The sequence below is a fragment of the Citrobacter sp. RHBSTW-00887 genome (genome assembly GCF_013728095.1).
In the GTDB taxonomy this organism is placed as follows: Bacteria; Pseudomonadota; Gammaproteobacteria; order Enterobacterales; family Enterobacteriaceae; genus Citrobacter; species Citrobacter braakii.
Map to the genome: position 1 here is coordinate 4312601 of NZ_CP056267.1, position 115343 is coordinate 4427943.

Sequence of the window (115343 nt, forward strand, 5' to 3'; positions counted from 1 at the left end):
CCTGGTTGACTACGATCTGCTGCACGGTTTCAAACGGGTTAAAGTTAAACTCCTGCGGTACCAGACCAAGCTGGCGTTTCGCATTAACGGTATCTTTTTCAAGATCGTATCCGAAGACGCTCACCCGCCCAGAGGTTTTATTCACCAGCGAGCTGATTATCCCGATGGTGGTGGACTTGCCTGCGCCATTCGGTCCCAAAAGCGCATAAAAATCCCCCGCTTCGACTTGCAAATCTATTCCGCGTAACGCCTGAACGCCACCGGGATAGGTTTTTTTAAGTTGTTGAAGTTCCAGAGCAATGGTCATGGTTTTTTACTTACCTTACATTCTAATGCTTGATATTTGGTTTTAATAAATCAGGAGTTACCCTATATTAGCGCAACGCAATTCAATTGGTTACAGCCTCCATGAAAGACATAGATACACTCATCAGCAACAACGCGCTATGGTCAAAGATGCTGGTAGAAGAGGATCCCGGATTTTTTGAAACGCTGACTCACGCACAAAATCCGCGCTTTTTATGGATTGGATGTTCCGACAGTCGCGTTCCCGCAGAACGTTTAACCGGTCTTGAGCCGGGTGAATTATTTGTTCACCGTAATGTTGCCAATCTGGTTATTCACACCGACCTGAACTGTCTCTCAGTGGTTCAGTATGCGGTGGATGTGCTGGAAGTGGAACATATTATTATTTGCGGCCACTATGGATGTGGTGGCGTACAGGCAGCTATTGAAAATAAAGAACAGGGGCTGATTGATAACTGGTTACTGCATATTCGCGATATCTGGTTTAAACACAGTTCACTGCTGGGCGAAATGCCGCAGGAACGTCGCATTGACACCCTGTGCGAACTGAATGTAATGGAGCAGGTCTACAACTTGGGCCACTCAACCATCATGCGTTCAGCCTGGAAGCGCGGTCAAAAAGTTACCATTCACGGCTGGGCTTACGGTATTCATGATGGCCTGCTGCGCGATCTGGACGTCACCGCCACCAGTCGCGAGACGCTGGAGCAGCGCTATCGCCAGGGGCTGTCTAACCTCAGCCAGAAACATACCAATCACAAGCAGATACCAACAAGCGGCAGCGACGCTTAAGTCGCTTTTCGGCCTGCGGGGAAGTATCGTGCAGGCCGAATAAGCAAAGCGCCATCAGGCGCTCCCGACATTACTCGTCCAGCAGTACCACTTTACCAACATACGGCAGATGGCGATAACGCTGGGCATAGTCAATGCCATAGCCGACAACAAACTCATCTGGGATAGAGAATCCGATAAACTCAACCGGAACATCCACTTCGCGACGGGTAGGTTTGTCCAGCAGCGTACAAATAGCCAGGGATTTCGGCTCGCGCAGGCTCAGAATCTCACGCACTTTGGACAACGTGTTACCGGAGTCGATGATGTCTTCGACAATCAGCACGTCCTTGCCACGAATGTCTTCATCCAGGTCTTTCAGGATTTTAACATCGCGCGTGGTGGACATTCCGCTGCCATAGCTGGAAGCAGTCATGAAATCGACTTCGTGGGAGACATGCACTTCACGGCACAGGTCGGCCATAAACATAAATGAGCCGCGTAACAGACCAACCAGCACCATATCGCTGCCGCTGTCCTTGTAACGTTCGTTAATCTGACGTCCCAGTTCAGCAATACGCGCTTTGATCTCCGCTTCCGGGATCATGACTTCAACAGTATGTTTCATATCTCTAACCATATGATTTAAAAACAAATCACTCAATGCTGACTTTTAATAAGCCAGCATCTAAGCGCAAGGCACGCAGTATACCAGCAAAAGCATTCATACGCGGCATCTGTTGATAAAGTTCATAATGTGACGTTTATCACGCGTTTTAGCTCCTATAATTAACTGCTATTAAAGAAATAACACCTGTGATGGTATTTTTTATGGCAAATAACAACGTACGTTCTCAACGGCTTATCGTGACCCTGAGCGCCCTGTTTGCGGCACTTTGTGGACTATATCTCCTGATTGGTGGAGGCTGGCTGGTCGCCATCGGTGGCTCCTGGTATTACCCGATCGCGGGCCTTGCCATGCTCGGTGTGGCTCTCCTGCTGTGGCGCAGTAACCGATCCGCCCTTTGGCTGTATGCCGCCCTGCTTCTCGCCACCATGATTTGGGGCGTCTGGGAAGTCGGCTTTGATTTCTGGGCGCTGACGCCGCGTAGCGACATCCTGGTCTTCTTTGGTATCTGGCTTATCCTGCCTTTCGTCTGGCATCGCCTGATTATCCCTTCCAGTGGCGCAGTAGCGGCGCTGGTGGTGGCCCTGCTGATTAGCGGCGGTATCCTGACCTGGGCTGGCTTCAACGACCCACAAGAGGTTCACGGCACGCTGAGTGCAGATACCTCTCAGGCCGATGCAATCTCAGCGGTTGCCGACGAGGATTGGCCGGCTTACGGTCGCAATCAGGAAGGTCAGCGCTACTCACCGTTAAAACAAATTAACGCTGACAACGTTCATCAGTTGAAAGAAGCCTGGGTATTTCGTACCGGGGATTTAAAACAACCCAACGATCCCGGTGAAATCACCAATGAAGTCACGCCAATAAAAGTAGGGGATACTCTTTATCTGTGTACCGCCCACCAGCGGCTGTTCGCCCTGGATGCGGCCAGCGGGAAAGAGAAGTGGCATTTCGATCCCCAACTCAATACCAATACCAGCTTCCAGCACGTAACCTGTCGCGGCGTTTCTTATCATGAAGCCAGACCGGATACAGCTTCTGCAGAGGTGATGGCCGACTGTCCGCGCCGCATCCTTTTGCCGGTCAATGATGGTCGACTGTTTGCCTTGAATGCCGAGACCGGCAAGCTGTGCGAAACCTTCGCCAATAAAGGTATTTTGAATCTGCAGACCAATATGCCGGATACCTCACCGGGCCTGTACGAACCGACGTCTCCCCCGATAATCACCGATAAAACTATCGTTATTGCCGGGTCGGTAACCGATAACTACTCAACCCGCGAAACATCCGGGGTGATACGTGGTTTTGACGTCAATAACGGCAAGCTTCTGTGGGCGTTTGATCCCGGTGCCAAGGATCCTAATTTCATCCCGTCAGATGAACATACCTTCACCTTTAACTCACCCAACTCTTGGGCGCCTGCGGCCTACGACGCTAAGCTGGATCTGGTGTATCTGCCCATGGGCGTTACCACGCCGGATATCTGGGGCGGTAACCGCACACCGGAACAGGAACGTTACGCCAGCGCCATTCTGGCGTTAAATGCCACGACCGGGAAATTGGCCTGGAGCTATCAGACCGTTCACCACGATCTGTGGGATATGGACTTACCGGCACAGCCAACCCTGGCGGATATCAACGTCAATGGAGAGAAAATCCCGGTCATTTATGCCCCGGCAAAAACCGGTAATATCTTTGTGCTCGATCGCCGTAATGGTGAACTGGTGGTGCCTGCCCCGGAAAAACCGGTGCCGCAAGGTGCAGCCAAAGGTGATTATGTCAGCAAAATCCAGCCGTTCTCCGATCTCAGTTTCCGTCCGCAAAAAGATCTCAGTGGTGCGGATATGTGGGGCGCAACCATGTTTGACCAGTTGGTGTGCCGCGTAATGTTCCACCAGCTGCGCTATGAAGGCATTTTTACCCCGCCTTCAGAGCAAGGCACTCTGGTGTTCCCGGGTAACCTCGGCATGTTCGAATGGGGCGGCATTTCCGTTGATCCCAACCGTCAGGTAGCCATTGCCAACCCGATGGCGCTGCCGTTCGTTTCTAAGCTGATCCCACGCGGTCCCGGCAATCCGATGGAGCCGCCGAAAGATGCCAAAGGTACTGGCACAGAGTCCGGTATTCAGCCGCAGTACGGCGTACCATTCGGCGTAACGCTTAATCCATTCCTTTCACCATTTGGCCTGCCGTGTAAACAGCCAGCATGGGGCTACATTTCCGCCGTAGATCTGAAAACCAATCAAGTGGTATGGAAAAAACGCATTGGCACGCCACAGGACAGCATGCCATTCCCAATGCCGGTTCCGGTGCCGTTCAATATGGGGATGCCGATGCTGGGTGGACCTATCTCCACCGCGGGTAACGTGCTGTTTATAGCCGCGACTGCCGATAACTATCTGCGCGCATACAACATGAGCAACGGTGAAAAACTGTGGCAGGGTCGGCTTCCGGCAGGCGGCCAGGCAACGCCGATGACGTATGAAGTTAACGGTAAGCAGTATGTGGTGATATCAGCCGGGGGCCACGGCTCATTTGGCACCAAGATGGGCGATTATATCGTGGCATACGCGTTGCCGGACGACGCGAAGTAAAATGGAAAACGCCCGCTAATCAGCGGGCGTTTTTTTATTCAAACTTCAGTGACAGTAACGACGCTTTTGCGGCTTCCTGATACTGAGCCACAAGATCTTTGGTCATATTGAAGGAGACCTGCACCGCTTTCTCGTTTTGCGAGGTAATCAGCAGCATATTGAGAATTTCAGTATCCGGCGCTTGAGAACGGAAAGTAATCAGCCACGCTTTATGTCCATCAACCGTGACAGGTTCCGCCTGCGGCTTGAAGTTGGTCAGCATCTTCAGCGTCGCATCCTTTGCCATATCCAACTGAGCGGCAGGCAACGCGTTGCGCCCGGCGGTAATACCTAGAGACGCTTTACCGCGTTCGTCACCGTAAATCACCTGTGGACGGTTTTCAGAAGGGTATTTGATTTTTGCCATTTCGTCCGGCATCGGCGTGAGCGTCTGCGGAATTTCGAGACTTAAATTCAGTTTTGAAATCTGTTGGCGTTCCATCTTCATCGCAGCCTGTGCCGAAACCGCCAGAAGCATAATAAAAGATGCCGTCAGTACTTTACGCAAAAGGGTCATGAATACCTCGTGATGAGTGATTAACCTCATCAGTATATGAATGCCTTTACTCGACGATAGAGTAATAATCCGTTTTTGGAATAAACATTTAGCGGATAGCGCCACCGCTATCCGCCGCTGTTTATACGGTAAACCCGAGCATCATCCCGGTATCCTCATGCTCTAACAAATGGCAGTGCGCCATATAGGCATGTTCCTTTGGCGCGTCGTGGTCAAATTTCACCAGCACCTCGCTCACGCCGCCCTCTACCCGCACCGTATCTTTCCATCCCGCGCGGTGCGCAGCAGGCGCTTTGCCATTTTCAGACAGAATACGGAACTGCGTGCCGTGAATGTGGAACGGATGCAGCATCATGTCGCCCTGCCCGGAAATCACCCAGCGTTCGTGTTGACCTTTCGCCGCGGCAAACATCGGTTTATTCATATCAAACGCCTGACCATTAATCCGGTTGGCATTATGGAAATCGAATGTTCCATGCTTCATGTTGCCCATGTCGCCATGCTGCATATTCCCCATCTCACCGTGGTTCATATTGCCATGCTTCATGTTCCCGTGGCCCATATTGTCATTATTCATATGGCCCATCATCTTGCCATGATCCATACCCGCCATAGCCTGAGCGCCGTACTTCTTCATCAACATTTGCATGCCCATCATGTCGAGCATTGGGTCCATCGATAATTGCAGTTTGCGCACCGTCAGCCCCTCAAGAGATGGCAGCGCCGGCATGGATGTCAGCGTATCCGGCAACGTGCCGGAAGCGGTAATCAGCAGCGGCTGAACGCGCATCACCGGATGCAGCTTATCAAATGGCGCAATCGCCATGCCCATCTGACCCACAGGCAGAGTGACCAGATCAAACGCTTTACCGTCGCTCACATCCACCAGCACTTCAAAGCGTTCGCCCATCAGCATAGGAAGTTCGGTTACTTTTACTGGCTCCGCCAACAGTCCGCCGTCGCTGGCAATAACGTACAAAGGACGATTGTCGCTGGCCGCGATATTCAGTGAGCGTGCGTTACAACCATTTAGCAGACGCAGGCGCAACCAACCGCGCGGTGCAGCATGCTGAGGATAAATCGCCCCATTGGTCAGCAGCGTATCGCCAAACCAACCGACGGCAGCGGTCATGATGTCCAGTTGATAGTTAACCTGACCATCAGCAGAGAACTGTTTATCCTGAATAATCACCGGCACATCATCAATGCCCCACTGCTTAGGCAGCAGCAGCTTGCGAATCTCTTCATCTTCAATCAGCACCAGTCCGGCTAGGCCCATCGCCACCTGATGACCAGTCTTCCCATGCTGATGCGGGTGGAACCAGCAGGTTGCCGCGCGCTGATCCGGTGTGAAGGTCACAGAACGTTTCCCACCCGCCGGAATAATACCTTGCGGGCCACCGTCGACTTCACCGGGGATTTCCAGCCCGTGCCAGTGCAACGTCGTCTCTTCGGCAAGCTGGTTATGGATATCCACCGTCACCGATTGCCCTTTACTCAGCTTGACCGCCGGCCCGAGCAAACTACCGTTATATCCCCAGGTCGTGGCTGTTTTACCGGCAAAACTCGACTGTCCGGCTTGCACGATCAGCTGCATACGGTTAGAGGCATCTGCGGTTAACAGGTCTGGAATGGGTAATGCGGGACGGTCTGCAGCAAATACGCTCCGGCTCCACAGAGGTAACGCTGACGCGACGCCCAGCGCCACGGAGTACTTTAAAAAGTCACGACGTTGCATAATCACTTCCTTATATTCAGCAGCTTAAGCAGGCTATCTTTTAAGCATAAGCCTTCCCCTTACGGGAAGGTCAAGTAAACGGCTAATAATAAAGGTCGTCGCTTCGCTCGCAGTGTGCTAACGTTTAAATTCCGTGATGCAGTGGTAGAAGCAATGAAGACGTTTTTCAGAACCGTTTTGTTCGGCAGCCTGATGGCCGTATGCGCAAACAGCTACGCGCTTAGTGAGTCCGAAGCCGAAGATATGGCCGATTTAACGGCAGTTTTTGTTTTTCTGAAAAATGACTGTGGATACCAGAATTTGCCAAATGGGCAGATTCGTCGCGCACTGGTCTTTTTTGCCCAGCAAAACCAGTGGGACCTGAGTAATTACGACACCTTCAATATGAAAGCGTTGGGTGAAGACAGCTACCGCGACCTCAGCGGTATAGGCATCCCAACGGCCAAGAAATGCAAAGCGCTGGCACGTGACTCCCTGAGCCTGTTGGCTTACGTTAAATAGCCGCGCTGCGGAACCAGCAAGCTTCGCTTACTCTTTTACCGGCAACGTCAGCAACACTGATTTTGCCTGGTTTTCCCCTTTAGTGACTCTCAATATCGCCAGCCCCAGTTGCCGCCCAACCTCTTCGTGATCGACGGTAAAGAGACAACTCGACGACACCACTCGCACAGAAAAATCGCTGCTTGCCGTGGCGCACAGCATGTTTTTTTCATTGAGTCCGCACTCGGGTAACGAGGCCAGATAGTGACTCGCCCCCATCAGTAAAAAGTCGTTGATGAAAATAATGAAATCAGGCCGCTCTGGCTGCTGTAGAAATTGCCGCGCGGCCTCTTCACCGGAAGATTCAGCTACGCTGCCAAAGAAAACCAACCCGTCATGGTAATGAATCCCTTGCACCGCCAACGCCTGCAAACAGCCGGTCAAGAACTGACGGCCATGCATACTGTCCGGGCCAAGCGTCGCAATGGCAATACGTTGCGCTCCGCGACGCAGTGCCGCACGTACGCATTGTTTCCCCATCTCCTCATGATGAAAATCGACCCAATTGAAGTTCCCGCCCAGCGAGCGGCTTTGCCCCATCGTCACAAAGGGAAACTTTAGTTCATCAAGCAGAAGGATCCGTTCATCATCAATACGAGTGTCTGTCAGGATAATCGCGTCAGCACGATTCTGCTCAACAATTTTATGCAGCAGTTGTAGCTCACTTTCGCGATCGGTAGAAATATGGATGACCGGATCGATGGCACTCTCTTTTAAACTAGCCTGTAGCCCCCTGGCGATAGCCATAAAGAACGAGGCGGTATGGATATTGCCATCATCCGCTGCAGGCAGCAGCAGAGCCACGACCCCTGTTTTACCACTACGCAAATAGCGGGCTGATGCATTTGGCCGGTAACCCAGTTTATCCGCCGCTTCCAGTACCTTTTTACGGGTGTGGTTACTGATATCGCTTTTATTATTTAGCGCTTTCGAAACCGTCGCTGTCGAAAGATTAAGATACGCCGCCAGCTCTTTTATATTCATATTTATTATGGACTAAATAGCTCTGAACAAGGATATTCCTGCCAATTTAACTGATTAGTTTTTACGTGACAATAAAAAACATTTCGACACGACTTTATTGTGTAGCAACGATCACAATTATGCAGTTAAAACCATTGAAATCATTATTTTTCAGATCTAGCATAAAACAATACGAAATCGATTAAGTATTAAAACAAAAAGCCCTAAAAATAATCATACAAACAAAGGTACTTATATCATGACATTAGATAGTACGCTTCCAGCTGCGGCCAAAAAACATAAAACGCGCCCCCAAGTCATCTGGATTTGCCTGTTGGCTGCGCTCGCAGGGCTGTTATTTGGCCTGGATATCGGCGTCATTTCCGGCGCACTACCGCTGATCGCTAAAGAGTATCAACTGCTGGATAGCCAGCAGGAGTGGGTGGTCAGTTCAATGATGGTCGGCGCCGCCGTCGCAACTCTGTGTAGCGGTTTTCTGGCCTATCGCCTGGGCCGTAAATACGCTTTATTAATCGCCGCGGCCTCCTTTTGCTTAGGAGCGATTATTTGTACCTGCGCAGTTGGCCCAGGGATGCTCATCGTCGGACGGCTGATCCTCGGCGTCGGTCTGGGTGTCGCATCTTATGCGACACCACTCTATCTTTCTGAAATAACGCCAAAAAACATTCGCGGTGCAATGATATCAGCCTATCAATTGATGATTGCGCTAGGCATCTTGCTGGTTTTTCTGACCAATACCGCCTTTAGCTACAGCGGCAACTGGCGCGGTATGCTGCTGGTTGTCGCCATCCCTTCACTGGTCTTTCTGTTCGGGGCGCTATTCCTGCCGCGCAGCCCGCGCTGGCTCATGATGCATGGCCGTGAAGAGGAGGCTCGGATAGTGTTAATCCGCCTGCGTAATAGCCGTGAAGAGGTGGAGAATGAGCTTAGCGAAATTAAAGAACAGCTCAACGTTAAGCAACAAGGTTGGAATTTATTCAAAGAAAACAGGAATTTTCGTCGCAGTGTTAGCCTGGGAATTATTTTGCAAATCATGCAGCAGTTCTCTGGCGTAAATGTGATGATGTATTACGCGCCGCGTATATTCCATGAAATTGGCTTCACTTCAACAGCCGAGCAGATGTGGGGCACGGTTATTGTGGGCTTCGTGATGACGCTCGCCACCTTTATTGCCGTCGGCTTCGTCGATCGCTGGGGACGAAAACCAATGCTGTACGCTGGTTTTATCACGATGGGTTTCGCTATGAGCATCGTAGGGACGTTGCTGGGCGGTGATGCGTTATCAGCGCTGGAGAAAGGTATCACGGTTACCATGCTGTTGCTGTTTATCGTCGGCTTCTCCATGTCTGCCGGGCCGCTTATCTGGTTATTGTGCTCTGAGATTCAACCGCTGAAAGGCCGAGAATTTGGTATCACCTGCTCTACTTTTACCTGTCACATCGCCGGGATGATTGTCAGTGCAACCTTCCTGTCATTGCTAAATAGTTTAGGTAGCGCCCATACATTTTATTTATATGCGCTACTGAATATTGTCGCCCTCGTGATCATCTATCTTTTTGTGCCTGAAACAAAAAATATTTCACTGGAGCGCATTGAGCAAAACCTGATGGCAGGAAAAAAACTGCGAAATATCGGACAATAATACAAGGGTGCGACAAGATGAGCTTTATAGACTTTAAAGAAGATAACTTTCATATTTCCTTCGAGTTAAATGAAGAACAACAAATTTATATCAGCCAGTTTTTACTTGTCGGAAAGAGTGATGTACAGGGTGCATTCCCTCTTATTCAGGTGCATGTCAGTGGCCATAATCAAAACGATCACCACGCCCGTAAGCATACCGGTAGCGAACCAGGCTCCTCTCTGCGCTATCACGCCCATCGGGAAAGCGAAAATGCGCAGGGGAAAAAACTGGAGATAGATCTACATAGCCCAGCGGTTCACGCCCGCTGGCATCTACAGCATTTTCGTGGGCTACAGGCGGGCCGCGTCTGGTGTGATATCCGTAACGCCAGCGCCGATACTATCGGCCTGGAGTATGTCAGTTCGCTGACGTTGTTCGCCATCGACAGCCTGCCCTGGCAAAAAAATAGCGTCCTGCATCTACCGCATAATAACTGGTACGGCGAAGCACAGTGGAAAAGCGCCACACCACCTGAGCTTGGGCTGGATAAGGTGAATGTCTTCTCCCTTAATCGTATCGCTATCGAAAACACAGGAACCTGGTCCAGTATTGGCTATCTTCCTATGGCGGCATTTGAAGACACGGCGGCAGGCACAACACTGCTCTGGCAAATTGAGCATAACGGTTCGTGGCAATGGGAGATCGGTGATTTCCGTAATCGTCTCTATTTGCAGGCTAGCGGGCCAACGGAAAACGAAAATCACTGGTGGAAACAACTACTACCCGGTGAAACCTTTACCTCCGTGCCTGTTGCCGTAAGCCAGGTACACGGCGGGCTGCAAGAGGCGCTACAAGAGATAACGCGCTATCGTCGACGAATAATGCGCCCTTCACAGGATAATGTGCAGCTACCAGTGATCTTCAATGATTATATGAACTGCCTCTCAGGTGACCCTACAACTGAAAAGTTGCTGCCGTTGATTGATGCAGCCGCAAAGGCTGGCTGCGAATATTTCTGCATTGATTGCGGTTGGTATTCGGACGGTGAATGGTGGGATGGCGTTGGTGAATGGCTGCCTTCATCCGCGCGTTTCCCTGGCGGGATCCACGAACCGCTTGAGTATATTGCCGCCAAAGGGATGAAATCAGGTCTGTGGTTAGAGCTTGAGGTCATGGGCATAGCTTGTCCGCTGGCGCAAAAGCTGCCCGATGAGTGTTTTTTCCAGCGACATGGCAAACGGGTTATCGACCATCAGCGCTATCAGCTCGATTTCCGCCACCCATTGGTACAAGAACATGCCGAACGGATCATCACGCGCCTGGTCGAGGATTACGGTGTTAGCTATATCAAAATGGATTACAACATCAATGCAGGCAGCGGTACTGACTACCAGGCCGACAGCAGCGGCGATGGCCTGTTGCAGCATAACCGTGCCTATCTAGCCTGGCTGCAGAAAACAATGCAACGCTACCCACAACTGGTGATCGAGAACTGCGGCAGCGGTGGTTTACGGATGGATTACGCGATGCTGCAACAGCACAGTATTCAATCCGTTACCGATCAAACCGACTATCGGCTCATGGCGGCTATCGCTGCCGCCGCAGCGTCAGCGGTCACTCCTGAGCAAGCTGCTATCTGGTCTTATCCACTGCGCGAGGGGGATCGGGAAGAAGTGGTGATGAATATGGTTAACAGCATGCTGCTGCGGGTGCATCAGAGTGGTCATCTGGCGGAGTTGAGTGAAGAACGTTTTGCGCTGGTTCAGGAAGGGATTGCGCTGTATAAAACGTTTCGCGAGAAAATTCCGCATCTACAGCCTTTCTGGCCGTTGGGTATGCCCACATTATCCTCACCGTGGTTGGCCTTTGGCCTGCGTAACGAGCATGAGGCGTGGCTCGCGGTATGGCGTATGGACAGCGAACAAGGAGCGATGACCGTCCCTCTCGCGCAACTCGCCACTATCACCTGCGTGTATCCCCAGGCCGAACAGTCGCGCTGCCAGCCTATACTCCAGTCGTCAGGTGCCTGCGTTTTTCTGAACCAAAAGATGACCGCAAGGTTATTTCACCTTACTTTTACCAGTGAATACACCCGATAACGGGCCTGCGAAAAAGTGCTCGGCTATCGGGTGCGCACAGCGCTCACCCGATAGTAATGCGGAGCCGAGTGGCTCCGCGTTGATTAGCGTTGTTGTACAAACTCGCGGTACGCCGCCACGACCTGAAGAAAGTCCTCTACGCCGCAAAGTGAAAAGCTCTCTTCGTCGTAGTAGCTCATCCCCTCTTCCATTTCATCTCCGGAGAATTCCAGCTGATTGGCGCGCACCATCACCTCTTCACCATCCAGCCAGAGCGTGTATTCATGCCCTGCTCGCTGCCAGGAGCGCTCACTGCCCTTCACCGCATGCGCCGCCTGTTCCACTTCATCAAGTAAGGCCAGGTTCTCTTTCACTTCTTCGTTAAACCAGTGCCCCACCACCTCGTGGCCCATGGACATACGCACTTTTACCACTCCGGTAATATCGCGCAGAAATTCGTAATCCATAATGTCTTCCTCTGCTCCCGGCAATGCGCCAATACCGCATTGCGCCTTGCTGTAATTATCGCAGCAGCGCGGCAGAAAAAAAGCGTAGCGGGTATAAGGAATAGAAATAAAAATGCCCGGAGAAGCAGACTTCTCCGGGCATTGATGCGTTTTTACACAAATCGCGTTAGCGTATTACACCGCGGTCTGGAAAATCACACCATCGGCTTTCTCAGTATACTGAGACAGCTGGTCGAAGTTCAGATAACGGTAAGTATCCACCGCCGTCTTATCAACCTGCGCCACATAGGTCTGATATTCTTCCGCCGTCGGCAGTTTGCCAATCAGCGCCGCAACCGCCGCCAGCTCCGCAGAAGCCAGGTAGACGTTCGCCCCGGTACCTAAACGGTTCGGGAAGTTACGGGTAGAGGTCGAAACCACCGTTGCGCCGTCAGCCACACGCGCCTGGTTACCCATGCACAGCGAACAGCCTGGGATCTCAATACGCGCACCGCTCTTACCAAACACGCTGTAGTAGCCTTCTTCGGTCAGCTGCGCCGCATCCATACGGGTTGGCGGAGCCACCCACAGACGCGTCGGCAACTGGCCTTTGTGTGCATCCAGCAGTTTACCCGCCGCACGGAAGTGGCCGATGTTAGTCATGCAGGAGCCGATGAAGACTTCATCGATCTTCTCGCCCTGCACGTCAGACAGTAGACGCGCGTCGTCCGGATCGTTCGGTGCACAAAGGATTGGCTCTTTGATATCCGCCAGATCGATGTCGATCACCGCCGCGTATTCTGCGTCAGCGTCGGCTTCCAGCAATTGCGGATCCGCCAGCCATTTTTCCATCCCCTGCACACGACGCTCCAGCGTACGGCGATCGCCGTAACCTTCAGCGATCATCCACTTCAGCAGAACGATGTTAGAGTTCAGATACTCAACGATCGGCTCTTTGTTCAGTTTGATGGTACAACCGGCAGCGGAACGTTCAGCGGAGGCATCGGTCAGTTCGAACGCCTGCTCCACTTTCAGATCCGGCAGACCTTCGATTTCGAGGATGCGGCCAGAGAAGATGTTTTTCTTACCTTTCTTCTCAACGGTCAGCAGACCCTGTTTGATCGCGTACAGCGGAATGGCGTGTACCAGATCGCGCAGGGTAATCCCCGGCTGCATTTTGCCTTTGAAACGCACCAGAACGGATTCCGGCATATCCAGCGGCATCACGCCGGTCGCAGCAGCAAACGCCACCAGGCCAGAACCCGCCGGGAAGGAGATGCCAATCGGGAAACGAGTATGGGAGTCACCGCCGGTGCCGACGGTATCCGGCAACAGCATGCGGTTCAGCCAGGAGTGGATTACGCCATCGCCCGGACGCAGCGACACGCCGCCACGGTTCATGATGAAGTCCGGCAGAGTGTGGTGCGTGGTCACGTCAACCGGCTTTGGATACGCCGCTGTGTGACAGAAGGACTGCATCACCAGGTCAGCAGAGAAGCCCAGGCACGCCAGGTCTTTCAGTTCATCACGGGTCATCGGGCCGGTGGTATCCTGAGAACCCACAGAGGTCATCTTCGGTTCGCAGTACGCGCCCGGACGGATACCTTTCACGCCGCAGGCGCGGCCCACCATTTTCTGAGCCAGAGAGAAGCCGCGGCTGCTTTCCGCCACGTCTTTCGCCTGACGGAATACGTCGCTGTGCGGCAGTCCCAGCGCTTCGCGCGCTTTGGTGGTCAGGCCACGACCGATGATCAGCGGAATACGGCCACCAGCGCGCACTTCGTCGATCAGCACATCAGTTTTCAGCTCAAAGCTTGCCAGCAATTCGCCGGTTTCATGGTTACGCACTTCTCCTTTGAACGGGTAAACGTCAATCACGTCGCCCATGTTCATGTTCGAGACGTCCACTTCGATTGGCAGTGCGCCCGCATCTTCCATGGTATTGAAGAAGATCGGTGCAATTTTGCCGCCGAGACACAGACCGCCGCCGCGCTTGTTCGGTACATGAGGGATATCATCGCCCATGAACCACAGTACGGAGTTGGTTGCAGATTTACGCGAAGAGCCGGTACCAACAACGTCACCCACATACGCCAGCGGGTAGCCTTTTTTCTGCAGTTCTTCAATCTGTTTGATCGGGCCTACCGCGCCCGGCTGGTCCGGTTCGATACCTTCACGGGCGTTTTTCAGCATCGCCAGCGCGTGCAGAGGGATATCCGGGCGAGACCATGCGTCCGGTGCCGGAGAGAGGTCATCGGTGTTAGTTTCACCCGTCACTTTAAACACGGTAACGGTGATTTTTTCAGCCAGAGCTGGACGGTTCAGGAACCATTCGGCATCGGCCCAGGACTGCATTACCTGCTTCGCGTATTCGTTGCCCGCTTTGGCTTTTTCTTCTACATCGTAGAAGTTATCGAACATCAGCAGCGTTGAGGAGAGCGCTTTGGCGGCAATCGGCGCCAGTTTTGCTTCGTCAAGCGCGTCGATCAGCGGATGAATGTTGTAACCACCCTGCATGGTGCCCAGCAGTTCAATGGCTTTTTCTGGAGTCACCAGCGGGGAGGTGGTGTCGCCTTTCGCGACGGCAGCGAGAAAACCCGCTTTAACATAAGCGGCTTCATCTACGCCAGGAGGAACGCGGTTGATCAACAGGTCTAACAGGAATTCTTCTTCGCCCACAGGCGGGGTCTTCAGCAGCTCGACAAGTGCGGCCATTTGGGTTGCGTCTAACGGTTTTGGCACAATCCCCTGGGCAGCACGCTCAGCTACGTGCTTACGGTATTCTTCTAGCACGACGATATCTCCTCGCTCTCATTGTCATAATGCGGCGCTTTTGTAGATGGGCGATTCTCTTCACGCTCCTGTGAGACAGTAGTTAGTAGGGTAAATGCCCGGTACCGCGTAAGGCACAATAACAGGATTTTCATTAAGTGTTAATCCGTTTACAAAAAAGCAACATAAAAAATTGGCTGAATCGTTAAGAATGGTGTAGCGACAAGGCGGGGCGTAATTTAGGCTCCCTAAAAACGATGTAAAACGGTTAATTTTCAAGCGTGACATGCTGAATATTCCAGCGATTTTTCAGCCATCAGATATAATTGTGTAATAAATCTTCACACTCTTTTTCCGGACCTGCCGGGTGAATCCCCAATAAAAGTCAAAACTATCTAACACGGGTGAATAATACTCGCGGCAACAGAACGCCTCACGGCACAGCGCTCGTCTCGTTGGAGTCATTTTATGAAGTTGCCCTTTAAGCCACATCTGCTTGTCCTTCTGTGCAGTGCCGGGCTGTTTGCCGCCTCTGGCGTGATGTTCGTTAAAAGTCGCGCAACGGAGCCAGCAGCTCCAGCCCCCGTCGCACAGCAACCGTCCGCCCCGGCTCCCGTAGCGGCCCCTGCCCCGGCTCCCATAGCGGCCCCTGCCCCGGCGGACCAACCAGCGCCCACCGCAGCCCCTACGTACACATCGGCACAAATCGATCAGTGGGTTGCGCCTATCGCGCTCTATCCGGATTCACTGCTGTCGCAAATTTTGATGGCCTCAACCTACCCGGCCAACGTCATCCAGGCCGCGCAGTGGTCAAAAGACAATCCCAAAATGCAGGGTGATGCCGCCATTCAGGCCGTTGCCAGCCAACCCTGGGATCCCAGCGTGAAATCGCTGGTGGCGTTTCCACAGCTGATGTCGCTGATGGGTGAAAATCCGCCGTGGGTACAGAGCCTGGGCGATGCATTCCTTGCGCAGCCGAAAGAGGTTATGGATTCCGTTCAACGCCTGCGTGCGCTGGCGCAACAGACCGGAGCATTGCAATCAACACCGCAGCAGACCGTTACCACCGTGACCAAAGCAGCACCGGCTAAAACCGTCACCAGCGAGTCAACAACCACAACAGCCACGACCGCTGCTTCAGCAAGCCCAACGGTAATCAAAATTGAATCCGCCGACCCGCAGGTAGTTTACGTTCCCACCTATAACCCAAATACGGTTTACGGTACCTGGCCGAACACCGCCTATCCGCCAACCTATCTACCGCCAACGCCCGGCGAGCAGTTTGGCAACAGCTTCGTTAACGGTTTAGGCTTCAGCCTCGGCGTCGCCACAACTTATGCCATTTTCAGCAATATTGACTGGGATGACGACGATGACTGGGATCACCATCATAACGATGACTGGGATAACCATGGCGGCTATAACCGCAACGGTGATAACAACATCAATATCAACGTTGATAACTTCAATAAAATCAGTGGACAGCGTCTGACGGATGCCAACCGTACCTGGCAGCACAACCCGGCCTATCGCGAAGGGGTGCCGTACCCTAATAGCCAGCTCAATAACCGCTTCCACTCCACTAACACGGCTACGGGCCTAAGCTCAACCCAGCAAAGACCGGTCAACCGTGATAGCCAGCGTCAGGCCGCGTTGAGCCAGATGGAAAAATCAACGGGGAAAACCTTCCCCCAGACGGCGCGTACGGGAACGAAAGACGCCCAGCGTCAGGCATCCAGCCAACAACTAAAGCAAATTTCCCAGCGTAATAACTACCGTGGTTACGATAGCAAACCGCAAACGGCAAAACGGGCAAACGCTCAGCAACATGAACATCGCCAGGCCGCCACTCAGCGACAAGAGAAACGGGTCACGCAACCAGCGCAGCAACGCAACGTGCAGCAGCGCAATCTTCAACAACGGACCAGCCAACCGCGGGCCAATGCGCTGAGCGGCAACGACAGTCGCTCCGCCAGTTGGCAGGCGCAGCAGCAGCGAGGGGCTCAAAGCAGGCAGGTCGCCCGCAACCAGCCATCTCGCCAGCTATCCGGCGACCGTGCTGAACACCGTGAATTCCGTCATCGTTAAGGGAAGCGACATGAAAAATAAACTACTCAGTGGAATGGTGTTATTCATGGTTTCGACCACCGCGATGGCACAGCAATCCTTCAGCACACCAGACCAGGCGACCGATGCCCTTGCAACCGCGATAAGCGAGCAGAATGAAAGCGCGATGAACAACCTGCTCGGGGAAAACTGGCGCGAGTTTCTGCCACCGGAAGGCGTCGATCCTGATGCGGTTGATCGCTTCCTGCGCGACTGGAAGGTCCGCCATAATACCGTCATCGACGGCAATACCGCGCACCTGGTGGTCGGGGACAGCGACTGGCAACTGCCGATCCCGGTTGTTAAAAGTGCTTCCGGCTGGCAATTTGATATCAAGGAAGCGGCTGAAGAGATCCTGACCCGTGAGATTGGGCGCAACGAACTTGCGGCTATTGAAGCATTACACGCCTATGTAGATGCTCAGCAAAGCTACTTTGCGATGAACCAAAAATACGCGCAAAAGATTGTCAGTTCTGAAGGGAAAAAAGATGGTCTGTACTGGCCTGTTTCGCCCGGCGAAGCGCCAAGCCCGCTTGGCCCGGCCTTTAGTCCGCAGGAGCCTGGAACGGGCTATCACGGCTATCGTTTCCGTATCCTTCCCGATAAAACCAGCGGCTTTGCGATGGTTGCCTGGCCCGTCAGCTACGATCACACTGGTGTTATGAGTTTTATGATTAACGGTGATGATAAAGTCTATCAGGCCGATCTCGGCGCTGATGCACAGCAGAAAGCCCAGGCGTTAACCGTATATCATCTGGATAAAAACTGGCAGCCCGTAGCGCCCTGAATGCCAGTCAAATAGTGATTTGGCCGGGGAAGCGCCCCCCCTCCGGCCAACTCACGAGAGATTACAGGATGTTAGCGACGGATTTCGCCAGCTGCGCTTCCAGAACCGGTTTCGCTTCTTCGAACTTCAGGTTCACTTTGTTGGCATTAGACACGACGCGGGTCTGGTATTTTGCGCGATCGCCCTGCGCGCTGCTGGTTTGCAGCTTGATACCGGACGTGCCCTGGCGCAGTGCGGCAACGTTATCCGTTGTCACTTTCGCTTTGCTGCGCTCAGAGATTTGCAGGTCAGTGACCATGGTGTAGTTCACGTCTTCTACCATGGCATCCGCGGCCATACCGATCAGCCCCGCCGCCAGGCCAACGCCCAGCGCCGCGCCGGAGGAGTTGCTGTTATAGGCAGTGATCCCCGCTCCCAACGCAGCACCCACCGCTGCCCCTTCATAGCCGGTCTTCAGGAAGCCCTGAGCTTCACGCAGATCCATTTTGTCCGCTTTCAGTACGTTCGCCTGCACCCAGTAGTAAGCGCTGTCTGGTGAACTGGTCACTTTATAGCCCTTCGCAGACAGGTCGTTTGCCAGCAGGGTTTGCAGGTTGCTCATGTCTTTATCAGAAGTGTTTTTTACTTGAATGTAGACGGTCTTCTCGCTGGAAGGCTCCAGCCAGATGGTTTCACTCATCTGCGTTTTCACTTCGAGATTACGTTTTTTAACGGCGGTGGTCATCGCGCCACAACCAGTCAGCGTCATTGTCGCGACAACCATGCCAACAACCGCGATTTTTTTTAAAGACATGTTATTTCCTTTTTTCGTGTAATAGAGAATCCAGAGCCTCTTAACCGCGCGGCCAGTAGCCACACAATGGCGAAAAAAGTATCGGCAGTTGCGCAATTTTTTTTAGTGGAAATATCAATAAGATGACTACCAGAACTGGTAGCTTTCAGGCAAAAAAAACGCCTCCGAAGAGGCGTTTTCACAAAAGCGGGAAGATTACTTTTTCTTCGCTTTCGGGTTTGGCAGGTCGGTGATGCTACCTTCGAACACTTCTGCCGCCAGGCCCACAGACTCATGCAGAGTCGGGTGCGCGTGGATGGTCAGCGCGATGTCTTCAGCATCACAACCCATTTCGATCGCCAGACCGATTTCACCCAGCAGCTCGCCGCCGTTGGTACCGACAATCGCACCACCGATAACACGGTGAGATTCTTTGTCGAAAATCAGTTTAGTCATACCGTCTGCGCAGTCGGAAGCGATAGCACGACCAGAAGCAGCCCACGGGAAGGTGGCGGTTTCGTAGCTGATGCCTTTCTCTTTCGCTTCTTTCTCAGTCAGGCCAACCCATGCAACTTCTGGTTCAGTGTATGCGATGGATGGGATAACTTTCGGATCGAAGTAGTGTTTCTTACCGGCGATAACTTCAGCGGCAACGTGACCTTCGTGAACACCTTTGTGCGCCAGCATCGGCTGACCGACGATATCGCCGATAGCAAAGATGTGCGGCACGTTGGTACGCAGCTGTTTGTCAACGCGGATGAAGCCACGGTCATCAACTTCCACGCCAGCTTTGCCCGCGTCGAGGTTTTTGCCGTTCGGTACACGACCGATAGCCACCAGCACTGCATCGTAACGCTGAGCTTCAGCAGGCGCTTTTTTGCCTTCCATGGAAACGTAGATACCGTCTTCTTTCGCTTCAACGGCAGTTACTTTGGTTTCCAGCATCAGGTTGAATTTCTTGCTGATGCGTTTGGTAAAGACTTTAACCACGTCTTTATCGGCAGCCGGGATAACCTGGTCGAACATTTCAACCACGTCGATCTCTGAACCCAGCGCATGGTACACGGTACCCATTTCCAGACCGATGATACCGCCGCCCATTACCAGCAGGCGCTTAGGAACAGTTTTCAGTTCCAGTGCATCGGTGGAATCCCACACGCGCGGATCTTCATGCGGAATGAATGGCAGTTCGATCGGACGGGAACCCGCCGCGATGATCGCGTTGTCAAAGTTGATCACGGTTTTGCCGTTTTCACCTTCAACTTCCAGGGTGTTCGCCCCGGTAAATTTACCCAGACCGTTAACCACTTTCACTTTACGGCCTTTGGCCATACCCGCCAGACCGCCGGTCAGTTGAGTGATAACTTTTTCTTTCCAGGTACGAATCTTGTCGATATCGGTTTTCGGCTCGCCAAAAACGATACCGTGTTCAGCCAGCGCTTTGGCTTCTTCGATAACTTTTGCTACGTGCAGCAGCGCTTTAGAAGGGATACAGCCGACGTTCAGACAAACACCACCGAGGGTGCTGTAACGTTCTACGATGACGGTCTCCAGACCTAAATCTGCGCAACGGAAGGCAGCAGAGTAACCTGCAGGGCCTGCCCCAAGTACCACGACCTGAGTTTTGATTTCAGTGCTCATCATGACCTCTTAATTTATACCCGTCGTCCACCGGGTCGTTCTATCCGCCCGTATTTTACAAAATTGTTAACAATTTTGAAACAACAAACGGCAACCGATTTGTCTTTCGCACAATAACCTCACTGACTTCATGAGATTACCAGAAAAAAGCCGGCCGTCGGGCCGGCTTTTTCGCTTACATCACCAGGCGGCGAATGTCAGACAGCATGTTGTTGATGATGGTGATAAAGCGCGCACCATCAGCACCGTCGATTACGCGGTGGTCGAAGGAGAGCGAAATCGGCATCATCAGACGCGGCATAAACTCTTTACCGTTCCACACTGGCTCCATAGAGGACTTGGAGACACCGAGGATAGCCACTTCCGGCGCGTTCACAATCGGCGCGAAGTGGGTCGTACCCAGGCCACCGATGCTGGAGATGGTGAAGCAACCGCCCTGCATTTCGCCAGCGGTCAGCTTGCCATCACGCGCTTTCTTGGAGATGGTGGTCAGTTCACGAGACAGCTCGGTAATGCTCTTCTTGTTCACGTCTTTGAAGACCGGAACAACCAGACCATTCGGCGTATCCACCGCGACACCGATGTTGATGTATTTTTTCAGGGTCAGACGCTGACCGTCTTCAGACAGAGAGCTGTTGAAGCGCGGCATCTGTTCCAGAGCGGCGGCAACGGCTTTCATGATGAAGACCACTGGCGTGAATTTCACATCCAGTTTACGTTTTTCAGCTTCGGCGTTCTGCTGTTTACGGAACGCTTCCAGATCGGTGATATCGGTCTTGTCGAAGTGAGTAACGTGCGGGATCATCACCCAGTTACGGCTCAGGTTAGCACCAGAGATTTTCTGGATACGACCCAGTTCCACTTCTTCGATTTCACCAAACTTGCTGAAGTCCACTTTCGGCCAAGGCAGCATGCCCGGAATACCGCCGCCTGCTGCTGCCGGAGCAGCTTCAGCACGCTTGATAGCGTCTTTCACGTAAGCCTGAACGTCTTCACGCAGGATACGACCTTTACGGCCAGAACCTTTCACTTTCGCCAGGTTTACACCGAACTCGCGCGCCAGGCGACGAATCAGCGGTGTTGCATGAACGTAAGCGTCGTTCTCAGCGAACTCAGATTTACCTTCCGCTTTCGCGGCCGGAGCTGCGGCTGGTTTAGCAGCCTGAGCCGGTGCAGCTGCAGAGGCTGGAGCAGCCGCGGCAGCTGGAGCGGCAGCAGATGCTGCGCCTTCAACTTCGAAGATCATAATCAGAGAACCGGTTTTGACTTTGTCGCCGGTGCTGATTTTGATTTCTTTCACGGTGCCCGCGAACGGTGCCGGAACTTCCATCGACGCTTTATCGCCTTCAACGGTAATCAGTGACTGCTCAGCGGCAATTTTATCGCCCACTTTAACCATCACTTCAGTGACTTCAACTTCGTCACCGCCGATATCCGGAACGTTAACCTCTTTCGAGCCAGAAGCTGCCGGAGCCGCCGCTGCTGCTGGAGCTGCCGCCTGAGCCGGTGCTGCAGCAGGCGCTGCGCCTGCAACTTCGAAGACCATAATCAGAGAACCGGTAGACACTTTGTCGCCCGTGTTGATTTTGATCTCTTTAACGGTGCCCGCGAACGGCGCCGGAACTTCCATCGACGCTTTATCGCCTTCAACGGTGATCAGAGACTGTTCAGCCGCAACGGTGTCGCCCACTTTAACCATAACCTCGGTAACTTCGACTTCGTCACCGCCGATGTCCGGTACGTGTACTTCTTTCGCCGCTGCCGCAGCAGGTGCTGCTGCCGGAGCTGCTTCTTTCTTCTCTTCTGCCGGAGCAGGTGCAGCGGCTGCTGCACCATCGGCGGAATCGAAAATCATGATCAGTTTGCCGGTCTCAGTTTTGTCGCCAACAGAGACTTTGATCTCTTTAACGATACCTGCCTGAGGAGACGGAACTTCCATAGAGGCTTTGTCGCCTTCTACGGTGATCAGCGACTGTTCAGCTTCAACTTTGTCGCCTACTTTGACCAGGATCTCGGTGATTTCAACTTCATCAGCCCCGATGTCCGGTACATTGATTTCGATAGCCATTATTCTTTTACCTCTTACGCCAGACGCGGGTTAACTTTATCTGCATCGATGTTGAATTTGATGATTGCGTCAGCAACCACTTTCTTATCGATTTCGCCACGTTTAGCCAGTTCGCCCAGGGCCGCTACAACCACATAAGAAGCATCAACTTCGAAGTGGTGACGCAGGTTTTCACGGCTGTCAGAGCGACCGAAGCCGTCAGTACCCAGTACGCGATAATCATCAGCCGGTACATAAGTACGAACCTGTTCGGCAAACAGTTTCATATAGTCAGTAGATGCCACTGCCGGAGCGTCGTTCATCACCTGAGCGATGTACGGAACGCGCGGAGTTTCCATCGGGTGCAGCATGTTCCAGCGTTCACAATCCTGGCCATCACGCGCCAGTTCAGTGAAGGAGGTTACGCTGTAAACGTCAGAACCTACACCGTAGTCGTTCGCCAGGATCTGTGCTGCTTCACGCACGTGACGCAGGATAGAACCGGAGCCCAGCAGCTGAACTTTACCTTTCTTACCTTCGAGGGTTTCGAGTTTGTAGATACCTTTACGGATACCTTCCTCGGCACCTGCTGGCATTGCCGGCATGTGGTAGTTTTCGTTCAGCGTGGTGATGTAGTAGTAAACGTTCTCTTGTTTCTCACCGTACATACGCTCCAGACCATCGTGCATGATGACCGCAACTTCGTACGCGTAAGACGGATCGTAAGAGATACAGTTCGGGATAGTCAGAGACTGAATATGGCTGTGACCATCTTCGTGCTGCAGACCTTCGCCGTTCAGCGTCGTACGACCAGAAGTTCCCCCTACCAGGAAGCCGCGAGCCTGTTGGTCGCCTGCCTGCCAGCACAGGTCACCGATACGCTGGAACCCGAACATGGAGTAGTAGATGTAGAACGGAATCATCGGCAGATCGTTGGTGCTGTAGGAGGTCGCAGCAGCCAGCCAGGATGCGCCAGCACCCAGTTCGTTGATGCCTTCCTGCAGGATCTGACCTTTCTCGTCTTCTTTATAGTAAGCAACCTGCTCACGGTCCTGCGGGGTGTACTGCTGACCGTTCGGGCTGTAGATACCGATCTGACGGAACAGACCTTCCATACCGAAAGTACGCGCTTCGTCAGCGATGATCGGAACCAGACGATCTTTAATCGACTTGTTCTTCAGCATTACGTTCAGGGCACGAACGAAAGCGATAGTGGTGGAGATTTCTTTGTTCTGCTCTTCCAGCAGCGCACCGAAGTCTTCCAGAGCAGGCAGTTCCAGCTTCTCGGTGAAGTTCGGCTGACGAGCAGGCAGATAGCCGTGCAGTTTCTGACGCTGAGCGTGCAGATAAGTGTGCTCTTCAGAACCTTCCGGGAAGGTGATGTAAGACAGGTTTTCAACCTGCTCATCGGTCACAGGAACGTTGAAACGGTCGCGGATATAACGCACGCCGTCCATGTTCATTTTCTTAACCTGGTGAGCGATGTTTTTACCTTCGGCGGTGTCACCCATGCCGTAACCTTTGATGGTATGGGCCAGGATTACAGTGGCTTTGCCTTTGGTTTCCTGCGCTTTCTTCAGTGCAGCGTAGACTTTCTTCGGATCGTGACCACCACGGTTCAGAGCCCAAATCTGCTCGTCAGTCCAGTCAGCAACCAGAGCTGCGGTTTCCGGGTATTTACCGAAGAAGTGCTCACGTACGTATGCGCCATCTTTGGATTTAAAGGTCTGGTAGTCGCCGTCAACGGTTTCGTTCATCAGTTGGATCAGTTTACCGCTGGTATCTTTACGCAGCAGTTCATCCCAACGACCGCCCCACATGACTTTGATAACGTTCCAGCCAGCGCCCGCGAAGATGCCTTCCAGTTCGTTAACAATCTTGCCGTTACCGGTGACCGGACCGTCAAGACGCTGCAGGTTACAGTTGATAACAAAGACCAGGTTGTCCAGTTTCTCACGGGTCGCGATGGTGATAGCACCCTTAGATTCTGGCTCATCCATTTCGCCGTCGCCCAGGAAGGCGTAAACGGTTTGTTTAGAGGTATCTTTCAGTCCACGGTGTTCCAGATATTTCAGGAACTTAGCCTGGTAGATTGCACCGATTGGGCCCAGACCCATAGATACGGTCGGGAACTGCCAGAATTCCGGCATCAGTTTCGGGTGCGGGTAGGAAGACAGGCCTTTGCCATGTACTTCCTGACGGAAGTTGTTCATCTGCTCTTCAGTCAGACGACCTTCCAGGAATGCGCGAGCGTAGATGCCCGGAGAGATGTGGCCCTGGAAGTAAACCAGATCGCCGCCATCCTGCTCGTTGCGTGCACGGAAGAAGTGGTTGAAGCAAACATCATACACCGTTGCGGAGGACTGGAAGGATGCCATGTGGCCACCCAGCTCGAGGTCCTTTTTAGACGCGCGCAGTACGGTCATGATGGCGTTCCAGCGGATAGCAGAACGAATACGACGCTCCAGCTCCAGATTGCCCGGGTATTCCGGTTCATCTTCAACGGCAATAGTGTTTACATAATTGCTGGCCCCAGCACCTGCCGCTACTTTCACGCCGCCTTTGCGAGCTTCTGAAAGCAGTTGGTCGATCAGATACTGAGCACGCTCAACACCTTCTTCACGGATGACCGATTCGATCGCCTGTAGCCAGTCGCGAGTTTCGATCGGATCCACGTCATTTGGGAAACGTTCTGACATGGGGGTATTCCTTATCTATCTAATACGTTGAGTTATCTGGAACCTGTCCCATTACGTTCTCACCAGAGAGCGTAATAAGACAGGTTCTGCGTTTAGTTGCCGCGCCTTTCGATAGCGCTTGATTTACAACATCTTCTGGTTAACGTTCTGCCAGAAAAATCACTAATTCTTTCGTTGCTCCAGACGGCGTAAGGCGCGTTCACGACGGCTTTCCTCACGGCTTCTGTCCAGCAGAATCTCTTCGATAAACGCCAGGTGACGGTGAGACGCTTCACGCGCTTCTTCAGGCTTCCCGGCGATAATTGCTTCAAAGATGCGGGTACGGTGACTGCTCACCAGCGGCAGCATCTCGCGACGCGCATACAGCAATTCGAAGTTTTGCCGAACGTTCTGGGCCAGCATCGGCTCCATACACCTTAGCAAATGGAGCAGCACCACATTATGTGCCGCTTCGGTGACAGCAATTTGATACTGGAGTACCGCGTCAGATTCGCCGTCAAGATCGCCGGACTGTTGAGCAAGCTCGATCGCATGGTGGAGTTCACGGATACGCGTTTTGTCTTCATCCGTGCTGCGCAGTGCAGCGTAATAGGCTGCAATACCTTCCAGCGCATGGCGCGTCTCAAGCAGGTCAAACTGGGATTCAGGATGGTCGGAGAGCAGCTCTACCAGTGGGTCGCTAAAGCTCTGCCACAGGCTGCTCTGAACAAAAGTGCCACCGCCCTGACGACGAAGCAGTAACCCCTTCGCTTCAAGGCGTTGGATCGCCTCGCGTAAGGAGGGGCGGGAGACGTCGAACTGTTTTGCCAGCTCGCGTTCCGGTGGGAGTTTTTCTCCGGGGCGAAGTGTCCCCTCAAGAATTAAAAACTCCAGCTGCTGCTCAATCACATCGGAGAGTTTTGGTTGGCGGATTTTGCTGTAGGCCATGATTTCCTGTCTTAAGCCATTTGCCCGGAGTCAATTGGTCTTACCAATTTCATGTTCTTGACGCTAAAGTAACAAAGTATTCACCTTCTGTCCATACAGGTTTTGATTGAAATCAGTAAAGGGGGCATATTTTAACAACATTACAGAAATAACGTTTCAAACATGTAACTATGCACAAATGTTAAATTTACCCACCACGGGGTAGTTTTAACGGAATTGAAACGAAAAAATATCTCATCTGAACCGATTCACCTGATTATTTATCGACACATTAGCCACAATTAGTGAATAAAAATTCAAAATGGAAATTTTGTGGTAGATAAACTCGCATTTACAAATGGTTTCTTTTTATTCAACTCGTCATCTTGCCCGCATAAAGCAGGTGCATTCGCGCTCGCATATCATTATTCTGATCAAGACAAAAGCATTGAGGCAACATTTTATATAAAGCATCTGTAAACAAATAAATACAACAAACGGAATTGCAAACTTACACACGCATTGCTGCGTAGTTCAAAAAATAAGTACTCGAAATATGAAGAGTAAAACCACACACGAGGTTTAATGATGGAAAGTCAACAGCATGGCGATCAGCTCAAGCGCGGTCTTAAGAACCGCCATATACAGCTAATCGCGCTGGGTGGCGCGATTGGTACCGGGTTATTCCTCGGTAGCGCATCCGTTATCCAGTCTGCAGGACCGGGTATTATTCTGGGTTACGCAATTGCCGGCTTTATCGCCTTTTTGATTATGCGTCAGTTAGGTGAAATGGTGGTTGAAGAGCCGGTTGCAGGCTCCTTTAGCCACTTTGCTTATAAATACTGGGGCGGTTTTGCGGGCTTCTCTTCTGGCTGGAACTATTGGGTACTGTACGTCCTGGTTGCCATGGCTGAACTGACTGCCGTAGGTAAATACATCCAGTTCTGGTATCCGGAGATCCCCACCTGGGTTTCTGCTGCAGCCTTCTTCGTGCTGATCAACGCCATCAACCTGACCAACGTGAAAGTGTTTGGGGAAATGGAGTTCTGGTTCGCCATTATCAAAGTCATTGCCGTGGTTGCGATGATTCTGTTCGGCGGCTGGTTGCTGTTTAGCGGCAACGGCGGCCCGCAGGCCAGCGTCAGTAACCTGTGGAGTCAGGGTGGCTTCCTGCCGCACGGCTTCACCGGTCTGGTGATGATGATGGCTATTATTATGTTCTCTTTCGGTGGGCTGGAGCTGGTCGGGATCACCGCAGCAGAAGCCGATAACCCGGAGCAAAGCATTCCCAAAGCAACCAACCAGGTTATCTACCGTATCCTCATTTTCTATGTAGGTTCGCTGGCTGTTCTGCTTTCCCTGATGCCGTGGACGCGTGTCACGGCTGATACCAGCCCGTTTGTCCTTATTTTCCACGAGCTGGGCGACACCTTTGTTGCCAATGCACTGAACATCGTAGTGCTGACCGCTGCCCTTTCTGTCTATAACAGCTGCGTATACTGCAACAGCCGTATGCTGTTCGGTCTGGCACAGCAGGGTAACGCGCCAAAAGCGCTAATGAACGTCGACAAACGCGGCGTACCGGTGAACACCATTCTGGTCTCCGCGCTGGTTACGGCTCTGTGTGTACTGATCAACTATCTGGCACCGGAATCCGCCTTTGGCCTGCTGATGGCGCTGGTGGTTTCCGCACTGGTGATCAACTGGGCAATGATTAGCCTGGCGCACATGAAGTTCCGCAAAGCCAAACAGCAGCAAGGCGTTACCACCCGTTTCCCGGCGCTGCTCTATCCGCTTGGTAACTGGGTATGTCTGATTTTCATGGCTGCAGTGCTGGTGATTATGCTGATGACGCCGGGCATGGCGATTTCGGTGTACTTAATCCCGGTATGGATTGCCATTCTTGGCATCGGCTATTTGTGCAAACAGAAAACCGCCAAAGTAGCTAAAGCGCATTAATTCTCCCTCCCCCACCTGCATCAGGTGGGGGTTGTTACCTGCCTCACACTTTCCCACTCACGACTGTTTCGTCCATATCACTGGCGTTATCCTGCAACGCAAAAACACCTCTGCCAGACAATAATTATCTCCATATCTTATTAATGGAGTGCAGTTGATGGAAACCAGTAAGCTCACGGTGAAAGAAAAGATCGGCTATGGAATGGGCGACGCCGGATGCAACATCATCTTTGGCGCCATCATGTTGTTTGTTAACTATTTTTACACAGATATTTTTGGTCTGGCACCGGCCCTGGTCGGCGTGTTACTGCTCTCAGTACGCGTTATAGATGCCGTTACCGACCCTATTATGGGCGCGATGGCCGACCGCACCCGCAGCAAATATGGTCGATTTCGTCCATGGCTTTTGTGGATGGCTTTCCCATACGCATTATTTAGCGTACTCATGTTTACCACCCCTGAGTGGACGTATAACAGCAAAGTAATCTATGCGTTCGTCACCTACTTCCTGCTCTCTATCACCTATACGGCGATCAACATCCCTTACTGCTCGCTCGGCAGCGTCATCACTAACGATCCAAAGGAACGTGTCGCCTGCCAGTCATATCGCTTTGTGTTGGTAGGAATTGCAACCCTGCTGCTCTCCCTCACCTTGCTGCCAATGGCGGACTGGTTTGGCGGGGAAGATAAAGCTAAAGGCTATCAGATGGCGATGGCAGTGCTGGCCTTCATCGGCATGTGTATGTTCCTGTTTTGCTTTGCAACCGTCCGTGAGCGCGTACGTCCTGCCGTCCCGACTAACGACGATTTAAAAGCCGACCTGAAAGACGTATGGAAGAACGATCAGTGGGTAAAAATCCTGCTGTTAACCCTGTGCAACGTCTGTCCGGGCTTTATTCGCATGGCTGCCACCATGTACTACGTAACCTGGGTTATGCAGCAAAGCACGCAGTTCGCAACGTTGTTTATCAGCCTTGGCGTTGTGGGCATGATGATCGGCAGCATGCTGGCGAAGGTGTTGACCGATCGCTGGTGCAAACTGAAAGTCTTCTTCTGGACCAATATCATCCTGGCGATTTTCTCCGGCGCGTTTTACTTCTTCGATCCTAAAGCCACCATGATGATTATGGTGCTTTACTTCCTGCTCAACATTCTGCATCAGATCCCATCCCCACTGCACTGGTCGCTGATGGCAGATGTCGATGACTACGGCGAGTGGAAAACCGGTAAACGTATCACCGGAATCAGCTTCTCCGGCAACCTGTTCTTCCTGAAACTGGGCCTGGCGATTGCCGGAGCGATGGTTGGTTTCCTGCTCTCCTGGTACGGCTACGACGCAGGGGCGAAAGCGCAAAGCGACTCCGCCATTAACGGTATTATGCTGCTGTTTACCATCATACCGGGTGTAGGCTACCTGATTACCGCAGGCGTAGTTCGTCTGCTGAAAGTTGACCGCGAGTTTATGCAACAAATCCAGACAGATTTAGAAAAGCGCCGCGCCAACTACCGTGAACTGAATGAGTACCACGATATAAAAACGACTGAAAACGTAAGGAAAGCCTAATGAATCAGTGGCCAAATCCCTTTATTGAACAGCGTGCCGACCCGTTTATTTTACGTGACGGTAGCCACTACTATTTCATTGCTTCAGTGCCCGAATACGATCGTCTGGAGATCCGCCGGGCGGACTCGCTGGAAGGGTTACGCACCGCCGTCCCGGTTGTCGTCTGGCGCAAACCAGAAAACGGCCCCATGAGCCAGCTGATCTGGGCACCTGAGATCCATCGTCTGGCAGGCAAGTGGTACATCTATTTTGCCGCCGCCCACACACAGGCGCTCGACAAGCTGGGGATGTTCCAGCACCGTATGTTTGCGCTCGAATGTGCAGACGCCGATCCGCTGACCGGCCAATGGACAGAGAAAGGGCAGATTAAAACGCAGTTTGATACCTTCGCGCTCGATGCCACCACCTTTAACCATCAGGGAAAACAGTGGTATCTGTGGGCGCAGAAATCCCCCGATATCGCCGGAAACTCCAATATCTATCTCGCCGAACTGGAAAATCCATGGACGATTAAAGGCGAGCCGGTAATGCTCAGTCATCCAGAGTATGACTGGGAATGCCGGGGTTTTTGGGTCAACGAAGGCCCGGCCGTCATGGTTCACGGCGATAAGCTGTTTATCAGCTATTCCGCCAGCGCCACCGATGAGAACTACTGTATGGGATTATTGTGGATTGATCTCAATGCCGATCCGCTCAACCCGCAGAACTGGCACAAATCGCCGCACCCGGTCTTTACCACCAGCTACGAAAACCGCCAATACGGGCCGGGGCACAACAGCTTTACGCAAACGCCGGAAGGTGAAGATGTGCTGGTGTACCACGCGAGAAATTACACTGAAATCGAGGGCGATCCGCTGTACGACCCAAACCGCCACACTCGTCTGAAGCTGGTGCGCTGGAACGAAAACGGGATGCCAGATTTTGGCATCCCACCTGCTGATACGCTTTGAAAGATTGGCCCGCAAGCACAAAGCGACCGGGCCAATTTTTTTCCTCGACGGATAAGCGCAGCGCCATCCACCAATAATAATGGCTTAAATTAATGTTCCATAAATGGTCAACACGGCAATGACCACCACCACCACAAACGAGGTCTTCTTCGCCATCGAAACCGCGGCTTTTGGCGTTGCGACTTTATCGGTATGTGGTTCACGCGCTAAAGAAAACTGCGCAAGGCGAGTAAGCACCTGATATTGCGAAGTATGCAGATCCGCCAGCGACGCAAACCAGGCAGGCAACGCCTTCTCGCCGTGCCCCAGCAGCGCATAGACGACACCCGCCAGGCGCACCGGGATCCAATCCAGCACATGCAGGATCGCATCGATACCTGATTGCAAACGCTGGTGTGGCGTCTGATAGCGCGCCAGCCAGGACTGCCAGGCACGTAGAAAGGCATAACCCACCAGCGTCACCGGTCCCCACGGGCCACCGACAATCAGCCAGAATAACGGCGCAAGATAAAAGCGAAAGTTGTTCCATAACAGCGCGTTCTGCAGTTCGCGCAAGAACTCACGCTCATCGCACTCAGGCGGAATCCCATGAATCAGGGTCAGCTCGCTGGCCATCGCTTCACGGGCGTGAGCGTCATCGCGAGCAGCCGCGTTCAGATAGGCATGATAATGAAGACGCGTCTTGCCAGCGCCGATGCACAGCAAACCAATTAAGATCCACGCCACCAGCAAAGGCACGTTAAACAACAGGCCTTGAAGTGCGCGCAGCAGCAGGAACGTCACCCCCATCGCAATAAGGGCCATGCCTACCGTACGCATCATCGAAAAATGCTTCACCCGGCGGAAAAAAGCTTCAACCCGGTGATCAAGCTGCCAGTGCTCACCCAGCTTAAACAGGCGTTCAACAATCAACACCAGTAATGTTGTAAACAGCGTCATGTCATCTCCTTGTGCGACGAGGGGGTGACCAGGGCGCGAAACCTTGCCCAGTCAAAAGAGGGCCCGGGATCGGTCTTACGCTCGGGCGCAATATTGCAATGTCCTGTCATGTTGTTGGCAATGGCCGGATAACGCGTAATCAGGGCATTCGTCACGGCTGCCAGTTGCTGATACTGCGCATCGGTATAAGCCAGCGTATCCGTCCCTTCCAGCTCAATACCAATTGAGAAATCATTACAGCGTTCGCGGCCTTGATAGTTCGACACGCCAGCATGCCAGGCGCGTTTATCAAAGGGGACATACTGCACGATTTCACCGTCACGGCGAATTAAACAATGTGCCGAAACGCGCAAATGGGCGATCCCGGCAAAATAAGGATGGGCATTGGGATCAATCGTGCCCGTAAACAGCGCATCGACCCACGGGCCGCCAAACTCGCCAGGCGGCAGGCTGATATTATGCACCACCAGCAGAGAAGGGTTTTCGTCATCCGGGCGGCAATCGTAATGAGGAGAGGGAACGCGTCGCGCCTCTGCCAGCCAGCCCTCGTCTAACAACATGCAGAATCTCCTTATTGGTGGTGCTCATATCAGGTTCAGGGTAGCATGTTTCCACCTTATGATTCGTTAGCAATTTGGAGTTTTATCATGCCGCCTCGCCGCTATAACCCTGACTACCGACGTGACGCGCTGTTGGAACGCATAAATCTGGATATCCCTGCCGCTGTAGCTCAGGCGCTGCGTGAAGATTTAGGCGGAGAAGTTGATGCCAATAACGATATCACCGCACAACTTTTACCCGCGGAGATGCGCTCCCACGCCACCGTGATCACCCGCGAAGATGGCATTTTTTGTGGAAAACGTTGGGTGGAAGAGGTCTTTATTCAACTGGCTGGCGATGATGTCAACATCACCTGGCATGTCGAAGATGGCGACAGCATTAAGGCCAATCAGCCGCTATTTGAACTGGACGGCCCTTCCCGCGTGCTGCTAACCGGCGAACGTACCGCGCTTAATTTTGTACAGACGCTTTCGGGTGTGGCGAGCGAGGTGCGTAAATATGTCGACCTGCTGGCGGGAACAAAAACCCAACTGCTGGATACACGTAAAACTCTGCCGGGGCTGCGTACCGCGCTGAAATACGCCGTATTATGCGGCGGCGGCGCGAATCATCGTCTGGGCCTTTCTGACGCTTTCCTGATTAAAGAAAACCACATTATTGCTTCAGGTTCGGTACGTCAGGCCGTTGAAAAAGCCTTCTGGCTGCACCCGGATGTGCCGGTTGAAGTCGAAGTAGAAAGCCTGGATGAACTGGACGACGCGCTGAAAGCAGGGGCCGACATCATCATGCTCGATAACTTCGAAACTGACCAAATGCGGGAAGCGGTAAAACGCACCAACGGCCAGGCGCGTCTGGAAGTGTCGGGTAACGTCACTCATGAAACTCTGCGCGAATTTGCCGAAACCGGCGTGGATTTCATCTCTGTTGGCGCGCTGACCAAGCATGTTCGCGCGCTCGATCTCTCTATGCGTTTTCGCTAATTACTGATGGTGTAGCCCGATAGTACTTTCACTTATCGGGCCCATCACGTCGGTTTTTCTATCGGCCGGATAAAGCGTTTCCGCCGCCATACGGCTGTTTCTTGGAGCCTCTTCGCAAATACGGTGTCTGACTCTGTAATTTCATAAAAATCCTCGGAACCTGCCTTCCCGTTCTGTTTTTTGCCTCTCGCCGTGACCCTGAGCGTTTGCCAAAGTAGCGCCAGCTAACTCAAGGAGCGAACGATGGACAAGCAACGAGGCTTCACACTTATCGAACTCATGGTGGTCATTGGCATTATTGCCATCCTTAGCGCCATCGGTATTCCGGCTTATCAAAACTATCTACGCAAAGCCGCGTTAACAGACATGCTGCAAACCTTTGTTCCCTATCGCACGGCGGTTGAGCTCTGTGCGCTGGAGCATGGCGGAACAACAACCTGTGATGCCGGAACGAATGGCATCCCTTCTCCAGCCACCACCCGTTATGTCTCCGCCATGAGCGTTGAAAAAGGAGTGGTCAGCCTCAGCGGACAAGAAAGCCTGAACGGGTTAAGCATCACCATGACGCCGGGTTGGGACAATGCCAACGGTATTACCGGCTGGAGTCGTAACTGCGTTATCCAGAATGACAGCGCATTGCAACATGCCTGTGAAGACGTTTTCCGTTTCGATATCAATTAAGGAAAAGAGATGAATACCACCCAACTTACGGCGCTGTGCCAACGTCATCAGGGAATATTACTGGATGCAGACAATGAAGTGGTGCACATCGCCGTCGTGGACGCTCCGTCCCACGAATTGCTGGACGCACTGCATTTTGCCACCACCCGACGTATCGACATCGTCTGCTGGACGCGTCAACAAATGGAAGGCCACACGCATACGCCACAGAAAATGCTCCCGGCAGTGGTCACGAAAAGCAGCGCCAGCGCAGCAGATTTGCTGAATCAGACGTTTCAATCCGCTCTGGTGCAACGGGCTTCTGATATTCATTTTGAGCCAGCGGAAAATCACTATCGAATCAGATTACGTGTGGATGGCGTACTGCATGCTTTACCGGACGTCACGACCGAGATGGGTATCGCCATCACTGCCAGACTAAAAGTTTTAGGCAGTCTGGATATTGCCGAGCACCGACTTGCGCAAGACGGCCAATTTACCGTTGATATTTCAGGAGAGCCGGTCTCGTTTCGCATCGCCACCTTGCCCTGTCGCTTTGGCGAAAAAGTGGTGCTACGGCTACTGCATCAGGTCGATCAAGCGCTGGAAATCACCGCGCTGGGAATGCAGGACGCGCAGCTGGCAGCATTTTCACAAGCGTTGCAGCAGCCTCAGGGGCTGATTCTGGTCACCGGACCGACCGGAAGCGGTAAAACGGTCACGCTGTACAGTGCGCTGCAGACCCGAAACACCCCGGACGTTAACCTCTGTAGCGTGGAAGATCCAGTCGAGATCCCGATCGCAGGTCTTAACCAGACACAAATTCATCCACGTGCCGGTCTCACTTTTCAGGGAGTATTGCGCGCGCTGCTGCGTCAGGATCCCGACATTATCATGGTGGGTGAAATCCGTGATGGCGAAACGGCTGAAATAGCCCTTAAAGCCGCACAAACCGGTCATCTGGTTCTATCAACACTACATACCAATTCCACCACAGAAACACTAATACGCTTGCAGCAAATGGGGGTTGCACGCTGGATGATCGCCTCCGCGCTGACGCTCGTCATTGCGCAGCGGTTGGTGAGAAAATTGTGTCCCCATTGCCGACAACGTCTGGAAACGCCGATCATGCTCCCGGAAGCGATCTGGCCTACGCCACTGCCTCGTTGGCAGGCTCCGGGCTGCCAACATTGCTATCACGGATTTTATGGCCGTACGGCATTGTTTGAAGTTCTCCCCGTTACACCTGCATTGCGCCAGAGCATCGCCAACGGTACGTCCGTAGACGGAGTGGAATCGAATGCTCAGCAACTGGGGATGAGCACGCTTTTCGAAAATGGTTGCAAGGCCGTCGAACAAGGGTTAACAACATTTGAAGAGTTGGTACGCGTACTGGGCATACCCCATGTCAGCTAAACTGCTTTGGCGCTGGCAAGGTATTAGCAACGAAGGTAATCCACTGGAAGGCGTACTTTGGGCCGATACCCGCCCCTCATTGATGCTTGCTCTCGAGCAACGGCATATCACGCCGCTGCGCATTAATCGTATGCGTGTCAAAGCCTCACACTGGAGCCGTGAAAAAAGCGCTGAAACCATACATCAACTGGCGACGTTGCTGAAAGCAGGGCTAACACTCTCGGCAAGTTTAGCTTTGCTGGCTGAACAGCATCCCAGCAGCCAATGGCAAGCGCTACTGCGCACGCTGGCTCACGATATGGAACAGGGTATTTCTCTCTCCACCTCGCTATCTCAGTGGCAACACGTTTTTCCGCCTCTTTATCAGGCAATGATCCGTACCGGAGAGCTTACGGGTAAGCTGGACGACTGCTGCTTTGAACTCGCTCGCCAGCAGAAGAATCAACAGCAACTGGCGGATAAAGTTAAAAAATCCCTACGCTATCCGATATTCATCATCACGATGGCAGTGATGGTGGTATTCGCGATGCTGCAGTTTGTACTCCCTGAGTTTGCCGCCATTTACCAGACGTTTAACACCCCGCTACCAGTACTCACTCAGTGGATTATTGCCATCGCGCATTTTAGCAGCCAATGGGGATGGCTGGCGGGAGCATTCAGCCTGATAGCGGTTGCAGCATATCACCTGATGAAGCAGCAGCCATACTGGCTCACTCTGCGCCAGAAATTGCTGCTCGGCTTCCCGGTCATAGGGCCGATGGTGAGAGGGCAAAAACTCACGCAGATCTTCACTGTTCTGGCGTTAACGCAAAATGCAGGTATTCCTTTTCTGCAAGGTCTTGAGAGCGTCACTGAAACGCTGGCCAACCCTTTCTGGTCACAACGCTTAGCGCAGGTACATCAAGATATCAGCGCCGGAAAACCGGTCTGGTTAGCGCTAAAAAATTGCGGTGAATTCAGCCCATTGTGCATACAGTTGGTCAGAACAGGTGAGGCTTCCGGCTCGCTGGATACAATGCTGCGTAATCTCGCCCATCACCACGGCGAGAAAACATTGTCTCAGGCAGAGAATCTGGCTGCGCTACTCGAGCCTGCGTTACTGGTCATTACGGGGCTGATAATCGGTACGCTGGTCGTTGCGATGTATTTGCCGATTTTTCATTTAGGAGATGCGATGAGCGGGGTGGGATAAATTCAAATGCCGGATGGCGCACAGCTTATCCGGCATGTCATAGTACTACCTGTTCTTACAGGCTATTGAAAACGCGGTTTTCTTGTTCCTGTACACGAATAAACGTTGTACGTTTGGTCAGTTCTTTCAGGCGAGATGCACCGACATAGGTACAGGCAGAACGCAGGCCGCCAAGGATATCGCGTGCAGTATTATCAACCGGGCCACGCAGAGGCAACTTAACTGTTTTACCTTCCGCAGCGCGGTATTGTGCAACACCACCGACGTGACGCGTCATGGCTGATTCAGAGCTCATGCCGTAGAACAGCATGAATTTCTCACCGTTTTCTTCAACAATTTTGCCGCCGCTTTCTTCATGACCGGCCAACATACCGCCGAGCATAACGAAGTCCGCGCCACCGCCGAACGCTTTTGCCACGTCACCCGGCATTGTGCAGCCGCCGTCACTGACAATCATGCCGCCCAGACCGTGAGCTGCATCGGCACATTCAATAACCGCAGAAAGCTGTGGGTAGCCAACGCCGGTTTTTACACGTGTGGTACATACAGAACCCGGGCCAATGCCGACTTTAACAATGTCCGCGCCGGAAAGTACCAGCTCTTCACACATTTCTCCAGTAACCACATTGCCCGCACAAATTGTTTTTGTCGGCCATGCTTCACGCGCTTTCGACACAAACTGAACAAAATGCTCTGAGTAGCCATTTGCCACATCAATGCAGATAAAGTTCAGCGCCGGGTTGAGCGCCAGAATCTGTTTGGTTTTTTCGAAATCTGCGTCAGAGGTGCCGGTTGAAACCATTACGTGTTTGAGCACATCAGCAGAGCTCTCTGCGATGAAAGCAGCCCAGTCTTCAACAGAATAGTGTTTGTGTACCGCAGTCAGGATGTCGAAGGATGCCAGCGCCGTTGCCATGGCAAACGTCCCGACAGTGTCCATGTTCGCGGCAATAATGGGTACGCCGGACCAGGTCTGACCTGAGTGCTTAAAGGTAAATTGACGTTCCAGCTCAACATCGGAACGGCTTTTGAGAGTAGAACGCTTAGGGCGGATAAGAACGTCTTTGAAACCTAACTTCAGATCTTCTTCGATACGCATGTGCGGATTCCTGGGGTTAATGGCGAAAAATCGAAACTCACAACTCCAGTGACGCTATCATACGCACTAATCAATGCCGCGCAAGACTGCGAAATTCTCTTTTTTTACGCTACAATCCCATAAATTTACCTGGCGAATAGTAGGTTAATCCTGCAGCAACCTCGCCGTCGCACGCTTAACTTTTAACTGTTTGATAATCAAACTTAAACTCCAGGATCTGCATCTATGAGGTATACGGTAGCCTTAACCGGTGGCATTGGCAGTGGTAAAAGTACCGTTGCAAATGCGTTCGCAGACCTCGGAATAAACGTCATTGATGCAGATATTATTGCGCGCCAGGTGGTTGAACCCGGTACCCCAGCCCTTAAGGCGATCGAAGAACATTTTGGTACCGAAGTTATAGCTACCGACGGATCGTTGCAGCGACGCATTTTACGCGAACGCATTTTTTCCAGTCCTGAGGAGAAAAGCTGGCTGAATGCCCTGCTCCATCCGCTTATTCAGCAGGAAACGCAGCGCCAGTTTCAGCAAGCAACCTCCCCTTATCTGTTGTGGGTTGTACCTTTGCTGGTGGAAAATTCGCTGTATAAAAAAGCCAACCGCGTACTCGTGGTGGATGTTACTCCCGAGACACAGCTCAGACGCACTATGCAGCGCGATGACGTCACGCGTGAGCATGTTGAACAAATTCTTGCTGCCCAGGCAACGCGCGAAGCGCGTCTGGCCGTGGCAGACGATGTTATTGATAATAATGGCGCACCGGAGGCCATCGCCTCGGATGTCGCCCGCCTGCACGCGCTCTATCTGCAATGCGCGTTGCAGTTTGTCTCACAGGAAAAACCGTAATGCACACCCAGGTCCTTTTTGAACACCCTCTCAATGAGAAGATGCGTACATGGCTGCGCATAGAGTTTTTAATCCAACAGCTCTCCGTTAATGTACCCATAGCGGACCATGCAGGCGCACTGCATTTTTTCCGCAACATCGGGGACTTACTGGATGTATTTGAACGCGGCGAAGTCCGTACCGAACTCCTCAAAGAGCTGGAAAGACAACAGCGTAAACTCCAGGCCTGGGTTGAAGTTCCCGGCGTCGATCAAAACAGGATCGACGCATTGCGCCAGCAGTTAAAAAGCGCGGGCAGCATTCTGATTTCGGCTCCGCGTATTGGACAGACGCTGCGCGAAGATCGTCTGATTGGCCTTGTACGTCAGCGTTTAAGCATTCCTGGCGGATGCTGCAGCTTCGATCTGCCGACCCTGCATATTTGGTTACATCTACCGCAGTCGCATCGCGACGCGCAGGTTGAAACATGGCTTGCAAGTCTGAATCCGCTCAATCAGGCACTGTCGCTGGTGCTGGATTTAATTCGCAACTCTGCGCCATTCCGTAAGCAAACCAGCTTGAATGGTTTTTATCAGGACAACGGCGAAGATGCCGATCTGCTTCGCTTGCAGCTGCCGCTTGATTCGCAGCTTTATCCGCAAATTTCTGGTCATAAGAGCCGCTTTGCTATTCGCTTTATGCCGCTGGATAGCGAGAATGGCCAGGTGCCTGAGCGTCTCGATTTTGATCTGGCGTGCTGTTAAGGAGTCAACATGTCTGAACAAACCATCGTCAACTGCCCAACCTGCGGCAAACCCGTAGTGTGGGGTGAAATCAGCCCGTTTCGCCCATTCTGCAGCAAGCGCTGCCAGTTAATCGATCTGGGTGAGTGGGCCGCAGAAGAGAAACGTATCCCAAGCTCTGGTGATCTGTCGGAAAACGACGACTGGAGTGAAGAGCAGAAGTAATTCAGCTAAAACGTAGGGCGGGCAAGCGTAGCGACCCCGCCCTAATTTGCCGGATGGTGGGTTGCCTAATCCGGCCTACGAACACCTTTATCCAGCAATCAGCTTTTCAATTACCGGCGCATTCGCAGGCGGAAAATCTTCTGTATTCAGAGCATCTTGCGCAATCCACTGCGCCGGTTGCCCCTCTTTCCCCCACGGTTCGCCTTCCCAGCTTTCAACCAGCCAGAACCACAGAGTGATATGCCGGTCCGGAAACTGGTACTCCAGCTTTTCGAACAGTGAGCTTTGAGTCGGCGTAATGCCTACTTCTTCCTGTAACTCGCGAATCAGCGCCTGCTCCGGCATTTCGCCCGCTTCAATTTTCCCGCCGGGGAACTCCAGCTTATTTGCCATGTGGGCATCAGCCGCACGCTGGGTAATAAAAATTTCATGGTGCTGGTTGCGAATAATCCCGACGGCGATCTGCAGTATTTTCATCTTTATCGTCCATAAAAAAGGCGCAGAATTCTGCGCCTTTTCAGTAAGTTATTTTCTTAACTCAGGCGGCCATGGCACTGTTTGTACTTTTTGCCGGAACCGCAAGGACACGGATCGTTACGACCCACTTTACGATCGCCAGTTTGTGCTGCCAGCTCTTCTGCCGCGGCAGAATCGTCACCTTTATGGCTCAACTGCTGCATCTGCGCTAAACGTTCAGCGTCTTCACGACGTTGCTGCTCCATCGCTTCTACTTCTTCAGGCATACGTACCTGAACTTTGCTCAGGGTGCTGATCACTTCGTACTTCAGTGATTCCAGCATTGATGCAAACATAGAGAAGGATTCACGCTTGTATTCCTGCTTCGGATCTTTTTGCGCATAACCACGCAGGTGGATACCCTGACGCAGGTAGTCCATCGCCGCAAGGTGCTCTTTCCACAGAGAATCGAGAGTTTGCAGCATCACGCCTTTTTCGAAGTGACGCATCATCTCCGCGCCCACAACTTCTTCTTTACGCTGATAAACTTCGATGGCGTTTGCCAGAATACGTTCGCGCAGCGTTTCCTCATGCAGCTCAGGCTCTTTATCCAGCCACTCTGAAATAGGCATTTCCAGATCGAAGTCGTTTTTCAGACGTTCCTGCAGACCCGGGATATCCCACATTTCTTCCAGAGACTGCGGCGGAATATAGGCATCAATTGTCGCTTTGAAGACATCCTCACGGATGCTATTAATGGTTTCGCTAACGTCAGTTACGTCCAGCAGTTCGTTACGCTGGGTGTAGATTGCGCGACGCTGGTCATTGGCAACGTCATCATATTCCAGCAGTTGCTTACGAATATCGAAGTTGCGGCTTTCTACTTTACGCTGCGCGTTTGCAATCGCTTTAGTCACCCACGGGTGTTCAATCGCTTCACCAGGCTTCATGCCCAGTTTACGCATCATGCCGGACACGCGGTCAGAAGCAAAAATACGCATCAGCGCATCTTCCATCGACAGATAGAAACGAGAAGACCCCGCATCCCCCTGACGACCAGAACGACCACGCAGCTGGTTATCTATACGACGAGATTCGTGACGCTCGGTACCGATAATATGTAAACCGCCTGCAGCTAACACCGCATCATGGCGAACCTGCCACTCGGCTTTGATCTGCGCGATTTGTTCTGGAGTCGGGTCCTCCAGCTCGGCAATTTCCGCCTGCCAGCTACCACCCAGCACGATATCGGTACCACGACCCGCCATGTTTGTCGCGATAGTCACGGCGGACGGATAACCCGCCTGGGCGACGATTGCGGCTTCGTTGGCGTGGAACTTGGCGTTCAGAACGTTGTGTTTGATACCCGCCTTGTTCAGCTCATTAGAAACCACTTCCGATTTTTCAATAGAGATAGTACCAACCAGCACCGGCTGGCCATTTGCGGTACGCTCTTTAATATCTTCAATGATCGCCTGAATTTTTTCCGCTTCAGTCATGTACACCAGATCCGGTAAATCCTTACGGATCATCGGGCGGTTGGTCGGCACAACCACGGTATCCAGTTTGTAGATGGAGCTGAATTCAAAGGCTTCAGTGTCTGCTGTACCGGTCATACCGGCCAGTTTTTCGTACAAACGGAAGTAGTTCTGGAAGGTAATAGATGCCAGCGTCTGGTTCTCGTTTTGGATATCTACGCCTTCTTTGGCTTCAACAGCCTGGTGCAGACCATCGGACCAGCGGCGGCCCTGCATAGTACGACCGGTGTGTTCGTCAACGATGATAACTTCGCCGTCTTTCACGATATAGTCAACGTCGCGGGTAAACAACACGTGCGCGCGCAGTGCAGCAGTCACGTGGTGCATCAGCATAATGTTGCCCGGAGAGTACAGCGACTCGCCCTCATCCATAATGCCTTCGTTAACCAACAGCTCTTCAATCAGTACCAGACCACGTTCGGTCAGGTTGACCTGGCGCGCTTTCTCATCAACAGAGAAGTGGCCTTCCCCCTGGAACGTGTCGGAATCGTCCTTCTCCTGACGAATCAGGTGCGGGATGATTTTATTCACTTTTTTATACATTTCCGAGCTGTCTTCAGCCGGACCGGAAATGATCAGCGGCGTACGCGCTTCATCGATCAGGATGGAGTCGACTTCATCGACCAGCGCATAGTGCAGTTTACGCTGAACGCGCTCTTCCGGGCTAAACGCCATGTTGTCGCGCAGGTAGTCAAAGCCGTATTCGTTGTTGGTACCGTAAGTAATATCGGCATTGTAGGCTTCACGCTTGGCTGGCGCAGGCAGGCCAGACATGTTGATACCCACGGTCATGCCGAGGAATTCAAACAGCGGGCGGTTATTTTCGGCGTCACGCTGAGCCAGGTAGTCGTTCACGGTAACCACGTGTACACCTTTCCCGCTTAAGGCGTTGAGGTAGGCTGGCAGCGTTGCGGTAAGGGTTTTACCTTCACCGGTACGCATTTCCGCGATGCAGCGATCGTTAAGCACCATACCACCCAGCAGCTGTACGTCGAAATGACGCATGCCGAACACACGCTTACTCGCTTCGCGGACCACCGCGAACGCTTCCGGGATCAGGCTTTCAACGCTGGCGCCTTTTTCCAGACGGGCGCGGAATTCAGCGGTCTTCGCTTTCAGTTCATCATCGGAGAGTTTTTCCATCTCCGGTTCCATTGCATTGATGACATTGACCACTTTACGCATACGACGCAGCGTACGCTCGTTACGGCTACCGAATACTTTTGTTAATAATTTGATTAGCATAATAAAATCTCAAACGCCCCGCGGTGCGGAGTCAAAAATTATAAGTTGGAAGGTTCTTTTTTAGCTGAGGCGTTGAGGGCCAGCACGGATACCCTGCAGCTGGCTGATCCAGACCGGAACGCTAAATGCGGCCTGAGAGGTAAAATGAGCATATGTCACGCGACTCACGGTCGCGGGCGGTCTGCCTTCTTGCGTCAGCATCGCGCTGAGCGTATTCAGTAACGCAAGATGGTGCGCCTGGATTGGCAACGGCTCTTCGGCAACAGGCAGCGCCTGAGGAGCCATGGCAAAAGAAAGATGGCGAATGACTGTACGAATGGCATGCTGATGCCAGTAGTCAACGGTAAAATTCGGGCGGCGATTGGTCGCCTCCAGCAAAGCAAGCTGGCTAAAGTTAACTTTGGCAGATTGATCGTGATTGCTGGCGGTCGCCTTCGCGGGAGTATTAGGTTCAGCAGCATTACCGAGCGCAGGCAGGCCAAAACTAGCCGCGACCATCCCCAACAGGAGATGCGGCCAGAAGTACCGTCTGCCTAACTGTCGCCAACGCGTCAGTATTCCACTCACGTTATTGCCACCTGATATACCCTGCGTTTGGGGTTACAAATGCAAAACCATTTTTTTGCGCATAAATATTACCATTAAAGCGTACGCTCCACAGCAGTAATGACAGCAAGTCGCGGGTAAATATGCTTAAGAAAGCAGCGATCGAACGGTGTTTTAATCTGTCGGTGGGAAAAAAGTCGCTTCAGATAAGGTGGTTTTGCAATCGAAAGATAAAAAAACGACTGGCTCACCTGGCCGGAGAGAGTGCCAGATTTACCAGTCGAATTTATGCGACAGCGTATGTCGTTATGCCAGTACAGTCGAAGGTGCTTTGAACGCCAACGGCAGTTCTGCATCGTCCTGGAAGGTCACATATTCCCAGGCTTCCTGTTTTGCCAGGACTGCCTGCAATAGTTTGTTATTCAGTGCATGACCGGATTTATACGCGGTGAATGCACCAATAATATTGTGACCACACATGAACAAGTCACCAATCGCGTCGAGCATTTTGTGACGAACGAATTCGTCTTCAAAACGCAGGCCGTCTTCGTTCAATACGCGATAATCGTCAACAACGATGGCACAATCGAAGCTGCCGCCCAGGCACAGGCCGCGGGACTGCAGATATTCGATATCACGCATGAAGCCGAAAGTACGCGCGCGGCTGATCTGGCGCATGAACGCATCCGCAGAGAAGTTCATCGCGTAGCGCTGCGTGCTGGAGTCGATCGCCGGATGGTTAAAGTCGATGGTGAAATCCAACGTAAAACCATTATACGGCTTAAACTCAGCCCACTTATCGCCATCTTCGACACGAACGGTCTCTTTGATGCGAACAAATTTTTTGGCGCTGCTCAGTTCTTCAATACCTGCATCAAGCAGCAAGTAAACGAACGGAGCGGCACTGCCATCCATAATCGGGATTTCCGGGGCGTTAACTTCAATAACGATGTTATCGATACCTAAGCCCGCCAGAGCAGCATTAAGGTGCTCTACGGTTGAAATCCGCACATCATGCTCATTGACCAGACACGTACAGAGCATGGTATCACGCACAGATTTGGCATCGGCCGGGAAATCTACCGGAGGATTCAAGTCGGTGCGACGATAGATGACCCCGGTGTTGGCCGGCGCAGGGCGTAATGTCAGGGTGACTTTTTTGCCGGTATGCAAACCGACGCCAGTCGCCTGAACGATACGTTTAAGAGTCCTTTGTTTGATCATCGTATAATCTCGCCAAATTACCTATCCAACCGAAGTGTACTATACATTCGGTGGGCCAGTTTAGCACAAAGAGCCACAATTCCCAAATTCCAGCTAATTCTTAATCAGCTTGCTTACGCAGGAATGCAGGGATATCCAAATAATCCGGCTCTTTCGTGGTTTGCGGCGTATTGTCGTTAACCACTTTCGCTACCGGTTTCTGCTCTTGCGTCAACGGCGCCATACCGTGCTGCTGGTAACGATCCATTACCGGCTGCTGTACCTGTTTGTTGGTCACCAGAGTGATTTCAGGACGCTTGTCCATACCAATTCCAGTCGCAACAACGGTCACGCGCAATTCGTCGTTCATATCCGGGTCCAGAGAGGTACCGATAACCACAGTTGCGTTATCCGATGCAAAGGCACGAATCGTGTTACCCACGGTTTCGAACTCATCCAGACGCAGGTCGAAGCCCGCAGTAATGTTAACCAGCACGCCGCGTGCGCCGGACAGATCGATATCTTCCAGCAGCGGAGAAGAGATAGCCATTTCAGCCGCTTCTTCTGCACGGTCTTCACCACTCGCCACGCCAGAACCCATCATCGCGTAGCCCATTTCGGACATCACGGTGCGTACGTCTGCAAAGTCGACGTTCATCAGGCCCGGACGAGTAATCAGTTCAGCGATACCCTGGACTGCGCCTTTCAGCACGTCGTTCGCTGCGCCAAATGCATCCAGCAGGGAGATACCACGGCCCAGTACTTTCAGCAGCTTGTCGTTCGGGATAGTGATCAGAGAGTCCACGTGTTTGGACAGCTCGGTGATACCCTGCTCCGCGAATGCCATACGCTTCTTGCCTTCAAAGTTGAAAGGCTTAGTCACGACAGCAACGGTCAGGATACCTAAATCTTTTGCGACTTCAGCTACCACTGGCGCTGCACCGGTACCGGTACCGCCGCCCATGCCAGCTGCGATAAACACCATGTCTGCGCCGTCAAGCGCTGCGCGCAGAGCTTCGCGATCTTCGTCTGCCGCATTACGACCGACTTCCGGGTTTGCACCCGCGCCCAGACCTTTGGTGATGCCGCTACCAATCTGAATGGTCTGTCCAACCGCCGTTTTACGCAACGCCTGAGCGTCGGTATTCACCGCGAAGAATTCAACACCTTCGATGCGCTCACGCACCATGTGTTCAACGGCATTACCGCCGCCGCCACCGACGCCGATGACTTTAATCACCGCGTCGTTGGTTAGTTCCATAGGTTCAAACATAGTTTCTCTCTCCGTTTTACACTTCATCCTTCAAGCCGCCTCTTTGTTGGCTGCCTTCACTCACTCCCGTGACATAGTAAACTATGCTCCAGGAGATTCGCTCAGTTGCCGCCGCGATGCAACTTGAATGACTTTGTGTAGTGCCTGTCGCCTGAGACCGTTAATTTGCGTCGGTCTCTTTAAAAATTAAAACTCTTTACGTAACCAGCTATTCAGTCGCTTGATCCACGATCCGACCGAGGCAGTTACGCGCTTTTCCACTTCAGCCTCACCACTTAAATGGGATTCTTTCCCGTAGTGCAGCAGCCCTACCGCCGTTGAATAATACGGCTCCTGGGCATAATCCGTCAGACCGGTAATATTCAGCGGTGCGCCAATACGTACTTGTGTATGGAACACGCGCTGTGCGCAGGCCGCAAGACCTTCAATTTGCGCAGCACCGCCGGTTAACACAATCCCCGCCGCCAGATGATGTTTCACACCCTGCTGACGAAGCTGTTCTTGTAATTGCAAAATTTCTTCGTTGACCAGGTTGAGCAGCTCGGTATAACGCGGCTCAATGACCTCTGCCAGAGTCTGACGTTGCAGGCTACGCGGCGGACGACCACCAACGCTTGGCACTTCAACGCTCTCGTCTTTACCCACGATGGAACCCAGTGCGCAGCCATGACGCACTTTGATGGCTTCAGCATCGCTCGGCGGCGTACCAAAGGCATACGCGATATCGCTGGTCACGACATTCCCTGCATAAGGGATAACTTTAGTGTGGCGCAACGCCCCGCCAGTATAAACGGCGATGTCCATTGTACCACCACCAATATCCACCACGCAGACACCCAGTTCACGTTCATCTTCCGTCAATACGGAATAACTGGCTGCCAACCCGGCAAAAATCAGTTGGTCAACTTTCAGACCACAACGTTCAACGGCTTTGACAATATTCTTCGCCATGTCGTTGTGGCAGGTAATAAGATGGACTTTTGCCTGCATACGCACACCGGAAAGACCGACCGGATTTTTGATACCTTCCTGGTAGTCGATGGCGTATTCCTGCGGGATGACGTGCAGAACACGATGTTCATCGCGAACGCGTACGGATTTTGCCGTATGTACCACGTTTTCCACATCTTCCTGCGTCACTTCCTCTTCGGAAATGGGCACCATACCAATTTCATTCTGACAGCTAATATGTTTACCGGAAAGCGCCAGATACACTGAAGAGATCTGGCAATCTGCCATCAGTTCAGCCTGGTCAATGGCGCGCTGTACGCACTTCACCACTGACTCAAGGTCATTCACCCCGCCTTTATCCATACCTCGCGATGGGCAACTGCCCACGCCAATGATATTGACCATACCGTCGGGCAGAACTTCCCCTACTAAAGCGGCTACCTTCGCGGTGCCAATCTCCAGTCCAACTACCAGTTTTCTGTCCGTCGCCTTGATCATTGTTGTTCTGCCTGTGCCTGATTCTGTTGCTGATTAGATTCCTCAGTAGGCAAGGGAACCCAGCCTACTGCCGCCCCTGAGTCATAACGCAAATCAACGTAGCTAATCCGTTTGCCATCGGTTTGCGCCTGCTGCTGTAAAACCGGGTAGAGTTCCACAAAGCGAGCCAAACGTTTTATCGTATCGCCCCTGCCCAGATTCAGCTTAATATCGTTATTCAGCGTCAACTGCCAGGAACGACGAGCGGTCATTGCCGCTTCCTTCAGGGTGAATCTGTCCTTAGCCAGCACCTGCCCCATATCGCGGAACCCTTGCAGCACTTCACTTGCGCTGCCTTCCGGTCCGTACAACATAGGTAATACCTGCTTATTGGCCCGACCGGTTGGGACACTGAAGGTATTTCCTTCGGCATCCACCATATGTTGGTCATTCCAACGCGCTATTGGCACATATTCAACCAGATGAATCTTCAATTCATCAGGCCATTGCTTTCTAACGCTCGCCTGTTTGATCCAGGGGAGGCGTTCAATCTGGCTCTGGATGATGTTCACATCCTGAGTCATAAATGTTCCCGGAGCGCCCAGCGCCAGGATGGACTGACGGATATCATCATTGCGTGTGTAATGCCGTTCACCGGTTAACACCAGTTTTGACAATGGCAGGCGCTGCGCATCTTCCATCCATCCCAACACTACCCAGCCGCTGACAAACACGGTGCACAGCACTGTCAGCAGGAACAGTATTCCTGCAAGACGCGTTCCATTATTGCGGCGTGAGGAGTTTACTTCGTCTTCATCACCGTTTCGCGTGTTCAGCGCAGCCTGCGACATATCAGTCCGCCAACTCCAGAATTCTTACCACCAACTGCGAGAAGCTCAGGCCCGCCTGACGCGCCGCCATCGGCACCAGACTGTGACTGGTCATACCCGGAGAGGTATTCGCTTCCAGCAGATAAAACTGGCCATCGCTGTCCAGCATGACGTCAATGCGACCCCAACCTTTACAGCCCAATGCAGTCCACGCTTTCAGGACTAATTCCTGTAAAAAGGCTTCTTGTTCGACTTCCAGACCAGCAGGGCAGAAATATTGTGTCTCATCAGAGAGATACTTCGCCTCATAATCATAGAAGGTTCCCGCGGGTTGGATACGTATTGACGGTAAAATTTCTTCGCCAAGTATCGCAACTGTAAATTCCGGGCCACTGAGCCATTTTTCAATCAGTACTTCTTCATCATGCTGAAAAGCCAATGCTAATGCACCCTGCAAAGCATTTTCTTCTTCAACTTTTGACATCCCTACGCTGGAACCTTCACGGCTTGGCTTTACAATCAGCGGCAAGCCTAACGCAGAAATTTTTGTAACTGCTTCATCGCTAAGACCTTTTTCGAACTCAGCGCGGGTCAGCGCAACCCATGGGGCGACGGGTAAACCTGCGCCCTGCCACAGCAGCTTGCTGCGCAGTTTGTCCATGGAAATCGCGGAAGCCATGACGCCGCTGCCGGTATACGGCAGGCCAATCAGCTCCAGCATGCCCTGCAATGTGCCATCTTCACCGCCACGACCATGCAGCGCAATAAACACCTTCTGAAACCCCATAGATTTCAAAAGAGTGACATCGACCTCTTTAGGGTCAACCGGATGGGCATCTACACCACCTTCGCGTAACCCTGCCAATACGGCCGCGCCTGAATTCAGCGATACTTCACGTTCAGCGGAGGTTCCCCCTAACAGGACCGCGATTTTATCAGCCATGTTGTTCTTCCTCCGGGTTTTGCGGCTTCAGTTTGATTTCAGCTAAGGAACGCGCGATTTTGCCGATATTTCCAGCGCCCTGCACCAAAATCAGATCGTTGCCGGTTAATACGGGTGCCAGCATTTCTGCCACCTGGGCCGGATCGGATACCAGAATCGGATCGATCTTACCGCGGCCACGAATCGTACGGCACAACGAGCGGCTGTCGGCCCCCGGAATCGCGGCTTCGCCCGCGGCATACACATCCAGCATCAACAGCGCATCGACCTGGGTCAGCACGTTGGCAAAGTCGTCGTACAGATCGCGAGTACGCGTAAACCGGTGCGGCTGGAACAGCATCACCAGGTTTTTGTCCGGCCAACCCGCGCGCGCGGCTTTAATCGTAGCGTCCACTTCCGTTGGGTGGTGGCCATAATCATCAACCAGCATCGCGGTCCCGGCTTTACCGTTCACCGGCTCAAGCGGGAATTCGCCGAGGAAGTCAAAACGACGTCCGGTACCCTGGAAACTTTCCAGCGCGCGCAGAATAGCGTCGTCTTCAATACCTTCTTCCGTCGCGACCGCCACTGCCGCCGCCGCGTTCAGTGCATTGTGACGACCCGGCGCGTTTAACGTAACACGTAAATCGGCTATCCCCTGACGCACCAGCGTGAAGTGTCCTTGTGGACCAATCTGCTGGTAATCTTCAACGCGCACATCGGCATCATCACTGAAACCATAGGTTGTGGTTTGACGGCCAACTCGCGGTAACAGTTCGCGGATAACCGGATCGTCAACGCACATCACCGCACGACCATAAAACGGCAAGTTATGCAGGAAATTAATAAACGTCTGCTTTAAATTTTCGAAGTCGCCATGGTAGGTATCCATATGATCGGCTTCGATATTGGTGACAATCGCCACCATTGGCTGCAAATGCAGGAACGACGCGTCGCTCTCGTCTGCTTCGGCAATCAAATAACGGCTATGACCCAGGCGCGCATGCACGCCTGCGGCCTTCACCAGACCGCCGTTGACAAAAGTGGGATCCAGACCCGCTTCCGCGTAGATGCTGGAGACCATTGCCGTAGTCGTGGTTTTACCGTGCGTCCCGGCAATAGCAATACCGTGACGAAAACGCATTAACTCCGCCAGCATTTCAGCACGACGAATCACCGGAATACGTGCTTCATGCGCTGCAACAATTTCCGGGTTATCCGCAGAAATAGCGCTGGATACCACCACCACGCTCGCATCGCGCACGTTTTCCGGGCGATGGTTGAAGAAAATCGTGGCACCCAGATTCGTCAACTGCTGCGTCACAGGATTCGGCGCTAAGTCAGAACCGCTGATCTGATAACCTTCATTGGCCAAAACTTCGGCAATACCGCCCATACCAGCACCACCGATGCCGACAAAGTGAATGTGCCGAACGCGACGCATTTCGGGCACGATGGAACGCAGTTTTGCCAGTTGTTGTGTATTCATTCTTTAGCCATTAACTTCTTAGTTCATGCGATGCAAAAGGCATCACCACAATTACGCCCGGGCAGCCCGGCTCACTTCATTTGCAACGCGCTCTGTGGCATCCGGTATGGATGCGGCGCGCGCACGTTCTGCCATGGTTAATAACGTTTCTCGCGACCACCCGGCAAGGGTGCTGGCGACGGCATCCACAGTAAACTGCGGCTGCTCCAGAATTTTGGCGGCGCCCGCTTTCTCCAGCGGCAGCGCATTCCAATACTGCTGTCTGTCTTTGTGCTGGAACGGCACAAACAGCGCAGGCAAACCTGCGGCGGCAATTTCGCTCACCGTCAGCGCGCCTGAGCGACAAACCACGACATCAGCCCACGCGTAGGCCGCTGCCATATCATCAATAAACTCAGTGACCTTGTGCTGCGGTTGTCCCGCGTCGGCATACGCCTGTTCAACGGTCTGCTGCGCGCCTTTGCCGCTCTGATGCCAGATAGTCACCGCGCCGCCAAGCTTTGCGGCAACCTGCGGCATCGTCTGGTTCAGTACGCGTGCGCCCTGAGATCCCCCGACGACCAATACACGAACCGGACCTTCACGCCCGGCCAGACGCACTTTTGGCAACGGCAGCGCCAGCACGTCAGTGCGCACCGGGTTACCTACCACTTCCGCATTCGGGAAAGCACCAGGAAAAGCCTGCATCACCGTAGTGGCAATCTTCGCCAGCCATTTGTTAGTTAATCCCGCAATGCCGTTCTGCTCATGCAGTACAACCGGAATACCTAATGACCAGGCCGCCAGACCGCCAGGGCCAGACACGTAGCCGCCCATACCCAGCACCACATCGGGTTTAAACTGCTTCATGATGGCGCGCGCCTGACGCCAGGCATTAAAAATACGCACAGGTGCGGCAAGCAGCGCATTGACGCCTTTACCACGCAAACCGGAGATACGAATAAAGTCAATTTCAATGCCGTGTTTCGGCACTAAGTCCGCTTCCATACGATCGGCGGTGCCCAGCCAACGAACCTGCCAGCCCTGGGCCATTAAATGGTGCGCGACCGCCAGCCCCGGGAACACATGCCCGCCGGTACCGCCTGCCATCACCATTAACCGCTTCGGTTGACCACTCATCGTGCACCTCGTGTAAACGCCTGGGCTTTTTCCAGACGCGTTTCATAATCAATACGTAACAAAAACATGATGGCCGTCGACATAATCAACAAACTTGAACCACCATAACTGATCAGCGGCAGCGTCAGACCTTTGGTTGGCAGCATACCCGCCGCCGCACCGACGTTTACCAGTGCCTGGAAGCTAAACCAGATCCCGATTGAGCAGGCTAAAAAGCCTGAAAAACGGTGGTCAATTTCCAACGCCTTACGGCCAATCGACATCGCGCGAAAAGCGACGAAGAATACCATTAAAAGTGCCAATACCACACCGATATAACCCAGCTCTTCCCCAATGATGGCGAAGATGAAGTCGGTGTGCGCTTCTGGTAAATACTCCAGTTTTTGGACTGAATTACCTAAGCCCTGCCCCCAAACCTCACCGCGACCAAAGGCCATCAGGGATTGCGTCAGCTGGTAGCCACTGCCGAACGGATCTTCCCATGGGTTCCAGAAGGAGGTTACGCGGCGAATACGATACGGTTCGGCAAGGATCAGCAGCACGACCGCCGAAATCCCCATGCCGATGATGGCGATGAACTGCCACAGTTTCGCTCCGGCGAGAAACAGCATCGCCAGGGTAGTGACGAACAGCACCACCACCGTACCAAGGTCAGGCTGTGCCAGCAGTAAAATAGCCAGCACCAGAATTACGCCCATCGGTTTTAAGAAACCGCGCAGGTTGTTACGCACTTCATCAACTTTACGCACCAGGTAGTTGGCGAGGTAACAGAACAGCGACAGCTTGGTAAATTCCGCAGGCTGAATACGCAGCGGCCCCAGCGCAATCCAGCGCGACGCCCCGTTAACGGAGCTACCCACCACCAGCACAATCAGCAGCATGATGATCGAGGCTATCAGCATCGTCGTACTGTACTTTTGCCAGAACTCCATCGGCAGACGCAGCGTCACCATCGCCAGACAGAAGGCGAGGAAGATGTACAGTGCGTCACGCTTAGCAAACAGGAAAGGATCGCCCGCCAGGCGTTGCCCTACGGGCATCGATGCCGATGTCACCATCACAAAACCGATCGCTGCCAGACCAAAGGTCAACCACAGCAGCATGCGGTCATACATGATCAGGCTGTCCGCGTCTTTATCACGCGAAGCCATCACCCAGCCTTTAAGTGCCGCGAAGACCCACGCCAGGATACCCAGTCCCGGTAAGCGCGGCATTCTCAGACGAGGGAGAGATAAGCGCATCAACCCAACTCCTTCGCCAGGCGGGTAAAGACGTCACCGCGTTGCTCAAAGTTCTTGAACTGGTCAAGGCTGGCGCAGGCGGGCGACAGCAGCACCATATCGCCCGTCTTCACGTGCGGTGCGAGCAGACGCATTGCCTGCTCCATGGTTTCAGTTTGTTCCGTAACGTCAGGTCGCAGAGCGGCAAGCTGCGCGCCATCGCGACCAAAGCAATACAGACGAATGTTGTCGCCGGTCAGGTATCGTTGCAGCGGCGTAAAGTCAGCGGATTTCCCGTCTCCCCCCAGCAACAGGTGCAACGTACCGTCAACGTGCAGGCCATTCAGCGCGGCTTCAGTGCTGCCGACGTTGGTGGCTTTAGAATCGTTAATCCAGCGCACGCCGTTGTGCTCAAGCACAGTCTGGAAACGGTGCGCCAGACCGGTAAACGTGGTCAGTGCTTTAAGGCTCGACGCCCGCGGCAGACCCGCAGCATCCGCCAGCGCCAGCGCAGCCAGGGCGTTGGTATAGTTATGCTGACCGGAAAGCGTCATCTCTTTCACGTTAAGAACTTTTTCACCCTTCACTCGCAGCCAGGTTTCGCCCTGCTGACGGTTCAGGTGATAGTCACCCATGTTGATGCCAAAGCTCACGCAACGCTCATCCGCCCCGCGAACCGGCATGGTCAGCGCATCATCAGCGTTGACCACACACACTTTCGCGTTTTCATAGACGCGCAGTTTGGCCGCACGGTACTGCTGCAAGCCAAACGGATATCTGTCCATATGGTCTTCGGTGACATTCAAAATGGTAGCGGCTACGGCTTGTAAGCTGGAGGTCGTTTCCAGTTGGAAGCTCGACAGTTCCAGAACATACAGCTCACGTTCGTCATCCAGCAGCATCAGCGCGGGCAGGCCAATATTACCGCCAACCCCCACGTTCACACCGGCCGCTTTCGCCATCTCACCTACCAGCGTAGTGACTGTGCTTTTCCCGTTGGAACCGGTGATCGCGACGATCGGTGCCTGTGCTTCACGACAGAACAGCTCAATGTCGCCGACAATTTCAATTCCCGCATCGGCGGCGGCGCTCAACGAAGGATGCGCCAGGGCAATACCAGGGCTGGCGACAATAAGATCAGCGGCCAGCAGCCAGTCATCATTCAGACTGCCAACATGACGCTCAACCGCTTCCGGTAATTTGTCCAGGCCCGGCGGCGTCGCGCGTGTATCCATTACGCGCGGCGTCACGCCACGCGCCAGGAAGAAATCCACGCAGGACAGCCCGGTCAAACCCAGACCGATAATGACGACTTTTTTACCCTGGTAATCAGCCATGATTAACGTACCTTCAGCGTTGCCAGGCCAATCAGCACCAGCATCAGCGAAATAATCCAGAAGCGTACAATTACGCGCGGTTCCGGCCAGCCTTTCAGTTCATAGTGATGGTGGATCGGCGCCATACGGAAGATGCGCTGTCCGCGCAGCTTAAAGGAGCCAACCTGCAAAATGACCGACAGTGTTTCTACGACGAATACACCGCCCATGATCACCAGCAGGAACTCCTGACGCAGGAGCACGGCAATAATGCCCAGCGCGCCGCCAAGCGCCAGCGATCCGACGTCGCCCATAAAGACCTGCGCCGGATAAGTGTTAAACCACAAGAAGCCTAAACCCGCGCCAACAATTGCCGTACAAACGATCACCAATTCGCCGGCATGACGTAAATAGGGAATATGTAGATAGTTGGCGAAGTTCATGTTACCGGTCGCCCACGCTACCAACGCAAAACCTGCGGCCACAAAGACGGTCGGCATAATCGCCAGACCATCCAGACCATCGGTGAGGTTGACCGCGTTGCCAGTACCCACAATCACGAAGTACGCCAGCAGCACGTAGAACAGCCCCAACTGCGGCATCACGTCTTTAAAGAACGGCACCACCAGCTCAGTGGCCGGGGTATCTTTACCAGCCAGATACAGGGCAAAGGCCACGCCCAGCGCAATCACCGACATCCAGAAGTATTTCCAGCGCGCGATCAGGCCCTTGGTGTCTTTGCGTACCACTTTGCGGTAGTCATCGACAAAACCGATAATGCCGTAACCGACCAATACCACCAGCACGCACCATACGTACGGGTTCGACGGGTATGCCCACAGCAGTACGGAGATAACAATCGCGGTGAGGATCATAATCCCGCCCATAGTCGGCGTACCGCGTTTACTGAAGTGTGATTCCGGACCGTCGTTACGCACGACCTGTCCAAAGGACATTTTTTGCAAGCGGGCGATCATGCGCGGGCCCATCCACAAAGAGATGAACAGCGCGGTCAGCAGGCTGACGATGGCGCGAAACGTCAGATAGGAAAAGACGTTAAAGCCGGAATAATATTTGACCAAATGTTCGGCCAGCCAAACTAACATGTCCCATTCTCCTGTAATGCGCGTACTACCTCTTCCATGGCGGCACTACGTGAACCCTTCACTAAAATCGTCATAATCTGATGTTCTGCAATCAGCGCCTTAAGATGCGCGGTCAACGCGGTTTTATCCGCAAAATGCTCACCCACACCGCTGGCATGGCTAATTGCCTGACTCAGTTTCCCTGTACTCAGCACACGGTCGATACCTGCAGCCTTCGCAGCGTCACCCACCTGCACGTGGCATGCTTCGCTTTCCGCGCCAAGCTCTGCCATATCGCCAACGACCAGCACGCGGTAGCCCGGCATTTCGGACAGCACGTTTACCGCTGCGGTCATTGACCCGACATTTGCGTTATAGGAGTCATCCAGCAGTAGCTGATTTTCTGCCAGTTGAATCGGGAACAGACGCCCCGGTACCGCTTGCAGCTCCTTCAGACCCGCTTTAATCGCTTCGTGCGTCGCGCCTACCGCCATAGAGAGCGCAGCCGCCGCCAGGGCGTTAGCAATGTTGTGACGACCCGGCAGCGGCAGCAGAACATCAATGCTTCCGGTTGGCGTTTGCAGAGAAAACTCTGTGCCGTGTGAAGTCACATGAACATTGGCCGCCGAAAAGTCGCTGTTGGCCGCATTCGGGGAGAAGCGCCAGACTTTGCGATCGCCGATAATGCTCTGCCAGTTCAGCCAGTCGTTATTGTCGGCATTCATAATGGCGATTCCGTTCGCTGGCAGGCCGGTAAAAATCTCACCTTTTGCCTTCGCAACGCCCGCCAGTGAACCAAAGCCTTCCAGATGCGCGGCTGCCAGGTTGTTCACCAGCGCCGCTTCCGGACGCGTCAGGCCAACGGTCCAGGCGATTTCGCCCTGATGATTAGCGCCAAGCTCAATCACGGCATAGTCGTAATCGTTGTTTAAGCGCAACAGCGTCATCGGTACGCCGATGTCGTTATTCAGGTTGCCCGCGGTATATAAGGTGTTGCCACACTGACTCAGAATGGATGCGGTCATCTCTTTGACAGACGTTTTACCGGAAGAGCCGGTCAGCGCGATAACGCGCGCCGGAACCTGAGCGCGTACCCATGCCGCCAGTTCACCAAACGCCAGACGTGTATCTTTAACAATCAGCTGCGGCAGGTTGGTGTCCAACGGACGGCTGACCAGCAGCGCACCCGCCCCGCTCTCTTGCGCCTTGTCTGCAAAATCGTGGGCATCAAAGCGTTCGCCTTTCAGCGCGACAAACAGGCAGCCCGGCGTAACTTTACGCGTATCGGTTGTCACCGCATCAAGAGTCAGATCGGCTCCTTTCAGTTCGCCACGGAGGATCTCCGCCAGTTGGCTGAGCGTTACGCTAATCATGCGATTACTCCCAGCAGACGCGCTGCCGTGACGCGGTCAGAATAGTCGAGGCGCTGCGAGCCAACGATCTGGTAGTCTTCGTGACCTTTCCCGGCCACCAGCACCACGTCGTTTTCTTTCGCCTGCATAATGGCGTTTGTCACAGCCTCTGCGCGACCTTCCATCACTTTCACCTGTCCGGCATCCAGCATACCCGCCAGAATGTCGTTAATAATGGCGCGCGGCTCTTCGGTACGCGGGTTGTCATCGGTCACCACGACAACATCAGCAAACTGCTCGGCAATCGCGCCCATCAACGGACGTTTACCTTTGTCGCGATCGCCGCCGCAGCCAAAGACGCACCACAGTTTGCCAGTACAGTGCAGACGTGCCGCCTGCAGCGCTTTTTCCAGCGCATCTGGCGTATGGGCATAATCAACCACAACGGTGGTTTTACCCGGCGCGCTGAACACTTCCATGCGCCCACAAACTGGCTGTAATTGTGTCGCCGTTTTCAGTAAATCAGCTAACGGATATCCCAACGCCAGCAGCGTTGCCAGCGCCAACAGCAGATTGCTGACGTTAAACGCGCCCATCAGGCGACTTTCAATTTCGCCGTCACCCCATGAGGAGGTAAAACGAATTGTTGCCCCGCTGTCGTGATAATTCACGTCAATCGCCTTTAACCAACGACCGTGACAGTTCGGGTTGATGTGGTCTTCCATCGATACGGCAACCGCATCCGGAAGTTTGGCCAACCAGCGACGACCGACTTCATCATCCGCATTAACGATGGCCAGGCCGCAATGGTGCGTGGAATACAGCAGCCATTTCGCGGCTTCGTAATGTTCCATGTCGCCGTGGTAATCAAGATGGTCACGGCTTAAGTTAGTAAATACTGATGCGGCAAACTTCAGCGCCGCCACGCGATGCTGAACCAGACCGTGTGAAGACACTTCCATCGCGCCAACCGTTGCGCCTTGTGCAACCAGCCCTGCCAGCACATGCTGGACATCAACGGCTGAACCGGTGGTATTTTCCGTCGGGATCACTTTGCCCAGCAGGCCATTGCCGACTGTTCCCATCACCGCGCTGGTTTCGCCAAGCAGTTGGCTCCACTGTGCCAGCAATTGGGTGGTGGTGGTTTTACCGTTGGTCCCGGTCACGCCGACCAGTCGCATTTTTTCAGAAGGCTCGTGGTAAAAGCGGCCCGCCAGTGCAGATAAACGTTCGTTAAGCTGACTGAGATAGATAACTGGAACGCCGTGCATTTCACGGATTTCACCGTCAGTAGCTTCATCTTTTGCTTCTGCAATAATGGCAGCCACACCTTGCGCTATCGCCTGCGGGATATACCGACGCCCGTCCGCCTGATGACCCAATACTGCGACAAAGAGATCGCCCGATGCAGCCATACGGCTGTCGAGCGTCATCTCCCGCAGTGCTCGCTCCGGTGCACCCGGCACCCATGGAGCAAGAAGGTCGCGCAAATTACGATCTGCCACCTGTTGCCTCGCCTTGATTATTCACAAATTCATTTTTATCGCCCGTTGTCAGCGCATCCGGTTCGATGTTCATGGTGCGCAGTACGCCGCCCATGATGGCACCAAAGACCGGCGCGGAAACGGCGCCACCGTAGTATTTACCCGCCTGCGGATCGTTGATAACAACAACCAGCGCGAAGCGCGGCTGACTCGCAGGCGCAACGCCTGCGGTATAAGCAATGTATTTGTTGATGTAGCGGCCATCCGGCCCTACTTTCTTCGCCGTACCGGTTTTAATGGCGATACGATAGCCTTTAATCGCCGCCTTCACGCCGCCGCCGCCGGGCAGCGCCACGCTTTCCATCATGTGCACTACGGTACGCACGGTTGATTCCGGGAAGATACGCTCGCCCGGAACAGGAGGGTCAACTTTGGTGATCGACAGTGGCCGATAAACGCCATAGCTGCCGATCGTTGCATAGACTCGCGCTAACTGTAACGGCGTTACCATTAGCCCATAGCCGAAAGAGAAGGTGGCCCTCTCTATGTCAGACCACCGTTGTTTTTGAGGATATAAGCCACTGCGTTCTCCGACCAACCCCAAATTGGTCGCTTTTCCCAGCCCAAAACGTGAGTAAGTGTCTACTAACGCTGAGGACGGCATCGCTAACGCCAGCTTGGAAACACCGACGTTACTCGACTTCTGCAAAACCCCGGTGAGGGTCAATTCGCTATAACGCGCCACGTCTTTAATTTCGTGGCCATTAATTCGGTAAGGGATAGTGTTAAGTACGGTATTTTCGCGAACCACGCCACGCTGCAGCGCCGTCATCACCACCATCGGTTTGACGGTGGAACCCGGTTCAAACACGTCGGTAATCGTACGGTTACGCATCGCATCCTTCGGCGTACCGGTGAGATTGTTCGGGTTGTAGGACGGGCTGTTGGCCATCGCCAGCACTTCACCGGTGTTCACATCCACCAGTACCGCACTTCCTGACTCCGCCTTGTTAAACGCCACGGCGTTATTCAGTTCGCGGTAGACCAGCGCCTGTAAACGCTCATCGATACTTAGCGCAAGGTTATGCGCCGCCTGGCTGTCGGTAGAGGAAATATCCTCAATGACGCGGCCATAACGGTCTTTACGTACAATACGTTCGCCCGGTTGCCCGGTGAGCCATTTGTCGAAGCTCTTCTCAACGCCTTCAATCCCCTGGCTGTCGACGTTAGTAAAGCCGATAAGGTGAGCGGTCACTTCTCCGGAAGGATAGTAACGGCGGGATTCTTCGCGCAGGTGAATGCCTGGCAGCTTCAGTTTTTTGATGTAGTCAGCCATGTCAGGGTTTACCTGACGCGCCAGATAGATAAAGCGCCCTTTCGGGTTGGCGTTAATGCGGGAAGCCAGTTGATCGAGCGGGAGATTCAGCGCGGTCGACAGCGCTCTCCAGCGTTCACCAACGCTTACGCCGCCTGCGTCATGCACCTCTTTGGGGTCGGCCCAAATCGCCTTAACCGGAACGCTCACCGCCAGCGGACGACCTGAACGGTCGGTAATCATCCCGCGCGATGTGGACACTTCCTGTACGCGCAGAGAGCGCATGTCGCCCTGACGCACCAGCATGTCCGGCGCGATGATTTGCAGCCAGGCAACGCGCCCCAGCAGAAAACCCAGTGCCAGCAAAATACAGCCGCACAGTAACGCAAAACGCCAACTGATAAAGTTGGCTTGTTCTTCCTGGCGTTTTGGCTTGTGCGTTTTTGCCGCTGCTTTCATGCGTCGCGTTTATCCTTATTTTTGTACTACGATATTTTCTTGTGAGGGATCAACATGCTGCATTTGCAGCTTTTCCGTTGCGATCCGTTCAACACGGCTATGGTCGCCGAGCGCGTTCTCCTCAAGGATCAAGTTGCGCCATTCGATATCCAACGCATCTCGCTCCAGAACCAGCTGCTCACGCTGCGCGGTCAGTAACCGCGTATGGTGTGCTGTTGTCACGACGGTAACCGCCGTCAAAATAATGCAAATGAACAGGCAGAGTGGCAGCTTCCCATACCGCAAAAGATCGTCACCGATCACGCCAGGCAAGGCATGGCGCTCGTTGCTTCCTATCGATCCTTTAACTTTGCTGAGGGCTTCTGTCACTCTGCTGATCATGCGTTCGTCCTCTCTGCAATACGCAGAACTGAACTACGGGCACGAGGATTTTCAGCTACCTCTTCTTCACCCGGCATCATCTTGCCTAGTGCTCTTAACTCACGGCCGCCCAGCTTTTTGATCTGCGCTTCGGTCATCGGTATTCCAGCCGGAACCTGAGGACCACGGCTTTGTTCGCGCATAAAGCGTTTCACAATGCGATCTTCAAGCGAATGGAAACTGATTACCGAAAGGCGACCACCTGGTGCCAGCACGCTGAGCGAGCTTTTTAGCGCCTGCTCTATCTCCTCCAGTTCACTGTTCACCCAAATGCGCACCGCCTGGAAGGTACGGGTCGCGGGATGTTTGAATTTGTCTTTCACCGGCATTGCCGCCGCAATCACTTCCGCCAGCTCTTTAGTGCGGGTCATCGGTTCGATGCGGTTGCGCTCTACGATGGCGCGAGCAATACGTTTGCCGAAGCGCTCTTCGCCAAAGGTTTTAATCACCCAGGCAATGTCTGCTTCATCGGCGGTTTGCAGCCATTCGGCCGCTGACTGACCGCGTGTAGGGTCCATACGCATATCTAACGGACCGTCACGCATAAATGAGAATCCGCGCTCAGCATCATCAAGCTGTGGAGAAGACACCCCAAGATCAAGAAGAATCCCGTCGATCTTACCGGTAAGTCCGCGCTCGGCGACATAATCAGCCAGCGCAGAAAAAGGACCATGGACGATGGAAAAACGGGGATCGGTAATCGTCTTTGCAACGGCAATCGCCTGCGGATCGCGATCGATGGCCAGTAAACGCCCCTCTTCGCCAAGTTGCGAGAGGATCAGACGTGAGTGACCACCGCGACCAAATGTCCCGTCAATGTAGATGCCGTCTGGACGAATATTCAGGCCGTTTACGGCTTCATCCAGCAACACCGTTGTATGTTTATAATTTTCCATCATTTTATAGAGACAAATCCTGCAATCGTTCCGACAGCGCGCCGGTAACAGACTGCTCAGCGTCGATATCTTCCTTGACCTGTTGATACCAGGTCGTTTCATCCCACAGCTCAAACTTATTGAACTGCCCAACCAGCATCACTTCTTTCGTTAGCCCTGCGTGTTGCCGCAGAATGGGCGCTATCAATAATCGGCCAGCGCTATCCATCTGACATTCGCTAGCATGACCCAACAACAGGCGCTGTACGCGACGCTCAACTGGATTCATGCTCGACAGACGCGATAACTTCTGCTCGATAATTTCCCATTCAGGCAGGGGGTACAGCAGCAGGCACGGGTGATGGATGTCAATGGTGCAAACCATTTGACCGGTAGCGCTCTCGAGCAGTTGATCCCGATAACGGGTAGGCACAGATAAGCGCCCTTTACTGTCGAGATTAACTAACGTTGCTCCCCGGAACATGCCAGCCTCACCCCCGATTACCACTTTATCCCACAAATTCCCACTTAAAGGAGTTTACGGAGCGGAGGAAAACCTTGTCAAGCAAGTCACGGCGCTTAGCGGAGCAAAAAACCCATTGTTTACGGCTAATATCAGCGTTGAACAAATTCCGTACAGCAAACGAAGCAAATTAACGTCATGAATATTTGTAAGAAAAAAATCCAACAACTCATGATTGTTTAAAACAACTGAATATCATCAAAAGAAAAATATAAAGTGTCAGTTTGCGACGCGAGCGGCATTTTAGGACAATATGCAGCGAGATAACAGTACCAGTTAATCAGTCTGTACGCCGCACAGGAGCGAGATAAGGGCGAGATTGTCGCAACACACCAGTAAAGTGTTTGTTAATTCGGCAAATCCCTACATGCTTGTAACAAAATAATACAACCGTAACGCATCGTTACGTCTCAATTACCCAAAAATGGATAGTTGCATTTTTAATTCGGCATAATAGAAGAATCAATTTCAGATAATTCTAAAGAATATTCTTAATTATAATGCGGTTATTTCCGAGAACGGGATAATTGATGATGTCAGAGGCTTATCCGCCGACATCATCAATTGAGGCAACTTAGTTACGGCTTAGAATACCGCGACGGTACAGATTACGCCGTATACGCGTTAAACCTGGTTTGGGTTTACGCGGCTCATCCAGGCTTGCCAACACAATCTCCAGCACGCGTTCCGCGACATCTCGATGGCGCTGCGCCACCGCCAGAACCGGGCACTGCAGGAAGTCGAGCAGCTCGTGGTCGCCAAAAGTCGCAATCGCTAAATCAGACGGTAACTGCCCGTCGCGGCGCAGGGTCACATCCATCACCCCCTGCAACAGGGCAAACGACGTGGTAAACAGCGCCTGAGGCATTGGATGCATTTCCAGCCATTTATCAAATAACTGCGCGGCCGCCTCCCGCTCATAGCTGTTGGCATAGAGAAAATGCACTTCACGCGGATCGTCCTTCCACGCGGTACGGAAACCCTGTTCGCGCAGGAAACTGACGGACAATTCAGGAAGCGCCCCCAGATAGAGCACGGTTTCAGCAGGGAATTTACGTAACTCCTCCGCCAGCATCTGCGCATCATCCTGGTCTGCGCCCACCACGCTGGTGAAATGTTCACGATCCAGCGCGCGATCCAGCGCCACAATCGGGAATGAACTGTTCGCCCAGCGCTGATAAAACGGATGTTCAGGCGGCAAGGAAGTCGAAACGATAATGGCATCAACCTGACGTTGTAAAAGATGCTCAATACAGCGCATTTCGTTATCAGGCTGATCTTCAGAGCAGGCAATCAGTAGTTGATATCCGCGCTGACGCGCCTGGCGCTCCAGATAGTTTGCGATCCGGGTATAGCTCGTGTTCTCGAGATCCGGGATCACCAGCCCGATAGAACGTGTGCGTCCAGCACGCAGCCCGGCCGCCACGGCATTCGGGTGGTAATTATGCTCACGCACCACCGCCATGACTTTTTCAACCGTTTTGTCGCTTACGCGGTATTGCTTTGCTTTGCCGTTAATAACGTAGCTTGCAGTCGTTCGCGAAACGCCGGCCAACCGAGCGATTTCATCCAGTTTCACAATTGCCCCTTGCGTAAAATGTACAAACCATAACCTTTGAGATGGCATGGGTTAAACTTCTTAACATCTAAGCGCAGAATAATGACTGCGGCAACCGCTTTTGTCTCTGGTTACTGCTGATTTCGCAAAAAAAAGCAACCAGTAGCCAATGCATCTCGCGTAGGTCAGGTAAGCGTTAGCGCATAATTTTATCGCCGCGGGAAAGCCCCACCACGCCGGAACGGGCAACTTCCACGATTTTGGCGACTTCCCGTAGCGTTGCCAGAAACGCATCCAGCTTATCGCTGGTGCCCGCCAGCTGTACGGTGTAGATCGACGGCGTAACATCGATGATTTGCCCACGGAATATCTCCGTGTTGCGTTTCACCTCTTCCCGGCCATAGCCGCTGGCCTGGATTTTCACCAGCATGATTTCTCGTTCAACGTGGGCGCCCTGCCCCAGTTCGCTGACGCGCAGAACATCCACCAGTTTGTGTAGCTGCTTTTCGATCTGCTCCAGGACTTTCTCATCCCCTACCGTTTGAATCGTCATCCGCGATAAGGTCGGGTCGTCAGTCGGCGCGACGGTCAGGCTTTCAATGTTGTATCCGCGCTGGGCGAAGAGGCCAATCACACGTGACAATGCACCCGACTCGTTTTCCAGCAATACTGATAATATCCGGCGCATAATCAGGTCCTCTCCGTTTTACTTAACCACATTTCGTCCATCCCGCCCCCACGAATCTGCATCGGGTAGACATGCTCACTGCCGTCGACGGTGACATCAACAAACACCAGGCGATGATTACGCACATGTTCCAGCGCTTCGCCCAGCTTGCTCTCCAGTTCGCCTGGATCATTAATCTGGATACCGATATGCCCATAAGCTTCAGCAAGGCGCACAAAATCAGGTAGCGACTGCATGTAAGACTGGGAGTGACGCCCGGAGTAAATCATGTCCTGCCACTGTTTGACCATGCCGAGATAGCGGTTGTTAAGGTTGAGCACCAGTACCGGTAGCTCATATTGCAGCGCCGTCGACAGTTCCTGGATGTTCATCTGAATGCTGCCATCCCCGGTAACGCACACCACTGTTTCATCCGGCAGCGCCATTTTCACCCCTAACGCCGCGGGTAAACCGAATCCCATGGTGCCGAGGCCGCCTGAGTTAATCCAGCGGCGTGGTTTATCGAACGGATAGTAAAGTGCGGCAAACATTTGATGCTGACCAACGTCAGAGGTCACGTATGCATCCCCTTTCGTCAGACGCCAGATGGTTTCAATCACCGCCTGCGGTTTAATACTTTCACTTTGCGTGTCGTATTTCAGGCACTGACGAGCGCGCCAGTGTTCGATCTGTTGCCACCAGTCACGGTTATCATCCAGCGGCTGCTGCGATTTCTCCTGCGGCAGCAGTTCAAGCATCTGATCCAGCACCAGGCGAGCATCGCCCACAATCGGAATATCCGCAGTGACGGTTTTTGAAATTGAGGTCGGATCGATGTCGATATGCAGCACGGTCGCATTCGGGCAATATTTTGCCAGGTTATTGGTCGTTCGATCGTCAAAACGAACGCCGACGGCAAAGATCACATCAGAATGATGCATGGTCATATTCGCTTCGTAAGTACCATGCATGCCCAACATTCCCAGCGCCTGGCGATGCGTGGCCGGAAACGCGCCTAACCCCATCAGCGAGGAGACAACCGGCAGATTAAGTGCTTCGGCAATTTGCCCCAGTTGTTCGTGACAGGCGGCATTCACCGCGCCACCACCAACATAGACAACCGGTTTCTTCGCCGCTACCAGCGTCTGCAAAGCACGTTTTATCTGTCCTTTGTGCCCGGTCGTTGTCGGGTTATACGAACGCATACTCACCGAGTCCGGCCAGCTATAAGGCAGTTTTTTCGCCGGATTCAGAATATCTTTCGGCAAATCCACCACCACCGGCCCCGGACGACCGCTTGCCGCCAGCCAGAAGGCTTTTTTCAGCACCTGCGGGATATCTTCCGTTTGTTTAACCAGAAAACTGTGTTTTACCACCGGGCGGGATATACCCACCATGTCGCACTCCTGGAAGGCATCGTAGCCAATCAGGGAGGTGGCGACCTGGCCGGAGAGGATCACCAACGGAATGGAATCCATATATGCCGTTGCAATCCCGGTGATCGCATTGGTTGCTCCTGGTCCGGAAGTGACCAAAACGACGCCCACTTCTCCTGTGGCACGCGCCAGGCCATCAGCCATATGTACCGCGGCTTGCTCATGACGGACTAACACATGATCAATACCGCCGACCGTATGCAATGCATCATAAATATCGAGGACGGCCCCCCCGGGATAACCGAATACCTGCTTCACACCCTGATCGATAAGCGATCGGACGACCATCTCGGCTCCAGACAACATCTCCATGGCTTGCCTCACTCTTATAATGAATTACGGTTTAACAACACATTAACCGCTGACGATGACGCATGGCAATTGACTCCGAAGGGGTGGCACTGGAGTAAATAAGAATAAAACGGAGGTAAGAATTGAATAAATGGAGAATTAAACCAGCATAAGCAATTGATATGATAAATAATCGCTTAAAAAGGGGGACTTACAGCAATTAGTCTATTTTTTTACACTTTCGGACATACGTAAAAAGTCGAGTTCAGCACAAAATTTTAGATATAAAGACAAAAGCAGAATAAACCAGATGTATTCCCCGATTTATTCTGCCAGCGGCTACTTCTTACAGACGGAGACCAACAGTTCTTCCATCCATTGATGTCCTTTATCGCGCCCCGCAGCCTCATGCCAGGAAAGATAACATGTGCGGCTATTCAATTTTAAAGGTAAAGGCAATATCTGCAGTTCTAAAGAATCGGCGAACTCTTCCGCCAACCAACGCGGCGCAATAGAGACCAGGTGCGTTTGCGACACAATATTAAGCACGCTGATTAATGCCATTCCCTGATAAGCCACGCAGGATTGTTTATCCGGTGTGTCATACCACGGCTGGCTGAATGAGGCGAAGCGATCGAGCGAAACCACGGCATGCTGTTCATGATAGAGATTGCTTTCCAGCAATGGGCCACTAATGCGCGGATGTTTTTTGCTTGCCACTAACACCATTTCGTCATTGAATAACGGAACACTGGTAAATTCCGGACGACGGAATTCTTCATAGCTAATAACAAACTCAGTTTCCTGATAACGTAATTGGTGCTCGGTATTTAGATTTAGTGAAGATTTAAAAACGACATTAATGTTCGGCGCGACTTGTTCAACTCGATTATAAATCAACGAAGTAAGAATATTATCCAATGGACTGCATACGCAAAGATTGAATACACGCTCGCTGCTGGTAGGTTCAAAGCCGGAACCAGGCAGTTCATTCTGCACTAATTGCAATGCCTGACGAACGGAGCCAAACAGCTGGAAGGCTCTTGCTGTCGGCTGGATTCCACGGCCATAACGAACAAAAAGCTCATCGTTAAACATGACTTTCAGGCGTGCGACCGCATTACTGACAGCGGGTTGCGACATCCCCAGCGTATGTGCAGCACGCGTAATATTTTGTTCCTGCATCACCGCATCAAAAACAGTTAATAAATTAAGATCAACCATGCGAAGCTGTGGCTTCCCCATCTCTATGAGATTAGATTTATCTATTATTTTTACTTCTGGCATATTTAACTCCACTGTCACTCTAAACTCCCTTTTCCCAGACGGAGTGCAGAAATAATCTCCGTTAATATGATTTACCATGCATATAAAATAAGAAAAAGGAAAAACATTAAAATTAGGAAAACATAAAGGCACAAATCTAAATGTACAAAAGAACACCACAAGCGTAGTGCGGCAGATGTCACTGCGCGATGATTCATATGTTTAAATTTCGAAAACAATATAACCATAAGCGTGGCGAATACACAATCATACGCACAGTGAGTACGTATTTAAGTTTTAATTAAACATTTCTATTATTAACACATTAAAAGTTAACATTAATTTATCAATTATTGGGTAACACATTGGTTTCATCCATTCAGAATGAATATAAAAGCTGATAAATCATAAAGATATGAAATCCCAAATGAGGCGTTATCTTTAGTTCTTCGTTACCATAAATGCAAATAAATATGCTTAAATATGTCAAACCGTGAAAAATATGTTCAACGATCAGATGATTAATTTTATATACCCTGAGAAATTCAGCACAATTCGCTTAAGTTTATCAGAAACTTTCCCCCTTAACGGGAGCATTTGCAGGGAATGGGGTTGACATCAGTCTTCATATCCAGTACCACTAAAAGCATATCGCATTCGCCTGGAGCTTGATTGATGACTTACATTGCTCGTTTTATCGGTCTACTACTACTAAACGCATTCTCATTGCGCGGTAGACTGGTGGACGACATTCAGCATTAAGTCAGCTCCAGTTAAGACAAAAAACCCGCGCCGTTGCGCGGGTTTTTTTATGCTCGAAGCAAGGCGCCCTAAAGACCAAGGACCTAAACCATGAGCCAGCAAGTCATTATTTTCGATACCACCTTACGTGACGGTGAACAGGCGTTACAGGCGAGCCTGAGTGTGAAAGAAAAACTGCAGATTGCGCTGGCCCTCGAGCGTATGGGCGTTGACGTGATGGAGGTCGGTTTTCCGGTCTCTTCACCGGGTGACTTTGAGTCCGTACAAACCATCGCTCGTCAGGTTAAGAACAGCCGCGTTTGCGCCTTAGCCCGCTGCGTAGAAAAAGATATCGACGTTGCCGCAGAATCTCTGAAGGTCGCAGAGGCCTTCCGTATTCATACGTTCATCGCCACCTCGCCGATGCATATCGCGACGAAATTACGTAGCACGTTGGATGAAGTGATCGAGCGAGCAGTCTACATGGTGAAGCGTGCGCGTAATTATACGGATGACGTGGAGTTCTCATGCGAGGATGCTGGCCGTACCCCTATTGCCGATCTGGCCCGCGTGGTCGAAGCCGCGATTAATGCGGGTGCCAAAACCATCAATATCCCCGATACCGTTGGCTACACCATGCCTTTCGAATTCGGAGCAATCATTTCTGGTCTGTATGAACGCGTACCGAATATCGATAAAGCCATCATCTCCGTGCACACCCATGATGATTTAGGTCTGGGCGTTGGCAACGCGTTGGCGGCCGTCCACGCCGGTGCTCGCCAGGTGGAAGGCGCGATGAACGGTATCGGCGAACGCGCCGGTAACTGCTCACTGGAAGAAGTGATCATGGCGATCAAAGTGCGCAAAGATATCCTGAACGTACAGACCCGCATTAATCACCAGGAAATCTGGCGTACCAGTCAGTTAGTCAGCCAAATCTGCAACATGCCCATTCCGGCCAACAAAGCCATTGTCGGTAGCGGCGCCTTTGCCCACTCCTCTGGCATCCATCAGGACGGCGTACTGAAAAATCGTGAAAACTACGAAATCATGACGCCTGAATCCATCGGTCTGAACCAGGTGCAGTTGAACCTGACTTCCCGTTCCGGACGCGCCGCAGTGAAACACCGTATGGACGAGATGGGATATAAAGAGAACGAATACAACCTGGACAACCTGTACGACGCATTCCTGAAGCTGGCGGATAAAAAAGGTCAGGTATTTGATTACGACCTGGAAGCGCTGGCCTTTATTAATAAACAGCAGGAAGAGCCGGAGCATTTCCGTCTGGATTACTTCAGCGTGCAGTCCGGCTCAAATGACATCGCCACCGCCTCCGTCAAGCTGGCCTGCGGTGAAGAAGTCAAAGCCGAAGCGGCGAACGGTAACGGTCCGGTCGATGCCATTTATCAGGCCATCAACCGTGTGACCGAGTACAACATCGAACTGGTGAAATACAGCCTGACCGCCAAAGGGCACGGTAAAGATGCGCTGGGCCAGGTGGATATCGTTGCTAATTATAACGGTCGCCGCTTCCACGGCGTCGGTCTGGCAACAGATATCGTCGAATCGTCCGCGAAAGCGATGGTTCATGTGCTGAACAACATTTGGCGCGCCGAAGAAGTCGAAAAAGAATTGCAACGCAAAGCTCAGAACAACGAGAACAACAAGGAAACCGTGTGATGTCGAAGAATTATCATATTGCTGTTTTGCCGGGCGACGGTATTGGCCCGGAAGTGATGGCGCAAGCCCTGAAGGTACTGGACGCAATCCGCAACCGTTTTAACATGCGCATTACCACCAGCCACTACGACGTGGGGGGTGCCGCTATCGATAACCATGGTCAGCCGCTGCCGCCTGCGACGGTTGAAGGCTGTGAGCAAGCCGACGCCATTCTGTTTGGCTCCGTTGGCGGCCCGAAATGGGAAAATCTGCCACCAAACCAGCAGCCTGAACGCGGCGCGCTGCTGCCGTTGCGTAAACACTTCAAATTATTCAGCAACCTGCGCCCGGCTAAGCTGTACCAGGGTCTGGAAGCATTTTGCCCTCTGCGCGCAGATATTGCCGCGAACGGTTTCGACATCCTGTGCGTGCGCGAACTGACTGGCGGTATCTACTTCGGTCAGCCAAAAGGCCGCGAAGGCAGCGGACAACATGAAAAAGCCTTTGATACCGAGGTTTATCACCGTTTCGAGATCGAGCGTATCGCACGTATCGCGTTTGAATCTGCTCGCCAGCGTCGCCGCAAAGTCACGTCGATTGATAAAGCCAACGTACTGCAAACGTCTATTCTGTGGCGCCAAATCGTCAATGAAATTGCTAATGAATATCCGGATGTTGAGCTGGCGCATATGTACATCGACAACGCGACGATGCAGTTGATCAAAGATCCATCCCAGTTCGACGTGCTGCTGTGCTCCAACTTGTTTGGCGACATTCTGTCTGACGAATGCGCCATGATTACCGGATCAATGGGGATGTTACCGTCCGCCAGCCTGAATGAGCAGGGCTTTGGTCTGTACGAGCCCGCTGGCGGGTCCGCTCCGGATATCGCCGGGAAAAACATTGCTAACCCTATCGCCCAAATCCTTTCGCTGGCGCTGCTGCTGCGCTACAGCCTGGATGCCAATGATGCGGCAACCGCAATTGAGAGCGCCATCAACCGCGCATTAGAAGAAGGCATTCGCACCGGTGACTTAGCCCGTGGCGCTGCCGCAGTCGGTACCGATGAAATGGGTGACATTATTGCCCGTTACGTCGCAGAAGGGGTGTAATCATGGCCAAAACGTTATACGAAAAATTGTTCGATGCGCACGTCGTCTACGAAGCGCAAAACGAAACCCCGCTGTTGTATATCGACAGACATCTGGTGCATGAAGTGACCTCTCCGCAGGCGTTTGATGGCCTGCGTGCGCATGGCCGTCAGGTGCGCCAGCCGGGTAAAACCTTTGCCACCATGGACCATAACGTCTCCACGCAAACCAAAGACATTAACGCTTCCGGCGAAATGGCGCGCATTCAGATGCAGGAATTGATCAAAAACTGCAATGAGTTTGGCGTCGAACTGTACGACCTGAACCACCCGTACCAGGGGATCGTTCACGTGATGGGGCCTGAGCAAGGCGTAACGTTGCCGGGTATGACCATCGTTTGCGGCGACTCCCACACCGCCACACACGGCGCGTTTGGCGCGCTGGCCTTTGGTATTGGCACCTCTGAAGTTGAACACGTTCTGGCGACGCAGACCCTGAAACAGGGGCGTGCCAAAACCATGAAGATTGAAGTTAACGGCACGGCAGCACCTGGCATTACCGCCAAAGATATCGTGCTGGCGATTATCGGTAAAACCGGTAGTGCAGGCGGTACCGGGCACGTCGTTGAATTTTGTGGCGAAGCCATCCGTGCGCTGAGCATGGAAGGCCGTATGACCCTGTGCAACATGGCCATTGAAATGGGCGCCAAAGCGGGTCTGGTCGCACCGGATGAAACCACCTTTAACTATGTGCAGGGGCGTTTACACGCACCGAAGGGTGAGGATTTTACCAACGCGGTTGCGTACTGGAAAACGCTGAAAACCGACGACAACGCGACGTTTGATACCGTCGTTACCCTGCAGGCAGAAGAGATCGCACCGCAGGTCACTTGGGGTACGAACCCGGGTCAGGTCATCTCGGTGAACGATAATATTCCCGACCCGGCGTCATTTTCCGATCCCGTTGAGCGCGCATCGGCTGAAAAAGCGCTGGCATATATGGGGCTGAAACCGGGTATTCCGTTAACAGAAGTGGCTATTGATAAAGTGTTTATCGGTTCCTGTACCAACTCGCGTATTGAAGATTTACGCGCTGCGGCCCAAATCGCCAAAGGACGCAAAGTTGCGCCAGGCGTACAGGCGCTGGTTGTGCCGGGTTCTGGTCCGGTGAAAGCGCAGGCTGAAGCGGAAGGTCTGGACAAGATCTTCATCGAAGCCGGGTTTGAATGGCGTTTACCGGGCTGTTCCATGTGTCTGGCCATGAACAATGACCGCCTGAACCCAGGCGAGCGCTGTGCATCCACCAGCAACCGTAACTTTGAAGGCCGCCAGGGCCGCGGTGGTCGCACGCATTTAGTCAGCCCGGCCATGGCCGCCGCTGCCGCCGTTACCGGTCATTTTGCCGACATTCGCAGCATCAAATAAGGAAACTACCATGGCAGAGAAATTTACCCAACATACCGGCCTGGTTGTCCCACTGGATGCCGCCAACGTGGATACCGACGCGATTATTCCCAAACAGTTTTTGCAGAAGGTTACGCGCACCGGTTTTGGCGCTCATCTGTTTAACGACTGGCGTTTTCTGGATGAAAAAGGGCAACAGCCTAACCCAGAGTTCGTACTGAACTTCCCGGAATATAAAGGCGCGTCAATTCTGCTGGCGCGGGAAAACTTTGGCTGCGGCTCTTCCCGTGAACATGCGCCATGGGCGCTGACCGATTACGGCTTTAAAGTAGTGATCGCGCCAAGCTTCGCTGACATCTTCTACGGCAACAGCTTCAATAACCAACTGCTGCCGGTGACCTTGAGCGACGCGCAGGTAGATGAAATCTTCGCCCTGGTGAAAGCCAATCCGGGCATTAAATTTGAAGTGGATCTGGAAGCGCAGGTGGTGAAAGCGGGCGATAAGTCCTACAGCTTTAAAATCGACGACTTCCGCCGCCACTGCATGCTGAACGGTCTGGACAGCATCGGGCTGACGCTGCAGCATGAAGCGGCCATCACCGAGTACGAAGACAAGCAGCCAGCGTTTATGCGCTAGTCCTTGTGGTGCCGGATAAGGCGTAAGCTGCCATCCGGCACTACAAAAATCAAACGTCCTTTACCCGCCCGGTCATCACCAGCGTGACCACAGAAATCGCCGCAATCACCCAATAGACGGCAAAGTGACCGTAGCTTTGCGCAACAGCCCCCTGAATCACTCCCGCGAGAATGACCCCCGTTGAAATACTGTTGGTAAATAATGTGGTCGCTGACCCCGCACGCCCTGGCATAAGATCCTGAAACCACAGCATTCCTATCCCGGCGATGATACCGATAAATACTGCATTAAATAGTTGCAGCACCAGCAGCGCCGTGCGGCTGTGAAAGAAGATCAAACCAAGATAAAACAGTACGCCCGCCGCGACGGCCGCGATCATCATTCGCCGTTTACCAAAGCGCTTCACATAGTAGCCCGCCAGGATCATCGCCGGAATTTCCAGCCCAGCCGCCGTCCCCATCAGGATACCGGCCAGCTTGTCCGGTAACCCCAGCTCAAGGCTTATCCACAGCGGCATATCGATGATGTACATGGTATTGCATGTCCACATCAGCGTGGAGGCAATAAACAACATGCGCACATTTTTGTCCTGCCAACCGCCGGTCTGTTCCAGCGGTACGTCAACAGGTTGCTCCACCCGCGTGACTGACGGCAGTATCAGCGCAATCAGCACCAGGCTAATGGCGAAAATCCCTGCGGCAATGGAAAACATCGCCGTAAAGCCGTAATTCAGCGCCAGCATGAAGGCCAGCGGCGGTCCAATTACCCAGGCCAGCGAAAGCTGCGCACGCATCACCGAGCTAAACATCACCACTTCACGCGCGGAGTTATCAGCGTATTCCCGCGCCAGCGCAAACAGCTGCGGCATGGCGGTATTCGCCAGCGAGGCCAGCAGCACACCGCAGGTGATAAGCGTAAGATAGTGGCGATTAAACGCAAACAGCAGCGCGTTTCCGATTGCCATCAGACAGCAGAACATGATCAGCTTGCGCCTGTCGCCCTGGCTGTCGGATCGTTTCGCGAGGGCAAGGCTGACAACAATCCCGACAATCGCATTGACGGTATAAAACAGCCCGACCCAAAACGGCTGCGCCCCGACTTCACGGCTCAGGAACAAGCTCAGCGTGGGTGCCTGCAATGCACCTGCTACGCCCATCATAAAAGCGACCAGCATAAATGCCGCGTAAACGCCGTTGAGGCGCCGTCCCATGGTCATAATCCAGAGCATTACAGTTCCTTTTAGCGCAGCAGAAACAAAAAAAGCCAGCAGTGATTATCTGCTGGCGCGGCGATTAACACCAATACTCAGTCACACATGATGTCTGCAATTCCCAATTCAGGAGTCAGGCTGTCACCTCCCACTGCATCAGTTCTTCGAGCATCTTTAAGCGCTGCGGTGCGCTCAGGCAAGCCAACCAGGACGATTTTTCTGTCGCGGTAAAGTATTTCAACCAGAACTGACGCATAGATGACCCCTTCGTTGTCTCATCGCTTCATCGGAATCTATTATTGGCTTAATATAGGGATAATAAAATTGCTGAGTTTTTCGCAGGAGTTCCCCTTTTATGTCTTCTGGTCGTCTGCAACAACAGTTCATCCGTCTGTGGCAATGCTGTGACGGCAAAACGCAAGACACGACGCTGAACGAGCTGGCGGAGCTGCTGAGTTGTTCGCGCCGCCATATGCGTACCCTGCTCAATACCATGCAAGAACGCGGCTGGTTAACGTGGGAAGCCGAAGTAGGGCGAGGTAAACGCTCGCGCCTGACTTTCCTCTATACCGGGCTGGCACTCCAGCAGCAGCGGGCAGAAGACCTGCTGGAACAGGATCGCATCGATCAACTGGTGCAGTTGGTCGGTGACAAAACGGCCGTACGACAGATGCTGGTTTCTCACCTGGGGCGCAGTTTTCGCCAGGGGCGGCACATCATGCGCGTTCTCTATTATCGTCCCATGCACAACCTGCTTCCCGGTACGGCGCTACGCCGTTCAGAAACTCATATCGCCCGGCAAATCTTCAGCGCCTTAATTCGGGTAAATGAGGAAAATGGGGAACTGGAAGCGGACATCGCCCATCACTGGCAGCAGATTTCACCTTTACACTGGCGATTCTTCCTGCGTCCGGGGATTCATTTTCATCATGGCCGCGAACTGGAAATGGAAGATGTCATCACCTCGCTGATGCGCATTAACGCCCTGCCGCTGTACTCGCACATCACGCAGATCGTTTCTCCCACGGCCTGGACGCTGGATATCCATCTCGCCCAACCCGACCGCTGGCTTCCCTGGCTATTGGGGCAAGTCCCCGCCATGATCCTGCCGCGAGAATGGGAGACGCTCAGCAACTTCTCCAGCCACCCAATTGGCACTGGTCCCTATGCGGTGATGCGCAATACCAATAACCAGCTGAAAATTCATGCATTTGATGATTACTTTGGCTACCGGGCGCTGATCGACGAAGTTAACGTTTGGGTATTACCCGATATCGGTGAAGAGCCTGGCGGTGGGTTGACGCTAAAAGGCCCCACCGAGGATGAAAAGGCGATCGAAAGCCGCCTCGAGGAAGGATGCTACTACCTGCTGTTTGATGCGCGCACCCACCGTGGCGCTAATCAGGAGGTTCGCGATTGGGTTAGCCGCGTTCTTTCACCAACCCATCTCATCTGCCACGCCGACGAACAGTTCCAGCGACTGTGGTTTCCCGCCTACGGTTTGCTCCCCCGCTGGCACCATGCCAAACCCGGCCATGGTGAAAAACCCGCCGGACTGGAAACGCTGACGATCACCTACTATCGCGATCACATCGAACATCGGATTATCGCGCAGATCATGAAGACGTTGCTGGCAGAGCATCAGGTACAGTTAAATATTCAGGAGATCGACTACGATCAATGGCATGCGGGTGAAATCGTCAGCGATATCTGGCTCAACAGCGCCAACTTTACCCTACCGCTGGATTTCTCGCTGTTCGCCCATTTGTGCGAAGTCCCGTTGCTGCAAAACTGTATCTCGCGGGACTGGGAAAACGATGCGGCCCGCTGGCGAACCGGCGAAATGAGCCTGGCGGCATGGTGCCAACAACTGCTCGCCACAAAGGCCATTGTGCCATTAATCCACCACTGGCTGATCATTCAGGGACAGCGCAGTATGCGCGGGTTACGCATGAATACCCTCGGCTGGTTTGATTTTAAATCAGCGTGGTTTGCACCACCGGATCCTTAGATCCGGCTCTTGATTGCCGCATAGCAACAAAATCATTACACTAACGCCGTTCTCAACGGGGTGCTAAATAAAAACATACACAGAATCATTCACGCTGCATCAAGGCGGCAAGCGAGTGAGTCCCCAGGAGCATAGATAACTATGTGACTGGGGTGAGCGACAAATCTGCCGGGAGCAGATTTGAACGCTGCTTGCAGCGGCCCCGAAGGGGCGAGGCCCGGAGATGGGCCGAGTAACGCAGCCAACACAGAGGCAGCGTGAATGATGAAGTGTATGGGCTGAGAGATACCCGTCGAACCTGATCCGGATAATGCCGGCGAAGGGATTTGAGGCTGCAACTCAAGTCCTTTGCCACCCAACTTTATGAGGTGCAAAGTGTTTAAAAAATGTCTTCCGCTTTTACTGCTGTGCGCAGCGCCTGCTTTCGCCAAACCTGTACTGACCGTTTATACCTACGACTCGTTCGCAGCTGACTGGGGCCCGGGCCCGACAATAAAAAAAACCTTTGAAGCTGACTGCAACTGTGAACTGAAACTGGTCGCGCTGGAAGATGGTGTCTCGCTGCTTAACCGCCTGCGCATGGAAGGAAAAAACAGTAAAGCTGACGTCGTACTGGGCCTCGATAACAACCTTCTGGAAGCCGCCACCCAAACTAAACTGTTTGCCAAAAGCGGTGTAGCAAGTGAAGCCGTAAACGTGCCCGGCGGCTGGAAAAACGATACCTTCGTTCCGTTTGATTACGGCTATTTCGCCTTCGTTTATGATAAGAACAAGCTGAAGAATCCGCCCAAAAGCCTGAAAGAACTGGTAGAGAGCGATCAAAAATGGCGCGTCATTTATCAGGACCCGCGTACCAGCACGCCGGGGCTGGGCCTGCTGCTATGGATGCAAAAAGTCTATGGCGATAAGGCGCCGGAGGCCTGGCGCGCGCTTTCGGCAAAAACCGTCACGGTCACCAAGGGCTGGAGTGAAGCCTACGGCCTGTTCCTGAAAGGCGAAAGCGACCTGGTACTCAGCTACACCACCTCTCCGGCCTATCACATCATCGCCGAGAAAAAAGACAACTACGTCGCAGCCAACTTTAGCGAAGGCCACTATTTGCAGGTAGAAGTCGCCGCCCGTACTGCGGCCAGCAAACAGCCGGAACTGGCCGAGAAATTCCTCAAGTTTATGGTGTCTCCGGCCTTCCAGAACGCGATTCCGACCGGTAACTGGATGTATCCGGTAACCCAGGTCGCCCTGCCGTCTGGATTCGAGCAACTGAATAAGCCAGCCACCGCGCTGGAATTTACGCCGCAGCAGGTTGCGGCTCAACGCCAGGCATGGATTAGCGAATGGCAACGCGCCGTCAGCCGTTAATTTCCGGCTGGCTGGTTCCAGGGCTTACCGCCGCCACGCTGATGGTGGCCGTTGCCCTGGCCGCGTTTCTGGCGCTGTGGTTTAACGCCCCACGGGGGGAGTGGCTCTCACTGTGGCAAGACGACTACCTGTGGCACGTGGTGCGCTTTTCTTTCTGGCAGGCTTTTTTATCCGCAGTGTTGTCGGTCATCCCGGCGATTTTCCTTGCCAGAGCGCTCTATCGCCGCCGTTTTCCAGGACGACTGGCGCTGCTGCGCCTGTGCGCGATGACGTTAATCCTGCCAGTGCTGGTCGCGGTCTTCGGTATTCTTAGCGTGTACGGTCGTCAGGGCTGGCTGGCCTCGATCTGGCATACATTCGGGCTGGAATGGACGTTTTCGCCGTACGGTCTGCAGGGCATTCTGCTGGCGCACGTCTTTTTCAATCTGCCGATGGCCAGTCGTCTGCTGTTGCAGTCGCTGGAGAATATTCCCGGCGAACAGCGACAGTTAGCCGCTCAGTTGGGTCTGCGCGGCTGGCATTTCTTCCGCTTTGTTGAATGGCCGTGGCTGCGTCGGCAAATTCTTCCCGTCGCGGCGCTCATCTTTATGCTCTGTTTCGCCAGCTTCGCCACTGTTTTGTCACTGGGCGGTGGACCGCAGGCCACAACCATCGAGCTGGCGATTTATCAGGCGCTGAACTTTGATTACGATCCCGCCCGCGCCGCCATGCTGGCGTTGATCCAGATGGTTTGTTGTTTAGCGCTGGTGCTCTTCAGCCAACGTCTGAGCCGCGCCATCGCCCCCGGTACCACGTTGGTTCAGGGCTGGCGCGATCCCGACGATCATCTGCACAGCCGCCTGGCAGACGCACTGCTGATTATTCTGGCCCTGCTGCTACTGCTGCCGCCGCTGCTGGCGGTAATTGTCGATGGTATTAACCGCCATATGCTGGATGTTCTTAAGCAACCTGTACTGTGGCACGCACTGGGAACCTCGCTGCGCATTGCGCTGGCGGCAGGTGCGTTGTGCGTAGTTCTCACCATGATGCTGTTATGGAGCAGTCGTGAACTGCGTGCCCGACAGCAGGTGCTGGCGGGTCAGATGCTGGAACTTAGCGGCATGATGATCCTCGCCATGCCGGGCATCGTGCTGGCAACCGGCTTCTTTCTGCTGCTCAATAACACCATTGGACTCCCCGAATCAGCCGACGGCATTGTCATTTTTACCAATGCGCTGATGGCGATCCCTTACGCGCTGAAGGTGCTGGAAAACCCAATGCGGGACGTCACCACCCGCTACAGTATGTTGTGCCAGTCGTTGGGAATTGAGGGATGGTCGCGCCTGAAAGTGGTTGAACTGCGCGCCCTGAAGCGCCCGCTGGCGCAGGCGATGGCTTTTGCCTGCGTGCTGTCGATTGGCGATTTTGGCGTGGTTGCGCTATTTGGTAATGAGGATTTCCGCACCCTGCCGTTTTATTTATATCAGCAGATTGGCTCTTATCGCAGTCAGGATGGCGCAGTTACGGCGTTATTGCTGCTGATCCTGTGCTTTACGCTGTTTACTGTTATTGAGAAATTGCCGGGTCGAAATGTTAAAACTGATTGATATCACATGGCTTTATCACCATTTGCCGATGCGCTTTACGCTGTCGATCGCACGCGGTGAGCAGGTCGCGATCCTCGGGCCCAGCGGCGCCGGGAAAAGTACGCTGCTGAATCTGATCGCCGGCTTTCTCACGCCTGCCAGCGGTACCATGTTGATTGAAGGTGAAGATCACACCGCCACGCCTCCATCACGTCGCCCCGTTTCGATGCTGTTTCAGGAAAATAACCTGTTCAGCCACCTGAGCGTGCAGCAAAACATCGGCCTGGGCCTTAACCCGGGATTGAAGCTGAACGCATCGCAGCGGGAGAAAATGCATCACATCGCCCAGCAAATGGGGATTGACTCACTGCTGGAGCGCCTCCCCGGTGAGCTTTCCGGCGGTCAGCGACAGCGCGTAGCGCTGGCGCGTTGCCTGGTGCGGGAACAACCCATTTTGCTGCTTGATGAACCGTTCTCTGCGCTCGATCCCGCCCTGCGCCAGGAGATGTTAACGCTGGTTGCTGAAGTCTGTCGCGATAAACAGCTTACCTTACTGATGGTGTCCCACAGTGTAGAAGATGCGGCGCGAATTGCGTCCCGTTCGATTGTGGTCGCCGACGGGCGCATCGCCTGGCAGGGCAAAACGGATGAGTTATTAAGCGGTCAGGCCAGCGCCTCGACGCTCTTGGGCATCAAAGCCGAGTGATTGATTTCCCAGGCCGGATAAGCGTCAGCGCCATCCGGCAAAAGAATCGTCAGAAACCCACGACTTTACGCAGAATATCAATATACACCGGCATCAGCGGATGGCGCAGTAACGCCACCAGCGCGACCACGCCGATCCCAAGCGTCAACGGCGCCAGATACAGTAAACGGCTGCGGGGGAAATACGCGGTTAAGCGATCGACTGCCGCTTTGCCGCTACGCCACAGTCGCCAGCAAAACCAGCCCCCTACCCATAGCAACAGCGCCGTCGCCAGCAGCAACCATTTAAAATCCCCGCTCTGCATCTCAGAAGGAATATCAATTGCCGCCCCCGCCAGGATCCCCGGCAGGAAGTAGAACGGCGGCCACAGCACGCAGCCAATAATATTCGGGACGATAAATTTAGCGACAGGCAGATCCAGCATGCCCGCCACCATTGGCACCAGCGGACGCGTCGGTCCCACAAAACGCCCCACCAGAATGGTAAACATGCTGTGCTGATGCAGCGCGTGCTCGGTTTTATCCAGCAACGCCTTGTTCTTTTTCATGAACGACCAACGGTGCAGCGGCTTTTTAAAGCGCCAGCCCAACCAGAAAGAGATCCAGTCCCCCAACAGGCAACCCATGATGCCCGCAAGCCAGGCATGCCAGAAGTTCAGTTCGCCACTGCCAATCAGCGCCCCCAGCCCCGCCATCATCACGGTACCGGGCAGAATCAGACCAACCAGCGCCAGTGACTCCAGAAAGGCCACCAGCAGTACGGCGATCAGGGAGTACAGGGCGGACTGAAGAATAAAGTGTTCCAGCAATGCTTGCATAATGTGTCCGTCAGATTTACGAAGCAGGGATTTTGATAACCCGTCTCAACTTCGTCAAGCCATCAATTGTCTGAATAGATTGCGAGTTATGACAACTTTCAGGACACATCATTCACTTTTTATTCACATCCAGCGCGAAACTCGCTCGGACTGGCGCCAGTACATTTTTTGAAAACGCGAGAAAAATAGAGCTGATCGTCAAAGCCAACATTGCGCCCCACCGTAGCAATGGGCATACGAGTGGTACTCAGCAATAGCTTGGCCTGGCTGATACGCTGATCCTCGCGCCAGCTTAATACGCTGATACCCAACTGCTGACGGAACAGATGCGACAAACGGGAAGGCGACAGGCAGACGTGCTGTGCGACGCTGGCAATATCAAAATTACTGTCCGCCAGGTGATCGCTGATGTACTGGCAGGCGTCGCGCACGCGGTTGTCCATGGGGGGATGCAGCGATTCATTAATGGCTTCCATACGTCGGAGCAATAACTGCTCCAGTAAATTAATCGCCAGCAGTTCGGAATAGCGACCTTCTCCCTGCCCGGCGTTGATTATCTGCCCAAACAGTTCGTTAAAATGCGGCTGATGTGCTTCATCCGGGCGAAAGAATCCAGTCTGGGCAAAAATGGCCGGCCAGGTCAGCCACTCCTGCCAGTAGGCGCGTGGGCGAAAGTAAACCCACTGGTGATACCACTCGCTGGCATCAGGATGGCGTCCGTAGTGGTGAATTTCTCCGGGCGGAAACAGCAAAATATCGCCAGGCCGGCAGACAAATTGTTTGCCCTGATTATTGATAACCCCTTCGCCACGGATAGTGAGATTGAGGATATAGCCCTTCATACCCAGCGGCCTGTCGATAAAAAAATCCAGGTATCCGTTCGCCTCGATGGGGGTTAATCCGGCCACCAAATGCGCGTTAAACGAATAGCCTGGCAGCAGGGGATCGTTTTGCGTTTCAGCCATAATTTCAATACTCCCTATGTTCTGCTAAGAAACAATTTGTCCATATTACGCCAGACATCATTGCCGTCGCCCCTGCGGGCCGCTGTGTTTGCGGTAATGGACCATCAACCCCGCTTGTGAAAAGCACTTTGTAAAAAACATGTACTGCGCCAACGTTAAAATCGGCTAACAAAAGTGTCTATAACTACGGCAGAAATGTCCACATTGATTATTTGCACGGCGTCACACTTTGTGATGCCACAGCATTTTAGTCCATAAGATTAGCGAATCCTGCCTGACGGTTTTTATCCCTACTAACTACTGTTTATCCATACCCGTATTTTTGGATGGAGTAAGACGATGGCGATTGCAATTGGCCTCGATTTTGGCAGTGATTCAGTACGCGCTTTGGCAGTGGAATGTGCCACCGGTGAAGAAATCGCCACCAGCGTAGAGTGGTACCCACGTTGGCAGGAAGGACAGTATTGCGATGGCCCAAACAACCAGTTTCGCCATCATCCACGCGACTACATTGAATCAATGGAAGCGGCGCTGAAAACCGTGCTGGCCGAACTGAGCGTTAAACAGCGTGCGGAAGTGGTCGGGATTGGCGTTGACAGCACCGGTTCAACCCCGGCCCCCATCGATGCCGACGGCAATGTACTGGCGTTGCGTCCGGAGTTCGCTGAAAACCCAAATGCAATGTTTGTCCTGTGGAAAGATCACACCTCAGTAGAAGAAGCTGAAGAAATTACCCGTCTGTGCCACACACCGGGCAAGATCGATTACTCCCGCTATATCGGCGGTATTTATTCCAGCGAATGGTTCTGGGCCAAAATCCTGCATGTGACCCGTCAGGACCACGCGGTTGCCGAGGCTGCGGTTTCGTGGATTGAACTGTGCGACTGGGTTCCGGCCCTGCTCTCTAATACCGTACGTCCACAGGATATTCGTCGCGGTCGCTGCAGCGCCGGGCATAAATCCCTGTGGCATGAAAGCTGGGGTGGTCTACCGCCAGCCAGTTTCTTTGACGAACTCGACCCCATCCTCAACCGCCATCTGCAATACCCGATGTTTACCGATACCTTCACAGCCGACCTGCCGGTTGGCACCCTGTGCGCCGAGTGGGCGCAGCGTCTGGGACTACCGGAAAGCGTGGTGATTGCAGGCGGCGCTTTTGACTGCCATATGGGCGCGGTCGGCGCGGGCGCACAGCCCAATACGCTGGTGAAAGTCATTGGCACGTCGACCTGCGACATTCTGATTGCTGACAAACACAGCGTCGGCGAGCGCGCGGTGAAAGGCATTTGCGGCCAGGTTGATGGCAGCGTGGTGCCGCATTTTATTGGCCTCGAGGCAGGCCAGTCCGCGTTCGGCGATATCTATGCCTGGTTTAGCCGTGTGCTGAGCTGGCCGCTGGAGCAGCTTGCCACGCAGCACCCGGAGCTGAAGACCCAGATTAAAGCCAGCCAAAAACAGCTGCTACCAGCGCTAACCGAAGCCTGGGCGAGAAATCCGTCGCTGGATCACCTGCCGGTGGTGCTCGACTGGTTCAACGGTCGCCGTACGCCCAATGCCAACCAGCGTTTGAAAGGAGTGATTACCGATCTGAATCTGGCAACCGACGCGCCAGCGCTGTTCGGCGGTCTGATTGCCGCCACCGCCTTTGGTGCACGCGCCATCATGGAATGCTTCACCGAACAAGGCATTGCGGTTAACAACGTAATGGCGCTAGGCGGCATCGCCCGTAAAAATCCGGTCATCATGCAAGCCTGTTGTGACGTGCTCAACCGTCCGCTACAGATTGTCGCTTCAGACCAGTGCTGCGCACTCGGTGCGGCTATCTTTGCCGCCGTTGCCGCGAAAGTACACACCGATATCCCAGCCGCTCAGCAACAGATGGCAAGCGCCGTGGAAAACACGCTGCAACCTCGACCAGAGCAGGCTCAACGTTTTGAACAGCTTTACCGCCGCTACCAGCAGTGGGCGATAAGCGCTGAACAACAATACCTTCCGACTGCCGCTCCGGCGCAACAAACCCCGGTAGACCAGGCAACCCTGACACATTAAGGACACGACAATGACGATTTTTGATAACTATGAAGTGTGGTTTGTGATTGGTAGCCAGCATCTGTATGGCCCTGAAACCCTGCGTCAGGTAACCCAACATGCCGAGCACGTCGTTAACGCGCTGAATACTGAAGCTAAACTGCCCTGCAAACTGGTTTTAAAACCGCTGGGTACTTCACCTGACGAGATTACCGCTATTTGTCGTGACGCTAACTACGACGATCGCTGCGCAGGTCTGGTGGTCTGGCTGCACACTTTCTCTCCGGCCAAAATGTGGATTAACGGTCTGACAATCCTCAACAAGCCGCTGATGCAATTCCATACCCAGTTCAACGCCGCCCTGCCGTGGGACAGCATTGATATGGACTTTATGAACCTGAACCAGACCGCGCACGGCGGCCGTGAGTTCGGCTTCATCGGCGCACGTATGCGTCAGCAGCACGCCGTGGTCACCGGTCACTGGCAGGACAAACAAGCGCACGAACGCATCGGCTCCTGGATGCGCCAGGCCGTGTCCAAACAGGATACCCGCCATCTGAAAGTCTGCCGTTTTGGCGACAACATGCGTGAAGTCGCGGTCACCGATGGCGATAAAGTCGCTGCGCAGATCAAATTCGGCTTCTCGGTAAATACCTGGGCCGTAGGCGATCTGGTGCAGGTAGTGAACTCCATTAACGACGGCGAAATCAACGCGCTAATCGATGAGTATGAAAGCACCTACACCATGACGGCGGCAACGCAAGTCCACGGTGAGAAACGTCAGAACGTACTGGAAGCGGCCCGTATTGAACTGGGGATGAAGCGCTTCCTGGAACAAGGCGGATTCCACGCCTTTACCACGACATTTGAAGATTTACACGGCCTGAAACAGCTCCCGGGTCTGGCCGTACAGCGTCTGATGCAGCAAGGCTACGGCTTTGCGGGCGAAGGCGACTGGAAAACCGCCGCTCTGCTTCGCATCATGAAGGTGATGTCAACCGGTCTGCAGGGCGGCACCTCATTTATGGAGGATTACACCTACCACTTCGAGAAAGGCAACGATCTGGTGCTCGGCTCGCACATGCTGGAAGTGTGCCCGTCCATCGCGGTGGAAGATAAACCGATCCTCGATGTTCAGCATCTCGGCATTGGTGGTAAAGACGATCCCGCTCGTCTGATCTTCAACACCAAAACTGGCCCGGCAGTCGTTGCCAGCCTGATCGATCTTGGCGATCGCTATCGCCTGCTGGTTAACTGCATCGACACAGTTCAAACACCGCACTCCCTGCCGAAACTGCCGGTGGCTAACGCATTGTGGAAAGCCCAGCCTGATCTGCCGACCGCATCTGAAGCCTGGATCCTGGCCGGTGGCGCGCACCACACCGTCTTCAGCCACGCGCTGGATCTGAACGATATGCGCCAGTTTGCTGAAATGCACGATATCGAGATCGCCGTGATCGACAACGATACCCGCCTGCCGGCCTTTAAGGACGCGCTGCGCTGGAACGACGTCTATTACGGTTTTAAACGTTAATTATGTTGCTGCCGGATGGCTCTGCGTTTGCCCGCCATCCGGCACAGAGGAATCAACATGTTAGAAGATCTCAAACGTCAGGTGCTGGAAGCCAATCTGGCGTTGCCTAAGCACCACCTGGTCACCTTGACCTGGGGGAACGTGAGTGCCGTCGATCGCGAGCGCGGCGTGTTTGTGATTAAACCATCCGGGGTCGATTACAGCGTTATGACCGCAGAAGATATGGTCGTAGTCAGTATCGCCACCGGTGAGGTTGTAGAAGGTACGAAGAAACCCTCCTCCGATACCCCAACGCACCGTCTGCTGTATCAGGCATTCCCGACCATTGGCGGCATTGTTCATACCCATTCGCGTCATGCAACCATCTGGGCGCAGGCGGGCCAGTCAATTCCAGCCACGGGTACCACTCATGCGGACTATTTCTACGGATCGATTCCCTGCACACGGAAAATGACCGAGGAAGAAATCAACGGCGAATATGAGTGGGAAACCGGTAATGTGATCGTTGAAACCTTTGAGAAACAAGGTATTGACGCTTCGCAGATGCCTGGCGTGCTGGTGCACTCTCACGGTCCGTTTGCGTGGGGAAAAAACGCCGAAGATGCGGTACACAACGCCATCGTGCTGGAAGAAGTCGCCTACATGGGGATCTTCTGTCGCCAGCTCGCGCCGCAATTGCCGGATATGCAGCAAACCCTGTTAGATAAACACTACCTGCGTAAACACGGCGCAAAAGCCTACTACGGCCAGTGAAAACAATCTGAGCGCGCCCGAAATCTCGGTGGCGCGCTCTCTGGTTATTCCTTTATATATTCCGCAAACGCACTTCGATACACACAGTTATTAGCACAAACGTATTTAATCACGTTGTCATAATGTCCCTGCGCCTCTTCACCATCCAGTGAATGAAAGAAAATGTAATCTGTAATCGTTGACTGCCAGCGCTGTCCATTCAACAGATAATTAATCACCGTATCACGATGACCATTTATTCTGTCATGCCCTTGCCAGTGAAAGAAAGCATTCCCACGTTCAATAACCTCAGTACGCCAAATTTGACCTGACCACGTTCTATACTCAATATATTGACTTACTGATTTAATTGTAGGGTTAGATAACTGAGTATTAACAAATAAATAGTGATCATATCCTACCTGTAACGCCTGAGTATAAATATCCATAATAGGCCTCCATAACACTACGCACCCAAGCTATTGATATAAAACACCCGAGCTATCAGATGAATAAAATTATATTCAGCGATAAAAATCAAATTATACAGAGAGATATTCCCGACGAAATCGAACCGAAAATCCGTTTTTATCCAGACAATAGCAAGCCATAAAAATATATTATTTTCAATCTGGTAACCCGAGTGTTTGATTAAAATAGTTACACTAACCATGAATAAAAACAAATAAAAAAAAGAACCATTTTTCCTGAACCGAGGGATGAGTAACAAAACCGTACGAGCACGATTCCGAAAATGACATAAAAATCCTGAAACGGACTTCCAATTAATGAAACAAACATAATTACAAAACAATAATAAATAAAAATAGCCATGACAGGCCAATAAAATAATTCAAGGAAGAGTTTTCAATTAAGGCATTCATTTATTAAATACCAAACCCTATCCTGTAACACTTTTACTGCGGAGGGCATTTTACTGTTACTGTCACAATAACTTCCTACAGTTCTCATTTTTAACTGTACAAAATAACAGTACAATCGTGTAAACCAGGCTATAATAATGCCTGGTTTTTTAATGGGTACGCAGCGTGGCGCAGGCAGGCTTTATTTTAACCCGGCACTGGCGGGACACTCCGCAGGGAACTGAGGTCACATTCTGGCTGGCTACAGACGACGGGCCGCTACAGGTCACGCTCGCGCCTCAGGAGTCGGTCGCGTTTATTCCTGTCAGTCAGGTTCCTCGCGTAGCGTCATTATTACGCAATGAAAACGGCTATCGTCTGACGCCGCTGCAATTGCAAGACTTCCACCGCCAGCCCGTTTCCGGCCTGTATTGCCGCTCACATCGCCAGCTCATGCGGCTGGAAAAGCTGCTGCGTGAAAACGCAATTACCGTCTACGAGGCCGACGTGCGTCCGCCGGAACGGTATCTGATGGAGCGTTTTATCACCTCACCTGTTTGGGTTGAAGGCGACAGACACAACGGTACGCTGGTTAATGCCCGGTTGAAGCCGAACCCTGACTATCGACCGCCGCTGAAATGGGTCTCGCTGGATATCGAAACCACGCGCCACGGCGAACTCTACTGTATCGGCCTTGAAGGCTGTGGGCAGCGTATTGTCTACATGCTCGGCCCGGCAAACGGCGATGCCTCAGCGCTGGATTTTGAACTTGAATATGTCGCAAGCCGCCCGCAGTTACTGGAAAAGCTCAACGACTGGATTGCCCGTCACGATCCTGATGTGGTAATCGGCTGGAACGTCGTGCAATTCGATTTACGCATCCTGCAAAAGCATGCCGAACGTTACCACATTCCCCTGCGTTTTGGCCGTGACAATAGCGAGCTGGAGTGGCGCGAACATGGCTTCAAAAACGGCGTATTCTTCGCGCAGGCTAAAGGTCGCCTGATTATCGACGGCATTGAGGCGCTTAAATCCGCATTCTGGAATTTCTCATCCTTTTCACTGGAAACGGTGTCACAGGAGCTGCTGGGCGAAGGGAAGTCGATAGATAATCCCTGGGACAGGATGGACGAAATAGATCGCCGGTTTGCCCAGGATAAGCCCGCACTCGCCACCTACAATCTCAAAGACTGTGAGCTGGTCACGCGTATTTTTCATAAAACCGAGATCATGCCATTTTTGCTGGAACGATCGACGGTAAACGGCCTGCCGGTCGACCGGCATGGCGGTTCCGTTGCCGCCTTCGGCCATCTCTACCTACCGCGAATGCACCGGGCGGGCTATGTGGCACCGAATCTGGGGGAAGTTCCCGCGCACGCCAGCCCCGGTGGCTACGTGATGGACTCGCGCCCAGGTTTGTACGACTCCGTGCTGGTGCTGGATTACAAAAGCCTGTACCCGTCAATTATTCGTACTTTTTTGATCGATCCAGTGGGACTTATCGAAGGGATGGCACAGCCGGATCGGGAACACAGTACCGAGGGGTTCCTTGACGCCTGGTTCTCACGCGAAAAGCACTGTCTGCCGGAAATTGTTACCCAGATCTGGCATGGGCGCGATGAAGCCAAACGCCGCGGCAATAAGCCGCTTTCACCGGCGCTGAAAATCATCATGAACGCGTTTTACGGCGTGCTTGGCACCACCGCCTGCCGCTTTTTCGACCCGAGGCTGGCTTCGTCTATCACCATGCGCGGTCACGCGATCATGCGTCAGACCAAAGCGCTGATTGAGGCTCAGGGTTACGACGTCATCTATGGCGACACCGACTCCACCTTTGTCTGGCTTAAAAAGGCGCACTCGGAAGACGATGCGGCCCGAATTGGTCGGGAGCTGGTGAGCTATGTCAACAACTGGTGGGCGCAATCGCTGAAGCAGCAAAACCTGACCAGCGCGCTGGAGCTGGAATTTGAAACCCACTTTTGTCGCTTTCTGATGCCGACCATTCGCGGTGCAGATACCGGCAGCAAAAAACGCTACGCCGGAATGATTCAGTCAGGTGCTGAGCAACGCATGGTCTTTAAAGGTCTGGAAACGGTACGCACCGACTGGACGCCGCTGGCCCAGCAGTTTCAGCAGGAGCTGTACCTGCGAATTTTTCGTAACGAGCCTTATCAAGAGTTTGTTCGCGAGACTATCGACCGTCTGATGGCGGGTGAACTGGATGAACACCTGGTGTACCGCAAACGCCTGCGCCGCCCGTTGAGCGAATACCAGCGGAATGTTCCGCCGCACGTTCGCGCCGCGCGGCTCGCCGATGAGCAGAACGTCAAACTGGGGCGTCCGCAGCAGTATCAGAATCGTGGCACGATTAAATATGTCTGGACGATAAATGGACCTGAACCTGTTGATTATCAGCTATCTGCACTTGATTACGAGCATTATCTGACCCGCCAGATCCAGCCGGTTGCCGAGGGAATTCTTCCCTTTATTGACGATAATTTTGCTACACTACTCACAGGACAACTGGGGTTATTTTGACGCGTGACGAAACCGCCGCCATCCAGTACCATAGCGCCCTTTCCATTCCTGGACCCATTTAACACCCCTACCACTGATTTATTAGCCTGGTAGCGGGGTCGTATGCTCTCAATAACGGGGACTAGCCCGGAAAATGACGAGTATTGCCTGCAATTAAAGATATAGAGCCGAACATATATGCCTTTTACACTTGGTCAACGCTGGATCAGCGATACAGAAAGCGAATTGGGACTTGGTACTGTTGTCGCCATGGATGCGCGAACCGTCACTTTACTTTTCTCATCGACGGGTGAAAACCGTCTGTATGCGCGCAGTGATTCCCCCGTGACCCGCGTGATGTTCAACCCTGGCGACACGATAACGAGCCATGAAGGCTGGCAACTGCATGTCGATGAAGTAAAAGAAGAAAACGGCCTGCTTGCCTATATCGGAACCCGCCTTGATACCGAAGAAACCGGTGTAACGCTGCGTGAAGTGCTGCTCGACAGCAAACTGGTTTTCAGTAAACCCCAGGATCGCCTGTTTGCCGGCCAGATTGATCGTATGGACCGCTTTGCGCTGCGCTATCGCGCACGTAAATTTCAGAGCGAGCAGTACCGTATGCCGTGGAGTGGCTTGCGTGGTCAACGTACCAGCCTGATCCCCCACCAGCTCAACATTGCCCATGATGTCGGCCGTCGTCATGCCCCTCGCGTGTTGCTGGCAGACGAAGTGGGTTTAGGTAAAACCATTGAAGCAGGGATGATCCTGCATCAACAGCTGCTGTCAGGCGCCGCGGAGCGCGTGCTGATCATCGTCCCGGAGACGTTACAGCACCAGTGGCTGGTCGAAATGCTGCGTCGTTTCAACCTGCGCTTTGCGCTGTTTGATGATGAGCGTTATGCAGAAGCGCAGCACGATGCCTACAACCCGTTTGAAACCGAACAGTTGGTTATCTGTTCGCTGGACTTTGCACGTCGCAGTAAACAGCGTCTGGAGCACCTGTGTGATGCCGAATGGGATCTGCTGATTGTCGATGAAGCCCATCACCTGGTGTGGAGCGAAGACGCGCCCAGCCGTGAATATATGGCCGTTGAGCAGCTGGCAGAGCGCGTACCAGGCATCCTGCTGCTGACCGCAACGCCGGAACAGCTGGGCCTGGAAAGCCACTTTGCGCGCCTGCGTCTACTGGATCCAAGCCGCTTCCACGATTTCGCCCAGTTTGTTGAAGAACAGAAAAATTACCGTCCGGTCGCCGATGCCGTCGCCATGTTACTGGCTGGCAACAAGCTGAGTAACAATGAGCTGAACATGTTAGGTGACATGATTGGCGAACAGGACATTGAGCCGTTATTGCAGGCGGCAAACAGCGACAGCGAAGACGCCCAGAGCGCGCGTCAGGAGCTGGTTTCAATGCTGATGGACCGCCACGGCACCAGCCGCGTGCTGTTCCGAAATACCCGTAACGGTGTGAAAGGCTTTCCTAAACGCGAGCTGCATACCATCAAATTGCCGTTGCCAACCCAATACCAGACGGCCATTAAAGTCTCCGGCATTATGGGCGCGCGTAAGAGCGCGGAAGACCGCGCGCGCGACATGCTCTACCCGGAGCAGATTTATCAGGAATTCGAAGGCGACACCGGCACCTGGTGGAACTTTGACCCGCGCGTGGAATGGCTGATGGGCTACCTGACCAGCCACCGCTCGCAAAAAGTTCTGGTTATCTGCGCGAAAGCCACCACTGCGCTTCAGCTGGAGCAGGTTCTGCGCGAGCGCGAAGGTATCCGCGCCGCCGTATTCCATGAAGGGATGTCGATCATTGAACGTGACCGCGCTGCGGCCTGGTTTAGCGAAGAAGATAGCGGCGCCCAGGTGATGCTGTGCTCTGAAATCGGCTCCGAAGGGCGTAACTTCCAGTTCGCCAGCCATCTGGTGATGTTTGATCTGCCGTTCAATCCGGACCTGCTGGAACAGCGTATTGGCCGTCTGGACCGTATTGGTCAGGTGCATGATATCCAGATCCACGTTCCATACCTGGAAAAAACCGCGCAATCCGTGCTGGTGCGTTGGTACCACGAAGGTCTGGATGCGTTCGAACACACTTGCCCGACCGGACGTACCATCTATGACACGGTATATAACAATCTGATCGGCTACCTAGCTGAGCCAGAAAACACCGATGGCTTTGACGATCTGATCAAAACCTGTCGCGAACAGCATGACGCGCTGAAAGCACAGCTGGAGCAAGGTCGCGATCGCCTGCTGGAGATCCACTCTAACGGCGGCGAAAAAGCGCTGGCGCTGGCTGAGAGTATTGAAGAACAGGACGACGATACCAGCCTGATCGCCTTCGCCATGAACCTGTTTGATATCGTTGGTATTAATCAGGATGACCGTGGCGACAATTTGATCGTGCTGACACCGTCCGATCATATGCTGGTGCCGGATTTCCCTGGGCTGCCGGAAGATGGCTGTACCATTACGTTTGAGCGTGATGTTGCCCTGTCGCGTGAAGACGCGCAGTTTATTACCTGGGAGCATCCGCTGATCCGTAATGGTCTGGATCTGATCCTCTCCGGCGACACCGGAAGCAGCACCATTTCTTTGCTGAAAAACAAAGCATTACCGGTCGGTACTCTGCTGGTTGAACTGGTCTACGTCGTTGAAGCGCAAGCGCCAAAACAGCTGCAGTTAAACCGCTTCCTGCCGCCAACGCCGGTACGCATGCTGCTGGACAAAAACGGCAACAACCTTGCCGCGCAGGTTGAATTCGAAACCTTTAACCGTCAGCTCAGCGCCGTTAACCGCCACACCGGCAGTAAACTGGTCAACGCCGTTCAGCAGGATGTTCATGCCATTCTGCAACTCGGTGAAGCGCAGGTAGAAAAATCGGCCCGCGCGCTGATCGACGCGGCACGCAAAGAAGCGGACGAGAAACTGACGGCTGAACTCTCCCGTCTGGAAGCGCTGCGTGCCGTTAACCCGAACATCCGTGATGACGAACTCAGCGCCATTGAAAGCAATCGTCAGCAGGTGATGGAAAGCCTGGATCAGGCGGGATGGCGTCTGGATGCCCTGCGCCTGATCGTCGTGACGCATCAATAACGGAGCCTGACATGGGGATGGAAAACTATAATCCGCCGCAGGAACCCTGGCTGGTTATCCTGTATCAGGATGAGCACATTATGGTGGTCAACAAGCCGAGCGGCTTGTTGTCCGTGCCGGGTCGTCTGGATGAACACAAAGACAGCGTGATGACGCGTATTCAGCGCGATTATCCTCAGGCTGAATCCGTACATCGTCTGGATATGGCAACCAGCGGCGTGATTGTAGTGGCGCTAACTAAAGCGGCAGAGCGCGAGCTAAAGCGCCAGTTTCGCGAACGCGAGCCGAAGAAACAGTATGTCGCACGCGTCTGGGGACATCCCGCTCCGGCCGAGGGGCTGGTTGATTTACCGCTGATTTGCGACTGGCCGAATCGGCCAAAGCAGAAAGTGTGTTATGAGACCGGAAAATCGGCGCAGACCGAGTATGAAGTGGTGGAGTTTGCGGAAGATAACACCGCCCGGGTCGTGCTCAAACCCATTACCGGACGCTCCCACCAGTTGCGTGTGCATATGCTGGCATTAGGGCATCCGATCCTGGGCGACCGCTTCTACGCCCCGCCACAGGCCCTGGCGTTAGCGCCGCGCCTGCTGCTGCACGCAGAGATGTTAACTATCACGCATCCCGAATACGGCAACAGTATGACGTTTAAAGTTCCGGCAGATTTTTAAACGCAGGTCCCATTTAGGCCGGTGGGCTTCGCTTGCCCGGCCTACAGTCATTAACGTAGGCCGGATAAGGCGCTAGCTGCCACCCGGCATAACGATTATTTAAAACCTTTCTGTTCTTTAATTAGCTCGTAAGCTTTTTGAATTTCCTGCGCTTTTTGCTTCGCCATTTCCATCATTTCTGGCGGCAGGCCTTTCGCCACCAGTTTGTCCGGATGGTGCTCGCTCATCAGCTTACGGTATGCGCGCTTAATGGTGGTCGCATCATCGGTCGCTTTCACACCCAGCACATTGCAGGCGTCTTCCAGCGTCGGACCGCGTTGCGTCTGCTGCCAGCCACCGCCACCGGACTGTTGCTGATATCCGCCGCCAAACTGGGCGCCGCCCTGCATCATGCGCAGAAACTGATCAAACTGGGTACGTGAGATCCCCAACTCTTCAGCAATCACATACAGCACTTCACGCTCATTCGGATGCAACGACCCATCGGCAAAAGCCGCCTGGATCTGAATCTCCAGAAACATGCGGATCAGATCGAAGCGACCAAAACAGACGCTGCGAAACTGACGCATTTTTTCACGTAATGGGTAATTGTCCGATTTTCCCACCCGGAAGGCATGTTGCGCGGCGGTACGCGAGTCACCGTGCAAATTCATTCGATCCATCAATTGACTGGCGATATGGATATCGGCTTCCGTGACGCGACCTTTGGATTTGGTCAGGTGCCCCATCACCTCAAAAGTGGTGGCAAAAAACAGCGCCTGGCGTTCACGCTGGTTGGCAAACCACGCCATTTTGCGCATGCGGGCTTTGTCGAACATGTGACCAACTAACAGGCCCAGAACCACACCCCAGAAGCCGCCGCCCATCATTAAGGCCACGGCGACACCAATTATCTTTCCCCAATACTGCATAGACTCCCCAAATCTTTCTGCTCTCAGCCAGGATATGTCCCACAATATAAGGTGCTTTTACCGATTTACGGCTGCGGTCAATTGTGGGACATCGCCTATAATTTGCATTATCATACCTGTCATTCTATGCCGTGCCTAACACCACAAACGCTATACCCGTTGGATTTCGAGTTGCAACAAGGCGGCAACGCAGTGACCAATTCGTCTGGAACGAAGATGCAGCTTGAAAGGTGGCGGGATAAAATGGGCAGGATTAATACTAGCGAAGTGAAGATGAGATAAGTTAGGCTGTGACCGTTTGTCACGCGCGACGCTACTGATGATGGAACAATAAATACAACGTATGAAAAAACGTATTCCCACTCTTCTGGCCACCATGATTGCCAGCGCCCTCTATAGCCATCAGGGTCTGGCAGCCGATCTCGCCTCACAGTGTATGCTGGGCGTGCCAAGCTATGACCGTCCTCTGGTACAGGGCGAGACTAATGAATTACCCGTCACCATCACTGCCGACAACGCGAAAGGGAATTACCCAGATGACGCGGTGTTTACCGGCAATGTGGACATCGCACAGGGTAACAGCCGCCTGCAGGCCGACGAAGTGCAGCTTCATCAGAAGCAGGCAGAGGGCCAGCCGGAGCCAGTTCGTACCGTCGATGCGCTGGGCAATGTCCATTATGATGACAATCAGGTTATTCTGAAGGGGCCGAAGGGCTGGTCTAATCTGAATACCAAAGATACCAACATCTGGGAAGGTGATTATCAGATGGTAGGTCGTCAGGGGCGCGGAAAAGCCGATCTGATGAAGCAGCGTGGGGAAAACCGCTATACCATTCTGGAAAACGGTAGCTTCACCTCCTGTCTGCCAGGTTCCAATACCTGGAGCGTCGTCGGTAGCGAAGTCATTCACGACCGTGAAGAACAGGTCGCAGAGATCTGGAACGCCCGTTTTAAACTGGGTCCGGTTCCGGTCTTTTACAGTCCTTATTTACAGTTACCCGTCGGCGATAAGCGTCGCTCTGGTTTCCTGATCCCGAACGCAAAATACTCTACCAATAACTATTTTGAGTTCTATCTCCCATATTATTGGAACATTGCGCCCAATATGGACGCCACCATCACGCCGCATTATATGCACCGTCGTGGCGGTATCATGTGGGAGAACGAATTCCGCTACCTCACCCAGGCGGGCGCAGGTCTGATGGAGTTCGACTACCTGAATTCCGATAAAGTGTACGAGGATGAAAATCAGAAGGATGACAATTCACGCCGCTGGCTGTTTTACTGGCAACACGCTGGTGTAATGGATCAGGTGTGGCGTTTTAACGTCGACTACACCAAGGTCAGCGATTCCAGCTACTTTAACGACTTTGACAACAAGTATGGTTCCAGTACTGACGGCTACGCCACGCAAAAATTCAGCGTCGGCTATGCGGTACAAAACTTTGATGCGACGGTTTCGACCAAGCAGTTCCAGGTCTTTGATGACCAGAACAAAAGTAGTTATTCCGCCGAACCGCAGTTAGACGTTAACTTTTACCAGAACGACGTCGGTCCGTTTGATACCCGTATCTATGGTCAGGCGGTTCATTTTGTGAACACCACGGATAATATGCCGGAAGCGACGCGTGTTCACCTTGAACCAACAATTAATCTGCCGTTGTCGAATAACTGGGGAAGTATCAATACCGAAGCGAAACTGCTGGCAACGCACTATCAGCAGACTAACCTTGATTGGTACAACAGCAACCCGCGTAACGTTAACAAGCTTGATGATTCAGCCAACCGCGTCATGCCGCAGTTTAAAGTTGACGGCAAGATGATCTTCGAGCGCGATATGAACATGTTAGCGCCGGGCTATACCCAAACGCTGGAGCCCCGTGCGCAGTACCTGTATGTACCGTATCGCGACCAAAGTCATATCTATAACTATGACTCGTCCCTGCTGCAATCTGACTACAGCGGCCTGTTCCGTGATCGTACCTATGGCGGTCTGGACCGAATCGCGTCTGCCAACCAGGTAACGACCGGGGTCACATCTCGCGTTTATGATGACGCTGCCGTTGAACGTTTTAATATTTCTGTGGGTCAAATCTACTATTTCACCGAGTCTCGCACCGGCGATGACCATATCGAATGGGAGAATGACGACAAAACAGGCTCATTGGTATGGGCAGGTGACACCTACTGGCGCATCTCCGATCGCTGGGGTTTACGCAGTGGGATCCAGTACGATACCCGTCTGGACAGCATCGCAACCAGCAACAGCAGCATCGAATATCGTCGCGACGAAAACCGTATGCTGCAGCTGAACTACCGTTATGCCAGCCCGGAGTATATTCAGGCTGCAGTGCCTTCCCGTGATGTGACTAAACCACAATATGAAAACGGGATTTCACAGGTAGGCGCGGTAGCAAGCTTCCCGATCGCCGATCGCTGGTCGATTGTCGGGGCTTACTACTTTGATACCAACGTGAACAAAGAAGCAGATTCCATGCTGGGCCTGCAGTACAACTCCTGCTGTTACGCCATTCGCTTCGGCTACGAACGTAAGCTGAACGGCTGGGATGACAAACAGCAGCACGCGATTTATGACAACACGATCGGCTTTAATATCGAACTACGCGGCCTGAGTTCCAACTACGGTCTCGGCACCAACCAAATGTTGCGTTCGAACATTTTACCGTATCAAAGCTCTTTATGATCTGATTGATTTACAACGTAATCCGCTTTGCGGTTAATTGAAATGGAAAAAGTATGAAGAACTGGAAAACGCTGCTTCTCGGTATCGCCATGATCGCGAATACCAGTTTCGCTGCCCCACAGGTAGTCGATAAAGTCGCAGCCGTCGTCAATAACGGCGTCGTTCTGGAAAGCGACGTCGATGGCTTAATGCAGTCAGTAAAACTTAATGCGGGTCAGGCTGGTCAACAATTACCGGACGACGCCACGCTGCGTCATCAGATCCTGGAACGTTTGATCATGGATCAAATCCTCCTGCAGATGGGTCAGAAGATGGGTGTTAAAATCTCTGACGAGCAACTGGATCAGGCGATTGCCAACATCGCCAAGCAAAACAACATGACGCTGGATCAGATGCGCAGCCGTCTGGCACAGGATGGCTTAAGCTATTCGACCTATCGTAGTCAGATCCGCAAAGAGATGACCATCTCTGAAGTGCGTAACAACGAAGTTCGCCGTCGCGTTACTATCCTGCCTCAGGAAGTGGATGCCCTGGCGCAGCAGGTCGGCAACCAAAACGATGCCAGCACCGAGCTGAACCTGAGTCACATTCTGATCCCATTACCAGAAAACCCAACTTCTGACCAGGTTAACGCGGCTGAAAGTCAGGCGCGCTCTGTTGTTGATGAAGCGCGTAACGGTAGTGATTTCGGCAAACTGGCTATCACCTATTCCGCTGACCAGCAGGCGCTGAAAGGCGGCCAGATGGGTTGGGGACGTATTCAGGAGCTGCCAGGCATCTTTGCCCAGGCGCTAAGCACCGCGAAAAAAGGCGATATCATTGGCCCAATTCGTTCTGGTGTCGGCTTCCACATCCTGAAAGTCAACGATATGCGTGGTCAAAGCCAGAGCATCTCCGTGACTGAAGTTCATGCCCGCCATATTCTGCTCAAGCCATCGCCGATCATGACCGATCAACAGGCGCGTCTGAAGCTGGAACAAATCGCAGCTGATATTAAGAGCGGTAAAACAACCTTCGCGGCAGCGGCTAAAGAGTTTTCTCAGGATCCGGGTTCTGCCAACCAGGGCGGAGATCTGGGCTGGGCTGCGGCGGATATTTTCGATCCCGCTTTCCGCGATGCGCTGACCAAACTTCACAAAGGCCAGATGAGTACCCCGGTGCACTCCTCTTTCGGGTGGCATCTGATCGAGCTGCTGGACACGCGTAACGTTGATAAAACTGATGCGGCGCAGAAAGACAGAGCTTATCGTATGCTGATGAACCGTAAATTCTCGGAAGAAGCTGCGACCTGGATGCAGGAACAGCGCGCCAGCGCCTACGTTAAAGTTCTGAGCAACTAATGACTCGTATTCAACGCGTTGTGATCACTCCCGGCGAACCCGCCGGGATTGGCCCGGACCTGGTGGTTCAGCTCGCCCAACGTGAGTGGCCTGTAGAACTCGTTGTCTGTGCGGATGCCGCACTCCTCAGTGACCGGGCAGCAATGCTCGGTTTACCGCTTTCACTCCTCCCATACTCTCCAGATACCCCAGCCAGACCGCAATCAGCAGGTACGTTGACGCTGTTGCCGATTGCTCTGCGGGCGCCTGTTATCGCGGGTCAGTTGGCGGTAGAGAACGGACAATATGTGGTGGATACGCTGGCTCGCGCCTGCGATGGTTGTCTGCAAGGTGAGTTTGCGGCGCTGATTACCGGTCCGGTACACAAGGGCGTAATCAATGACGCAGGCGTCCCGTTTACCGGACATACCGAGTTTTTTGAAGAGCGCTCACAGGCGAAGAAAGTCGTCATGATGCTGGCGACTGAAACGCTGCGCGTTGCCCTGGCAACCACTCATTTGCCGCTCAGAGCCGTTGCCGATGCCATTACGCCTGCTCTGCTTAAGGAAGTGATCGGTATTTTGCATCATGATTTGCGCACCAAGTTTGGCATTGCCGATCCGCATATTCTGGTGTGCGGTCTTAACCCGCATGCCGGTGAAGGTGGTCATATGGGAACGGAAGAGATAGACACCCTCATTCCGGTCCTTGATGAACTGCGTGCGCAGGGGATGAAATTAAACGGCCCGCTGCCCGCAGATACGCTGTTTCAGCCCAAATATCTCGACCACGCGGATGCCGTGCTGGCAATGTACCACGATCAGGGTCTCCCCGTGCTAAAATACCAGGGATTTGGTCGCGGTGTGAATATCACGCTGGGCCTGCCCTTTATTCGCACATCCGTCGATCACGGCACCGCGCTTGAACTTGCGGGTCGTGGGCAAGCAGATGTCGGCAGTTTTATTACGGCGCTTAATCTCGCCATCAAAATGATTGTTAATACCAATGAATAATCGAGTCCATCAGGGCCACTTAGCCCGTAAACGTTTCGGGCAAAACTTCCTCAACGATCAGTTTGTGATCGAAAGTATTGTCTCTGCTATCAACCCGCAGAAAGGTCAGGCTATGGTCGAAATCGGCCCGGGCCTGGCAGCGTTGACCGAACCTGTAGGCGAACGCCTGGACAAGCTCACGGTCATAGAGCTGGACCGCGATCTCGCCGCCCGCCTGCAAACACACCCGTTTTTAGGGCCGAAGCTGACGATTTATCAGCAAGATGCCATGACCATGAACTTCGGCGAACTCGCACAAACGATGGGTCAGCCGCTGCGCGTATTCGGCAACCTGCCGTATAACATCTCCACGCCGCTCATGTTCCATCTTTTTTCCTATACTGATGCCATCGCCGACATGCATTTCATGTTGCAAAAAGAGGTGGTCAACCGTCTGGTTGCAGGGCCAAACAGTAAAGCGTATGGTCGATTAAGCGTCATGGCGCAGTATTACTGCAATGTGATCCCGGTACTTGAAGTGCCGCCATCCGCATTTACGCCTGCGCCTAAAGTCGATTCCGCCGTGGTGCGTCTGGTCCCTCACGCGACAATGCCGTACCCCGTTAAAGATGTTCGTGTGCTGAGCCGTATTACCACTGAAGCGTTTAATCAGCGTCGCAAAACGGTACGTAATAGTCTTGGTAACCTGTTTAGCGTTGAAGTACTAACAGAGCTGGGCGTTGATCCGGCGATGCGAGCGGAAAATATCTCTGTCGCGCAATACTGCCGGATGGCTAACTATCTGTCAGAAAACGCGCCATCGAAGGAGAGTTAAACATGATCAATTCGCCCCGAGTGTGCATTCAGGTACAAAGCGTCTACATTGAGGCGCAATCCTCACCTGATGATGAACGTTACGTTTTTGCTTATACCGTGACTATCCGCAATTTGGGGCGAGCGCCTGTGCAGCTGTTGGGGCGTTATTGGTTGATCACCAATGGTCATGGCCGTGAAACCGAAGTTCAGGGCGAAGGCGTGGTTGGCGTTCAGCCCCACATCGAACCTGGCGAAGAGTACCAGTACACCAGCGGTGCGGTGATTGAAACACCGCTGGGCACCATGCAGGGTCATTACGAAATGATCGATGAGCAAGGGATCGCCTTTACCATCGACATTCCCGTGTTCCGACTCGCCGTTCCTACACTCATTCATTAAAACAATAGCTATGGCAACATACCTCATTGGCGACGTTCACGGTTGTTACGATGAACTGGTAGCCTTGCTGCACCAGGTTGACTTTAATCCAGAACAAGACACCTTATGGCTCACCGGCGATCTGGTCGCGCGTGGGCCAGGGTCGTTAGACGTTTTGCGCTACGTTAAATCGCTTGGCGACAGCGTACGGTTAGTCCTCGGTAATCACGATTTACACCTGCTGGCCGTGTTTGCTGGCATCAGCCGTAATAAACCGAAAGACCGGCTCACGCCGCTGCTTGAGGCACCGGATGCTGACACGCTGCTTAACTGGCTACGTCGCCAGCCGCTGTTGCAGGTTGATGAAGAGAAGAAACTGGTCATGGCGCATGCAGGGATTACCCCACAGTGGGATCTGCAGACGGCGAAGGACTGTGCTCGCGACGTTGAAGCCGTGCTGTCGAGCGACTCTTATCCATTCTTTCTTGATGCCATGTACGGCGACATGCCAAATAACTGGACCCCGGAACTGACGGGGCTGGCGCGCCTGCGTTTTATTACCAACGCGTTTACCCGCATGCGTTACTGCTTCCCCAACGGTCAGTTGGACATGTACAGCAAAGAGTCGCCAGAAGATGCGCCTGCCCCGCTGAAACCGTGGTTTGCCATTCCTGGACCGGTCAGTGAAGCCTATAGCATTGCATTCGGGCACTGGGCATCGCTGGAGGGCAAAGGCACGCCAGAAGGTATTTACGCGTTAGATACGGGGTGTTGCTGGGGCGGGGATCTCACCTGTCTGCGCTGGGAAGACAAACAGTACTTTGTACAGCCATCAAATCGCCATCTGAATCTGGATCCCGGCGAGGCCGTCAACGCCTGATAGTCGTCTGCCGGATGGCGGTGCTTACACCTTATCCGGCAAACGAATGTGCAATCTGTAGGCCTGATTAGCGCAACGCCATCAGGCATCCACATTAACGACGTTCCAAAATCTCGAAGCAGTAGCTGTGGGAGTTTTGCGCGTCAGCATCGTGGAATTCACTGAACACCGATTCCCAGTCATCCGGTTCGTAGTCCGGGAAATGCGTATCCCCTTCAACTTCCGCATCAATGTGTGTCAGATACAGTTTCTGCGCTTTCGGCAGGAACTGCTCATACACACGCCCACCGCCAATAACCATGATTTCAGGTTCATCGCCACAGGCCGCGATCGCTTCCTCAACAGACTTCACCCACTGCACGCGATCGTCGGTGCCAGGCTTGCTGCTGATGACGATATTTTTACGCCCTGGCAACGGTCGCCCGATGGATTCCCACGTGTGGCGTCCCATGACAACCGGCTTGTTTAAGGTATTACGTTTAAACCAGGCGAGATCGGCAGGTAGGTTCCATGGCATGGCATTTTCCATACCGATGACGCGATCTACCGCTAACGCCGCAATCAGACTGATCATTGAATGTTTCCCGGATACAAAAAAATTGTCGCCACTATACGGAAAGCGCAATCTTTCGTCGACTGGCGGAAAGAGGATGAGCATGAAAATTTTCCGTTCTGCTGGCGAACCGACCTATTTAAGGTGGTACGCCAGCATTACAGTAGTTCAAAAACAGCCAATTAGCAGTAAAGTTTGCAGAACATCACATTTTTTACCCTATGCTGACGGTTTCACTTCCGGCTCATCGGCGACGTCGCCCGTATGCTTACCTTCATCCGTGCCTTGCCAGCCATGGCGTTGAATTAATGATAAGTGCTGACGATCTTCCGCAATAATTTCACTCAGCATTTCGCTGGTGCGTTTATATACCGCCGCGCGGGACGTTGCGTCATTTTCCCCTTTCACCATCTCCTCAACCATCAGCGTGTTGAAGCGGCGGAATACATCGGCCCGCTCACGCGCTTCATAGCGTCCAAGCCCAAGACCTTCCAGTGCCTGACGTCCGGTCTTGAGCGCGCCCTCAAAGGTTTCACGTTCCGGCATCTCCACGCCAGCCTGGCGCAGGCGGATGTAATGATCCACGTCGCGCGCACGGGCAATAATTTGCAGATGCGGGAAATACTGTTTCACCATTTCAGTCAGTTGCAGGCTGGTTTGCGGATCGTCAATGGCGTTAATAATAACTTCAGCTTTAGCCGCCCCGGCAGACTCCAGCAGATCCATCCGCGTCGCATCGCCATAGAAAACCTTCATGCCGAATTTACGCAGCGTTTCGATATGGTCCGGGTCATGATCAAGAACCACCATTTTGACCCCGCTCGACAACAACAGACGACCGGTTATCTGACCAAATCGCCCAAACCCGGCGATGATCACCCGAGGTTGTTCCTCGTCGATTTCATCTGCTTCCCGCTCTTCACCGGTCGCCGATTTTTCCAGACGCGTCAGAATTACCAGTAAAATCGGCGTCGCCGCCATCGACAGCGCCACTGCCAGCGTCAGAGATTTCGCCCAATCAGGATCAAGCACATTTGCCATTTGCGCCGCGCCAAACACCACAAAGGCAAACTCACTGCCCTGCCCTAATAACACGGCAAACCATCTGCGCTGCTTGTTCGGCACCTGTAAGGGTTTCGCTATCAGCCACAGCATAACGGTTTTGATAACCAGGAAACCGACCAACAGAATGATAATGCGCAAGGGATTATCAATCAGCGTACCAAAGTCGATAGACATCCCGACGCCGATGAAAAACAGTCCCAGCAGCAGCCCTTTAAATGGCTCGATATCGCTTTCCAGCGCGTGACGATACTCAGAGCTTGCCAGCAGCACACCGGCCAGGAACGCGCCCATCGCCATCGACAGTCCAACCTCTTCCAACAGCAGACCGAAGCCAAAAACGAGGAACAGCGCAACGGCACTGAATACTTCCCGCAGGCCAGAACGAGCGACAAAACGCAAGGCCGGACGCGTCACATAACGCCCCAGCAACACCACCAGCACCAGGGCGCTCGCCACTTTAAGGGCGGAGAGCGCAAACGCCCCAAGCGTTGTCGATGCGCCACTCGCCGCAAGTAATGGGATCATCGCCACCAGAGGAATAGCGGCGATATCCTGGAACAGCAGCACGGCAAATGCGCTGCGTCCCATTTGCGAAACCATCAGGTTCCGTTCATTCATCGCCTGCATAGCAATAGCCGTGGAGGAAAGCGCCAGCGTCATGCCGATCAGTTCCGCTACCTGCCAGCGCAGACCGAGGAACATACAGAACAAACCAATCAGACCGCCGCAAACCACCATCTGCAGCGCACCACCACCGAACACCGAGGCCCGCAGTTTCCACAAACGTTGCGGATCCAGCTCCAGACCGATGACAAACAGCATCAACACCACGCCGATCTCGGCAAAATGCAGGATTGATTCAGCGTCGGTCACCATCCTCAGGCCCCAGGGTCCAATAATGCACCCTGCGATGAGATACCCCAGCACTGATCCTAGCCCCAGTCGCACGGCAATGGGGACAATCAGCGCCGCCGATCCGAGATAAATCAGCGCCTGTATTAGCGTATGGTTATCCATGATGAACCTCCTGCCACTCCAACAGACGCTGTTTGTAATGACGCGCCTGCGCCTGCAGAGTTTCATCATCACAGATAAACGTACAGTGCATCGCAAACGGCGGCAGCCATTTGAGGCCACAGTAGAGCGCCGTTGCCTGTAAGGGCTGGGAAAGCACATCAAATCCGGGATGGGAGCCAATATCAAAGTGGTTTTCGCCGCCGCCGGTCGTCACTGCCCACAGCAGATGTTTACCGTGGAGCGCTGTCCCGCCGTGGCCATACGCCCAACCGTGCGAAAGGACCTTATCCATCCACAGCTTGAGTAAGGGAGGAGTGCTATACCATTGCATAGGATGCTGCCAGATAATCAAATCAGCGCGCGCCAGCGCATCCTGTTCTGCGGCAATATCGATATTGAAGTCGGGGTAGAGCTGGTAGAGCGAGCGGATCTCCACACCCTCCAGCATCCTTGCCTGTTCAAGCATCCGCTTATTCGCATGCGAGTGCTGCGGATAGGGATGCGCATAAATGATGAGGATCATGATTAGCCTGTTTCACTGCATTATTGTAATAACAGTGAGTTTAGTCAGTTAATCCGCAGGCTAACAGTCAATATTATTGAGTAGTTGAATGGAGAAAACTGAACTAGTTATCCAGTTCGCTCATATCTTTAACCTGATCGCGGTTAATTTGTTCCGTCTTACCCGTTTGCGCATTTTTGTACGACACCAGGCCTGTATCATCATCGACTTGCGGTTTGCCGTCGGTCACGATTGTTTTGCCATCGGTAGTTTTAACCGCCTGGTTCGAGGAGCAACCGGCTACGGTGAACAGTGCTGCTGCGGTAAAAATAGAGGTGATCAGAATATGTTTTTGCATGGTGTTCTCCCTGCTTTTCAGTCGTTTTCAGTGATATACCCGTTAACTGTAGGCTAACTGACTGAGTTGCAGGGAAAATACAGAACACTCCTAATAACCCGCCCTGGTCACGGGCTTACTGCGGATCGTCATTTGGCTGGTTTGCGCCAGCGTCAGACCTCGCGTTTCCGGGGCGAAAGCGATGGACACGAGCAGGCCGATCAGCGAAATTCCCGCCCCCATCAGCATGACATTACTGATCCCGTATTTGGTGATGAACACCGGCAGCGCCCAGGTTGAAACAATGGTGCCGATACGGCTTAAGGACATTATCACCCCGACGGCAGACGCACGAATATCGGTGGGAAACAGTTCGTTAGGGTATAGCCATTGCAGGTTTCCGGGTCCCCCAGAGAAAAACGCGTATACGGCAAACGCCAGCACCACCAGCCACGCGCCCATATCAGGGATTAACCCCAGCACGGTCAGCGCCAGCGTCATCATAATGAAGCTGCCAATTAACAGCGGTCGTCGGCCCGCGCTATTGAGCCAGAACATGGGAGGAATGCATCCCAACATAAAGCATAAGCTGATTACCACATTTCCCAACGCGGCGCTTTTCCCGGCACCAAGCCCCAGCAGCCCCACAATCTGCGGACCAAAGGTATAAATGGCAAACATCGGGATCACCTGACAAGTCCAGATAGCGGCGACAAACAGCACAAACGGGAAATGACGGCGATTAAATAGCTGAAGAAAGCGCGTCTCCTGCGGCGCTTCTTCGTCGAACACCACCGGTTCGCCGAACAGTTTGATCATCATCTCCTCACACTCTTTCACCCGACCTTTACGCAGCAGCCAGCGCGGCGATTCAGGAAGATCGAAACGCCCAATCAGGATCAAAATGCAGGGGATCACCGCGCTGCCCAACATCCAACGCCATCCGCCCTCAACATCATACAACCAGTAGCCGACCAGATCGGCACAGGTGGCGCCGACATACCACATAGCGGCGATAAAACCGATGGAGAAAGCGCGTTGGCGGGTATTGGAAAACTCGGTGATCATCGAGGTGGCGATCGGGTAGTCGGCACCAATCACAATGCCGATCAGCACGCGCATTACCAACAACTCAACGGGCGAGGAGACAAACATGGTTGCCGCCGATATCACGCCAATGGCGATAATATCGATAATGAACATTTTGCGCCGCCCGACCTTGTCGGAAATGTAGCCAAACAGCGACGTCCCCACAAACAGACCCGCGAGCGTACCGGCGCCCAGCAGACCAATCCACTGCGCATCCAGTTTCAATGCTGGCGTGAGCTGTTCCAATGCCACGCCAATCATCACCAGCACATAACCATCCAGAAACGGCCCACCGCTTCCCCACAGCATTATCCGGCGGTGAATAGAGGTGAATTTGATGTCATCAAAGTTCCTGGGCTGCTGCATGGTTATGTCCTGTTTTATTTTAACTTAATGCCTGATGACGTTACGCTTATCAGGCCTACGCATTGTTCCTGTAGGCCGGATAAGGCGAAGCCGCCATCCGGCACCAGGTTTAGCCGTAGCGGAACTCCACGCCAAACGTCCCACGCGGGTATTCCCATTTTTCCAGCGCTGTATCCAGTCCGAGAATGCGGCACGTTCCGCATTCCAGGCATCCGGCATAATCAAAACGTACGCTACCGTCATCCTGCTTTTTATACAGGCCAGCCGGACAGGCCTTAATCAGCACCTCCAGCACCTGTTTATCAGGATCGGTTTTGAGAATGATATGCGGACTGTCTTCATCCACATTGAACTTATTGACGCCCAGTTTGACGTCCACGTTGACGGGAGATGTCATAATACGGTCACTCCTTTCAGGCCATCTTTCATCAGGTTGATGAAGCCCACTTTCTTCGCATGGCGCAGGATTTTTTTACGCATTGGCACCGGTGCCGAACCATCCACGGTGAACAGGTCGCGCGCAATACTGACCGCCATTTCCGGATAAGCGGTAAACATGCGTGGGTTATCAAGAAAAGCGGGTAGCTTTTGATACATGCGCATATCGCGCATCGGGCCTTCGTCCAGATGCTGACGGTATTCCCCCAGCGACTGCTTGCTAAAATCGTCGCGCTTCATTGCGGAAAGCACCGTTTTTGCCGCCGCTTCACCTGCGGATATGGCGAGATCCATACCGCGAATGGTAAAGCCGAGGTTCATACACATTCCAGCAGCGTCACCAGCAATCAATACGCCGTCCCCCACCAGTTCTGGCTGCATGTTGATACCGGCTTCCGGTACGACGTGCGCGGCATATTCCACCAGCTTGCCACCGGCGATCAGCGGGGCAACCGCCGGATGCTGTTTGAAATCTTCCAGCATTTGCGGAACCGATTTTTTCGCATCTTTCAGATGATGAAGGCCGCAGACCAGTCCCAGAGAAAGGGTCGTTTCATTCGTATAGAGAAAGCCACCACCCATCAACCCATCGGTGGGCGATCCGGCAAACAGACAGGCAGCCCCTTCGTTCCCTTGTAACTGGAAACGATCTTCAATTACCGATTTCGGCAACTCGATCAGCTCTTTTACGCCGACGGCAACATGCGATGCCTCGACGCGCTTTGCCATACCCAACTTTTCAGCCAACAGAGAATTCACTCCGTCGGCAAGGATCACCACTTTGGCTTCCAGAATATCGCCATCGGCTTCCACGCCCACGACTTTGCCCTCGCGCTGCACAACGTTATCCACGCGGATACCGGTGATGAGCTGAGCGCCCGCCTCTTCGGCCTGTTCCATCAGCCAGGCGTCAAATTTACTGCGTAAGACAGAGTAAGAAACCTGCGACGATTTGGCGTCTTCGCCGTTGCAATAGTCGATGGTCATCGCCCCTTTGTCGGTCATAAAGGCGAGTTTTTCGTGGGTGATGATGCGTTCAATGGGGGCCTGCTCAGCAAAACCGGGAATGATATTCTCCAGGCTATGCGCATACATGCGCCCACCGGTGACATTCTTCGCGCCAGCAGAATTGCCGCGCTCGATAACCAGCACCTGTGCGCCCTCCCGAGCCAGCACCAGCGCCGCAACCGAACCCGCCAGACCTGCACCCACGATGATGGCATCAAAGATATCTTCGGACATACGTACTCCTGTCAGCGGCAGGACACCTTCGCATCCTGCCCGAAATGGTTTAACGCGCTAAAGCAGCCGTCAGCGCAGGCAGGATCTTCAGCGCATCGCCAACGATGCCAAAATCCGCATACTGGAAGATCGGCGCATTTTTATCTTTGTTGATGGCGAAAATCGTCTGCGCGCCGTTGGCGCCGACCATATGTTGGATCTGCCCGGATATCCCCACGGCCAGATACAGTTCCGGCTTGAGCATCAGGTTGGAGATGCCGACGTAGCGTTCGTGTTCCATCCACTTCTCGTTTTCCGCCACCGGTCGGGAGCACGCCAGCTCGGCGCCAATCGTCTGGCACAGCGCCTCCACCAGCGAGATATTTTCTTTGCTGCCGATCCCGCGTCCCACGCTAACCACCAGACGGGCTTTGTCGAGGTCGACGCTGTTGCTCTGACGTGCCTGAGTTGCCGTACGAGTAACGGCTATAGCCGGAGCCTGCCATGACACACTGTGCACCTCGCCGCTGCGGGCGGTATCCGGTTGCTGCGCGTCAAACGTTCCACTGCTGAGCGTTATCACTGCGAACGGTGAAGCGATTGTTTCTGCCCCCATAGCCAGGCCGCCGTAGACCATATGTTTTACCGCCGCTTTTCCGTCCTGCACGGCGACTGCACTGGCGTCGTTGGAGACCGCTGCCGACAAGCGAAAACCCAGTTTTGCCGCTAACAGCTTGCCGCGACGCGTATTCGGCAGCAGCACCGCCCCGCCCTCGCTGTGCTGACGAATAGTTTCGGCCATCACATCAGCGTAGTCTTCGACCATACGGTCTTCTGGTTTACCGCTGAGTAACCAGACATCATCTGCGCCTAAATGGCATGCCGTCGCGCAGTCCGCTTCACTCAGCACAAACGTGTTAACTTTTTCACCTAAAGCCTGCGCACCATTCATCAGTTCCGGCAGACGAGAAGGGGTATCGCTGAATACCCAGATACTGGAAAATTTGTTCATAACATCCCCTGATAATTAAATGATTTTGCGAAGATTCTCGACAAACGCGGCAATCTGTTCTTCACCGTCACCTTCAATTACAACACGCTGACGCTCACGCTGCTTCGGTGCAGCAACGTGTTGTTCGGAATATACCTGCGTGCTGCTCAGGCCAATGTCTGCCGGCGACCAGACCTGAACCGGTTTTTTCGCCGCGCCAAGAATGGCTTTCATGGAAGGGATTTGTGGGGTGTTGATGTCTGTTGAGACCGCGATCACCGCCGGAAGCGGAATGCTCAGAGTTTCGACTTCATCTTCCAGTTCACGCTCTACCGTCAGAGTGCTGTCGGTAAGAGAGAGGATTTTACTCACGCCGTTAATCGCCGGAACGTTCAGCGCTTCGCCCACCAGCAGACCAACCTGCTGAGCATAAAGATCGGAAGAACCGTCACCGCAAATAAGCAGATCGAAACCTGCTTTTTGCGCGGCGGCTGCCAGCGCGCTGGCAGTTTGTTGCGGCAGCGCCTGCTCAAATTGCTCGTCAATAACAACAATCAGTTCATCTGGGCCACGGGAAAGCACATCTTTTCGCCCTTTTGCATTGGTCAGCGCTTTGCCGCCGACGCTCATGGCCACAACCAGGGCCTCTCCTGACTGTTGTTTCAACTGACAAGCCGCTTCGATCGCATTCAGATCATACTGGCTTATTTTGCCATCCGCTTTGCTGAAATCGAGTGAGCCATCAGCATTATTAATCGCAATATCCTGTTCATCAGGTACGCATTTGTAGCAAGTAATTATCTTCATTGCATCTCCAGAAATCATGAAGGAAACGTATTTATATCGGCAGTGTTAAATACAGATATCACGCTCTTTAATTCGGAAATAAAACCTTAATCACCAATATTGAAAATGTCACACATTGAAATTCGTAACTTTCAATAGTGTTATGCACATCACCAATATTGAAAGAATCACGTCAAATATGAAAATTTTCAATATTGTCTGCGGGTTCAACAATATTGAACGCCAGTCACTTAAAAAAGTTAAAAAACCACAACCAACTAATTGATTAAAAACAAAAAACATCAAATTTTTAAGCGAATTACTCAGCATAAAAAAGTGTGACAAAGATAACAGAACCACCCGATATGAATACTCATTATGGGTTACTCACTGAGGCGCTCCCAGAGGTTAAAAAGTTATCAACAAATCATTAATAATAAATAAACAAACGATCATGCACGGGCACGCTAAATAAGTTTCGTTTTCACACTGGAATTCACTTATGAAAAATGAAAAGAGAAAATCGGGAATTGAACCGAAGGTTTTTTTTCCGCCATTAATAATAGTTGGGATACTTTGTTGGCTAACTGTAAGAGATCTCAATGCCGCTAACGTCGTTATTAATGCGGTATTCAGTTATGTCACCAATGTCTGGGGCTGGGCATTTGAATGGTATATGGTCGTCATGCTCTTCGGCTGGTTCTGGTTGGTCTTTGGCCCGTATGCCAAAAAGAAATTAGGCGACGAAAAACCAGAGTTTAGTACCACCAGCTGGATTTTTATGATGTTCGCTTCCTGTACATCCGCCGCGGTGCTGTTCTGGGGTTCCATCGAGATCTACTACTACATCTCCACCCCGCCGTTTGCTCTCGCGCCTAACTCCACGGGCGCGAAAGAGCTGGGCCTGGCGTACAGCCTGTTCCACTGGGGACCATTGCCGTGGGCAACCTACAGTTTCCTTTCTGTGGCTTTCGCCTACTTCTTCTTTGTGCGCAAGATGGACGTCATCCGTCCCAGCTCCACGCTGGTACCGTTAGTGGGCGAGAAGCATGCGAAAGGGCTGTTCGGCACCATCGTCGATAATTTCTATCTGGTGGCGCTGATCTTCGCGATGGGTACCAGCCTCGGTCTGGCCACTCCGCTGGTAACCGAGTGCATGCAGTATCTGTTCGGTATTCCGCATACGCTGCAACTCGACGCAATCATCATTACCTGCTGGATCATATTGAACGCCATTTGCGTGGCCTGCGGCCTGCAAAAAGGGGTCAAGATCGCCAGCGACGTGCGTAGCTATCTGAGCTTCCTGATGCTGGGCTGGGTGTTTATCGTCAGCGGCGCCAGCTTCATCATGAACTACTTCACCGACTCCGTCGGCATGCTGTTGATGTATCTGCCGCGGATGCTGTTCTATACCGATGCCATCGGTAAAGGCGGCTTCCCACAGGGCTGGACCGTCTTCTACTGGGCGTGGTGGGTCATTTACGCCATCCAGATGAGTATCTTCCTGGCCCGTATTTCGCGTGGTCGTACCGTCCGTGAACTGTGCTTCGGGATGGTGCTGGGCCTGACCGCGTCGACCTGGATCCTGTGGACAGTCCTTGGCAGCAACACGCTGCTGCTGATGGATAAAAACATTCTCAACATCCCGCAGCTGATTGAACAACACGGCGTGGCGCGCGCCATTATCGAAACCTGGGCTGCTTTACCGCTCAGCACCGCCACCATGTGGGGATTCTTCATCCTCTGCTTTATTGCCACGGTGACGCTGATTAACGCCTGCTCTTACACCCTGGCGATGTCCACCTGTCGTGAAGTCCGCGATGGTGAAGAACCGCCGCTGTTAGTGCGTATCGGCTGGTCCGTTCTGGTCGGCATCATCGGTATCGTTCTGCTGGCGCTGGGTGGGCTGAAGCCGATTCAGACCGCGATTATCGCCGGAGGATGCCCGCTGTTCTTCGTCAACATCATGGTGACGCTGTCCTTTATTAAAGACGCCAAAGTGCACTGGAAAGACAAGTAATTCTTATTAACCCAATTGATCAAGAGGCTGAAAGATGGATTTCAACTTAAATGACGAGCAGGAGCTGTTTGTCGCCGGTATTCGTGAACTGATGGCCAGTGAGAACTGGGAAGCTTATTTTGCCGAGTGCGATCGCGACAGCGTCTACCCTGAGCGTTTTGTTAAAGCACTGGCGGATATGGGCATTGATAGTCTGTTGATCCCGGAAGAACACGGTGGACTGGAAGCAGGATTTGTCACCGTGGCTGCAGTCTGGATGGAACTCGGACGCCTGGGCGCACCAACCTACGTGCTGTACCAGTTACCGGGCGGTTTTAACACGTTCCTGCGTGAAGGGACTCAGGAGCAAATCGATAAAATCATGGCGTTCCAGGGAACCGGTAAGCAGATGTGGAACTCAGCCATCACCGAACCGGGAGCGGGATCGGATGTTGGCAGCCTGAAAACCACTTATACACGTAAAAATGGTAAGGTTTATCTTAATGGCAGTAAGTGCTTTATCACCAGTAGCGCCTATACCCCGTACATCGTGGTTATGGCGAGAGATGGTGCATCGCCGGATAAACCTGTTTACACCGAGTGGTTCGTTGACATGAGCAAAGCGGGTATCAAGGTCAACAAGCTGGAGAAACTCGGTCTGCGCATGGATAGCTGCTGTGAAATCACCTTTGACGACGTTGAACTGGACGAGAAAGACATGTTCGGTCGGGAAGGTAATGGTTTCAACCGCGTGAAAGAAGAGTTCGATCATGAACGTTTTCTCGTCGCGCTGACCAACTACGGTACGGCAATGTGCGCTTTTGAAGACGCCGCGCGCTACGCCAATCAGCGCGTGCAGTTTGGCGAAACGATCGGCCGCTTCCAGCTGATTCAGGAGAAGTTCGCGCATATGGCGATCAAACTGAATTCCATGAAAAACATGCTGCTTGAAGCGGCATGGAAAGCGGATAACGGCACCATTACTTCGGGCGATGCGGCAATGTGCAAATACTTCTGCGCCAACGCTGCGTTTGAAGTGGTCGATACCGCCATGCAGGTGCTGGGGGGTGTAGGTATCGCGGGTAACCATCGCATCACGCGTTTCTGGCGCGATCTGCGCGTTGACCGTGTTTCTGGTGGCTCTGATGAAATGCAGATCCTGACGTTGGGTCGTGCGGTACTCAAGCAATACCGCTAATTCAGCACGATTCGTAGGCCGGATAAGGCGTTTACGCCGCCATCCGGCAACATGCCCGGTGGCGCTGCGCCTACCGGGCCTACAAAAAATGCCAGGAGCAAAATTATGAATCATTTACCAATGCCAACCTTTGGCCCACTTGCCGGGGTACGCGTGGTTTTTTCAGGGATCGAAATTGCCGGCCCGTTCGCCGGACAAATGTTCGCCGAATGGGGTGCTGAGGTTATCTGGATTGAAAACGTCGCATGGGCCGATACCATCCGCGTGCAACCTAACTATCCACAGCTCTCACGCCGCAACCTGCACGCCCTGTCGCTGAATATTTTCAAAGATGAAGGCCGGGAAGCGTTTCTGAAGCTCATGGAAACCACCGATATTTTCATTGAAGCCAGTAAAGGCCCGGCCTTTGCTCGCCGCGGCATTACCGATGACGTGCTGTGGGAACATAACCCAAAACTGGTTATCGCCCACCTTTCCGGCTTCGGCCAGTTTGGTACCGAGGAGTACACCAATCTTCCGGCATATAACACCATCGCGCAGGCGTTCAGCGGCTATCTGATCCAAAACGGTGATGTTGATCAGCCGATGCCGGCCTTCCCGTACACCGCCGATTACTTCTCCGGGATGACCGCAACGACAGCAGCGCTGGCAGCCCTGCACAAAGTACGCGAAACGGGTAAGGGTGAAAGCATTGATATCGCCATGTACGAAGTGATGCTGCGTATGGGTCAGTACTTCATGATGGACTACTTCAACGGCGGCGAAATTTGTCCACGCATGACCAAAGGCAAAGACCCGTATTACGCTGGCTGCGGTCTCTATAAATGCGCCGATGGCTATATCGTCATGGAGCTGGTCGGCATCACGCAAATCAACGAGTGCTTTAAGGATATTGGCCTCGCCCACATTCTTGGCACACCGGAAGTCCCGGAAGGTACCCAGCTTATCCATCGCGTGGAATGCCCTTACGGCCCGCTCGTGGAAGAGAAACTGGACGCCTGGCTGGCAACGCACACCATCGCCGAAGTCCAGGCGCGCTTTGCTGAGCTGAATATCGCCTGCGCGAAGGTACTGACCATTCCTGAACTGGAAGGCAACCCGCAGTACGTTGCCCGTGAATCCATTACTCAGTGGCAAACGATGGACGGCCGCACCTGCAAAGGGCCGAACATCATGCCGAAATTTAAAAACAACCCGGGGAAAATCTGGCGTGGCATGCCGTCACACGGCATGGATACCGCCGCCATTCTGAAAAACATTGGTTATAGCGAAGCAGACATAAATGAGCTGGTCGGCAAAGGCCTGGCCAGAGTTGAGGAATAAACGCGACGCGCTGACCTGCTGGTTGGTTAGCGCTCACGCCTGATTTCAGTGGATAAAGCATTATGGATATCGTTGGCGGACAAAACTTACGTCAGATGTGGGACGACCTGGCCGGGGTGTACGGAGATAAAACGGCGTTAATTTTCGAATCCTGCGAAGGAATCGTTCGGCAGTATAGCTATGCCTCGCTCAATGAAGAGATAAACCGCACGGCGAACCTTTTCCATTCCTTAGGGATCCGCAAGGGCGACAAGGTCGCATTGCATCTGGATAACTGTCCGGAATTTATCTTTTGCTGGTTTGGACTGGCAAAAATTGGCGCCATTATGGTGCCGATTAATGCCCGCTTGCTGGGCGAAGAGAGCGCCTGGATCCTGCAAAACAGCCAGGTGAGCCTGCTGGTCACCAGTGCCGAGTTTTATCCTATGTACCGCCAGATACGGCTGGAAAATACCACTCCGCTAAATCATATCTGTCTGATTGGCGAGCAGCTTCCGGTTGACGACGGCGTGAGCCACTTTACCCAACTGCAAGCCCGCCAGTCGACTAATCTGTGCTATACGCCTGCGTTATCCACTGACGATACGGCGGAAATTCTGTTTACCTCAGGCACCACCTCGCGGCCTAAAGGGGTGGTGATTACCCACTACAACCTGCGCTTTGCGGGCTACTACACCTCCTGGCAAATCGCTCTGCGCGATGATGACGTCTATATGACGGTGATGCCCGCTTTTCATATCGACTGTCAGTGTACGGCTGCCATGGCCGCCTTCTCCGCAGGCAGCACCTTTGTGCTGGTGGAGAAGTACAGCGCCAGGGCGTTCTGGGATCAGGTGCGTAGATATCAGGCGACGGTCACCGAATGCATCCCGATGATGATCAGAACGCTGATGGTCCAACCCGCGGCCCCAACGGACAGACAGCATCACCTGCGCGAAGTGATGTTCTATCTCAATTTATCCGAACAGGAAAAAGATGCCTTTATCGACCGCTTTGGCGTCAGACTGCTGACCTCCTACGGCATGACCGAAACCATCGTGGGCATTATTGGCGATCGCCCCGGAGACAAACGGCGCTGGCCCTCTATTGGTCGCGTGGGTTTTAGCTATGAAGCCGAAATCCGTGACGATCACAACCGTCCCCTGCCCGCCGGAGAAATTGGCGAAATCTGCATTAAAGGCGTGCCGGGAAAAACAATCTTCAAAGAGTACTACGCGCAACCCGACGCTACTGCCAAAGCGCTGGAACCTGAAGGGTGGTTGCATACCGGTGATTCGGGTTACCAGGATGCGGACGGTTTTTTTTATTTCGTCGACAGACGCTGCAACATGATTAAACGCGGTGGGGAAAATGTCTCCTGCGTCGAGCTGGAAAATATTATTTCTGCGCATCCGAAAATTCAGGACATTGTGATTGTCGGTATTAAAGACTCGATCCGTGATGAAGCCATTAAAGCTTTTATCGTCCTTAATGAGGGTGAAACATTAAGCGAAGCTGAGTTCTTCAGCTTCTGCGAAAACAATATGGCGAAATTCAAGGTTCCTTCTTTTATGGAGATAAGAACCGACCTGCCGCGCAATTGTTCAGGAAAAATAATCAAAAAAAATCTGAAATAACCCTTCCGGTCGGAATTCCTCCGGCCGGGAAACCTAATTATCTGGAGATGAACTATGAGTGAATCATTACATCTGACCCGTAACGGCCCGATCCTGGAAATTACCCTTGACCGGCCTAAAGCCAATGCCATTGACGCTAAAACCAGCTTTGCAATGGGGGAAGCTTTTCTTAATTTTCGTGATGACCCGGAATTACGCGTAGCAATTATCACCGGCGGCGGAGAGAAATTCTTTTCTGCGGGCTGGGACTTAAAAGCGGCGGCCGAAGGTGAAGCGCCAGATGCCGATTTTGGCCCAGGCGGCTTCGCCGGTTTAACCGAAATTTTCGACCTCGATAAGCCGGTCATCGCCGCGGTAAACGGCTACGCGTTTGGCGGCGGTTTTGAGCTGGCGCTGGCGGCGGATTTTATCGTCTGTGCGGAAAATGCCAGCTTCGCGCTGCCGGAAGCAAAACTCGGGATCGTGCCTGACAGCGGCGGTGTACTGCGTCTACCTAAACTGCTGCCACCGGCTATCGTCAACGAAATGGTGATGACCGGCAGACGAATGAGCGCCGAAGAAGCACTGCGCTGGGGCATCGTCAACCGCGTTGTCAGCCAGAGCGACCTGATGGATAGCGCGCGCGAACTGGCACAGCAGTTGGTGAATAGCGCCCCGCTGGCTATCGCCGCGCTGAAAGAGATTTACCGTGCAACCAGCGAAATGCCGGTGGAAGAAGGCTACCGGTACATCCGCAGCGGTGTGCTGAAGCACTATCCATCGGTGCTGCACTCGGAAGATGCACTCGAAGGACCACAGGCA

The 115343-nt window shown here is 53.1% G+C and carries 96 protein-coding genes (2 of these 96 running past the window's edge); 43 read left to right on the plus strand and 53 right to left on the minus strand.

Annotated features, from left to right (window positions below; genetic code table 11):
* Window positions 1-307: the 5' end (the start) of an ABC transporter ATP-binding protein gene (locus tag HV314_RS20675; RefSeq protein WP_046275357.1), read on the minus strand. Its footprint begins 620 nt before the window's first position; the window shows 307 of its 927 coding nt (coding positions 1-307); it begins with the start codon at window positions 305-307; its stop codon lies beyond the left edge, outside the window.
* Between the two features lie 101 nt (window positions 308-408).
* On the opposite strand from HV314_RS20675, the gene can reads away from it, so the two are divergent.
* Entirely contained in the window at window positions 409-1098 is a 690-nt protein-coding gene (gene can, locus HV314_RS20680; protein ID WP_016151733.1) for a carbonate dehydratase, read from the plus strand.
* A 70-nt stretch (window positions 1099-1168) separates the two neighbouring features.
* On the opposite strand, the gene hpt is transcribed toward can, so the two are convergent.
* Window positions 1169-1705, minus strand: coding sequence for a hypoxanthine phosphoribosyltransferase (gene hpt, locus HV314_RS20685; protein WP_016151732.1), 537 nt, complete (start codon window positions 1703-1705; stop codon window positions 1169-1171).
* Window positions 1706-1908: 203 nt separating this feature from the next.
* Here hpt and HV314_RS20690 point away from each other — a divergent pair, with 203 nt between their 5' ends.
* On the plus strand, window positions 1909-4299 hold the full coding sequence (locus HV314_RS20690) for a glucose/quinate/shikimate family membrane-bound PQQ-dependent dehydrogenase (RefSeq protein WP_181546581.1): 2391 nt from the start codon (window positions 1909-1911) through the stop codon (window positions 4297-4299).
* Between the two features lie 34 nt (window positions 4300-4333).
* On the opposite strand, the gene HV314_RS20695 is transcribed toward HV314_RS20690, so the two are convergent.
* Window positions 4334-4855, minus strand: coding sequence for a hypothetical protein (locus tag HV314_RS20695; RefSeq protein ID WP_016155709.1), 522 nt, complete (start codon window positions 4853-4855; stop codon window positions 4334-4336).
* 121 nt (window positions 4856-4976) lie between these two features.
* Complete coding sequence (gene cueO, locus HV314_RS20700; protein ID WP_181546583.1) at window positions 4977-6593, minus strand: multicopper oxidase CueO; 1617 nt, start codon at window positions 6591-6593, stop codon at window positions 4977-4979.
* 153 nt (window positions 6594-6746) lie between these two features.
* Between cueO and HV314_RS20705 the strand changes: the two genes are divergently transcribed.
* Window positions 6747-7094, plus strand: a complete 348-nt coding sequence (locus HV314_RS20705) for a YacC family pilotin-like protein (protein ID WP_003018667.1) — start codon at window positions 6747-6749, stop codon at window positions 7092-7094.
* 27 nt (window positions 7095-7121) lie between these two features.
* Here the strand turns inward: HV314_RS20705 and HV314_RS20710 are convergent, their stop codons facing one another.
* Window positions 7122-8117, minus strand: coding sequence for a LacI family DNA-binding transcriptional regulator (locus HV314_RS20710; RefSeq protein ID WP_131380640.1), 996 nt, complete (start codon window positions 8115-8117; stop codon window positions 7122-7124).
* Window positions 8118-8355: 238 nt separating this feature from the next.
* Here HV314_RS20710 and HV314_RS20715 point away from each other — a divergent pair, with 238 nt between their 5' ends.
* Both HV314_RS20715 and HV314_RS20720 read left to right on the plus strand, forming a co-directional pair.
* Window positions 8356-9759: a sugar porter family MFS transporter gene (locus tag HV314_RS20715; RefSeq protein ID WP_181546585.1), complete on the plus strand. Its 1404-nt coding sequence runs from the start codon at window positions 8356-8358 to the stop codon at window positions 9757-9759.
* Between the two features lie 17 nt (window positions 9760-9776).
* Window positions 9777-11840: a glycoside hydrolase family 36 protein gene (locus tag HV314_RS20720; protein WP_203457719.1), complete on the plus strand. Its 2064-nt coding sequence runs from the start codon at window positions 9777-9779 to the stop codon at window positions 11838-11840.
* 83 nt (window positions 11841-11923) lie between these two features.
* Here the strand turns inward: HV314_RS20720 and yacL are convergent, their stop codons facing one another.
* Together yacL and acnB are read right to left on the minus strand one after the other, a co-directional pair.
* Window positions 11924-12286: a protein YacL gene (yacL, locus tag HV314_RS20725; protein WP_075847966.1), complete on the minus strand. Its 363-nt coding sequence runs from the start codon at window positions 12284-12286 to the stop codon at window positions 11924-11926.
* Window positions 12287-12460: 174 nt separating this feature from the next.
* Complete coding sequence (gene acnB / locus HV314_RS20730; RefSeq protein ID WP_181546587.1) at window positions 12461-15058, minus strand: bifunctional aconitate hydratase 2/2-methylisocitrate dehydratase; 2598 nt, start codon at window positions 15056-15058, stop codon at window positions 12461-12463.
* Between the two features lie 447 nt (window positions 15059-15505).
* Between acnB and HV314_RS20735 the strand changes: the two genes are divergently transcribed.
* Window positions 15506-17125 (plus strand): DUF3300 domain-containing protein, encoded by a 1620-nt coding sequence (locus tag HV314_RS20735; protein WP_181546589.1) that lies wholly within the window; start codon window positions 15506-15508, stop codon window positions 17123-17125.
* A gap of 10 nt (window positions 17126-17135) precedes the next feature.
* Window positions 17136-17930, plus strand: coding sequence for a DUF2950 family protein (locus HV314_RS20740; protein ID WP_181546591.1), 795 nt, complete (start codon window positions 17136-17138; stop codon window positions 17928-17930).
* Window positions 17931-17991: 61 nt separating this feature from the next.
* Here HV314_RS20740 and traT read toward each other — a convergent pair whose 3' ends face one another.
* The 5 genes from traT to pdhR form a co-directional block, all read right to left on the minus strand.
* The gene (gene traT / locus HV314_RS20745) at window positions 17992-18723 is read right to left on the minus strand and encodes a conjugal transfer complement resistance protein TraT (RefSeq protein ID WP_043018444.1); all 732 of its coding nucleotides are present in this window, start codon (window positions 18721-18723) and stop codon (window positions 17992-17994) included.
* A 195-nt stretch (window positions 18724-18918) separates the two neighbouring features.
* A complete protein-coding gene (gene lpdA, locus HV314_RS20750) occupies window positions 18919-20343 on the minus strand; it encodes a dihydrolipoyl dehydrogenase (RefSeq protein WP_003018686.1) in 1425 nt (474 codons plus the stop codon).
* A 175-nt stretch (window positions 20344-20518) separates the two neighbouring features.
* Window positions 20519-22411, minus strand: coding sequence for a pyruvate dehydrogenase complex dihydrolipoyllysine-residue acetyltransferase (gene aceF / locus HV314_RS20755; protein ID WP_181546593.1), 1893 nt, complete (start codon window positions 22409-22411; stop codon window positions 20519-20521).
* A gap of 14 nt (window positions 22412-22425) precedes the next feature.
* Window positions 22426-25089, minus strand: a complete 2664-nt coding sequence (gene aceE, locus HV314_RS20760) for a pyruvate dehydrogenase (acetyl-transferring), homodimeric type (protein WP_016151717.1) — start codon at window positions 25087-25089, stop codon at window positions 22426-22428.
* Window positions 25090-25251: 162 nt separating this feature from the next.
* A complete protein-coding gene (gene pdhR, locus HV314_RS20765) occupies window positions 25252-26016 on the minus strand; it encodes a pyruvate dehydrogenase complex transcriptional repressor PdhR (protein ID WP_003018699.1) in 765 nt (254 codons plus the stop codon).
* A gap of 564 nt (window positions 26017-26580) precedes the next feature.
* Between pdhR and aroP the strand changes: the two genes are divergently transcribed.
* From aroP to HV314_RS20780, 3 genes are all read left to right on the plus strand, one after another.
* The gene (gene aroP, locus HV314_RS20770) at window positions 26581-27954 is read left to right on the plus strand and encodes an aromatic amino acid transporter AroP (protein WP_087121850.1); all 1374 of its coding nucleotides are present in this window, start codon (window positions 26581-26583) and stop codon (window positions 27952-27954) included.
* Window positions 27955-28111: 157 nt separating this feature from the next.
* Window positions 28112-29518, plus strand: coding sequence for a glycoside-pentoside-hexuronide (GPH):cation symporter (locus HV314_RS20775; protein ID WP_016151715.1), 1407 nt, complete (start codon window positions 28112-28114; stop codon window positions 29516-29518).
* Complete coding sequence (locus HV314_RS20780) at window positions 29518-30468, plus strand: glycoside hydrolase family 43 protein (RefSeq protein WP_137367165.1); 951 nt, start codon at window positions 29518-29520, stop codon at window positions 30466-30468. The genes HV314_RS20775 and HV314_RS20780 overlap by 1 nt, the downstream gene beginning before the upstream one ends.
* Window positions 30469-30552: 84 nt before the next feature.
* On the opposite strand, the gene ampE is transcribed toward HV314_RS20780, so the two are convergent.
* Window positions 30553-31407 carry a beta-lactamase regulator AmpE gene (ampE, locus tag HV314_RS20785; RefSeq protein WP_016155697.1) on the minus strand — a complete coding sequence of 285 codons (855 nt, stop codon included), beginning with the start codon at window positions 31405-31407 and terminating at the stop codon, window positions 30553-30555.
* Entirely contained in the window at window positions 31404-31967 is a 564-nt protein-coding gene (gene ampD / locus HV314_RS20790; protein ID WP_181546595.1) for a 1,6-anhydro-N-acetylmuramyl-L-alanine amidase AmpD, read from the minus strand. Before ampD ends, ampE begins: the two co-directional genes overlap by 4 nt.
* An 87-nt stretch (window positions 31968-32054) precedes the next feature.
* Here ampD and nadC point away from each other — a divergent pair, with 87 nt between their 5' ends.
* The 4 genes from nadC (at window position 32055) to hofC (ending at window position 36216) form a co-directional block, all read left to right on the plus strand.
* Entirely contained in the window at window positions 32055-32948 is an 894-nt protein-coding gene (gene nadC / locus HV314_RS20795; protein WP_181546597.1) for a carboxylating nicotinate-nucleotide diphosphorylase, read from the plus strand.
* Window positions 32949-33191: 243 nt separating this feature from the next.
* The gene (gene ppdD / locus HV314_RS20800; RefSeq protein ID WP_181546599.1) at window positions 33192-33629 is read left to right on the plus strand and encodes a prepilin peptidase-dependent pilin; all 438 of its coding nucleotides are present in this window, start codon (window positions 33192-33194) and stop codon (window positions 33627-33629) included.
* Between the two features lie 9 nt (window positions 33630-33638).
* A complete protein-coding gene (gene gspE / locus HV314_RS20805; RefSeq protein ID WP_053388889.1) occupies window positions 33639-35024 on the plus strand; it encodes a type II secretion system protein GspE in 1386 nt (461 codons plus the stop codon).
* On the plus strand, window positions 35014-36216 hold the full coding sequence (gene hofC / locus HV314_RS20810) for a protein transport protein HofC (protein WP_181546601.1): 1203 nt from the start codon (window positions 35014-35016) through the stop codon (window positions 36214-36216). The genes gspE and hofC overlap by 11 nt, the downstream gene beginning before the upstream one ends.
* Window positions 36217-36271: 55 nt before the next feature.
* Here hofC and HV314_RS20815 read toward each other — a convergent pair whose 3' ends face one another.
* The gene (locus tag HV314_RS20815; protein ID WP_003829510.1) at window positions 36272-37315 is read right to left on the minus strand and encodes a GMP reductase; all 1044 of its coding nucleotides are present in this window, start codon (window positions 37313-37315) and stop codon (window positions 36272-36274) included.
* A 225-nt stretch (window positions 37316-37540) separates the two neighbouring features.
* On the opposite strand from HV314_RS20815, the gene coaE reads away from it, so the two are divergent.
* Genes coaE through yacG form a run of 3 tightly spaced genes read left to right on the plus strand, consistent with a single transcriptional unit; the run spans window position 37541 to window position 39108 of the window.
* Window positions 37541-38161: a dephospho-CoA kinase gene (gene coaE / locus HV314_RS20820; protein ID WP_046275369.1), complete on the plus strand. Its 621-nt coding sequence runs from the start codon at window positions 37541-37543 to the stop codon at window positions 38159-38161.
* Window positions 38161-38904, plus strand: coding sequence for a cell division protein ZapD (zapD, locus tag HV314_RS20825; protein WP_016151705.1), 744 nt, complete (start codon window positions 38161-38163; stop codon window positions 38902-38904). The genes coaE and zapD overlap by 1 nt, the downstream gene beginning before the upstream one ends.
* 9 nt (window positions 38905-38913) lie before the next feature.
* Window positions 38914-39108 carry a DNA gyrase inhibitor YacG gene (gene yacG / locus HV314_RS20830; protein ID WP_049269180.1) on the plus strand — a complete coding sequence of 65 codons (195 nt, stop codon included), beginning with the start codon at window positions 38914-38916 and terminating at the stop codon, window positions 39106-39108.
* A gap of 87 nt (window positions 39109-39195) precedes the next feature.
* Here the strand turns inward: yacG and mutT are convergent, their stop codons facing one another.
* The 23 genes from mutT to leuO all read right to left on the minus strand — a co-directional run bounded on the left by mutT (window position 39196) and on the right by leuO (window position 66445).
* Window positions 39196-39585 carry an 8-oxo-dGTP diphosphatase MutT gene (gene mutT / locus HV314_RS20835; protein ID WP_181546603.1) on the minus strand — a complete coding sequence of 130 codons (390 nt, stop codon included), beginning with the start codon at window positions 39583-39585 and terminating at the stop codon, window positions 39196-39198.
* A 56-nt stretch (window positions 39586-39641) separates the two neighbouring features.
* Window positions 39642-42347 carry a preprotein translocase subunit SecA gene (gene secA / locus HV314_RS20840; RefSeq protein ID WP_016151702.1) on the minus strand — a complete coding sequence of 902 codons (2706 nt, stop codon included), beginning with the start codon at window positions 42345-42347 and terminating at the stop codon, window positions 39642-39644.
* Between the two features lie 60 nt (window positions 42348-42407).
* Entirely contained in the window at window positions 42408-42914 is a 507-nt protein-coding gene (secM, locus tag HV314_RS20845) for a secA translation cis-regulator SecM (RefSeq protein WP_029139762.1), read from the minus strand.
* Between the two features lie 285 nt (window positions 42915-43199).
* Entirely contained in the window at window positions 43200-44117 is a 918-nt protein-coding gene (gene lpxC / locus HV314_RS20850; protein WP_006686706.1) for a UDP-3-O-acyl-N-acetylglucosamine deacetylase, read from the minus strand.
* A 100-nt stretch (window positions 44118-44217) separates the two neighbouring features.
* Complete coding sequence (ftsZ, locus tag HV314_RS20855) at window positions 44218-45369, minus strand: cell division protein FtsZ (RefSeq protein WP_003018753.1); 1152 nt, start codon at window positions 45367-45369, stop codon at window positions 44218-44220.
* Window positions 45370-45555: 186 nt separating this feature from the next.
* Complete coding sequence (ftsA, locus tag HV314_RS20860; RefSeq protein ID WP_003018755.1) at window positions 45556-46818, minus strand: cell division protein FtsA; 1263 nt, start codon at window positions 46816-46818, stop codon at window positions 45556-45558.
* On the minus strand, window positions 46815-47648 hold the full coding sequence (gene ftsQ / locus HV314_RS20865; RefSeq protein ID WP_181546605.1) for a cell division protein FtsQ: 834 nt from the start codon (window positions 47646-47648) through the stop codon (window positions 46815-46817). Before ftsQ ends, ftsA begins: the two co-directional genes overlap by 4 nt.
* A 1-nt stretch (window position 47649) precedes the next feature.
* Window positions 47650-48570, minus strand: coding sequence for a D-alanine--D-alanine ligase (locus tag HV314_RS20870; RefSeq protein WP_016151699.1), 921 nt, complete (start codon window positions 48568-48570; stop codon window positions 47650-47652).
* Window positions 48563-50038 (minus strand): UDP-N-acetylmuramate--L-alanine ligase, encoded by a 1476-nt coding sequence (gene murC, locus HV314_RS20875; protein WP_046275372.1) that lies wholly within the window; start codon window positions 50036-50038, stop codon window positions 48563-48565. The genes HV314_RS20870 and murC overlap by 8 nt, the downstream gene beginning before the upstream one ends.
* 51 nt (window positions 50039-50089) lie before the next feature.
* The gene (murG, locus tag HV314_RS20880) at window positions 50090-51157 is read right to left on the minus strand and encodes an undecaprenyldiphospho-muramoylpentapeptide beta-N-acetylglucosaminyltransferase (protein WP_019078373.1); all 1068 of its coding nucleotides are present in this window, start codon (window positions 51155-51157) and stop codon (window positions 50090-50092) included.
* On the minus strand, window positions 51154-52398 hold the full coding sequence (gene ftsW, locus HV314_RS20885) for a cell division protein FtsW (protein ID WP_016151696.1): 1245 nt from the start codon (window positions 52396-52398) through the stop codon (window positions 51154-51156). Before ftsW ends, murG begins: the two co-directional genes overlap by 4 nt.
* Window positions 52398-53714 carry a UDP-N-acetylmuramoyl-L-alanine--D-glutamate ligase gene (murD, locus tag HV314_RS20890; RefSeq protein WP_181546298.1) on the minus strand — a complete coding sequence of 439 codons (1317 nt, stop codon included), beginning with the start codon at window positions 53712-53714 and terminating at the stop codon, window positions 52398-52400. Before murD ends, ftsW begins: the two co-directional genes overlap by 1 nt.
* Before the next feature lie 2 nt (window positions 53715-53716).
* Window positions 53717-54799: a phospho-N-acetylmuramoyl-pentapeptide-transferase gene (mraY, locus tag HV314_RS20895; RefSeq protein ID WP_016151694.1), complete on the minus strand. Its 1083-nt coding sequence runs from the start codon at window positions 54797-54799 to the stop codon at window positions 53717-53719.
* Window positions 54793-56151: a UDP-N-acetylmuramoyl-tripeptide--D-alanyl-D-alanine ligase gene (murF, locus tag HV314_RS20900; RefSeq protein ID WP_181546607.1), complete on the minus strand. Its 1359-nt coding sequence runs from the start codon at window positions 56149-56151 to the stop codon at window positions 54793-54795. The genes mraY and murF overlap by 7 nt, the downstream gene beginning before the upstream one ends.
* Window positions 56148-57635 (minus strand): UDP-N-acetylmuramoyl-L-alanyl-D-glutamate--2,6-diaminopimelate ligase, encoded by a 1488-nt coding sequence (gene murE, locus HV314_RS20905; protein WP_181546609.1) that lies wholly within the window; start codon window positions 57633-57635, stop codon window positions 56148-56150. Before murE ends, murF begins: the two co-directional genes overlap by 4 nt.
* The gene (ftsI, locus tag HV314_RS20910) at window positions 57622-59388 is read right to left on the minus strand and encodes a peptidoglycan glycosyltransferase FtsI (RefSeq protein ID WP_016151691.1); all 1767 of its coding nucleotides are present in this window, start codon (window positions 59386-59388) and stop codon (window positions 57622-57624) included. Before ftsI ends, murE begins: the two co-directional genes overlap by 14 nt.
* Window positions 59389-59403: 15 nt before the next feature.
* On the minus strand, window positions 59404-59769 hold the full coding sequence (ftsL, locus tag HV314_RS20915; protein WP_006686695.1) for a cell division protein FtsL: 366 nt from the start codon (window positions 59767-59769) through the stop codon (window positions 59404-59406).
* Window positions 59766-60707, minus strand: a complete 942-nt coding sequence (gene rsmH / locus HV314_RS20920) for a 16S rRNA (cytosine(1402)-N(4))-methyltransferase RsmH (RefSeq protein ID WP_016151690.1) — start codon at window positions 60705-60707, stop codon at window positions 59766-59768. The genes ftsL and rsmH overlap by 4 nt, the downstream gene beginning before the upstream one ends.
* A 1-nt stretch (window position 60708) precedes the next feature.
* Window positions 60709-61167: a division/cell wall cluster transcriptional repressor MraZ gene (mraZ, locus tag HV314_RS20925; protein WP_005124560.1), complete on the minus strand. Its 459-nt coding sequence runs from the start codon at window positions 61165-61167 to the stop codon at window positions 60709-60711.
* Between the two features lie 613 nt (window positions 61168-61780).
* Window positions 61781-62785, minus strand: coding sequence for a catabolite repressor/activator (gene cra / locus HV314_RS20930; protein ID WP_181546611.1), 1005 nt, complete (start codon window positions 62783-62785; stop codon window positions 61781-61783).
* Window positions 62786-62960: 175 nt separating this feature from the next.
* The gene (gene ilvN, locus HV314_RS20935) at window positions 62961-63452 is read right to left on the minus strand and encodes an acetolactate synthase small subunit (protein ID WP_003829566.1); all 492 of its coding nucleotides are present in this window, start codon (window positions 63450-63452) and stop codon (window positions 62961-62963) included.
* 2 nt (window positions 63453-63454) lie between these two features.
* Window positions 63455-65179, minus strand: coding sequence for an acetolactate synthase 3 large subunit (ilvI, locus tag HV314_RS20940; RefSeq protein ID WP_181546613.1), 1725 nt, complete (start codon window positions 65177-65179; stop codon window positions 63455-63457).
* Window positions 65180-65497: 318 nt separating this feature from the next.
* Window positions 65498-66445: a transcriptional regulator LeuO gene (leuO, locus tag HV314_RS20945; protein WP_016151687.1), complete on the minus strand. Its 948-nt coding sequence runs from the start codon at window positions 66443-66445 to the stop codon at window positions 65498-65500.
* 654 nt (window positions 66446-67099) lie between these two features.
* Here leuO and leuL point away from each other — a divergent pair.
* From leuL to leuD, 5 genes are all read left to right on the plus strand, one after another.
* Window positions 67100-67186, plus strand: coding sequence for a leu operon leader peptide (gene leuL, locus HV314_RS27670; protein ID WP_049269161.1), 87 nt, complete (start codon window positions 67100-67102; stop codon window positions 67184-67186).
* A gap of 90 nt (window positions 67187-67276) precedes the next feature.
* Window positions 67277-68848, plus strand: a complete 1572-nt coding sequence (gene leuA, locus HV314_RS20955) for a 2-isopropylmalate synthase (protein ID WP_016151686.1) — start codon at window positions 67277-67279, stop codon at window positions 68846-68848.
* Window positions 68848-69939 (plus strand): 3-isopropylmalate dehydrogenase, encoded by a 1092-nt coding sequence (leuB, locus tag HV314_RS20960; RefSeq protein WP_016155686.1) that lies wholly within the window; start codon window positions 68848-68850, stop codon window positions 69937-69939. The genes leuA and leuB overlap by 1 nt, the downstream gene beginning before the upstream one ends.
* Before the next feature lie 2 nt (window positions 69940-69941).
* Window positions 69942-71342: a 3-isopropylmalate dehydratase large subunit gene (gene leuC, locus HV314_RS20965; protein ID WP_016155685.1), complete on the plus strand. Its 1401-nt coding sequence runs from the start codon at window positions 69942-69944 to the stop codon at window positions 71340-71342.
* A 10-nt stretch (window positions 71343-71352) separates the two neighbouring features.
* Window positions 71353-71958: a 3-isopropylmalate dehydratase small subunit gene (gene leuD / locus HV314_RS20970; RefSeq protein WP_137380759.1), complete on the plus strand. Its 606-nt coding sequence runs from the start codon at window positions 71353-71355 to the stop codon at window positions 71956-71958.
* A 49-nt stretch (window positions 71959-72007) separates the two neighbouring features.
* Here leuD and HV314_RS20975 read toward each other — a convergent pair whose 3' ends face one another.
* Both HV314_RS20975 and sgrT read right to left on the minus strand, forming a co-directional pair.
* Window positions 72008-73186 carry a sugar efflux transporter gene (locus HV314_RS20975; protein ID WP_016155683.1) on the minus strand — a complete coding sequence of 393 codons (1179 nt, stop codon included), beginning with the start codon at window positions 73184-73186 and terminating at the stop codon, window positions 72008-72010.
* Window positions 73187-73301: 115 nt separating this feature from the next.
* Window positions 73302-73424 carry a glucose uptake inhibitor SgrT gene (gene sgrT / locus HV314_RS20980; protein ID WP_016151681.1) on the minus strand — a complete coding sequence of 41 codons (123 nt, stop codon included), beginning with the start codon at window positions 73422-73424 and terminating at the stop codon, window positions 73302-73304.
* A gap of 99 nt (window positions 73425-73523) precedes the next feature.
* Here sgrT and sgrR point away from each other — a divergent pair, with 99 nt between their 5' ends.
* The 4 genes from sgrR (at window position 73524) to thiQ (ending at window position 78809) form a co-directional block, all read left to right on the plus strand.
* Window positions 73524-75179 carry an HTH-type transcriptional regulator SgrR gene (sgrR, locus tag HV314_RS20985; protein ID WP_016155682.1) on the plus strand — a complete coding sequence of 552 codons (1656 nt, stop codon included), beginning with the start codon at window positions 73524-73526 and terminating at the stop codon, window positions 75177-75179.
* Between the two features lie 375 nt (window positions 75180-75554).
* On the plus strand, window positions 75555-76538 hold the full coding sequence (thiB, locus tag HV314_RS20990; protein WP_181546615.1) for a thiamine ABC transporter substrate binding subunit: 984 nt from the start codon (window positions 75555-75557) through the stop codon (window positions 76536-76538).
* Window positions 76514-78124, plus strand: coding sequence for a thiamine/thiamine pyrophosphate ABC transporter permease ThiP (thiP, locus tag HV314_RS20995; RefSeq protein WP_080859377.1), 1611 nt, complete (start codon window positions 76514-76516; stop codon window positions 78122-78124). Before thiB ends, thiP begins: the two co-directional genes overlap by 25 nt.
* Window positions 78108-78809, plus strand: coding sequence for a thiamine ABC transporter ATP-binding protein ThiQ (thiQ, locus tag HV314_RS21000; RefSeq protein ID WP_016151677.1), 702 nt, complete (start codon window positions 78108-78110; stop codon window positions 78807-78809). The genes thiP and thiQ overlap by 17 nt, the downstream gene beginning before the upstream one ends.
* 49 nt (window positions 78810-78858) lie before the next feature.
* On the opposite strand, the gene HV314_RS21005 is transcribed toward thiQ, so the two are convergent.
* Window positions 78859-79626: a DedA family protein gene (locus HV314_RS21005; protein ID WP_047358337.1), complete on the minus strand. Its 768-nt coding sequence runs from the start codon at window positions 79624-79626 to the stop codon at window positions 78859-78861.
* 119 nt (window positions 79627-79745) lie between these two features.
* Entirely contained in the window at window positions 79746-80591 is an 846-nt protein-coding gene (gene araC / locus HV314_RS21010) for an arabinose operon transcriptional regulator AraC (protein ID WP_003018834.1), read from the minus strand.
* Between the two features lie 339 nt (window positions 80592-80930).
* Here araC and araB point away from each other — a divergent pair, with 339 nt between their 5' ends.
* From araB to araD, 3 genes are read left to right on the plus strand one after another with little or no spacing between them, the layout of a single operon-like run.
* Entirely contained in the window at window positions 80931-82640 is a 1710-nt protein-coding gene (araB, locus tag HV314_RS21015) for a ribulokinase (RefSeq protein ID WP_075847948.1), read from the plus strand.
* A gap of 10 nt (window positions 82641-82650) precedes the next feature.
* The gene (araA, locus tag HV314_RS21020; RefSeq protein ID WP_181546617.1) at window positions 82651-84153 is read left to right on the plus strand and encodes an L-arabinose isomerase; all 1503 of its coding nucleotides are present in this window, start codon (window positions 82651-82653) and stop codon (window positions 84151-84153) included.
* Between the two features lie 57 nt (window positions 84154-84210).
* Window positions 84211-84906, plus strand: coding sequence for an L-ribulose-5-phosphate 4-epimerase (araD, locus tag HV314_RS21025; protein ID WP_016151673.1), 696 nt, complete (start codon window positions 84211-84213; stop codon window positions 84904-84906).
* A 44-nt stretch (window positions 84907-84950) separates the two neighbouring features.
* Here araD and HV314_RS21030 read toward each other — a convergent pair whose 3' ends face one another.
* Window positions 84951-85334 carry a DUF4751 family protein gene (locus HV314_RS21030; RefSeq protein WP_016155677.1) on the minus strand — a complete coding sequence of 128 codons (384 nt, stop codon included), beginning with the start codon at window positions 85332-85334 and terminating at the stop codon, window positions 84951-84953.
* A 600-nt stretch (window positions 85335-85934) separates the two neighbouring features.
* On the opposite strand from HV314_RS21030, the gene polB reads away from it, so the two are divergent.
* The 3 genes from polB (at window position 85935) to rluA (ending at window position 92041) form a co-directional block, all read left to right on the plus strand.
* Window positions 85935-88286: a DNA polymerase II gene (gene polB, locus HV314_RS21035; protein ID WP_181546619.1), complete on the plus strand. Its 2352-nt coding sequence runs from the start codon at window positions 85935-85937 to the stop codon at window positions 88284-88286.
* A gap of 177 nt (window positions 88287-88463) precedes the next feature.
* Complete coding sequence (rapA, locus tag HV314_RS21040) at window positions 88464-91370, plus strand: RNA polymerase-associated protein RapA (RefSeq protein WP_101700374.1); 2907 nt, start codon at window positions 88464-88466, stop codon at window positions 91368-91370.
* An 11-nt stretch (window positions 91371-91381) separates the two neighbouring features.
* A complete protein-coding gene (gene rluA, locus HV314_RS21045) occupies window positions 91382-92041 on the plus strand; it encodes a bifunctional tRNA pseudouridine(32) synthase/23S rRNA pseudouridine(746) synthase RluA (protein ID WP_016151668.1) in 660 nt (219 codons plus the stop codon).
* A gap of 95 nt (window positions 92042-92136) precedes the next feature.
* Here rluA and djlA read toward each other — a convergent pair whose 3' ends face one another.
* Window positions 92137-92952 carry a co-chaperone DjlA gene (djlA, locus tag HV314_RS21050; protein WP_046276044.1) on the minus strand — a complete coding sequence of 272 codons (816 nt, stop codon included), beginning with the start codon at window positions 92950-92952 and terminating at the stop codon, window positions 92137-92139.
* A gap of 343 nt (window positions 92953-93295) precedes the next feature.
* On the opposite strand from djlA, the gene lptD reads away from it, so the two are divergent.
* Genes lptD through apaH form a run of 6 tightly spaced genes read left to right on the plus strand, consistent with a single transcriptional unit; the run spans window position 93296 to window position 100041 of the window.
* A complete protein-coding gene (gene lptD / locus HV314_RS21055) occupies window positions 93296-95656 on the plus strand; it encodes an LPS assembly protein LptD (protein ID WP_181546621.1) in 2361 nt (786 codons plus the stop codon).
* A gap of 53 nt (window positions 95657-95709) precedes the next feature.
* Window positions 95710-96996 (plus strand): peptidylprolyl isomerase SurA, encoded by a 1287-nt coding sequence (surA, locus tag HV314_RS21060; RefSeq protein WP_016155672.1) that lies wholly within the window; start codon window positions 95710-95712, stop codon window positions 96994-96996.
* A complete protein-coding gene (pdxA, locus tag HV314_RS21065; protein WP_080859382.1) occupies window positions 96996-97988 on the plus strand; it encodes a 4-hydroxythreonine-4-phosphate dehydrogenase PdxA in 993 nt (330 codons plus the stop codon). Before surA ends, pdxA begins: the two co-directional genes overlap by 1 nt.
* Window positions 97981-98802 carry a 16S rRNA (adenine(1518)-N(6)/adenine(1519)-N(6))-dimethyltransferase RsmA gene (gene rsmA / locus HV314_RS21070; RefSeq protein ID WP_003018865.1) on the plus strand — a complete coding sequence of 274 codons (822 nt, stop codon included), beginning with the start codon at window positions 97981-97983 and terminating at the stop codon, window positions 98800-98802. The genes pdxA and rsmA overlap by 8 nt, the downstream gene beginning before the upstream one ends.
* Window positions 98803-98804: 2 nt before the next feature.
* Window positions 98805-99182 carry a Co2+/Mg2+ efflux protein ApaG gene (gene apaG, locus HV314_RS21075; RefSeq protein ID WP_003018867.1) on the plus strand — a complete coding sequence of 126 codons (378 nt, stop codon included), beginning with the start codon at window positions 98805-98807 and terminating at the stop codon, window positions 99180-99182.
* Between the two features lie 10 nt (window positions 99183-99192).
* Window positions 99193-100041 carry a bis(5'-nucleosyl)-tetraphosphatase (symmetrical) ApaH gene (gene apaH, locus HV314_RS21080; protein ID WP_016151663.1) on the plus strand — a complete coding sequence of 283 codons (849 nt, stop codon included), beginning with the start codon at window positions 99193-99195 and terminating at the stop codon, window positions 100039-100041.
* Window positions 100042-100135: 94 nt separating this feature from the next.
* Here the strand turns inward: apaH and folA are convergent, their stop codons facing one another.
* From folA to HV314_RS21125, 9 genes are all read right to left on the minus strand, one after another.
* On the minus strand, window positions 100136-100615 hold the full coding sequence (gene folA / locus HV314_RS21085; protein ID WP_016151662.1) for a type 3 dihydrofolate reductase: 480 nt from the start codon (window positions 100613-100615) through the stop codon (window positions 100136-100138).
* Window positions 100616-100813: 198 nt separating this feature from the next.
* Window positions 100814-102676, minus strand: coding sequence for a glutathione-regulated potassium-efflux system protein KefC (gene kefC, locus HV314_RS21090; protein WP_181546623.1), 1863 nt, complete (start codon window positions 102674-102676; stop codon window positions 100814-100816).
* Window positions 102669-103199 carry a glutathione-regulated potassium-efflux system oxidoreductase KefF gene (gene kefF, locus HV314_RS21095; RefSeq protein ID WP_016151660.1) on the minus strand — a complete coding sequence of 177 codons (531 nt, stop codon included), beginning with the start codon at window positions 103197-103199 and terminating at the stop codon, window positions 102669-102671. Before kefF ends, kefC begins: the two co-directional genes overlap by 8 nt.
* 103 nt (window positions 103200-103302) lie before the next feature.
* Window positions 103303-103536, minus strand: coding sequence for a YgdI/YgdR family lipoprotein (locus HV314_RS21100; RefSeq protein WP_003018880.1), 234 nt, complete (start codon window positions 103534-103536; stop codon window positions 103303-103305).
* Between the two features lie 90 nt (window positions 103537-103626).
* Window positions 103627-104970, minus strand: coding sequence for an MFS transporter (locus tag HV314_RS21105; protein ID WP_181546625.1), 1344 nt, complete (start codon window positions 104968-104970; stop codon window positions 103627-103629).
* Between the two features lie 109 nt (window positions 104971-105079).
* A complete protein-coding gene (gene fixX / locus HV314_RS21110) occupies window positions 105080-105367 on the minus strand; it encodes a ferredoxin-like protein FixX (RefSeq protein WP_000203738.1) in 288 nt (95 codons plus the stop codon).
* On the minus strand, window positions 105364-106650 hold the full coding sequence (locus tag HV314_RS21115) for an FAD-dependent oxidoreductase (protein WP_047358345.1): 1287 nt from the start codon (window positions 106648-106650) through the stop codon (window positions 105364-105366). Before HV314_RS21115 ends, fixX begins: the two co-directional genes overlap by 4 nt.
* Before the next feature lie 49 nt (window positions 106651-106699).
* On the minus strand, window positions 106700-107641 hold the full coding sequence (locus HV314_RS21120; protein ID WP_181546627.1) for an electron transfer flavoprotein subunit alpha/FixB family protein: 942 nt from the start codon (window positions 107639-107641) through the stop codon (window positions 106700-106702).
* 15 nt (window positions 107642-107656) lie between these two features.
* Complete coding sequence (locus HV314_RS21125) at window positions 107657-108427, minus strand: electron transfer flavoprotein FixA (protein WP_181546629.1); 771 nt, start codon at window positions 108425-108427, stop codon at window positions 107657-107659.
* A gap of 481 nt (window positions 108428-108908) precedes the next feature.
* Between HV314_RS21125 and caiT the strand changes: the two genes are divergently transcribed.
* From caiT to caiD, 5 genes are all read left to right on the plus strand, one after another.
* Window positions 108909-110426, plus strand: coding sequence for an L-carnitine/gamma-butyrobetaine antiporter (gene caiT, locus HV314_RS21130; protein ID WP_181546631.1), 1518 nt, complete (start codon window positions 108909-108911; stop codon window positions 110424-110426).
* Window positions 110427-110460: 34 nt separating this feature from the next.
* Window positions 110461-111603 carry a crotonobetainyl-CoA dehydrogenase gene (gene caiA, locus HV314_RS21135; protein ID WP_003018898.1) on the plus strand — a complete coding sequence of 381 codons (1143 nt, stop codon included), beginning with the start codon at window positions 110461-110463 and terminating at the stop codon, window positions 111601-111603.
* A gap of 105 nt (window positions 111604-111708) precedes the next feature.
* Complete coding sequence (gene caiB, locus HV314_RS21140) at window positions 111709-112926, plus strand: L-carnitine CoA-transferase (RefSeq protein ID WP_019078349.1); 1218 nt, start codon at window positions 111709-111711, stop codon at window positions 112924-112926.
* 62 nt (window positions 112927-112988) lie between these two features.
* Window positions 112989-114542 carry a crotonobetaine/carnitine-CoA ligase gene (gene caiC, locus HV314_RS21145; protein WP_181546633.1) on the plus strand — a complete coding sequence of 518 codons (1554 nt, stop codon included), beginning with the start codon at window positions 112989-112991 and terminating at the stop codon, window positions 114540-114542.
* 54 nt (window positions 114543-114596) lie between these two features.
* Window positions 114597-115343: the 5' portion of a crotonobetainyl-CoA hydratase gene (gene caiD / locus HV314_RS21150; RefSeq protein ID WP_046276037.1), read on the plus strand. It continues 39 nt past the right edge of the window; only the first 747 of its 786 coding nucleotides appear in the window; its start codon is at window positions 114597-114599; its stop codon lies beyond the right edge, outside the window.

Excerpts from the sequence above, each read along its gene's own strand:
- can (WP_016151733.1), top strand. The coding sequence starts at position 409 with ATGAAAGACATAGATACACTCATCAGCAACAACGCGCTATGGTCAAAG.
- hpt (WP_016151732.1), bottom strand. The coding sequence starts at position 1,705 with ATGAAACATACTGTTGAAGTCATGATCCCGGAAGCGGAGATCAAAGCG.
- HV314_RS20690 (WP_181546581.1), top strand. The coding sequence starts at position 1,909 with ATGGCAAATAACAACGTACGTTCTCAACGGCTTATCGTGACCCTGAGC.
- HV314_RS20695 (WP_016155709.1), bottom strand. The coding sequence starts at position 4,855 with ATGACCCTTTTGCGTAAAGTACTGACGGCATCTTTTATTATGCTTCTG.
- cueO (WP_181546583.1), bottom strand. The coding sequence starts at position 6,593 with ATGCAACGTCGTGACTTTTTAAAGTACTCCGTGGCGCTGGGCGTCGCG.
- HV314_RS20705 (WP_003018667.1), top strand. The coding sequence starts at position 6,747 with ATGAAGACGTTTTTCAGAACCGTTTTGTTCGGCAGCCTGATGGCCGTA.
- HV314_RS20710 (WP_131380640.1), bottom strand. The coding sequence starts at position 8,117 with ATGAATATAAAAGAGCTGGCGGCGTATCTTAATCTTTCGACAGCGACG.
- HV314_RS20715 (WP_181546585.1), top strand. The coding sequence starts at position 8,356 with ATGACATTAGATAGTACGCTTCCAGCTGCGGCCAAAAAACATAAAACG.
- HV314_RS20720 (WP_203457719.1), top strand. The coding sequence starts at position 9,777 with ATGAGCTTTATAGACTTTAAAGAAGATAACTTTCATATTTCCTTCGAG.
- yacL (WP_075847966.1), bottom strand. The coding sequence starts at position 12,286 with ATGGATTACGAATTTCTGCGCGATATTACCGGAGTGGTAAAAGTGCGT.
- HV314_RS20735 (WP_181546589.1), top strand. The coding sequence starts at position 15,506 with ATGAAGTTGCCCTTTAAGCCACATCTGCTTGTCCTTCTGTGCAGTGCC.
- HV314_RS20740 (WP_181546591.1), top strand. The coding sequence starts at position 17,136 with ATGAAAAATAAACTACTCAGTGGAATGGTGTTATTCATGGTTTCGACC.
- traT (WP_043018444.1), bottom strand. The coding sequence starts at position 18,723 with ATGTCTTTAAAAAAAATCGCGGTTGTTGGCATGGTTGTCGCGACAATG.
- lpdA (WP_003018686.1), bottom strand. The coding sequence starts at position 20,343 with ATGAGCACTGAAATCAAAACTCAGGTCGTGGTACTTGGGGCAGGCCCT.
- aceF (WP_181546593.1), bottom strand. The coding sequence starts at position 22,411 with ATGGCTATCGAAATCAATGTACCGGACATCGGGGCTGATGAAGTTGAA.
- aceE (WP_016151717.1), bottom strand. The coding sequence starts at position 25,089 with ATGTCAGAACGTTTCCCAAATGACGTGGATCCGATCGAAACTCGCGAC.
- pdhR (WP_003018699.1), bottom strand. The coding sequence starts at position 26,016 with ATGGCCTACAGCAAAATCCGCCAACCAAAACTCTCCGATGTGATTGAG.
- aroP (WP_087121850.1), top strand. The coding sequence starts at position 26,581 with ATGATGGAAAGTCAACAGCATGGCGATCAGCTCAAGCGCGGTCTTAAG.
- HV314_RS20775 (WP_016151715.1), top strand. The coding sequence starts at position 28,112 with ATGGAAACCAGTAAGCTCACGGTGAAAGAAAAGATCGGCTATGGAATG.
- HV314_RS20780 (WP_137367165.1), top strand. The coding sequence starts at position 29,518 with ATGAATCAGTGGCCAAATCCCTTTATTGAACAGCGTGCCGACCCGTTT.
- ampE (WP_016155697.1), bottom strand. The coding sequence starts at position 31,407 with ATGACGCTGTTTACAACATTACTGGTGTTGATTGTTGAACGCCTGTTT.
- ampD (WP_181546595.1), bottom strand. The coding sequence starts at position 31,967 with ATGTTGTTAGACGAGGGCTGGCTGGCAGAGGCGCGACGCGTTCCCTCT.
- nadC (WP_181546597.1), top strand. The coding sequence starts at position 32,055 with ATGCCGCCTCGCCGCTATAACCCTGACTACCGACGTGACGCGCTGTTG.
- ppdD (WP_181546599.1), top strand. The coding sequence starts at position 33,192 with ATGGACAAGCAACGAGGCTTCACACTTATCGAACTCATGGTGGTCATT.
- gspE (WP_053388889.1), top strand. The coding sequence starts at position 33,639 with ATGAATACCACCCAACTTACGGCGCTGTGCCAACGTCATCAGGGAATA.
- hofC (WP_181546601.1), top strand. The coding sequence starts at position 35,014 with ATGTCAGCTAAACTGCTTTGGCGCTGGCAAGGTATTAGCAACGAAGGT.
- HV314_RS20815 (WP_003829510.1), bottom strand. The coding sequence starts at position 37,315 with ATGCGTATCGAAGAAGATCTGAAGTTAGGTTTCAAAGACGTTCTTATC.
- coaE (WP_046275369.1), top strand. The coding sequence starts at position 37,541 with ATGAGGTATACGGTAGCCTTAACCGGTGGCATTGGCAGTGGTAAAAGT.
- zapD (WP_016151705.1), top strand. The coding sequence starts at position 38,161 with ATGCACACCCAGGTCCTTTTTGAACACCCTCTCAATGAGAAGATGCGT.
- yacG (WP_049269180.1), top strand. The coding sequence starts at position 38,914 with ATGTCTGAACAAACCATCGTCAACTGCCCAACCTGCGGCAAACCCGTA.
- mutT (WP_181546603.1), bottom strand. The coding sequence starts at position 39,585 with ATGAAAATACTGCAGATCGCCGTCGGGATTATTCGCAACCAGCACCAT.
- secA (WP_016151702.1), bottom strand. The coding sequence starts at position 42,347 with ATGCTAATCAAATTATTAACAAAAGTATTCGGTAGCCGTAACGAGCGT.
- lpxC (WP_006686706.1), bottom strand. The coding sequence starts at position 44,117 with ATGATCAAACAAAGGACTCTTAAACGTATCGTTCAGGCGACTGGCGTC.
- ftsZ (WP_003018753.1), bottom strand. The coding sequence starts at position 45,369 with ATGTTTGAACCTATGGAACTAACCAACGACGCGGTGATTAAAGTCATC.
- ftsA (WP_003018755.1), bottom strand. The coding sequence starts at position 46,818 with ATGATCAAGGCGACGGACAGAAAACTGGTAGTTGGACTGGAGATTGGC.
- ftsQ (WP_181546605.1), bottom strand. The coding sequence starts at position 47,648 with ATGTCGCAGGCTGCGCTGAACACGCGAAACGGTGATGAAGACGAAGTA.
- HV314_RS20870 (WP_016151699.1), bottom strand. The coding sequence starts at position 48,570 with ATGGCTGATAAAATCGCGGTCCTGTTAGGGGGAACCTCCGCTGAACGT.
- murC (WP_046275372.1), bottom strand. The coding sequence starts at position 50,038 with ATGAATACACAACAACTGGCAAAACTGCGTTCCATCGTGCCCGAAATG.
- murG (WP_019078373.1), bottom strand. The coding sequence starts at position 51,157 with ATGAGTGGTCAACCGAAGCGGTTAATGGTGATGGCAGGCGGTACCGGC.
- ftsW (WP_016151696.1), bottom strand. The coding sequence starts at position 52,398 with ATGCGCTTATCTCTCCCTCGTCTGAGAATGCCGCGCTTACCGGGACTG.
- murD (WP_181546298.1), bottom strand. The coding sequence starts at position 53,714 with ATGGCTGATTACCAGGGTAAAAAAGTCGTCATTATCGGTCTGGGTTTG.
- mraY (WP_016151694.1), bottom strand. The coding sequence starts at position 54,799 with ATGTTAGTTTGGCTGGCCGAACATTTGGTCAAATATTATTCCGGCTTT.
- murF (WP_181546607.1), bottom strand. The coding sequence starts at position 56,151 with ATGATTAGCGTAACGCTCAGCCAACTGGCGGAGATCCTCCGTGGCGAA.
- ftsI (WP_016151691.1), bottom strand. The coding sequence starts at position 59,388 with ATGAAAGCAGCGGCAAAAACGCACAAGCCAAAACGCCAGGAAGAACAA.
- ftsL (WP_006686695.1), bottom strand. The coding sequence starts at position 59,769 with ATGATCAGCAGAGTGACAGAAGCCCTCAGCAAAGTTAAAGGATCGATA.
- rsmH (WP_016151690.1), bottom strand. The coding sequence starts at position 60,707 with ATGATGGAAAATTATAAACATACAACGGTGTTGCTGGATGAAGCCGTA.
- mraZ (WP_005124560.1), bottom strand. The coding sequence starts at position 61,167 with ATGTTCCGGGGAGCAACGTTAGTTAATCTCGACAGTAAAGGGCGCTTA.
- ilvN (WP_003829566.1), bottom strand. The coding sequence starts at position 63,452 with ATGCGCCGGATATTATCAGTATTGCTGGAAAACGAGTCGGGTGCATTG.
- ilvI (WP_181546613.1), bottom strand. The coding sequence starts at position 65,179 with ATGGAGATGTTGTCTGGAGCCGAGATGGTCGTCCGATCGCTTATCGAT.
- leuO (WP_016151687.1), bottom strand. The coding sequence starts at position 66,445 with ATGCCAGAAGTAAAAATAATAGATAAATCTAATCTCATAGAGATGGGG.
- leuL (WP_049269161.1), top strand. The coding sequence starts at position 67,100 with ATGACTTACATTGCTCGTTTTATCGGTCTACTACTACTAAACGCATTC.
- leuA (WP_016151686.1), top strand. The coding sequence starts at position 67,277 with ATGAGCCAGCAAGTCATTATTTTCGATACCACCTTACGTGACGGTGAA.
- leuB (WP_016155686.1), top strand. The coding sequence starts at position 68,848 with ATGTCGAAGAATTATCATATTGCTGTTTTGCCGGGCGACGGTATTGGC.
- leuC (WP_016155685.1), top strand. The coding sequence starts at position 69,942 with ATGGCCAAAACGTTATACGAAAAATTGTTCGATGCGCACGTCGTCTAC.
- leuD (WP_137380759.1), top strand. The coding sequence starts at position 71,353 with ATGGCAGAGAAATTTACCCAACATACCGGCCTGGTTGTCCCACTGGAT.
- HV314_RS20975 (WP_016155683.1), bottom strand. The coding sequence starts at position 73,186 with ATGCTCTGGATTATGACCATGGGACGGCGCCTCAACGGCGTTTACGCG.
- sgrT (WP_016151681.1), bottom strand. The coding sequence starts at position 73,424 with ATGCGTCAGTTCTGGTTGAAATACTTTACCGCGACAGAAAAATCGTCC.
- sgrR (WP_016155682.1), top strand. The coding sequence starts at position 73,524 with ATGTCTTCTGGTCGTCTGCAACAACAGTTCATCCGTCTGTGGCAATGC.
- thiP (WP_080859377.1), top strand. The coding sequence starts at position 76,514 with ATGGCAACGCGCCGTCAGCCGTTAATTTCCGGCTGGCTGGTTCCAGGG.
- thiQ (WP_016151677.1), top strand. The coding sequence starts at position 78,108 with ATGTTAAAACTGATTGATATCACATGGCTTTATCACCATTTGCCGATG.
- HV314_RS21005 (WP_047358337.1), bottom strand. The coding sequence starts at position 79,626 with ATGCAAGCATTGCTGGAACACTTTATTCTTCAGTCCGCCCTGTACTCC.
- araC (WP_003018834.1), bottom strand. The coding sequence starts at position 80,591 with ATGGCTGAAACGCAAAACGATCCCCTGCTGCCAGGCTATTCGTTTAAC.
- araB (WP_075847948.1), top strand. The coding sequence starts at position 80,931 with ATGGCGATTGCAATTGGCCTCGATTTTGGCAGTGATTCAGTACGCGCT.
- araA (WP_181546617.1), top strand. The coding sequence starts at position 82,651 with ATGACGATTTTTGATAACTATGAAGTGTGGTTTGTGATTGGTAGCCAG.
- araD (WP_016151673.1), top strand. The coding sequence starts at position 84,211 with ATGTTAGAAGATCTCAAACGTCAGGTGCTGGAAGCCAATCTGGCGTTG.
- HV314_RS21030 (WP_016155677.1), bottom strand. The coding sequence starts at position 85,334 with ATGGATATTTATACTCAGGCGTTACAGGTAGGATATGATCACTATTTA.
- rapA (WP_101700374.1), top strand. The coding sequence starts at position 88,464 with ATGCCTTTTACACTTGGTCAACGCTGGATCAGCGATACAGAAAGCGAA.
- rluA (WP_016151668.1), top strand. The coding sequence starts at position 91,382 with ATGGGGATGGAAAACTATAATCCGCCGCAGGAACCCTGGCTGGTTATC.
- djlA (WP_046276044.1), bottom strand. The coding sequence starts at position 92,952 with ATGCAGTATTGGGGAAAGATAATTGGTGTCGCCGTGGCCTTAATGATG.
- lptD (WP_181546621.1), top strand. The coding sequence starts at position 93,296 with ATGAAAAAACGTATTCCCACTCTTCTGGCCACCATGATTGCCAGCGCC.
- surA (WP_016155672.1), top strand. The coding sequence starts at position 95,710 with ATGAAGAACTGGAAAACGCTGCTTCTCGGTATCGCCATGATCGCGAAT.
- pdxA (WP_080859382.1), top strand. The coding sequence starts at position 96,996 with ATGACTCGTATTCAACGCGTTGTGATCACTCCCGGCGAACCCGCCGGG.
- rsmA (WP_003018865.1), top strand. The coding sequence starts at position 97,981 with ATGAATAATCGAGTCCATCAGGGCCACTTAGCCCGTAAACGTTTCGGG.
- apaG (WP_003018867.1), top strand. The coding sequence starts at position 98,805 with ATGATCAATTCGCCCCGAGTGTGCATTCAGGTACAAAGCGTCTACATT.
- apaH (WP_016151663.1), top strand. The coding sequence starts at position 99,193 with ATGGCAACATACCTCATTGGCGACGTTCACGGTTGTTACGATGAACTG.
- folA (WP_016151662.1), bottom strand. The coding sequence starts at position 100,615 with ATGATCAGTCTGATTGCGGCGTTAGCGGTAGATCGCGTCATCGGTATG.
- kefC (WP_181546623.1), bottom strand. The coding sequence starts at position 102,676 with ATGGATAACCATACGCTAATACAGGCGCTGATTTATCTCGGATCGGCG.
- kefF (WP_016151660.1), bottom strand. The coding sequence starts at position 103,199 with ATGATCCTCATCATTTATGCGCATCCCTATCCGCAGCACTCGCATGCG.
- HV314_RS21100 (WP_003018880.1), bottom strand. The coding sequence starts at position 103,536 with ATGCAAAAACATATTCTGATCACCTCTATTTTTACCGCAGCAGCACTG.
- HV314_RS21105 (WP_181546625.1), bottom strand. The coding sequence starts at position 104,970 with ATGCAGCAGCCCAGGAACTTTGATGACATCAAATTCACCTCTATTCAC.
- fixX (WP_000203738.1), bottom strand. The coding sequence starts at position 105,367 with ATGACATCTCCCGTCAACGTGGACGTCAAACTGGGCGTCAATAAGTTC.
- HV314_RS21115 (WP_047358345.1), bottom strand. The coding sequence starts at position 106,650 with ATGTCCGAAGATATCTTTGATGCCATCATCGTGGGTGCAGGTCTGGCG.
- HV314_RS21120 (WP_181546627.1), bottom strand. The coding sequence starts at position 107,641 with ATGAACAAATTTTCCAGTATCTGGGTATTCAGCGATACCCCTTCTCGT.
- HV314_RS21125 (WP_181546629.1), bottom strand. The coding sequence starts at position 108,427 with ATGAAGATAATTACTTGCTACAAATGCGTACCTGATGAACAGGATATT.
- caiT (WP_181546631.1), top strand. The coding sequence starts at position 108,909 with ATGAAAAATGAAAAGAGAAAATCGGGAATTGAACCGAAGGTTTTTTTT.
- caiA (WP_003018898.1), top strand. The coding sequence starts at position 110,461 with ATGGATTTCAACTTAAATGACGAGCAGGAGCTGTTTGTCGCCGGTATT.
- caiB (WP_019078349.1), top strand. The coding sequence starts at position 111,709 with ATGAATCATTTACCAATGCCAACCTTTGGCCCACTTGCCGGGGTACGC.
- caiC (WP_181546633.1), top strand. The coding sequence starts at position 112,989 with ATGGATATCGTTGGCGGACAAAACTTACGTCAGATGTGGGACGACCTG.